Source organism: Sporomusa sp. (assembly GCF_035561155.1).
Taxonomy (GTDB): Bacteria; Bacillota; Negativicutes; order Sporomusales; family Sporomusaceae; genus Sporomusa.
The window spans coordinates 1-83,389 of sequence record NZ_DATMYD010000160.1 but is presented as its reverse complement, the minus strand read 5'-3'; the positions used below and the strand labels follow the sequence as shown (position 1 = coordinate 83,389).

The window sequence follows — 83,389 nt, the reverse complement described above, 5'->3', positions numbered from 1 at the left end:
ATCTAAGCTACCCACCACAGTTTAGTTGTGAATCTTGCGGTGGGGTAATGCATCCACGTTATTACAAAGGGGTTCATGGATTTGAGTACCGACTTTCGGATGTGCTCAATACCAAAGGACCGCGCTAGCGGTTTTTCTTACTTAATTGCCATAAAATAAAATATTAAGGATTTTATGGAAGATAATTACGAAACAGGTAATTATTAGCAGGAGATAAAAGAGAAATATAGAATATTGTCATTGTTGCGCTTGCGGGCCGGGAACAATTGTCCTTGGTGTGTAGCTGCTGCCACGTACTTTATCGTAAGGAGGCGCAAAGCAAGTGGGCGATTTTTTCAGTTTACGCAGCCAAATACCGCCGGATATATGGGAACAGACTTCAAACCATATAGGAAGCGGAATAGCGCTTTTTAAACCGCGCGTATATATCAATAATGTTAAAATGCTTAATCCGGATTACCATTTGGTACTGCCTTCCACTACTCCGCCGCCGGTACTTATCGGCAAAAAGGAGTATGTAGTCAGCAAAAACCGGTTGATTACCTTCAATCCGGGCGACGAGGTATATATCCGGCATGCCGTTAAAACCAAGGAGTACACAACAATAGCCATTGATAAACAGTTTTTAGCAAAGATCGCAGGCGAACTGGGCTTTGAGAAAGCTAGTGGTATTGTATTCGCTGAAGTTGATAATCCGTGCTCAACGAATATTCGTCAGACGATCATGCAACTTCAGCGCGAAATCAGTATATTTGGCGGCGGTTTGCCACTGATGCTGGACAGCATTGCGATACAGCTTGTTGTTTACCTTTTGCGCGAGACGGCAAGCAATTTTGACAGTAAATTGGCGGCGAAAGACAATTACAGCTATGTACATAAAGCCATAGACTATATGCAGGCCTATTATGACATCCCTATTTCACTTGACGACATGTGCCGTTTGCTTCATATCACACCCTATCATTTTATCAGGCTATTCAAGGAAAAAACAGGTCTGACGCCACACGCATTTTTGCTGAAGATCAGAATGGAAAATGCGAAAAAAATGCTGGAAAGGCGGGAGTGCACAGTCGCCGAAGCAGCCTATGCCTGTGGATTTTCTACTATTCCCCATTTTTCTGCGGCCTTCAAACAACAGACAGGCACAGCGCCGTCAGAATATAAAAAAATATACTCTCGATAATAATCGAGGGATCGAACCATGAAGCCGGCTGGGCTGTAGACCCGGACGGTTTTTTTTACCTGTTTACTTTAATAAGGCAGCAATTTTACGAAAGTCATATCAGCAATTTACCGTAAGCTAAATACATCAAATTCCCTTATTATTGAGATAGAGTAAATAATGAAGGGGGGAATGTATGCGGTCGGGCTGGCGAAGGCTTACTGTGAACTTGCCAGTCGGGAAACAGGCATTGCGGCACTGGAACAGAAGCTTGTATAGTTCCGCCGCTGCCACCGGATTTATGGCTGCAGCAGGTAGCAACAAATAGCCAATGGCGTTATAAAATATAATATAATTTATTTGGAAAAAAATTCAAATCGGCTTAATTTTAACAGGAAATAAATGGGAAAAATAGAATATTGTTATTGTTACGCTTACAGTCTGGGAACACTTGTCCTTGGTGTGTAGCCACTGCGGCTTTTTTTGATTGAGGAGATGATGTTACGATGTTTGAAACAAAGCCGCTCACAGAAACAGGTTACGCTGACGATGGAGATGATTCTGTGTTTGGGGCAGTAAATGTAATGTATCACATTGCTATGGCTCTGGCGCAGAATTTGAATCTGCAGGAAATATACCGGACTATCGTTCATATTGCGTGTGACTTAGCCAAAACCCCTCACGGATTTATCTATATTGTGAATGATCAGCAGGAAAGAATGGAACTGAAATATGGTAAAGGACTTTACCGTTGTTACCAGGGGGTGGCACGAAAAAAGGAAGAGCCTTCGGTTTCCAGTGTAGTTTGGAAAACCGGGCAATCTGTAACGGTCGAAAATATTCAGCAATGGAAAGGACGAGCACTCGATCGGCCTTATGGCTGGGATATTGTTCAATCTGTTATGGGCATCCCATTGCGTTCAGACAATGGCGTGGTTGCCGTTATCGGATTGGGATTTTCTAATGAGAACAGGGTATTAACAGAACGGGAAACAGATTTTTTGACGCGATTTGCAAATCTGGCGGCAGTATCGTTGCATAACGCCATGATAAATAATGCTTTGTACGACGAGCTGATGAAGCAGAAAGTCATCCGGACGAAGTCGTCCCATAACCTGCCCGACCTCACGGAAAAGGAAAAAACAGTGCTGGGCCGGATGGTCGCTGGGCTATCAAACCGGGAGATCGCGCAGGTTATGGGGGTAGAAATCAGCACTATTAAAACCCATGTACACCATTTGCTTGCAAAACTGGAGGTTCGCAGCCGTACACAGGCGCTTGTGAAAGCGTGGGAGCTCGGTCTGATCGTCAATAATCCATAATGGGAGGGCGTTTCCGCTCTCTCTAAAAGAAAATGGAAAAAAATATCCAATATACACCTAAAGGTGGAGGTGTATTTTTCCATTATTCTATATAATATAAAAGAAACAAGAAAAAAGTCCTAAATCTATAGGACTAAGGTCTTGGATTAGTGGAGGTGCCTTGCCCGTGGAAGAAATTAAGGAAATACAAGATTTAATAAAACAACTCAACAACCTGGGATATTTTCCATATCAAGTAAGTAGTATAATCCAGGAAACGCTTGGTACTGTAGCTATAAACAACCTGACCACATCGCAGCAGAGCGAGTTAATAGAGACTTTGCAGGACTACATTACTTTTGCTATTAAGTGTCGCAAATCTGTTAAGTAACCAAGATTTGATAATAGAAATTTCAGTGAACAGGTGAATCTTCTAGATAGTGCAGAAAATGTCGAAATATATATATTTATGTATATTTTGACATTTTCAAAGGATTTTACAAGTTAGTGTAGTATTAGTATTAGTACTAAAGCCCTATGGTGACAGAACAAAACGAATCGCCTTACTGTACTAAGACCTCTCAAAATAGTAAAATTAAGCAACCGTTGCGTGCTTTTTATAGTAAACTTGATTTAAGGTAGCAGTATTTGCATATTCAAATTGAAAGTCAGCAACGAAAGCAACTGGACAACAATTCCAGGTTGTTTTTTTATTGTGTAAGTTAACAGTTTGCAATACTGACTGCAGGATTTAAAGCTATAACGTCTAATAATAAGAGAGATATTATGAGGTTTTATGAGGTTCGTTTTAAATCCGCAATTAACAATAACCAAGGAGGAAACAGATGCGACGATCGGTATACGTATTAATTATTTTATTCTTAGTAATGATTTTACCGCTGCCTATAGTGGCCCAAGACTATCAACTTGGGGCTGGCGATGTACTAACCATCAATGTCTGGGGATTTGATGAGCTTAAAATTGATCAACTGCCCATCAGACCGGACGGCAAGATCTCTATTCCATTATCTGGTGAACTTCAGGCGGCTGGTATGACCCCTGGCGAACTGGCCACTACAATAACATCCAAGTTGGGACAATACATAAAAGACCCTGTAGTAAGTGTCAATGTGTTCAAGTTTAGGACTACCCGCGTGTACGTATTTGGCGAGGTAGTAAAACCCGGCATGTATGAGATTGAGAAGCAGCATAACCTGATTGATGCACTTGGCAGCGCAGGCAGTTATACCCGAGACGCCGCTAAGAAAAAAGTGTATATTATTCGCAAAGAGCAAACCAATGCTCCATTGAAAGTCAATTTACTTAATCTGTTGGAAAAAGGCGACATGTCGCAAAACGTTACTCTAAATGACGGCGATATTGTCTATCTGACGAAAAATAATCGAATTGAATTTGCCAAAGACATCCTTCCGTGGATTTCGGCCACTTATCAGATTAGTGTAATAAACAATAATTAAAGTTTGTAAAATCCTTATTTGGAGGTATCGCAGTGGACGAAACCACGTTGGACTTGAGAGATATAATTAAGACAATAAAAAAGAAACGAAAACTAATTTTTGGTACCTTAATGCTTTTTATAATCATAGCTGCTTTAGTCAGCTTTCTTATTCCTCCTACATATGAGGCAGAAACATCCCTCAGGGTTAAGCAACCGAAGGGCTTGGCAAGTTCGCTGCTAGCCGACCTGCCTACTGGTAGCCCCGCAGGAACCAAACAATTAATGTCTACTTATGCCGAGATTATCAAAAGCCGGACGGTAGTTCAGGAGGTTATTGACAAAACACAAACCAATAAGGAAGAAATACCTACATACGAAGACATGCTAAAAAGGATAACCACTCAATCGGTAAAAGATACCGAGATATTAGATGTCAAAGTGCAGGCTGGTTCACCTGAAGAAGCACAACAGATTGCTAATACACTTGTGAATGTATTTCTCGATAGAATGACAGCTCTCGTCAGGGGGGAACAGTCAACAGTTAAAGAATTTATCGGTCAAAGACTAAAAGAATCTAAAGCAGAGCTTGAGCAGGCGGAATCATTATTACAAAAATTCAAGCAAGAGCAGAAAATAGTGGATCCATCTCAAGAATCAAAGGCGTTATTAGACAAGCTGGCCAGTATCGACAAACTCGCCGCCGATAATAAGGTTGCCATGGCGTCCTCGCAAGCAAAATTTGCCAGCACTGAGCAGCAAATTGGCAATCAAAGCCCCGGAATTATAGCTGATAATCCCTTAATTCAACAGTATAAAGCGAAGCTGACTGATTTAGAAATTCAACTTGTAAGTCTAACACCAAACTATACGAACAAGCATCCGAAAGTGACAGCAATACAAGCTGCTATAACAGAAACGCGAGCTATGCTCAATGCGGAAATTTCCCGGGTAGTAAACGCGGAAGCACCATCAATTGACCCGATTCACCAAGGGCTGTTACTGACCAAAATTCAATCACAAGCTGAGATAGCAATCGCTTCTGCCCAAAAGCAAGCTATTGACCAGATTATCTTGGAAGGCAGCCGGGAGGTCGCCAAACTGCCGGCCAAGGAACAAGGGTTGATTAAGGTTGCCCGTGATGCCAGTGTTGCTCAGGAAATCTACATTATGCTGGCTAAACGTTATGAAGAAGCCCGCATTAGTGAAGTAATGGAACCAACAGATGTGCAAATCATTGACAAAGCAATTGCGCCAGAGAACCCGATTAAGCCGAAAAAAGCTCTTAATGTAGCTATTGCCGCTATTCTTGGTCTCTTTGTAGGTACTGGCCTGGCCTTCTTCAACGAATATATCAATAAAACAATCAGAACCGCCGAGGATGTCGAGCATTATCTTGATTTACCGGTCATTGGCAGCATTCCTGACTTTGATAGTGATACAACCTCGCGCAATATTAGCTGGTTTGCACAAATCAATGAGTTAATCAAAGGTAAGATCGGGCATCAGGGTTAATGCAGTATGAACATTAGAATGAGGTGAATTATGACTCAAAAAAGACAGCTTATCGTCCATGAGGACGCAAAGTCGCCGATTGCCGAAGCCTATCGCACGATGCGGACAAATATTCAGTTTGCAAAAGTAGACAGTGATCTGCGGGTAATCATGTTTACGAGCGCCGGACCAGGCGAAGGCAAATCAACTACGACTGCCAACACAGCTGTAGCTATGGCTCAGTCGGGGAAAAAGGTAATTATTGTAGACTGTGACTTACGGAAGCCAGTCCAGCATAAAATTTTTGGTAAGAAAAACAGGGGCGTGACCAATATCCTTGTCGAAGAACGCCCTGTGGCAGATTTAATCCAGGATACTGATATCGATAACCTGCAAGTACTAACCAGCGGACCGATACCACCTAACCCGTCGGAATTACTGGGGTCAGCCAGGATGCGTGAAATCATTGACTCTCTGAAAGAATTAGCCGATATCGTCATTATTGACGCGCCACCAACGGTAGCCGTTACAGATGCCTGTGTGCTAGCCTCAAGCGTAGATGGTATTCTGCTGGTGCTGGGCGCGGGCGAAGTCAGGCCAGAGATGGCGCAAAAAGCTAAGGAGCTTCTAACCAAAGCCAACGGGCATATACTTGGCGTAATATTGAACCGGGTAGAGATTGAGGAAGAGCATGCGTATTACTACTATTATTACGGGAATGAGAAAAAAATTGCAAAGTAAGGCTGAGGTGTAGTCTTATGCGACGTAGAGTGGTGTCGCTTTGCTTATTATTAATAGACTCGGTCATAGTAGCTATCGTACCGTTTATAGCACTGTACCTCCGTTTTGAAGGTACAGTCGATAAGCGCTATTTGGATTTAGTTTTCGGCTACTCACCTGAGATTGTTTTGATTAGATTAGTTACATTTTATCTCTTTGGCTTATATCAACGATTATGGCGGTATGCCAGTATCCATGAATTATTAGGAATTGTCTTTGCGGTAACAATAAGCAGCTGCATTATAGGCGTATATATGTATTCAACAGGTGCAAATCTTCCAAGAAGCATCTCGATTATCAGTTGGCTATTGGTTATTGTACTTGTCGGCGCCAGCCGGTTATGTATCCGGATTCTACACTTTATTCGACAAACGAAAAGAGCGAAGACCACCAATACTGTTATTGTCGGCGCAGGGGATGCTGGTGCAATGATTGCCCGGGAAATCTACCATCGTTACTGTGATACGAAAAAACTAATCGGCTTTATTGATGATGATACATATAAGCAGAACCAAATGTTATTTGGAGCGAAAGTACTGGGTAACTGCCAGGAGATCAAGCGCATAGCGGTAGAATACAAGGTAAATGAAATTATAATTGCTATTCCTTCAATCGGCGGAGCACAGCTTCGAGAAATCGTCCAGGGGTGTAAACAGACAGGCTGTGCGGTTAAAATAGTTCCGGGTATCTACGAATTAATTGACGGCAAGATAACTGTACAACAGTTACGGGATGTTGATCTGGAAGACTTGCTGCGCCGTGAACCGGTTAAGCTTGACCTTAAACAGATTGCCGGTTATCTTACCGGGAAGCGTGTATTAGTTACCGGTGCAGGCGGGTCGATAGGCTCAGAGCTCTGTCGGCAGATTGCCAAACTTTCACCGAGTGAGATTGTACTATTAGGCAAAGGTGAAAACAGTATTTACGAGATTGACAGAGAACTGCGTGAAAAATATAGTGGTCTTAAACTCGAACCTGTTATTGCCGATGTCCGTGATAATAACAGAATTAACGACATCTTTACTCGTCTAAAGCCTGAAGTAGTTTTCCATGCAGCTGCCCATAAGCATGTTCCTTTAATGGAAGCACAGCCTGAGGAAGCCGTTCGTAATAATGTATTTGGAACAAAAACTGTTGCCGAAGCAGCTGACAAAGCTGGTACGGGAATATTCATCATGATATCAACCGATAAGGCCGTTAATCCTACGAGTGTAATGGGGGCAACGAAAAGAGTTGCTGAGCTTGTTATCCAGAATATGAACAGGGTAAGCAGCACGAGATTCGCTGCTGTACGGTTTGGCAATGTACTGGGGAGTCGTGGCAGTGTTGTTCCTCTATTTAAAAAGCAGATTGCTAAGGGTGGTCCGATTACTATAACCCATCCTGATATGAAGCGGTACTTCATGACAATTCCTGAAGCCACGCAGCTTGTTCTGCAGGCTGGTGCTTTGGCTAACGGTGGCGAGGTATTCGTTCTGGACATGGGTGAACCTGTTAAAATCGTAGATATGGCCTCAGATCTGATCGAACTTTCTGGACTAGAGCCTGGTAAAGACATTGAGATTAAGTTTACAGGTTTAAGACCTGGGGAGAAACTTTTTGAGGAACTGCTTACAGCGGAGGAAGGCACAACTTCAACTAAACATGAAAAAATTTATGTAGCGAATCTTAAGGCGGTAGATATGCAGCAATTCCAACTGGGATTAGGGTATTTACGAGCAGCGTTGCATTCCGAAGAAATTATTTTTAATCTTACTACGTTAGTTCCGACTTATCTCCACTCCAGAGAGAGAAATTGTGTAGGAAATACTAAGAAAGCAAACTTTGATGTAAAGGGTGAGCTTAACGGCGTTCCTGTACAACATCAAGCAGAACAGATTTATGCTAGTTAGGATTGAATGTTGGAGTCTCATTATGCCCCAGCTTGCCTATTTGCGTCTAATACGGTATCTGATCTTCTAATTGGCAGATGTAACTGTTGAGAGGTTGTCAAGTTCAAGTAATTTAAAAGGAGATACATATATGGCGAAAATTATTATCGCAGGTGCTGGCGGAGCACCCTCGGAAAATGTAATTAAGTCGATAATACAGTGTGATAAAGGTGAAGAAATCGTTGGCATTGGTAGCGAGCCGGCAGATTTAATGTTGTCTGCTGTGAGAAAAAAATATCAGGTTCCTTATGCTAATCATCCTTCTTATGAAGAAAAGCTGTTGAAGGTATTGGCTATAGAACGACCTGATCTCATTCATTTCCAAAATGATGTGGAAATACTTGAAGCTTCAAGACTTCGTGATAAAATCAGATCGACCGGGACCAAATTATATATGCCCGATCATACAGTTATAGAGAACTGCGTAGATAAAGAAAAGTCATATCGGATTTGGAGCAGAAAGGGTATCCGGGTTCCTAAGACGATAATGATTAAAAATGAAAATGACCTTAAAGTAGCATTTGATGAGCTTGGCAATGAAGAAGGGAAAATATGGCTGCGTGCTACTGTCGGTGGTGGGGGCAAAGGGGCGCTACCAACAAACGATTTTGAATTTGCGCGTATTTGGATAGAACGCTTCAAGGGTTGGGGTGAATTTACGGCGGCAGAATTATTGACGCCAGACTCGGTTACGTGGCTGTCCATCTGGTATCAGGGGGAATTAGTGGTAGCTCAGACACGTAAGCGTAAATCGTGGAATTTTGGTAACCGTACCCTATCAGGAGTTACTGGTATAACAGGCGTTGGGGAGACTTGCTCCGATGATACTGTTACGCAGGTCGCCAGGGATTCCATTTTAGCAATAGACAAAAAGCCTCATGGCATATATGGTGTTGATATGACCTATGACCGACGCGGTTGGCCTAATCCTACCGAAATCAATATATCACGGTTTTTTACAACTGTGTTTTTCTTCACGCAAGCCGGATTAAATATGCCGAAGATTTTTAAGGATATAGCGCTGTATAACGAATTTCCGTCGCTGGAGAGAAAGATTAACCCTTTGCCTAATGGGCTGCTTTGGATACGAGGTATGGACAGAGAACCTCTCTTAACTACGGAACAAGCCATCTTTGACACTGTTAGGGTTATCTAATGAATATCTTGGTTACCGGAGCAACCGGCTTTATTGGAACTGCTTTATTGGAGTGTCTGAGGGATCATACTAAGAGTACGGGCGATCAGATTGTATTATTAAGCAGTTGTGATGTCGATGGTTATACATGTATCAAGCATCGGAATTATACTTTTACCATGAACGATTTTTTAGTAAAAGGTGTTGAATTTGTTGATATTGTCTTTCATTTAGGTGCTTTTATTCCTAAAGAAATTCAGGATGCAAATAATATTAATCAGTGTTTTAGCAATATCGAGGGAACGAAGCATCTTTGTGATAATCTTCCATCGCTGCCGAAACGGTTCATATTTGCTTCTACAGTAGATGTGTATGCGCCACAATCTCCCCTTGACGAGGCAACGCCGATACAACCTGTTACGCTGTATGGTCAGTCTAAGTTATATTGCGAGCATATGTTGGAAAGCTGGGCTGTCCAAAAAGGGGTTGTATTGCAGGTACTACGCATTGGCCATATTTATGGAGTAGGAGAAGAGGCTTACAAAAAGATTATTCCCCAAACCATTAAGGGATTAATTCAAGGGCATCCACCTTGTATCTTTACAAGTGGTAGAGAAAAGCGCTCCTTTATGCATGTTTCAGATTGCTGTCGCTTACTGTGGAAGGCTGCGCAATTGAATACTTATGATGGACCGATAAATCTAGCATCTGGTCGGGCTCTATCCATACTGGAGTTAGTTAATATGTTGATGGAGATATCGGGCACAGGTCTGAAGCCTATTGTGGAAAACCGCGATTTACCTACCCGGGATTACGTGTTTAATACGGCAAAAATGGAAAGGCTGCTAGGAGCTGAGACTTTAAACTTGGAAAATGGGTTGAGGGAAGAGTATGCCTATATTCGATCCAAACAGAATTAAAAAATGGCTATTACAAGCTAGCTACAAAGGTCTTTTTTTTGATGGGGACGTGCGCATCCTTGGTGCATTACCCTATATCAAGATGTACGAGCACAGCCAATGCCGCATAGGAAAGAATGCTGTTATTAACTCCGATTTCGCCTGGTCTAATACGGCTTTAGCATATAGATGCAAGTTTGTTATGGGCTATGATGGCTTAATTGAAATTGGAGACAACACGCAGTTAAACGGTGTTTCAATTACGGCCTATAAAAGGATCTCTATCGGTAAGAACTGCCAGATCGCATCAGCCACTTTTATCGCAGACACCGATTTTCATCCTGTTGATCCAGTAGAGCGCAGAAAGCAGGTTATGGGTCAGAGATATTCTTTTGATAAAGTTGCAAAAAAAGAGGTAATCATTGGCGATAATGTTTGGATCGGGTGGGGGTCAATTCTACTTAAAGGAGTAGAAATTGGTTCTAACAGTATTGTTGCGGCTGGTAGTGTAGTATTAAGTCAATTTCCGGAAAATGTAATCATTGCGGGGAATCCCGCTAAAATTGTCAAAAGAATTTAGGTGAGACTATATTTAATCAAAAGTTGGATTATATTTTTTTGGATTTGGACGGGCCTATATTGGATGGAAGACACCGCCATTATAATTGCTTTCGTGATATTGTAGTGCGCGGCGGAGGCACGCCCATGGACTTGGTTGAATACTGGGAGTTAAAACGAGATAGGGTAAGTCGAAAAGAAATGCTACGTCTTTCTTGCTATCATGAGTCATATGAGCGTTTTATGGAAGAATGGATGGATTGTATTGAAACTAAGGAGTATTTGCAGTTCGATACTCTAAAGCCTTTTATTCATCAAACACTTCGGAAGTGGAGAAAACATGCAAGCGCTATCCTTTTGGTGACAATGCGTAACAAACGCGAGAATCTTTTATGGCAGTTAAAACGACACAACTTGGCAAATGAATTTGACGAAATAATTAACTGTAATACTAACCAAGGAAATGGGAAGATTGATGCTCTGAAAAACTGGCAATTTACTCGGGCTGTAGTTGTAGGTGACACTGAAGAAGATACGAAAACTGCCCGTTTGCTTGGTGTGCCAGCTATTGCCATTATAAATGGTTTACGGAAAAGAGAACATTTAGAGGCGCAATACTTCGCAGAGGAAATAGCAGAAATTGACCTCGCGAATATCATCGCAACTATGTAATATAGGACCTCTACGAAACGGAGGGAATAATATGGGACTTGAAGCAGTCAGAATAATTGATTTGCCAAAGATATCTGACCCGAGGGGAAATCTTACTTTTGTCGAGGGGGGAAGACATATTCCCTTTGATATAAAACGAGTATACTACCTATATGATGTACCTGGCGGGGAAACCCGGGGGGGGCACGCACACCGAAATCTTCAGCAATTGATCATTGCTATGTCAGGAAGTTTCGAAGTTTTATTAGATGATGGTTATAAGCGGAAGACAATTAGTTTAAACAGAAGTTACCGTGGCTTATTGATCCCCACAATGGTGTGGAGAGAATTAGTTGATTTTTCATCAGGTTCAGTTTGTATGGTACTTGCATCAGAGTATTACGACGAAGCAGATTACTACCGGGAGTATGAAGATTTTTATAAAGCGGTGAGGGAAAAATAGAATGAACACGTCCATTCCTTTTTTGGATTTAAAAGCTGCCTATCTTGAGATTAAAGATGAAATTGACGAAGCTTTTCGGCGAGTTATGAACTCCGGTTGGTATATATTAGGCCCTGAAGTTGAGGCTTTTGAGGCGGAATACGCCCAGTACTGTGGCACAAAAAACTGTATTGGGGTTGGTAACGGACTTGACGCGCTATATCTGGTACTCCGTGCATGGGGCATTGGCGCGGGTGATGAGGTTATTGTTCCAAGTAATACGTTTATTGCTACTTGGCTTGCAGTAACCTATACAGGCGCTACCCCGATTCCGGTTGCGCCTGATGAAAAGACGTACAATATTAACCCCGATATGATTGAATCTGCTATTACGGAGAAAACAAAAGCAATCATCCCAGTGCACCTTTATGGGCAGCCTGCAGACTTAAATCCGATACTGCAAATAGCCGAGAAATATAGGGTGAAAGTATTGGAAGATGCAGCACAAGCCCAGGGCGCAAGATACTACGGAAAACGTGTAGGCGGTTTTGGAGATGCTGCTGGGTGGAGTTTTTATCCTGGAAAAAATCTCGGTGGTTTTGGGGATGCCGGTGCGATAACAACCAATGACGACGAACTTGCTAACAAAGTACGGATGTTAAGAAACTATGGATCAAGCATAAAATATGTTCATGAGCTACAAGGGGTGAACTCCAGGCTTGATGAAATTCAGGCGGCGTGTTTACGGGTAAAGTTAAGGTACTTGGATGAATGGAATGAGCGAAGAAGAAAGATCGCTCAAGTTTACTCTCACAGCTTGACAGGGACTAACTATGCATTACCATATGTTCCAGATTGGGCTGAGTCTGTATGGCATTTATATGTAATACGGAGCAGTAACCGTGATCAACTCCAGGAGTATATGACTAAAAACAACATAAGCACACTAATTCATTATCCATTTCCGCCACACGTGCAGCAGGCTTATAAGAAATGTTTATATTTGAAAGATGCCTATCCAATAAGTGAAAGTATATCGCGACAAATAGTTAGTTTACCAATAGGCCCTCATTTAGCAGAGGGGGACGTACGTCGCGCCATTGAAACACTGAGGCGTTTTGATGAAGAGAATTCTTAAAGCATCCAGGATAATGGGAAGTAGTACCGCTATTTCCATTTTTACAGGGATAATAAAGACGAAATTGTTGGCAATCTGGCTGGGTCCCCAAGGTATAGGGCTTATTGCCATGTTGCAAACGCTACAAAATACTGCGAGCACAGTTACGGGTATGGGATTGGCCAACAGCGGTGTGCGACAGATCGCCGCTAGCCAGGGAGAAAATTCGGATGATCTTCGAGAGCAGAGTCAAGCAGTATTGTGGTGGATTTCCTTGTTACTTGGAGTTGTAGGGTTTGGGTGTATGGCATTATTTTCGAAGACTATTTCCCGGATATCCTTTGGGAACGGGGAATTTGCTTTTGCTGTGGCGGTTATAGGCGTTGGTGTTTGGGCCACAAATGTTGCTGGAGCTCACATCGCCATATTAAATGGGACACATCGCTTAAAGGAAATTGCAAAGTCTAATGTCCTGAGTGGGGTCATCAGCGCTGTAATTGCCATCATAGCTGTCTGGAGTTGGGATACGAGCGGAATAATTGCTGTAGTAATTGGTCCGCCTTTGATTTTGATGGCAGTATCAGGATGGTATCTTAGGAATACGAAGCATTTGATATTTAGGTTTTCTTTGCTAGATTCGACATCTGTTGTTAATAGCATGATTTCACTGGGTTTTGTGTTTATGCTTACCGCATTGATGGGGGCTGTAATGCAATATTTAACCCGTGCGATATTAATATATTCGTTTGATATATCTGCTGCTGGTTTTTTTCAGTCGGCGTGGACAATTACCATGCTGTACCTTGGTTTTATACTAAAGGCTATGGAAACAGATTATTATCCCAGGTTGGCAGAAGTTTCTGAGAATAAACAGGCGGTCAGTGAAATGGCGAATCAACAGGTGGAAGCTTCTTTTTTGCTTGCAGGACCTGTTATTCTTGGGATGATTACTTTAGCGCCTAATGTGACAGCATTGCTCTACTCAAAAGAATTTTTTGAAACCGCAGAAATTCTTCGATGGCAATTATTAGGGTGTTTTTTTAAGCTTGCTACACATGCATTAGGATATATACTCATAGTCAGTAGAAAAAACCGATGGTTCTTTATCACTGAGAGTTATTGGAATATAGTTTATCTCTTATCGCTATGGTTCGGCATACCCTATTGGGGAATGGGTTCTGCCGGGATATCCTTTTTGATTGCATATTTGACTAGTTTTCTGCTTATATCATGGATTGTTGGCAGAAAGGCCGAGTTCACCTGGCATCGAGCGAATTTATGTCTTTTACTTATTTTTGTTTGTAGTGGTAGTGTTATTATGTCACTTCATAGCTTTATGAACCATAAATATGTCGTATTTTTTGGTCTGGTTTTTACTATAATCGCCTCATGTTACTCTGTGCTAAGGTTATCAGAGGTTATATATATAGGAAATCTAGGCAAATTGTCAAGACTTATTAGATTTCTATCCAAGAAAGATTGATGATTCTTTACAAATAGATAGATTCTATATGCAGGGATTTCGTTGATAAGGAGTATTTATGAAGATTCTGCTCTTGGGAGAGTTCAGTGGTGTTCATAAGAATTTGAAAGAAGGATTAGTGGAATTGGGGCACCGTGTGACCACGGCATCTTCCGGAGACGGATGGAAAAATATTCCGGCAGATATTGTTTATGCGTATGGTGGGTATGGCTTAGTAAATAAGCTACGAAGAGTAATTGATCCTATAATTAAACTACCGTATTTTATTGGATATGATGTTGTCCAGCTCATCAATCCCTTTATATTCTCCTACAGGATTAACGCAATACTTCAAGACATAATACTACAACTAAATGACAGAGTCTTCCTTCTTGCAGCTGGCTGCGATAGTGTATACTGCAAAAACTCAGACCGACATCAGTACTCACCTTGTGAGACGTGTAAAAAGATAGATTTAAATGATACCTGTAATTTCAAGAAAGAGGAGTTGCTTCATTTTAACCGAACATTGGCGGATAAAGTACAAGGGATAATACCCATCGCCTATGATTATGCAGAAGTATATAGGAACTATCGCAAATTACGTAAATCCATTCCGTTACCCATAAATACGAAAGAAATTCTATATAAAGATAATATTGTGCAAAATAAACTTATATTATTCCACGGCATTAATAGAGAGGGGTTTAAAGGTACTCCTTTAATTCAACAGGCTGCTGAATATGTTCAACAGAAATACCCTAATGATGTAACGGTGATTATTGATGGAAAAATGCCTTTAAATAGATATTTGGAGGTGGTTGACCAAGCACATGTAATAATTGACCAGCTTTACAGCCAAGCCTATGGAGTTAACGCAATCTATGCACTTGCAAAAGGAAAGGTTGTGCTTGGGGGTAGCGAAGAACATAGTTTAGGCGAATTTGGCTGGGCGCAGTCACCTGTTATTAATATACGACCGAGCGTCACTGATATAATAGAAAAATTTGAATATCTGATAGAGAATAGGCAGCAAATTAGGGATTGGGGCTTTCAGGGAAGGAAACATGTGGAAACGGTACATGACCATATTAATGTAGCTAAACAATATGTTAGCACATGGTCAATTGATTCCAGGTTATGACTAAATGAGGTGTAACAATGTGTGGAATTGCGGGTAGCTCAAAAATAACAACTGAGACTTTGAAGGTTGCTATACAGAAGATGCAACATCGGGGACCCGACGCTGATGGTGCTATTGGCATCAATAATCAAATGGGAGCAATGGGCCATGTGCGGTTGGCTATTATTGATCTTGATAGCCGTTCTAGTCAACCAATGGTTTGTCCCGTTTCTGGAAACGTTATATCATTTAATGGGGAGATATATAATTATCGAGATATTCGTGAGGAGTTAGCGGTATTAGGATGGAAATTTAAAACTACTTCCGATACTGAGGTACTACTCTATGCATATAATGAGTGGGGTACGGGGTGCCTAAGCCGTCTTAACGGTATGTTTGCTTTTTCAATATATGATATAGAAAAAAGAGAAATTTTCGTTGCTAGGGACCGTCTGGGAAAAAAACCCTTTTATTATACGCTATGGGGAGGGGAATTTTCTTGGGCTTCGGAATTAAAAGTGCTTTTGACACTACAAGATACAATGCCCAGAGATATTGACTTAGAAGCTCTAGGCGAGTTTATGGCATTAAGTTATATTCCAGGTAGTTTAAGTATTTATAAACACGTAAGAAAATTACTACCTGGGCATTTCGGCTTGTATGACTGCAGAACTCGAATATATAGGGAGCAACGATATTGGAGTCTACCTTTAACAGTATATGATAAGATGGAGGAAACAGAGGCTGTTAGGCATCTAGAGGAGTTACTCCGCGATGCTGTTCGGTTACGCTTGGAAAGCGATGTGCCAGTTGGAACTTATTTAAGCGGTGGTTTGGATTCAAGCTTAATAACCGCGATAGCCGCACAATACAACCGAGAAATAGTTGCCTTCACTGCTAAGTTTTCTCATCAAAAATTTGATGAGTCAACTATTGCGGACAGTGTAGCAAAGTGGGTAGGGGTTAATCACCAAATAATTCCTGTGGAGGCGCATGATGGCGGGCTACTAGATCGGCTTGGTTCACAATTTGATGAACCCTTTGGAGATTCTTCGCTGTTACCCACATATATGGTAAGTAAAGCCATAAGCAAATATGTAAAAGTGGCATTGTCCGGTGATGGCGGTGACGAATTATTCGCAGGGTATCCCTATTATTCTCTAATCTTAAATGAACAAAAATATAAAGGTTTTCCAGCTCCAATTAGGAAAGCAATGTCAATTTTTCATCATCTATTACCCGTCGGGGTCAGGGGAAAGAATTTCCTAAGAAGGTTAGCGCTCGACGACCTAGATAAATTTCTACTTACTACTTCACTAAAGGAATATACTGAAATATCGCCACTAAAGGATAATGTTGAACAAGCCATGCGGGGACTGTCAGGGGTTAACAACTACCGCAATCTACTAGCAAATAACCTTGAAAAGGTTAGGGAGCTATCAATACTACAAAAGATGACTCGAGTTGATTTATATAGTTACCTTCCTGATGATATTTTAGTGAAAGTGGACCGTGCTTCAATGTATTGTTCTTTGGAGGCAAGGGCACCTATGCTGGATTATCGAATCGTTGAATTTGCATATGCTTTGCCAGATCACCTGCGTCTTTCAGGTATTACTACGAAACACCTTCTAAAGAAAGTGGCACGAAACTATCTACCACCTGATTATAATTATGAGAGAAAGCAAGGTTTTAATATTCCGGAAGCTGAGTGGATGATGAAGCAATGGAGGCCCTTATTCGAGGAAGCAGTGAAAGCGGACATGTACTTGTTGGATAAGAGCAAGGTTGAGAAAATCCAGGAAATGCACCATAAGACTGGGCGATTGGGTAACTTATTATTTAAGATAATGATGCTTGCACAATTTGAGAAGCAATATGGAGTAGTATTTAATGAATAATCTAAGCGAGAAAAAACGTGTAGCCTTTCTATTCGGGCATTTGCATAAAGGAGGAATGCAAAAAGCAGTAAGTAACATATCTTGTGCATTGCCTGAAGATATTGAACAGTACGTCCTGTTTTTTGGGTCGGAAAATCCTGAGTTCAATTACAACGCCAAATTAGTGGACCTCAATATACCTGGTAAAAAGGATAGGTCCATTATTTCACGTATCCATAACTGTTTTATACGTATAAAGGTACTTCAAAAATTTATCGATGATAACTGTATTACTACGGTGGTTAGTTTTGGTGAAGTTGCTAGTCTTCTGAACCTGATGACCAAGCGGGCAAGAAAGGTGATATCTGTTCGAGTATCAATTGACGAACAGTTCGATAACTTAGGATGTTATGGTTGGGGAATGAAACAACTTATTAGATTTCTATACCCCAATGCCGACCTTGTTGTACCCGTGTCACGAGCATTAGGTGATCAACTCGTAGAAAAGTATGGGGTTAGCAGAGAAAAAATCCGAACAATATATAACCTTTACGATATAGATAAGATACAATACCTTAGTGGCGAAACGCTCACGCAGGAAGAGCAAAGAGTTTTTGAGAAGCCAACCATTATTAATGTTGGTAATCTATGCTATCAGAAGGGACAAGATCATCTAATTCAGGCATTTGCCAAGGCAAAAAAACAACTGCCAGATCTTCAGCTTGTCATTATCGGGGAAGGGGAGCTAAGAGACGAACTTACTCAACTAGGTAATTCTTTAGGTGTATCGGAATCTATTCATATGCTTGGTTTCAAAAGTAATCCGTATAAGTACATTGATAAGGCGGATGTTTTCGTATTAACTTCCCGTTTTGAAGGCTTTCCAAACGCTTTGGTTGAAGCTATGGCATGTGGTATTCCGGTCATTTCTGTTGATTGCAATACAGGACCTGGGGAAATATTAGGTGATTCAGAATACGGAATTCTTATTCCTCAGTTTTCAGGCGGTAATAGAAGCAGAATTGAAACTTCTCTTTGTTCCAATATTATCAGATTATTAGCTGACACAAATGAGCGTACTTCATTTATCTCTAAAGCAACTGACCGTTGTCGTGATTTTAGCCATTATAAAGTAATTCCACAGTGGTATGAAATTATGAAATAGTATAGATTTTGTAGTTCGAAATGAGGAACATGAAGAATGAAATGTTTGGACACAGTAATAGTTTTGTTGATGACTATGGTATTATTTTTTCCTTCAAGCTATCCAGTTATAAAATTTGGTTTTCTTGCATTCTTACTACTAGCGTATATGGTGGAAAGTGGTAAACAATGTCTTTGCATCAACTCTACTATTTTTTTTCTAAGCCTGGTAGCGATAATTCTCGGACTATCATTAAACTTATATGACGTTTTTCTTAATGGATTATCAACTCGTGGTCTAAATGTATTCGTTATTGATATTTGCGTCTATTTAGCTGTTATGTTGTTGTTATCAACGAGGCCAAATATAAATTTAATATTCGACAGAGCATTCCATATTAGTAGCCTGCTGATATCTACGAATGCGCTGTTGTATTTGCTTTTTTCTGTTTCCATTGGTAGAGAGAGTTATCCATTAATGTTTTTAGATCTAGATTATCGTATGGGGTTAGGTGGGAGTGGCTTAATGGCCTTTTCAACGAATAACCTTCCAATCCTTATTTTTACCCTTCCGTATATGTTGGTTCACTATTTTTATGGAAAAACATACAGTAAGTGGAAGAAGATGACATTGTCTGTTTGTTTATTGGCGAGTTTTTTCTCACTACGGATTGCGCTAATTGGTGTAATAGTCCTATCCATTTGTTGTTTAGTTCTATATAAGGTACTACGTACAAAAAAAAAGTTATATTTTCTTACATGGATGATGTCTTTGTCCATGATGATCTTTTCTTTAAGCTTGATATTTACCGATGGTGCAAAACTCGATGAATTCTACAATTTAAAACTAGCGAATAAGTTAAATGGTTCTGATATTAGATACGAACAATTTGATGTATGGTATGGCTACTTTCAGGAGGCGCCGCTTTTCGGACATGGCTTAACCAGTGTTAATTTGATAATTTATAAGGGCGATCAGTTTGTGCATGAGAATGTGGGAGTAATAGAAAATCCATTTGGGTATGAATTAACGTTTGCAAAATTATTAGTCGAAATAGGGTTAATTCCTTTTTTAATTTATACAGTTCTGACTATGTACATTATTATACAGATATTGAAAATAGTTAGGGATAAGGCAATTCCATATCAGTATCGCGAATATGCTCTTGCACATATGTTTGGTATTGTTTCATTTATTATTTCAGCTAATACAAATGGTTATTTGCTAACATTTGGCTATTTATGGGTAATTTTTTTCCCTCTTACATCAGTCGCCAGGTATAAAATTAAGGAGGCGATTTCTCTTTGAAACGAGCCTTGGATATAGTTATTATTAATTGGAACTCAGGAGATCAACTCAAAAACTGCTTGGATTCAATAGTTGAAACTGATAAAGATAACTTCATTCTGGAGAGAGTTGTCGTTGTAGATAATGCCTCATCTGATGGATCTTCAGATTACCTAGATTTTAATTTACCGTTAGAGATAATTAGAAACCCGCAGAATAGGGGGTTTGGTGTTGCTTGTAATCAAGGTGCAAAAGAGAGCGATGCTGATTATATCTTGTTCTTTAATCCTGACGCTTGCCTATACAAAGATTCGCTCACAAAGTGCGTTGCATTTATGGATAAAATAGAAAATTCAGGCGTTGGTATTCTAGGAATTCAACTGTTGGATCAATATGGAATTATTAGTCGAACTTGTGCTCGCTTTCCCACTCTTTCCCGTTTTCTTTCTAAAATGATCGGTGCAGATAAAATATTCCCTCGACACTGTAGGAGTCATTTTATGACAGAATGGGATCACAAGCAGAGTAGAGAAATTGACCATGTTATAGGTGCTTTTTTCTTTGTTAGGAATAATCTTTTTAAAAATTTAGGTGGATTTGATGAATTATTCTTCGTTTATTTAGAAGATTTAGACTTTTCATGTCGGGCGCGGCAAGCGGGGTGGAAGAGCTTTTACCTGACTGAGGCCCAAGCGTTTCATAAAGGTGGGGGAACCTCTGACCAAATTAAAGCAACTCGTTTATTTTATTCTCTTCGAAGCCGTATTCAGTACTCTTATAAGCATTTTAATGCATTGGAGGCACTAACAGTTTTAGTTGGGACACTTTCAATTGAATTTTTAGCTCGTATTCTATTTGCAATAGGAAAACTATCTCTTTCTGATCTATCCGAGACATTTCAAGGGTATCAGAAACTTTGGGTAAACTTACCACGAATGGGATATGATCGTTGGAGAGACCCCTTATGAAAGTATTACTACTAAGTAGATATACTACTTTTGGAGCAAGTAGCCGTTATCGCTCATATCAATATATTCCTTTTTTGAATGAGTGCGGAATTAAAGTTACAACTGCACCTCTGTTTGATGATCAGTATTTACAACAGTTCTATTCAGGTAAGGGGAAGTCTGCTTTTAAAATTCTCAATGCTTACTTAAAAAGAATAGTTTACTTATTTCATGCTAAAAAGTACGATTTGCTTTGGATTGAAAAAGAACTTTTTCCATGGCTTCCGGAATGGGTTGAAAGTTTTATGCGATATCGGAAAATAAGGTATGTTGTGGACTATGATGACGCAATTTTTCATAACTATGATATCAACAATAAGGCAATTGTCCGTGCGACATTAGGTCATAAAATAGATCGAGTAATGAAAAACGCGTCAGTGGTTATCGCAGGAAACCAGTATCTAATGGATCGGGCAATTGCAGCTGGAGCTAAACGTGTTGAATATTTGCCGACAGTTGTTGATTTAGATAAATACTCTAGCAAGTCAATTAGTAACAATGAATTGTTTGTTATTGGCTGGATTGGGTCACCAAGCACAACAAAGTATATCAGGTGTGTTCAAGAACCTTTAACAAAATTCTGTGCAGACGGCCTTTCTAAACTTGTACTTGTTGGTGCTGGAAAAATAGACCTACCTAATATTCCTGTTGAGATAAGGTCATGGAGTGAAGCCTCAGAAATTCAAGAACTGCTTTCTTTTGACGTAGGCATAATGCCTCTTTTTGACAGTCCGTGGGAGAGAGGAAAATGCGGGTTTAAACTAATACAATATATGGGTTGCGGTAAACCTGTTATCGGATGTCCTGTGGGTGTAAATCAGCGGATTATCCGTAATGGATTAAATGGATTTCACGCAACGACATCTGAGCAATGGCAAGCCGCGCTGCAGAGATTACGCAATGATAAACATGTGAGGGATAAAATGGGGCAAGAGGGACGCGCTGTTGTTGAGAAAGAGTATTGTGTACAGGTCACAGCACCAAGGCTAGCGGAGATATTATATTCGGTTGTTCAATAGGGGGAATAATTCTGGCAAAGATAGTTATTACAGCTGGATATGCTCGATCGCTAGTGAACTTTCGCGGCGATATGATCAGAGCTTTTATAAAACAAGGCCACGAGGTTGTTGCCCTGGCCCCGGAACAGGGGTTCGAAGATGAAATTGCAGGACTTGGCGCAACATATCGAACGTTTCCGTTGCAGCGAACAGGTATGAATCCATTAAAAGACCTAGGTGCTCTAATTCGCTTGATACAGATCATCAAGGAAGTTAAGCCTGATATAGTCCTTACTTATACAATTAAGCCTGTCATTTACGGATCTCTAGCTGCCCGCTTTGCTGGTGTTAAAAACGTATATTCGATGATTACAGGCTTGGGATATGCCTTTGGGAATGATACGGTGCGTCAAAAGCTTATAGGTTTATTCGTAAAAATACTTTATAGGATTGCGCTTGATTGCAATAACAAAGTTTTTTTTCAAAACCCCGACGATCGTAATTGCTTTAGAAAGATTAGTTTGATTGTGGATGAGCAGGCGGTATTGATTAACGGGTCAGGAGTAAACACAGAACGGTTTTCGTTATGCGAAGCCCAGACCCATCCGGTACGCTTTCTACTGATTGCCAGAATGATCAAAGAAAAAGGTATTCACGATTACATTGCTGCCATAAAACTGATCAGGCAAAAATTTCCTGAAGTCGAATTTGCAATATTAGGTAGTATCGAAACTAGTCCGTCCGCTATTAGCAAGTATGAAATTCATGCTTGGGAGGAAGAAGGACTTGTGCGTTATTTAGGTGAAACAGCAGATGTTAGGCCGTATATCGCTAATGCAAGTGTATATGTTTTGCCATCGTTCTATCCGGAGGGAACTCCCAGATCAATTCTAGAAGCCATGTCTATGGGAAAGCCCATTATTACTACCAACTCTCCCGGTTGTAAAGAGACCGTTCAGGACGGGGTGAATGGTTTTTTGGTTCCGGTTAAAGACAGTAGAGCATTAGCACAAGCAATGGAAAGGTTCATTGTTCAACCTGGCTTAATTACTGCTATGGGTGGGGAAAGTAGGCGTATAGCATTGGAAAAATACGACGTACATAAAGTGAATAAAGCAATCTTAAACACAATGGGTTTGATAATGCATGAAGAGAATATTTGATTTTTTGGTGGCATTTTTTACTTTGATTTTCCTAACACCGATTATATTGGTTGTAGCAGTATTGATACGAATCAATCTTGGCTCACCGGTTCTTTTTAAACAAGAACGACCGGGTTTACACGGAAAACCATTTTACATCTACAAGTTTCGAACAATGACTGACGCACGTGATAAAAATGGTAAGTTACTTTCAGACCCAGAGCGCTTGACAAATTTTGGAGTGCTTCTTCGCCGTACAAGTCTGGATGAATTGCCACAATTGATCAATGTCATTCATGGAGAATTAAGTTTGGTAGGACCAAGACCTCTTCTGATGGAATATCTACCGTTGTATTCTGCTGACCAAGCTCACCGTCATGAAGTAAAGCCTGGTATAACAGGTTGGGCACAGGTAAACGGAAGAAATGCAATCAGCTGGGAAGAAAAATTTAGACTGGATGTATGGTATGTTGATCACTGGTCGTTCTATTTGGATATTAAAATACTTTGGTTGACCGTGTTAAAAGTTTTTAAACGTGATGGGATTAGTCAGCGGGGGCATGCAACCATGGAAAAGTTTCGAGGTACCGGTATATGACTTGTCTTTTGATATTAGGCGCCGGTGGGCATGGTGTAGTATTGGCGGAAACAGCTGAAGAGACGGGGCTATGGGATAAAATCGCCTTTTTAGATGATAAATATCCATCAATTTCAACCGTAGCCGGGTGGTCGGTAATTGGTAAGGTTGAGATGGCCATCGACCTAGTAGACCAATATTTTGATGCGGCTATTGGTATTGGGGATAATTTGACCCGTGCCAAGCTGTTATATCAGGTGAAACAGTTCGGATATAGGTTACCAGTTATCGTGCACCCTTCTGCCTATATAAGTAAATCTGCTGAGCTTGGCGAGGGAACAGTGGTTTTTGCGCAAGCAGCAGTCAATGCAAGGGCAAAAATTGGTTGCGGAAGTATAATTAATACTGGCGCAACCGTGGATCATGACTGTGAACTTGCACAAGGTGTTCATATTTCTCCGGGAGCCCACGTAGCTGGAGAAGTAAAGGTGGGCGAATTTAGTTGGATGGGAGTAGGCGCTTCCGTAATACCTAGGATAGAAATTGGAAAAAATGTTTTAGTCGGGGCGGGAAGTGTTATAATTCGTAACATTTCTGACGGTGTAGTCGTTGTTGGAAATCCTGGCAGAACTTTAAAACAGAATATTTAATTATGATGTGGAGGTACGTTCTGTGATAGAGGACAAAAGCAAGCGTATATATCTTTCATCGCCACACATGAGTGGGTATGAGCAGGAATTTGTAGGAGAAGCGTTTTTAACGAATTGGATAGCACCACTAGGTCCGCATGTTGATTTATTCGAACGTGAGATGGCCGATTATGTAGGAATAAAAGGGGCGGCGGCACTTAGTTCAGGTACTGCGGCAATACATTTAGCTCTGAAACTATTGAACGTCGGACCCGATGATGTGGTCTTTTGTTCTTCTTTAACCTTTGCGGCAAGTGCAAATCCAATTCTTTATCAAAGAAGTGTACCAGTTTTTATCGATTCAGAGCCACAGTCTTGGAACATGTCTCCAATAGCCCTAAGGCGAGCTTTTGAAGAGGCTGGCAGGAAAGGAAAACTCCCTAAAGCTGTAATTATTGTAAATCTTTATGGACAGAGCGCAGATATAGATCCACTGCTGAAAATATGTAATAATTATGGAGTGCCGGTTGTTGAGGATGCGGCGGAGTCGCTTGGCTCAACATATAACGGTAGAGCAAGTGGAACGTTCGGTAAGTTTGGTGTTTTTTCTTTTAATGGCAACAAAATCATTACTACATCCGGGGGCGGAATGCTAGTTTCCGATGATCTGATGGCATTAGAGAAAGCAAGATTCTTGGCAACGCAGGCCCGGGATCCTGCACGGCATTATCAGCACAGTGAAATAGGTTATAATTATCGCATGAGTAATGTACTAGCTGCTATCGGTCGGGGGCAATTGAAAGTACTGGATGATAGAGTCAGGGTGCGGCGCGAAGTTTTTAAACGTTATTTTGAGGCTCTATCAGATATACCAGGTTTTGAGTTTATGCCAGAAGCCCCTTATGGGATGTCGAATCGGTGGCTAACGACATTGACTATAGATCATGGACAATCCGGAGTAACAGCAACTGAGATAATGGACGTACTCGCGGATGTTAATATTGAGTCCCGCCCGGTATGGAAACCATTACACTTGCAACCTATATTTAAAAATTGTGGTTATTATTCTCATTATGAGGATAATAGTGTATCCGACGCTCTATTTCAGCGGGGTATCTGTTTACCCTCAGGATCAAACATGTCGCTTGACGACCAAGACAGAGTTATCAACGCTATAAATAGTTTAGTGAGATGATAGTAATAATCTTTTATCGATAATATAGATAGCGTAACGATAAGAAGTATCTGTTTCATGCTGCTTTGCAGGTGAATTAGAGAATACAATCACTCTAAGTAGAATGGTACAAGCTATAGGGATTGCAGTTGGGAAAAAGGCTGAGTTAAATAGAATGCCTCTGCAGACAGAGGATGTAAAACCACTTTCGCGGATGTTACAAAAGCTAAAAAGCTACTAGGGTATAGCCCACGGACAGAGTTTTGAAGAAAGTATCCATAAGTTTATCAATTGGTTTACATAGAATGATTTAAAACCATTGAGTGGAACTGGCTTTTTTATCAAATACAGTTGGCTAAAAATGGAGAGTGAGGATCTTTATGAATACCATTCTTGTTACAGGCGGGGCAGGTTTTATCGGCAGTAATTTCATACATATGGCTTTGAGACTGAACAATGCAAGAATCATCAATCTGGATAAACTCACTTATGCAGGAAATCTGGACTCTTTGAGCGATATCGAGTTAAATCCACAATATTCGTTTATTCAAGGCGATATCTGCGATCAAGCATTAGTTGGCAAGATTCTGTCTGACTATCTACCAACATCAATAGTACATTTTGCAGCTGAATCGCATGTTGACCGTTCAATTGACAGTCCGGCCGCCTTTATTGAAACTAATATTAACGGTACTTTTTCCCTGCTAGAGGCAGTAAGGAATTATTGGCGTAATCTTGACGACTACCGGAAAGCTCAATTCCGCTTCCTTCATGTTTCTACCGATGAAGTATACGGAACTCTAGGAGAAACCGGCTATTTTACCGAAGAAACACCCTATTCTCCTAATTCACCGTATTCGGCATCCAAAGCTGCTTCTGATCATCTGGTGCGTGCCTATTACCATACTTATGGCTTGCCGGTATTGATGACAAATTGTTCAAATAACTATGGTCCATTCCAGTTTCCGGAAAAACTAATTCCGTTAATGATTCTGAATGCCTTAGAGGGTAAGGCGCTTCCGGTATATGGGACTGGACAGAATATTCGTGACTGGCTATACGTAGAAGATCACTGTCAGGCTATCTTAACAGTCTTAGAGAAAGGTTGCGTAGGTGAGAAATACAATATCGGTGGTCATAATGAAATGACCAATATATGTATTGTTCATACCTTGTGCGACTTTCTTGATGCTAACCGTCCACGTCGTGATGGGAAGTCCTATCGAGAGCAAATTTCTTTTGTTAAAGATCGTCCAGGTCATGATTTACGGTACGCGATTGATGCTTCGAAAATCCAGCAGGAGCTTGGCTGGGTACCGGCGGAAACCTTTGAAACAGGCATTGTCAAAACTGTAAATTGGTATCTCAACAACAGTGAGTGGTGTCAGAGGGTTACAGATGGCAGCTATCGCCGTGAACGACTTGGGATGGGAGAGTAGCAAAAGTGACAGTAACGAAAGGGATTATATTGGCCGGAGGATCAGGCACTCGTCTGTATCCAGCAACAAAATCAGTTAGTAAACAGCTAATGCCAGTCTATGACAAACCAATGATCTATTATCCGTTGTCAACCTTACTATTGGCTGGTATTCAGGATATTTTAATCATCACTACCCCTCAGGACCGGGAATGCTTCGTTAACTTACTTGGTACAGGCGAGCAGTGGGGCATTCATTTATCCTATGCCGTGCAGCCAAGTCCTGACGGTTTGGCTCAGGCATTTATTATTGGCGAAGAGTTTATTGGTGATGACAGCTGTGCACTTATTTTGGGCGATAACATTTTTTATGGGTATGGCTTTAGTCAGAAGCTGCAGGAAGCGGCAAAGCAAGCTACTGGTGCAACTGTTTTTGCCTATTGGGTAAACGACCCTGAGCGTTACGGGGTAGTTGAGTTTGATAGCAAGGGGCAGGCCATCAGTTTAGAAGAGAAACCGGTTCATCCTAAATCCAATTATGCAGTTACCGGACTTTACTTTTATGATCGAAATGTGGTTGAGCTGGCTAAAGCTATCAAGCCGTCAGCCCGGGGTGAATTAGAGATTACTGATCTAAACCGCTTGTATTTAGAACAGAATACACTTAGGGTTGAAACTTTAGGTCGCGGCTATGCTTGGTTGGATACAGGTACACACGAATCACTACTGCAGGCATCTAACTACATTGCAACTATCCAGGAGCGTCAGGGGCTAATGGTGGCCTGTCCGGAAGAAATCGCTTATCGCATGGGTTATATATCACGCGGCGAATTGGTAGCATTAGGCAGTGTTATGCAGAAAAATGGGTACGGCCAATATCTCTTGAAAATTGCCGGAGAGTGAATGTATAAGCCTGCCATTAACGGCAGGCTTTTTGGATAGAATATCGAGCGATCGGAGCTGACTATGGTGAAGATTATAGAAACAAAATTGCCGGGTGTAGTAATTGTTGAACCCAGGGTATTCGGTGATACTCGTGGCTTTTTTCAAGAAACATGGCAGAAATCGCGGTATGAAGCTATTGGTATTAATGAACAATTTGTGCAGGATAATATATCTTTTTCTACCCGTGGTGTATTAAGGGGGTTGCATTATCAGAATCCGCATGCTCAGGGTAAGCTGGTATCAGTTGTCCAGGGAGAAGTATTTGATGTGGCAGTAGATATCCGGGTTGGTTCACCAACTTTTGGTCAGTGGGCCGGCGCCTTACTTTCTGGTGATAATCACCGGCAATTGTGGATACCGCCAGGTTTTGCCCATGGCTTCTGTGTAGTAAGTGATACTGTATACTTCACTTATAAATGTAGTGATGTGTACGCGCCGGAAGCTGAGGGTGGCATCAGCTGGAACGATCCTGATATCGGGATCGAATGGCCGCTGTCAGCTGTTGAACTTTCGAGTAAAGATAAAGAATATCCCCGGCTGCGCGATATTGCCTTGGAACGACTGCCTAAATTCGACAGAGAGTAAATACAGGAGGCGGTTTTTATGCGGATTTTAGTGACAGGTGCACACGGTCAGCTTGGCAGAGAGATTGCTAAACAGGGGCAAAACCATGAGTTAGTGTTGACCGATGTTGATACACTGGATATTACGGATAATAAGGCTACTATGTCCTTGCTCCGGGATGTAAAACCTCAGGCTGTCATCCATTGTGCTGCTTATACCAACGTGGACGGTGCTGAATCTGATCCTGACGGAGCGTTTCGTGTTAATGTCATCGGGGCACAAAATATGGCCGCTGGCTGTCTGGAAACTGGCGCACGCATGGTGTATGTGAGCACTGATTATGTCTTTGACGGATCCAGTAGTAAGCTGTATCGTGAATTCGATGTTGTTAACCCGCAGACAGTGTATGGCCGGACTAAATGGCAAGGTGAAGAAATAGTGCGTCAAATCCTTGGACGGCATTATATTATGCGCACCGCCTGGTTATATGGAGATGGTAACAATTTTGTCCGCACTATGTTGCGGTTGGCTGGTGAAAATCCTTCGTTGCGCGTTGTCCATGACCAGGTAGGTACGCCGACATCCACTGTTGATTTATCCTGGGCGATTTTCCGGCTGTTAGCAAGTGATGCCTATGGTACCTATCATGCTACTTGTCAGGGTAAATGCTCCTGGTATGAGTTTGCTTGCGAAATTTTCCGCCAGGCAGGTAAATCTGTTGAGGTCGTCCCGGTAACTACGGCGGAATTTGTCCGACCGGCTAAGCGTCCAGCCTATTCGGTACTAGATAATTATATGCTGAGGATGTCGGTGGGCGATCCCATGAGGAATTGGCAGGAATCCCTACGTGAATATTTAGAGCGGTGATACTTATGTCTTTGTAAATCAGTTAGTAGGATAAGTTACGATCAGCGGTGCCTGGTACGCTACTGTCAGTCCGATTTGAATAGTATAGTTAAATGCGAAAGAAGGTATGTATATGTATAAAATAGCGGTAGCAGGAACAGGCTACGTTGGCTTAGTGGCAGGTGTTTGTTTTGCCGAAGTCGGTCATCAAGTAACCTGTGTCGATATTGACGAGAATAAAGTAAATATGATGAAGCAAGGTATCTCTCCCATATATGAGGCTGGTCTTGAAGAATTAATGCAGAAAAATTATGCCGCAGGTAGATTAGCTTACACCACCGACTACGTTACTGCTTACAAGGATGCAGATGCTATCTTTATCGGTGTAGGCACCCCTGAACAGCCTGACGGCTCCGCCAATCTTTCTTATATAGCTACAGTTGCCAGGCAGATTGCAGAAACTATAGAAAAAGACTGCCTTGTAGTAGTAAAATCGACAGTCCCTGTTGGTACAAATGATAAAGTGGAACAGTTTATCAAAGACTTTCTGGTCAATGATGTAAAAGTTGAAGTAGCGTCTAATCCGGAGTTTTTGGCACAAGGTACAGCGGTGCGCGATACGCTTCAGGCGGCAAGAATTATTATAGGAACGGAAAGTAAATGGGCTGAAGAAATACTCACAAAGATCTATGAGCCGTTCAAGCTACCAATAGTGTCTGTCAGCAGAAGGTCAGCCGAAATGATCAAATATGCTTCGAATGATTTTCTGGCGCTTAAGATTTCCTATATGAACGATATCGCCAACCTGTGTGAACTTGTCGGTGCTGATATTCAGGATGTGGCTAAGGGTATGAGCTTTGATGAGCGCATTGGCGGTAAATTTTTAAATGCTGGTATCGGTTACGGTGGTTCATGTTTCCCAAAGGATACCAAAGCTTTGGAGTATCTGTCAAAACAGCACGGCTATGAACTTAAAACAGTTAAAGCTGCTATTGATGTGAATAGTGACCAGAAGACAATACTCTATAAAAAAGCAAGTAAGAGATTAATCACTTATAATGGTCTGAAGGTAGCTGTTCTTGGGCTTACATTTAAGCCTGGGACTGATGATCTGCGAGAAGCGCCATCTCTAGAAAATGTACCTTTATTATTGTCACAGGGAGCAGAAATTAATGCCTATGACCCTGTTGGTATGGATAATTTCAAGGGGGTATACCCAGAGGGCGAAAATGGCAGAGGAAGTATTAAGTATGTTGAAAATGTGGAAGCAGCTTTAGCAGGTGCTAATGTTTGCTTTATCTTTACTGAGTGGGGCGAGATAAAAGCTGTGCAACCGGAGGCGTATAAGAAGCTTATGAGAACGCCTCTGGTTTATGACGGCAGGAATATTTATGGAGTGAAAGAGATGAAAGAAGCGGGAGTAGAGTATTATTCCATTGGTAGAAACTAACGTACTAGGGAAATACTTATTCCATAGAGGAGGAGAAAAACGCAAATGAGACCAGCCTGCAAACTATTAGATACAACCAAAACCTATCTCATCACCGGAGCAGCAGGTTTCATTGGATACTTCTTATCCAGGAAACTACTGGAACAGGGCTGTCAGGTGGTAGGTATTGATAATGTAAATGACTACTATGATGTTAATCTTAAGTACGCTCGCCTGGAATTACTTAGACCTTTTGAGAAGTTTACCTTCATTAAGGGTGACATTTCAGATAAAGACACTATCACTAAGACCTTTGAGGAATACAAGCCGAATATTGTGGTTAATCTTGCAGCCCAAGCCGGTGTACGATATTCAATTGAAAACCCGGATGCATATATCCAAAGCAATGTGATCGGCTTTTTTAACATCCTTGAAGCCTGCAGATATAATCCTGTAGACCACCTTGTCTACGCATCATCCAGCTCTGTCTATGGCGCAAACAAAAAAGTACCGTTCTCAGAAGCGGATTTTGTGGACAATCCTGTCTCGCTCTATGCAGCCACAAAAAAGTCAAATGAATTGATGGCTTATACTTATAGCCATCTCTATAAGATTCCGGCTACAGGACTGCGATTCTTTACCGTGTATGGCCCAATGGGGAGGCCGGACATGGCGTATTTCGGATTCACGCAGAAGTATTTTGCAGGAGAGCCAATTAAGATATTCAACAATGGTGATTTTGAAAACGACCTCTATCGAGACTTCACATATATCGAGGACATCGTGGAGGGGATTGAGCGACTTCTTTATAACGCTCCTGTTGAGGGTAATGCTGCACCACATCAAGTTTTTAATATAGGCAACAACAGTCCCGAAAAACTGATGGTATTTATTCAAACGCTGGAGAAGTGCTTAAGCAAGGCTACCGGCAGAGCAGTAGTATTTGATAAGATATTTGAGCCTATCAAGCCCGGTGACGTACCTGCTACCTTCGCCTCCACTGATTTGTTACAGAAAGCCGTAGGGTTTAAGCCTGAAACAACAATAGAAGATGGCTTGCAGCGGTTTGCCGATTGGTACTATGAGTATTATAAAGTGAAGTAAAAGCCTATAGTAATTTAAAAAATGTATGTGCGCCCTGGGCGAATCTGGCATGTCACCGGGGCGCTACGTTCGTAAGGACTGGTACTTAAGCTAAAGGATAATTTCGGTTTCTCAGGTAGAAAGCTATCAGAGATAACCGGAATAAATAGGAAATTATTAGAAAAATACTGTTAGTGGGATATTAGGCAAATAGACTTGGGAGCTGGGCTTTATAAATCTTGCTCCTTTTTATATTTACTGGAAAACTGGTATAATAGTAAAAAGGATGATTAGGGAGATGAGTATCGTGGGCAATAGCGCTATTAAGTGTAAGAAATTGATCAGGGTTAAAGTCTATGAATAAATCTGAGATTTTACAAGAGGTAAAGAATATAGTTTTTTCTATTGTAAAAGATTTGCCTGTTGAGGTGTATCTTTTCGGCTCTTGGGCCCGATGTGAGGCGAGGAGGACATCTGATATTGATTTGGCGATAGTTTGCCGGGAGGGTGTGGATGATGCGATTATTTCTGATATCCGAACTGCATTGGAAGATTCCATTGTTCCTTACCGGGTGGATGTAGTAAATCTATCTAAAGCGGATCCGGTACTACTGACTAAGGTTCAGAGAGAGGGTATTGTATGGAACGATTAAGGGAACGGATGACCGTAGCTGAGAGTGCTTTAGTAAGGTTGGAAGAGGTTATGGCTATTGTTCAACCATCAGCAATGGAGCGGGATGCTGCAATTCAGCGTTTTGAGTTTACGTTTGAAGCCATTTGGAAAGCCGCGAAATCTTTCTTATTTGAGGTAGAGGGGGTGGACTTAGGATCACCAAAAAGCGTGATTCGTTCTTGCCGGGAAACCGGCCTACTAACGGAGAACCAAGCAGTTATGGCTTTAAAAATGGCCGATGACCGAAACCTAACTGTCCATACCTATAATGAGGCTCTGGCTGTCGAGATATATAGTCGGTTGCATGCTTATTCAGTATTACTGCGGTGCTGGCATGAACATATGCAGGAAAAAATGTGATGTGCTACCGGTTTACGAGGGCAAAGGTGAGAAACAGCAATGGTAAAGATACGATACTGGTACCTGGTTGTTGGCCTAATGGTAGCTATCTCGGTATTATCTAATATCCCCAATTTGGTATTTTTCGGGAAAGTTGTACCTCCTGAATTTCGTGTATGGATCATGAAGCATTCAATAAAATGGGGTACTACCGGATTTTTTTCCTATAGTATTAGTCCGCATCCTGACTATATTCTTCATAAGCTTGGACATATATTTTTATTTGGGTTTCTTGGAATTGCGCTATACTGGGCAATGAATAGGTCGGTGCCTAAAGCGGTAATGGTGATAACCTTATTTGCACTGATTGACGAAATTCACCAGGGGTTTACCCTGGGGCGTAGCAGCCGCTTTGGTGATGTGGTATTGGATGTTATTGCAGCTGTTGGGTTTATTCTTCTTTTCTCAAAAAGACGGGTAAAGACCGGCGAACCCAATTAACCTTTGAAAACTGTGAGTGGAATAATAGGAATATAACGAGTAATTACAAAAGGTCCTGCCGTGTGGCAGGACCTTTTGGGGATTTTTAGTATTGAAAAAAAATTTAGAACAATTTTGTTAAACTAACACCGACTAAATAATTTTTGTCGCTGACTCCTGCTTGATACCCTTTATTTTTTATTTGTGCAACACCTGCGGATGCATTAAGAAAAGTATTAGTATCAAGGTTAATTTTAGTTGCCAGCCATGCAGCAGAAATTTTTTGCGGAGAAGGAGCGCTAAGATGTTGAGTGACATTTTCCAGGTTTAATGACAAGCTGGAGCCATTATCATTATAGTGCGTTAACTTGGCATAATACCTGTTCGCGTCATGCCCCATGGCATCGCCTAAAATATTGCCTTTGTATGTGTAGCCGTCCGTATATGCTGAATGGCTGTACCAGACGTTCGTGGTATGGGCATATTCTAGGCGGGCATCCCATGAGCCGTCCGCCGATACTCTGGGAATATATATTCCCAATGTCTCAGCTACTTTCGACGGTGTCGGGATTATTACCGCCATTGCCTGGTCCTCTCCATACAGTTCACCATAGAATTGTATGCCGCCGAGTTGAGGCATACGCCAGCGAAAATCAAATCCGGCAATTGAGTTCCATTTATCTTGAGCGGCAGTCTCAGCGTTTTTTCCTGTAATAAAATCAAGATAATCTCTCCCCGAAAGGGACTTACCCTCACCGCCTACAATCGAGGCTAGAGACCAAGCAAAAGTGAAGTTCTTACTGGGGGTAAAATCGGCTCTGGAAGCAAAAAAAGAAGGAGATTTTACGTCCTGCCGGTCTTTTTCCATTTCTGAATAAATAACGGTTACATTGGTTGGTCCAAGAAACTTAAGCAAACCGTTGTGGGTTACCGGATCAATATTACCTATTGTTATGCCGGTTTGCGGCTGGGCGTTATTCGTCAGTAACAGTCCGCCCCTGTTGCCAGGTCCCCACCATACAGGTTTTTTGCCCAATTGAAATTCAACATTATTGATATTTGTTTTTATATATCCTGCAGCTAGCTGTGTATCACTATGAGTATCAGTACCATAAGTAAACTTTGGCGTAGCACTAACTACTAAATGGTCATTAAGAGTACCCTCTACTCGCATGGATATTTCGTGATTTAAATTCTGGGAAAACCGGTTCCTATCATTATTAATATTTAAGGGCTGATAGGTAGAGCGGGTACGGTGTTGTGACAGTGTATCGCCGTCATAATATGTTTCTGTGAGAGTTATTTCTTTAACAGCCAGTGAATGCTTGAGTTTGCTGCCGTTTAGGAAATCTAGTTCTTGCTGAAAGTCGACCTGCAGCTGATTTAGCATACTCTCGACATATTTGGGCATGGCCGGCTGTTCTTTCGCCATTGCCGATATCTGCTCAACCCACTGAGCCACTTGTAATCTGGTATATGGTTTTGTACCTGTTTGCATATCTTTAAGATATCCAAGGCCATCGAGCTTGTCCAAATAATCATAAACATAACTCTGGAGAGGAATGTCAGGCGATACTTGATGCCGAAGGGGCTGTTGGGCGGATGCCCAAGTAATAGATGCTGGATATATAGGACTAAATAAAGTAAGTCCTAAAGATAATCCAATACCCAGTGCCGTGCACTTAAATAATTTTGAAATCATAACTAACGTCCTTTCTTAATTTATATCTACTTTTAAATTCAATTTAATGTAAAATAAATCCTTTAATGTAAAATAAATCTCTAATACAAAAGAATTTAGAGATTTATAGATCTTAATCCGGAAGACATCGCTTCTGCTATAATGCTCTTGGGAAGTGATGTCCAATATGATATAATAAAGGCATACTGGGAAAGACCTGAAATGGCAGCGTAACAGATTGAAGTTATAGTAAAATGATTTTTATTGATGGAGATGCCCGGAACTTCAAGGAGTAAAGGTGCACCAAAACCTTAACAGGCATTAAGCAGGGCGAGGAGGGTTAGTGTGAGTGAAGAACGGTTTGACCACATTGAAAAAATGATGGTACAACTTATTCAAATGGTAGGCCATAATAATGCTGTTACAGAGGAATTGCGCCAGGATGTTACTGGTTTAAAGCAGGATGTTGTCGGTTTGAAACAGGATATAGCAACTCTTGACACTAAGCTGGAGAACGGCTTTGCCGATATTGTTAATATGGTTAGTGTACTTGGCGAAAAGGTTGACAAAATAGAGACGACACAAGCCCATCATTCGGACGTGCTTGACGTATTGGCAACACGTACTACCCGTCAGGAAGCTGAAATTCAAGGATTAAAACGGGCGAAGTAATTCACTTGTTGAGCTGAGTCAGTACTAAAGCTGCCGGCTGTGGTTACAGTGATTTCTATGAGACATGTCTTCATATTCCCAATTAGTCATATGACTAACTGGGAATATTTTATTTATAATGAATTTTTTTGTTACTAATTGTAATAATAATACGAAAAGTTTTGATTGTTTTTTCCAAACTACATAGTTATAATCTGTATAGATGGTTGTCAATAGGACTTATATACTAATATTGTAGGAAATATGTTTAGGAAAGACATTTAGAGCATGAAATTTTCATGTAAGGCAGGGGATAGCAGGTGACAGGATCAGAACGCATTGAATCTTTAAAAGAGCAGCTTTTAAAATTAGGTTACCGCAATTATCAACTACAGGATATGTATCGAGAGGTATTGGGCAGCTGCAATCTTGAAGATTCATCTTCAGATCAGCGTAAGGCGCTTATTGAGACTATGGAAGAATATTGTTCTTTTGCCCAAAGGTGCCTGAAAAACAGAAAGTAATAAAGGTATGTATGTAACGCATGTAGTTGATAAAACTCCAGGTAAAAAGATGCCTGGAGTTTGTTTTTTGTTAAAGTGAACGATTGATAAAGCAAACGTACAAAGCTACACTGAAAGTTTAAGTTACCTTCTTAAAGGAGATTTACTATTAAATGCTAGACTTGCATTGTCACATCATCCTTGCAATTGACGATGGTGCGAAAGACTTAGATACTTCGCTCAAAATGTTGGAAATTGCTCAAAAAAACGGTACAAAGGCTATAGTCGCCACGCCTCATGTAATTGAAGGACAGTGGTTGCCTTCTTGGGATAGGTGTCAGCGGGGACGGTTCGTGCGCCACGCAGGGGCGCACCATATAGTGGGTGGGAACCCCACTGAGAAAGATCTAGCAAATCACTCATAGCGAGTCTTGGGCGTCATAGGGTAACCTATGGCGTTAAGCGTAGACAGCAAGGTAGTAGGCCGAAAGCGAAAGCTGAAGGGATAGAGCCTCGAAATCCTAATCGGGAAGGTTGATACTGTGAACCGAGTAGAAAACAACATCAAAAATATTCGCTATGCAAGAATATTTTGACTTCCCCGGGGTCAGTGACCTTGGCATGCTACACATAGTTATGGTGCGTCAACGTGGGAGACCCTAGTAGCTCTTTACACAGAGGAAGTAAGGCCACCAAGTGATAATAAAGTGAGAAAGCCGAATGCACTAGGGAGTCAGATTACTGCATACTACCGAGGAAGCAGGGTAATGCCTGTGGAGGGAAGGCGGTAACACAACATTGGCCTTGAAAGAGAAACATATTCTACACACAGAGGTAGGGAACGTATGGAAACGAAACTAACGAGGATAGCAGAGGTAGCTAGAACCCGACCGCATGAAAAGTTTACATCTCTTGCCCATCTCATCAACGAAGAAACGATCAAAGACTGCCACCAACAAATGAGTAGAAAGAAATCTGCAGGGATAGACCAAGTGACAAAGGACGAGTATGAATTAAATCTTGAGTACAATGTAACAGATTTAGTTCTTCGCCTGAAAAGGCAGGCATACAAGCCTCAACCAGTCAGAAGAGTGTATATTCCTAAACCCGGGACGGATAAGAAAAGGCCTTTAGGAATACCAGCGTATGAGGATAAACTTGTACAGTCGGCACTGGCTAAGATACTGAACGCGATATATGAGCAATCCTTTTTGGAATGCTCATTTGGTTTTCGACCTAACCGAGGGTGTCATGATGCTCTAAAAGTCTTGAATATGATCCTAAATAAGAAGGAAATCAATTATGTAGTGGATGCAGATATACGAGCGTTCTTCGATCATGTAGACCACGAATGGATGCTGAAATTCCTACAGCACCGAATAACGGATCCCAACCTACTAAGGCTAATATTTACTTGCATTATGTACTGGATCTCTGGTTTGAGAAAAAGATTAGGAAAGCCTGTAGGGGTTCTGCGTATATGGTCAGATATGCTGATGATACAGTGTTCTGCTTTGAATACGAAGAAGAGGCGAAACAATTCTACTCACAGATGATAGTACGGTTAAAAGAATTCAATTTGGAAGTGGCAGACGAGAAAACTAAGATTATATATCTAGGAAAAGACGATGATGATAGTGATAATGCGGAAGGAATCAAGGCATTCGATTTTCTTGGTTTCACTCATTATCGATGTGCAGGTAGTGATGGGACAATCCGCATCATGAGGAAAACCAGTAAGAAGAAATATAGGGCTAGTTTGCTTCGATGCAAGGATTGGATTAAGGACAACAGACATATGCCTACCAGAGACTTCATGAAGAAATTAAAAATCAAGCTTCAGGGATACTGCCGATACTACGGTGTAACTGGAAACAGGCCGGCAGTCAGTAACTTTGTTGACGAGGTTAAAAGACTGATATTCAAATGGCTAAACAGACGAAGTCAGCGTAAGAGCTTTGGTTGGGATAAATTCAATCTATTCCTTAAAAAGTACCCATTGCCTCAGGTCAAAACCTATGTAAACATACGTGCATTAAAAGAGGGACTTAGTTACGTTCTGTAAATAATGGAGTGAAGAGCCGGATGCCTTAATAGGGCACGTCCGGTTCTGTGAGGGCTTGGGGCCGCAAGGCCTCCGGCTACTCGATTGCTTGACAATATACTAGATACAAATAGACCTTAATGATATATTTCCGTTTGTCACGGTGGAGGGCTCTGAGGGATAATTAAATTCGAGTGCCATAAAAATAGTTTTTAAAAACCGTTGAAACAGATAATGTTACACCGGTTTTTTATTTTATTGAGGTTAGTGAGGCATCATTTTTTTGAAAATATGGTGGTAAATAGGGCTCATTATGGTAAAAAAGTCAAGAGAATCCGGCCAGTGGGGAGGCGGTCCCAGGACTTTAAGGACCGGGATAGATTCTGTCTGACACGGGGCTGGATCTAGGGGGATATGGCCAAGTTCACCGAAGGCTTCCCAAAAGGCGTTACCATCGACAGGAATATCTGGTTCAGACTGGCTGAGGGGGGGCGCGGCCACCTTAATAAGTTGGTTTATGGAGGCTCGCTGCCGGGCCAGGTCGCGCATTAGATCAGAGCGGCTTTTGCCGCGCAGTTCAAAGATTAAAAAAGGATCACGTCCAAAATCTTGTCGCAACATATAGAGAACGGCGGCGATATGCTTACAGGGGTTGGCAAAGTCAGGGCAAGAACATTCTGCAGGAAGATCTGCCGGAGTCTGAGGAAAGAGGGAAAAGCCGGCTTGATGAAAAAAATCTTCCAGTTTCCGGCATTTCACCGGCCAGCAGTTTAGCCGCAAAGCCGGCCTGGCTGGCCAACGATTCTATGATTATATTCCACTGTGCCAGTGTGAACGGTTTCAGGCGAATGTTCACACGATAAGGTTTTGGCCGGGAGCCTTGCACTCTGGCCTCAATCAGGCCTTTACCTATTTTGATATCCATCACGTGGCCCTGGTGAGCATAGGCCCGGCCGCGCCGAAGGCGGCTGTCCAGGCCGCATGAAGCCAGTGCCTTGGTCCAACCTGTAGTCATAACAAGTCAACCCTCCCAAGTGTTTGATTTTAACTGCAGAATTGCTTTCAGTTCAGCTGACGGCAATTCGCTGAGCCAGGCTTCGCTGCCGCCGACGATGGTATCTGCAAGTTGTTTTTTGTCTTCGATCATCTCGTCAATTTTCTCCTCTAACGTGGCGGTAGCAATCAACTTATAGACTTGGACATTCTGGGTCTGACCGATACGGAATGCGCGGTCGGTGGCTTGGTTTTCTACTGCCGGGTTCCACCAGCGGTCATAGTGAAAAACGGTGTCGGCTCGCGTAAGATTCAGGCCCACCCCACCTGCTTTCAGCGACAGGATGAAGAAGGGCGGGGCTTGGTCATCTTCCTGGAAAACGGCAACCATCCGGTCACGGGCTGTTTTAGGCAGTGAGCCGTGTAGGAATAAGGCAGGCTGACCTAGGGTTTCCTGCAAGTGTTGTTCCAGTAGTCAGCCCATCTGTGTGTATTGGGTGAAGATGAGTGCCCTGCGCCCTTCCGCTTTTAATTCGGATAGCATTTCTACAAGCCGGGCAAGTTTTCCGGAACGGCCTTTCAGCATACTTCCATCCTGCAAAAAGTGAGCCGGATGGTTGCATACTTGTTTGAGTTTGGTCAGGGTGGCGGCGATCAGGGCTTTGCGTTTAAAATAATCGGCAGTTTCGATTTGAGGGAGCATAACATCCAGGACAGCTGCATATAGGGTAGCTTGTTCTTTAGTGAGTTGACAGTACACTTTAGTCTCTTGTTTTTCCGGCAGGTCAGGTGCAATGGTTTTGTCTGTTTTTAAGCGGCGGAGAAGAAACGGTTTGATTAATTGCTGCAATTCCAGTTGTTTGCCATGGTTGTGGTCACGTTCGATAGCAATGGAATAGCGCTGTTTGAATTGCTTCAGTTTGCCCAGGTAACCAGGATTTGTAAAATGGATAATTCGACCATAACTCAGTTAAGCGGTTTTCCAGAGGCGTGCCGGTCAAGGCAATCCGGCAGCGGGCCGGCAACTGCATGATGGCAGCGGTTTGTTGCGCGGATGGGTTCTTGATGTTTTGTGCTTCGTCAAGAATGACATGAGCCCACGTAACCGCAGCCAAGGTAGAGTTGTCACGATAGACCAGGGCATAGGTAGTAAGCACAATATCCTGCTGGTCGGCTGATTCGCTAAAGCGGCTGCCAGAGAGGCGGTCAGGGCCATGATGCAGCAGCACCTTAAGTTCAGGGGCAAATTTGGCAAGTTCTCGTCGCCAGTTATTGGCCACCGACATGGGGCAAACAATCAAGGAAGGCGGCTGGCGGGGCCTTTGCCCTTTTTTATGTAATAGAAAGGCAATAAGCTGGATGGTTTTGCCCAATCCCATATCATCGGCCAGGCAGGCTCCCAGCCCTAGGCTGTCAAGGAAACTCAACCAGGCCAGACCGCGTAGCTGGTAGGGCCGCAGGGTACCCCGGAAGCCAGGCGGCACGGCGATCTCCGGAAGCGTCTGTCCGGTCATTAGCCGGTGGAACAGGTCGGTCAACCTGTCAGGCAGAGTAATAGTTGTGACCGGCGTGGGAGTAGACAACTGTTCATCAAATTCCTTCAGGTCGCCGGTTGCGGTAAGTTTCAACAGGCTGCTGAACGAAATTTCTGAGGTATGACCATGGCGGTGGAAGAGTGCTACTAGTTCTTTGGCTTGCTGGGGGGATATTTCCCGCCAGTGTCCTGCGATGCGGACAAGGGGCGCCTTTAAGGCAGCAATAGCCTCCAGTTCATCCCGGCTGATGCCAGCATCGCCGATGGCGGCTTCCATGCTGTAGGCTGCCAGCGAGTGTAGCCCTAGGAAACTACGGCCTGCCGGCTGATCTTCGATTTCGAGGCGGACGCTGAGTCCGGGTTGGTCTTGGCGCCACCAGTTGGGCACAATGACGCCGAATCCGGCCCGCTTTAGAATATCGGCGGCTTCGACAAGAAACGCGTGGGCTTGTTCTGTCGTCAAGCATCTGGCTGTAGGGCAGGGCTCAGCCAATACGGCAAGGAGCGGCGGGTAAAATCTGGCGGCATGGTCCAGATCACGCAGTAATTTTTGCTGAAGATTAGGGAGATGCCGGTCTAAGTAGGCAAAAGTATCTCCTTCTGTTGACCAAATCAGGTCTGGAGTCAGCATAAGGCTGGGGTCGTCAGTCGGGTGAATAAAAAAGGACAATTTCCAGACTTCATCTGTAACCGGGGGGGCTTCCAGGCGAAAGCAGGTGCGGAAGGACTGTAGGCTTTCCGGTCCTGCCGTTATGCTGGTTTGCCAGTGAGTAAAACCGAGATATAACGTGTTGGCCTGTGTCGCGGGCAGGGGTAAGCCGGTGTCGGGAGAATAGATAAGACGGTTTAGCCAGATTTCAGCAGGTGAATCGCCCGGCAAGGGTAGTCCTTGATAGTCGGACAAGGCTTGGGCGATGAGGGCATTCAGGATAGCATTGATAAAGCTGAGTAACAAGTCTCTTTTATTTGGTCGAACGTATGACGGGAACCGGTATTGATAATGAACAAGATGGCAGGCGGCTTTCGGCATGGCCTGTGCGAGACGGTGCAGTTCCCCGGCAAGGGCAGGCAAATAGGGTTCCCAGACTGGTCGATAGGCATAGGGTTCTTTGACAAGACCGGGGAGAAATTGCTTGTTGATAATGATTAGACGGGTAAACCGGTAGATTTGTTGCCAGTATGTAAAATCAGCGCCCAGTTTGGTGGGGGCGTTGTTGTCTCCGGTAAGGGAATCAAACATCGGGAAAATGGCTGCAGCCGCAGCGGGTGGGAAGTATAAACCAGATACTTTCCAGGGACAAAGCTGCACGCCAGTGTCAATGGTATCAGAATGATTGAGTGCCGGCGAGGGTTCCGGGGCGGGCTGTGGGGTTGGATATTATCTATGACTTGTTGACGATTAAGCGCTCGTCCCGGCAGGATTACCCCAAGCCGTTTCTGGCTGCCCTGGGTGAAGAGTTTCCCCGTAAACTGGCCGCTCACATGGCGGCGATGTTCTCGGAGTGGGGCTTCGGACGGTGTTACCGGGATGAGATACCTGATCTGACGCGGCACAGTCCACTACGTACAACGGTAATGGAGCGTGCGTTCCAGGTTGAGCAGAAGGGGGAAGAGCATGGAGACATATGACAGGGGGCAGTTGTTGGCTGTTAATGCGGTAGAGTCGCTTAGGGCCGGTGTTCCGACCCGTATTTCTACGAGGGAGCTGCCTGACCTAAGGCAGCAGCTTACTGACCGCGTTCGTGTGGATTTATTAACTTTTTATGAAGGCCGTATTCCCCGGGGACGGATTATCTGGGGGCAATACGGGCAAGGGAAAACCCATGTTCTGACTACGGTCGAACATACGGCCCTGGATATGGGGTTTGCTGTCAGCATGGTCTCGCTAAGCCGTGAGGTTTCCTGCCACAATTTATTGCAGTTCTACGGGCGGGTGGCGCCGAGAGTGCGTACACCCGACTCTACAATGCTGGGATTGGAGCGGGCGCTTGCAGGCAAAGATATTACCGATTTGGCCGACAGCCCGGTACAGGAAGAAGAACGGTATATTCACCCCTTGCCGGCATTGGTGCTGGAGGATTATTTTTATACCAGCGGCGAAGACCAAAACTTGTTGTATGGCGATTTGACAGGCATCTGCCTTCCTACTGCTGAACTCAAGCGGATTCATCGTCAGAGCCGCCAGACCGGATGGCCTAAACTTCCCTATCCATTTAAAGTGACCGAACATGCCACGGCTTATTTTGGCGTGATGGCGGATGTAATTCACCTGTGCGGCTATAAGGGCTGGGTTATTTTAATTGATGAAGTTGAACTGACAGGAAGGCTGGGTACGCTGGCGCGACTGAAAGCCTATCGTAATTTGCACTGGTTGCTGAATTGGTCGGGGTCTATGCAGTATCCGATATATACTCTGGCAGCGGCGGCAACCCGGCTGCAGGATGACATCTGGTATGGCGGTGGCAAGGATGACCGGAATAGAATGCCAAAATTGGCCGAAGAAAAGTTTGGCGCTGAGTGCAGACGAGAAATGGGGATTTTTTTTTGAGCGGGCGATTGGTGAGGAGAGCCTGGTAGCGGCTCCTGTCGATAACACTGGTTTAGTTACCGTGCTTGACGCTCTGACAAAACTCCATGGACGTGCTTACAAATGGCCGGCGTCGTTTGATGCGGGACAATTGATCCGCGAATTAGGGGCTCAGCCTGTTCGGACCTTTGTCCGCGCTGCCTTGGAAGCTCTTGATTTGCAGTATGTATATAACGAAAATATTCGACTGGCCGCAGCGACATTGGATGAGCAAAAACTGGAAGAAGACAGCGATTTCTTTTGAGACATGTATTAATATTCCCAGGTAGTCATATGACTACCTGGGAATATTTTATTTTAATGATTTTTTGTTACTAATTGCAAAAAAAAAATACGAAAAGTTTAGATTGTTTTTTCCAAACTACAGGGCTATAATCTTTATAGTGGTTGTCAATAGGACTTATGTACTGGTATTGTGGGAAATGTGTTTAGGAAAGACACTTCGGTATGAAAGTGTCTGAAAAACAAAAAGTAAATAATTGATAAAACTCCAGGTAAAGAGATGTCTGGAGTTTATTTTTTGCTTAAAAGTGAACGATTGACAAAGCAAACATACAAAGCTACACTGGAAGTTGAAGTTACCTTCTTAAAGGAGATTTACTATTAAATGCTAGACTTGCATTGTCACATTATCCCAGCTATTGACGATGGTGCGAAAGACTTGGATACTTCGCTTAAAATGTTGGAGATTGCCCAAAAAAACGGTACAAAGGCGATTGTAGCGACTCCGCATGTAATTGAAGGGGAGTGGTTGCCTGCTTGGGAGCAAATAATTGAAGGGTGTCAGTTACTTAAACAAGAAGGCAGCAAGTTCGGGATGAATATACCTATTTATCCAGGTGGTGAGGTTGCTATCCACCGGGATATTTTAGATATTGTTAAAGGGCCGGGGCCTTACTGCATTAACAGCGGCCGCTATATGCTGGTTGAGTTACCGGCGATTGATATACCAGGATTTACCGAAGACTTCTTCTTCAATTTACAAGCTCGCGGTATTACCCCTGTACTGGCTCATCCTGAGCGCCATCCGGTACTTGCAAAAGACCCGGAAATACTGGTGGAATGGATAAGACGGGGAGTCTTAACTCAGGTCAATGGGTCTAGTATTATGGGGCGTATGGGCGAACGCAGCATGAAGATGGCTGAGCTTTTTCTCACCCGGGACATGGTGCATTGTATTGGCTCTGATGCACACAGTGCCAGGAGTCGTAACCCTGATTTATCGACAACAGCTGAAAAAATTGTTGGGTTAATAGGCTTGGAAAAAGCACGACAAATTCTAACCATTAACCCCAAGAACATTATTGATAATCAGGATGTAGATGTTTTTGAAATAAAGCTGCTACTGCCGGGCAAAAAATCTGGTATTTTAAAAAAGTTACTTACTAAATTAGGAATATAGTAAGTACAACCGCTTAAGGTCCTGCCACAAGGCAGGACCTTAGTCTTATCCTCAATAAATGGAAAGGCAGCTTTGCAGGAGAATCGACAAGGGTAGCGAATGTCTAGACGTAACATCTAATTATCTTTACATATTGTAGTATTAACGGTTATTATGCATATACCCAGCAGGAGGTGAGCGTTTTTGCCAATAAAACTTTTAATAGCCGACGACCATGCGCTCCTTAGGCAGGGGATTAAAAATGTGCTGTCTTTGGAACCGGATTTTCTCGTACTTGGCGAGGCGGCTGATGGTGACGAGGCCATTAAACAGGTGGAGTGCCTTAAGCCTGACATAATTTTACTTGATGTGAATATGCCGCGCATGAACGGGCTGGAAGTAACCCGGCGGCTTAAAAGTGTCAATAAGGCTGTAAAGGTAATCATTCTAACCATTCATGATGACGAGAATTATGTAATCGAGGTTATTAAGGCTGGTGCCGTTGGCTATCTTTTAAAGGACATCGAGCCAGGCATGCTGGTCAAGGCTATCCGCACGGTATTCGAGGGTCAGTCATTTATTTACCCGACACTGGCGCAGCGCTTGTTTGGCGAGATTTCACGACAAGAAGAGCGGCGGCATGAAACCACGGTTATGCTTGAACGCCGTAAGGAAGAGCGTCTGACTTACCGGGAGGTGGAAGTGTTACAGCTCATCGGTCAGGGCATGAGCAATCAGGAGATCGCACAAAAACTGTTTTTAAGTGAAAAGACGGTAAAGAATCATCTGACCAATATCTTCCGCAAGATCAATGTTGTTGACCGTACCCAGGCTGTGCTTTACGCCATTAGGCATAAGATTGTGGTGTTGGAGTAATAACCTATTGAGGGTGTTGCGCATATATTATCCTATCCCAAGTGAAGGGGGTAGGATAATTTGTTTTTATCATATTCTGCGAGCATTATTATTGTATCGCTGGCATTGTATGGCTTATGGTATGTCCTTAAGGATGTGTGGAATTGGTTTACTACCCTGGAATTGGTGCGGTTACCTGACGCTAGTTTTATCATTGTGCTTAAGAACATGGAGCATGAAGTGGAAGACTTGATGCGGTATATTGCTAATGAGATAGAAGACGGCAGTCACGACGTTGACGTTGTTGTGGTAGATTGCGGCTCAGATGATTTAACCCCGACTATATTAAACCGCTTGGCCAGTGAAATGCCGGTACTTACGGTTGTCCATTCCGTAAGGTCGCAGCGGCCGGTCGCTGATGCGATACCGCTTTGCCGGGGTTCAGTGGTGCATGTGCTTGATTTGATCAGTCGCCTTAAACCGGAGGAATTTATGGTGGTCGTGGCGTCATTGCTGCGGCAACACAAACGGGACGTGGCTGTTAGGAGTAGGGCGGAGGGTTAAGGCTATTATCGTTGTTTCATACATAATATTTCATTAAAGACATCAACCAGCTTTACCGCCAGAGTTAGCAGTTCAGGTGCATAGCCGGGAAAGTTTTCGTGAAAGGCGCTGGCGGCTAATGCCTGGGTAGTAGGGGCTGTACTGGCCGCCAGGCGTGCTAACGCCAGTTGGTGGTTTACGGTAGCAGGCGTCCAGAGAACAGGAAGTTCAGTCTTGCCGGACAATGTGACAGTTGCCTGGTAAGGTTTATTTTTATTGACACAAACAGCTGTGACAGCATGGAAGTTGACATAACCAATGGTCGTGTCGCCGGCTACCCGAGGCTGGCGGACTTTGACTGGAACAAGGATAAGCCCTGGCGCCAGTGGCAGCGGCTCAAGATTTTTCCGCTCAGTAACGGCTCTGGTTCTGGCTCTAAGTGCTGCAAGGTCAACGGCCCGGGTTTTGGCCAGCCGGCGGATAATGGCGTGGACACGGGAATCAAGGGTGGTCGTGTTGCCATCGTCTGCGATTATGATAGTGCTGTCGCCTCTGGCGCTGTAGCACGGCACGATGGCTGCGATACGCGTATAGGCGGGCAGAGCTTGGATCATGGTATAGTACCTCCCAAACTTAACGAACATATGTTCTGGTCTGATTATTATATTAACAGAAAAGTAATTTATTGGCAAGTGGTAATGAGCGAGGGTGGCGATACATAGCAGCAAGCTCGCTCTTGTGTCGGCGGCTGTTAATAGGTACAATAGTAATGCAGACAGGGAGGGGACACATGAGTTTATTGGAAGTTCGCGGCCTGAGCAAGGCCTATGGTATACAAAACATCTTTTCAGATATTAGTTTTCAAATCAGGCGTGGTGAGAAGGTTGGACTCATCGGGCCTAACGGTGTGGGTAAGACGACGCTGGTGCGCTGTCTCTTAGGTTTTGAAAAGCCTGACAGCGGTAATGTGGCGCTGGCTCCGGGCGAGCGGATCGGGTATGTCGAGCAGGACACCGCGCTGGGTGATAATACGCTATATGACGAGCTGGTGAGCGCGTATGGCGATGTGCTGGGCTGGCAGGCTGATATGCGCCGTCTGGAAGCCGCGATTGCCAGTGAGAAGAATCAGGAGAGTCTCGACAAGCTGATGAAGGAGTATGCACAGGCTGTTGAGCGGTTTGAGCGGGGCGGCGGTTATGAGGTCGAGAATACTGTGCGCCGGGTGGCATTTGGCTTAGGCTTTGCGGCTGAAAACTTGACGCGCCGGACCCATGAATTTTCCGGCGGGCAAAAGACCCGGATTTGTTTGGCGCGGGCTTTGATTCGCCAGCCTGACTTTTTATTTCTGGACGAGCCGACTAACCATCTTGACTTAGGTATGGTGGAATGGCTGGAGGAGTTTTTGTTGGGGTATTCAGGGGCCGTGCTGGTGATCTCTCATGACCGGTATTTTCTTGACAATGTGACCGGACGAATACTGGCGATAGAGAATGGCAACATTGCCGACTATGACGGCAACTATAGCGAATACCTGGAAAAGAAAGCCGAGAAGCTCGCCTCACAGGAAAAGGCCTATACTAAGCAGCAGGCTTATATTGCTAAGACGGAGGCGTACATAGACCGGTACCGTGCCGGCATCAAGTCCAAGCAGGCGCGTGGGCGGCAGAGTCAGCTAGGCCGGCTGGCGCGGCTTAGCCGGCCTGAGGATATGTGCGGGTTTGACTTTTTTACCTTTAATCCACCGGCTGAGTGTGCTGAGCGAGTAGCCGAGCTAGGGGAAGTGGGTGCAGGTTATGGTGATAAAAGGGTGCTTACCGGCGCGTCGCTGTTGGTCCGACGCGGCGATGGTGTTGCACTGGTCGGGCCTAACGGGGCCGGTAAGACGACGCTCTTAAAGCTGCTGACAGGTGAATTGACCCCGAACAGCGGCAAGGTTAAGCTAGGCAGCCGGGTGCGGCTGGGGTATTTCGCTCAGGAGCACGAGACGCTAACAGCTACCAATAGTGTGCTTGATGAGGTTGTGCGCGAGTTCGCTTTCAGCGAGGAACGGGCACGGCACTACCTTGGTGCGTTCTTATTCCGGGGTGATGAGGTGTACAAGCTGGTAGGTGATCTCTCCGGCGGGGAAAAGGCGCGGCTGGCGCTCTTAAAGCTGATGCTGACAGGGGCAAACTTCCTTATCCTGGACGAACCGACAAACCACCTGGATATCTCAGCGCGGGAAGCTGTCGAGGAAGCCATTATGAACTTCCCGGGGACTTTCCTGACGGTATCGCATGACCGCTATTTTCTTGATAAAGTAGCTAACCGAGTGGTTGAGCTTACTGGCGGGCAGTTGACCGAGTATGCCGGGAACTACAGCTACTACCGCGACAAAAAGGCGGCTATGGAAAAAGAAGCAGCCCAGGCGGCCACTCAGGCCACTGCCCTGGAGAAAAAACAGGGCAGCAAGCAAGAGCGCACGGCCCAGACCGGTACCGGTAAAGGAGGTAGCTGGCGTAAGCCGGATACCGCCCGTCTGACTAAGAAGCTGGAAGAAGAGATTGCCCTCTTGGAGCAGGAAGTAGCCTGTCTTGAATCTAAGTTAAATGATCCAGCCAGCCATGCCGACGCTGTGCTCAGCCGGGAACTGGCTGATGCGTATGCCGCACGGCAGGCCGAGCTTGATGAAAAGTATGTGGCTTGGATGGAGCTTACAGGGGAATAGCGGTAAACGGACGCTGGTATGGCGTCCGTTTTGTTGGTGCCGGCGTGGCTCAGGTGTTGACCTGGGCCAGGTCGGCTTTTGTTTTTGGCTCACCGGCAGTGGTACTCTGTAGGCAAGCGCTAATATAGAGGGACCGGTTCCTCGCCGATAGGTGAGGATAATGAGTTTAGAACAGTTAGTCATGGAAGCCCAGGCCGGAAGCGGGGGCGGGGCGGCGTTTGCTGAGGTATGCCAGCGGTTTACCGGGTTGGTGAAAAAATATGCCAATCAACCGCATTTGGCAGGGATAAAAGAAGAAGCCGCTGCCGAAGGCTGGCTGGCCGTGGCAGCGGCGGTAAGAACTTACGATCAGGCAACCGGCGTACGATTCGCTGGCTATGCTGAGAGCCGGGTCCGGTATGCGGTGTGGAATCTGTTTAAGCGGGAACGGCGGCGCTGGCAGCAGGAGATTACGCTGACCGGTGGCAGTACGGGTGGCGAGGAGCACGAGGGACCTGGTTTGCTTGATACACTGGCTTCAGCCAGTAATGTTGAGAGTGAGGTAGAGGCTAAATCTACTGAAGCGGTCGTCAAACAAGCGTTACGTACGCTGCCTGATAAGCAACGGGTGGCTATAGTCAAGACCCTGCTGGGTGAAGCACAACTGGCAGAGGTGGCGGCCGAGCTGGGCACTTCGCCCCAGGCAGTATATGGTTTGCGGCAACGGGGGTTAGCCCGTTTAAAAAAGGAATTAGATAAAAATATCTTTTAAATTTATTCTATAAAGGGTATAATAAGCATAGGATAAATAAGAACGCTCCTGCTGTAACAGGAGCGTTCGGATGAATACCGGAGGTTATCGGAAAAGCTCAGCAATGATACGCAGTATCATTCTAAGCAACCCGTCTGAGACTGTGAGTTTGAAGTGCTTAGTCTCAAGGCGCATGGCAATCACCTCCTGTATTCAGTTTAGGGACGAGCTGACACTCGTCCCTTATCCAATTATAGCAGGTAAAACTATCCTCTTATAGGGTAGTTTTTTTCTTTTTATAGCGATCTCCCCCCACCCGTTTAAAAAAGGAATTGGCCGGAATGTATGAGAGTGTAAGGGGGTGAGCAGCATGGCAGTAGTAAAAGTGCCGCAGAGCGGCAAAGTGGTCCTGAAGGTGCAGACAGGCGTAAACGCAACCGGCAATCCGGTGTTCCGGCTCCGGACGTTCGCCAACGTCAAGTCCGGCGCAGCTGACAGCGATGTTTTCGCGGTAGCTGAAGGGCTGGGCAGTCTGCAGCAGCACACGCTGGTGGATATTATCCGCCAGGACGTGAACAATCTCATTAATCAGTAAGTGGTAATGGTAGCGTAACCGTTGGAGAAAGGAGGAATAACAATGATTAAAACCCTGGAAATGGTGTTTCGCACCGGTGCCGGCAATGAGGTTATCCTTAGCGTGCCTGATCCTAAGGATGCTTTGACGCTGGCCGAGGCGCAGGCGGTCATGCAAGACATTGTCGCCAAGAATATCTTTGTCATCAAAGGCAGTGCGCTGGCAGAAAAGGTAGAAGCCCGCATTCGCAGCCGCGAGACCGTGGCTTTGGTATAAGCCTGGCAAAGCGCCCCGGTTTAGGCCGGGGCGCTTTGTATATATAATTTGAGAGGGGAGTTAGTCGATATGGAACAACTGCTCAGCTATGCCTCTAGTTACGGCTTCCCTATGCCAAGATATTAAGTGCCCATTTGAAGACAATCTCTAAATTCTTTTACTAAATTCTGCTTTTCTTCTGCGGTCATGTCATGGGAGAGGTGAGGGTGGACGAACAAGCGTTGAAGCATATGCTGGAAAATCATATCAGAGACCAGACTAAAATATCAGGGAACTGCTGGCGAATCACGCGGGTAGAGACAAAGCAGTATTCGTTGCTGCAAACATGCCCCACTTGCCAAGCGGAAATTAGAGAACAAGGGAAAGCCAATTATCAAAGTTCCGAAAGTGCAAAATCGGCACATCACCGCATTGATGGAATCTATAAGTCTGCGGGTATAGTTGCAACAATCGTCAGTACAGTGATTGGTACAATTTTTACTGTGCTGAATTTTATTTTTAAAGGAGGTCATTAACTTGACGTTATCAGGAGAAATGCAAATTCTATACTATGCCGCCGGCGTATTGCTGGCGGCTAATCTTTTGGCTATGGCGTTGTTTGTGCTGTTTGCTAAGTTGCCTGATTGCCGGTTCCGGGACACGATCAGCAATGTAATCCTTGAGATAGATAAGTTTGCTGACCGGATGGAGAACGAGCAAAAGCGCAGGATTGCAATACAGAGTATCAATGAGGTTCTGGGCTGGCGGCGGATTCTTGTACCGGCAGCCTTGATTGGATGGGTGATTGACGCAGATGTGGCCGCGATCAGGAAGATGCAGGCGGCTACGGGTACGCCAAATTTACATGAGAGGGAATAAGTAGGGGAAGTAAATATTTTAATGAATCCGAGTTAGCCTGCAATGTTGTGGGCAACTACCTAAACAGGGTAATCCTTCGGAGTACGTCTTTTTTAGTTACCCGTAGTATAAACCCATAGTTACTGTTCATCCTATTTAAATAAAAGGAGTGATGGTGCTGTGATGGGTTACGGTGGTGGCGGTTTCTTCCCATTCGGGATGATATTCATGATTTTATACGGTGTTGTAGTTATCTATGCTCTGATGCAGTTAACTGGCATAAGTAAAGCGCTGCAACGAATTGCCAGCGCATTGGAGAGAAAGCAGAATACAGAGTAATTTTAGCTCCTGGGAAACCAGGGACCTTCTTACCGCTCGGGGAAGACCAGGGCGGTTTTTTAATTCAAGGCATCAAAAGTGAACTTACGTCATATGCTGTAATATTCTTTCGTTTGGGAGGGGTAGTATGCTTTAGATTTGGTATACGGCATGATGGTGTGCGCGGTAAAATAAAAAGGATGAAAATCGGCCACTGTGCGTCTTTAAAAGCAGGCGGGCTAGGAGTGCTGTATAATTGCCTAATTGCCGGTAAGCAGGTGTACTTGTTTGTGATGAGGGTAAATGGTTTATGGAGCGGTAATGTACCGTAACGCATAGTTCAATAGCTACAGAATGGCAAATTGGCGCAAACCAAGATATAAATAAAAATTTGGCGCTAAACATTAACTATCGCTACTATGACGGAGATTACGCAACATTAAAAGGTGTTGGAGCTGGGCTTATTTACAAATTCTAAATCAATAAAGAGTCGTCCTATATTGGGACGGCTCTTTGTGTTTGTGCGGGCGTGGCTTACAAGTGTTGTTTTGGGCGCCGCGTGTTTAGGTGGGCTATTAGGACGCATTTAGCGTAGATATAGGTAAACCCCCCTTGGCGTTTGCTAGGGACCAAAATTATTGCTGAAAGACTGTAGTCTGGCAAATAGCAACGACCTGTTTACAGATGACTGTAAACAGGTCGTTTGTTGTGCATGATAAACTTAGGCTCTTTTTCAATACCTTGGTCCTATTACCGAATGAGATAAAGAAGCGTGGTTGCAAGGTACGCAGTTGAGGAAAAAAGTACTACATTGAAGACATAGGTGGCAGCGCGTGACGGACGTTCAATGGCGCGGTTCTGGAAGTAATGATAGGTGTACATATACTCTTTCACGATTTACATGCCTCACAAAATGTAAATTAATGTAACAATTACTATACTTATGTTTAAAGTACTCCATTTTTGATAAAAATCCTGCAAGGCTGGCAAAAAAAAATGCAGGACTTTGCTGCAAGTATTGCGAATAAGAAAAGGAACTTACGTTTGGGAGTTAGTATAGTGGATAACAAACTTGAAGGTATTGTTGAAAATATAACTTTTCAGTCAAATGACGGCAGTTTTACCGTGTTTCGCCTTAAGCCGGACGGCGATAATGGCACGGTGGCTGTTACAGGCAGTTTTCCAGCGCCGCTGGTAGGTGAGCAGGTGGCTTTAACCGGCGATTGGGTGGAGCATGCCCGCTACGGACGGCAGTTTAAAGCAGGTCGTTGCCAGCGGGTCGCGCCCACCTCTGTGCAGGGAATCGAACGGTTTTTGGCTTCAGGGGCCATTAAAGGCATCGGACGGGCAATGGCTGCCCGATTGGTCGCGCAGTTTGGCGCCAGGACGCTTGAGATCATTGAGCTTTACCCGCATCGGCTGGCTGAAGTGGAAGGCATTGGCAGTAAAAAAGTGGAACAGATTCGCACAGCTTATGCCGAGCAGGCTGAGCTTAAAGAAGTCATGCTGTTTTTAGAAATGCATGGTGTCACCGGGGCGTATGCGGCCCGGATTTTTGCCTGCTATGGTTCAAATTCGGTGGCGGTATTGGAATCAGACCCCTACCGGCTGGCGGAAGAGGTAAAAGGCATCGGGTTTCGCACGGCTGATCAGATTGCCATGGCTGTAGGCTTTGACCGGGAACACTCGTCACGGTTGGCAGCAGGGGTGCAGTTCGCCTTACTGCAAACAGGACAGGCAGGTCACTGCTGTGTGCCGGAAGAAACACTGACAGAGGAGACCGCCAAGCTTCTCAATATTGGCAAGGCTGATATTGCAGGCGTTGTCAGCGAACAGATCAAGCTTGGCAAACTCTATACCGAGGACTTTCACGGCATGACACTGGTGTATCCTCGCTACCTGTATCGGGCCGAAAAGGCGGTCGCTGAACGGCTGCTGAGGCTCAAGGAGGCAGCCAAGCCCATTGACGGGGTGGATAGCACGGCACTCATTGATGACTGGGAGGCGGCAGGCGGGGTTACGCTGGCTGAGGCGCAGCGGCAGGCACTGGCGGCGGCACTGTCACACAGTGTGCTGGTGCTGACCGGTGGGCCGGGGACTGGGAAAACTACGACTGTGCGCGGGATATTGGCCCTGTTGGAACAGCAGGGGGGTAAAATTATTCTGGGTGCGCCCACCGGCCGGGCGGCCAAGCGGCTGAGTGAGACCACCGGGCGGGAGGCCATGACCATCCACCGCCTGCTGGAGGCCGGGGGCGGGGCCGAGGATGAACCGATGTTTGCCCGGGACGAGCATAATCCGCTTGACGCCGATGTGGTGATTGTTGACGAAACATCGATGATGGATATGCTGTTAATGAGCTGTTTCCTGCAGGCTGTACCTGATGGCTGCAGGGTGGTGCTTGTCGGTGACGTCGACCAGCTCCCTGCTGTGGGGCCGGGTTCGGTACTCAAAGATATTATTCGTTCAGAGGCCATCCCCGTAGTGCGGCTGACTGAGGTATTCCGCCAGGCTGGGGAAAGCATGATTGTGCTTAATGCCCACCGTATCAACCGGGGGCGCGCACCTGAGTGCGGTAGTACCGATTTTCAGTTCCGTGAACTGGCTGATAGTGAGGCTGCTGCGCGTGCGGTCGTGGAGTTGTGTCAGACTGAGCTTGCCCAGGAAGGGTTTGATATCTGGCGTGAAGTGCAGGTATTGTCGCCGATGCACCGTCAGCCCTGTGGTGTCGAGAATCTTAACAGGCTGCTGCAGGCGGCGCTAAACCCGCCTGCAGAGGGCAAGGATTTTCTCCAAGGTGTTAATCAGATATTGCGTGAAGGCGATAAGGTCATGCAGATTCGCAACAACTATGGCAAAAAAGTATTTAACGGTGATATCGGCAATATCGTGGCCATTGCCGATGGCAAAGTGCTTGTGCGATATCCAGAAGATGACGTCGTCTACGATAAGGGCGAGCATGACGAGCTGACGCTGGCCTATGCCATGAGCGTCCATAAAAGCCAGGGCAGCGAATATCCGGTTGTCGTTATGCCCCTTACACCAGGCCATCACATTATGCTGCAGCGCAACCTGCTGTATACTGCGGTTACCCGGGCCAAGGAGCGCGTGATACTCATTGGCACACGGGCTGCGCTCAATACCGCGGTTATGAGTGACAGGACGCGCCGCCGGTATTCGCTGCTGGCCGAACGTCTGCGGGGCGAAAGTTTATGCTAAAGGACTGGCTTGAGGCGATACTCTCGCTACTCTTCCCGCAGCGCTGTCCGGCTTGCCGGCAATGGGCAGACAGCCACGGCTGGTGCCAGGCATGTATGGGGAAATTAGCCAAGGCCAGCCAGGTGGCTTTGGCGATCCATAACCTGACGTCCTTGGATGAATGCCTGGCAGTTGCCGACTATTCCGGTCCTGTCCAACGCCTAATTCGTGACATGAAATTTCGCCGCGTCACTAAGTATGCCGAACGCCATAGCCGGCTGCTCGACCATGCTATAGCACCTGGTCGCTATCATGAAATCGACGCGGTAGTGCCTGTGCCGCTCCATGCTGAGCGTCTTAAGGAGCGTGGCTTTAACCAGACGGCGCTCATCTTTAAACCATGGGCAGTGCGGCAAGGTCTTATCTGGCTGGATGCCTTAGAGCGAACAAGAGCGACCGCTCCCCAATGGGAGCTCAGTTTGAAAGAACGGCGCAAAAACAGTAAGGGCGCGTTTAAGGTAACGCGCCCTGAGCTTATCATCGGTAAAAGTATTCTATTGGTGGATGATATATTTACCAGTGGCATCACTATGAATGAGTGTTCCGTGGTATTGAAACAGGCCGGGGCGATTAAGGTAAAGGGCTTAGCGCTGGCCAGCGGGGCGCGGTAGTCTTACCCCAACGCATCAATAAACGCCCTGACAACCTCAGGATCAAAGGCCATACCTGACAGGCTGAGTAGCTCGCGCACCGCCTCATCCTTGGTCTTTACCCAATTCTGAGTGCAAGGGTTAATAAACCGGTCATAGTGGTTGGCCACAGCGATGATGCGAGCGCCGAGCGGGATATTAACGCCTTTTAGCCGCTTGGGGTAGCCTGTTCCGTCAAACCGTTCATGATGATAGCGGATATACGGAATCAGCTCCTGGCAGGAGGGGATGTTCTCCAACATGCAGCTGCCTGCATTGCAGTGATTTTTGAACACGCTCATCTCACGGGTTGAGAGGTACGGCACCTTGGACAGCACTTGGTTAGGCACCGTAATATGTCCAATATCGTGTAACAGTGCTGCCATGCGGATGCGCTCAATCTCTTCCCGGGGCAGACGCATTTTTGCAGCAACACTTACTGCATAATTGGCTACCTGATGACTGTGTAAAAAAAGTTTAGAATTTTTTAATTGAATAAGCTGCATAAAATTGCCAATTATGCCATTGACCGTTTCTGTATCGCCAGCATAAATTTCAGGATCCTGCATTAGCGTCAGCATATACACGACAAACTGCCTTTCGTTGGAGACCAGCGCATAGGTTACATTTCCGTAATCCACCCTGCCTGGTTTTCCGTAATATTAAAACGAAGAGCGAGATTGCTTCACTGGAAGTACGATGTGGCAATCTCACTCATAAAAGCTACAAAATAAGCAATATTGTTAATTAGCCAAAAACCGTCATAATCCTGCTTGGTAAAATAAAAAAATGTCTATTATTTTCGAAATGAGTCTAAAGACCTAGGCTAACTAGACTAAAATATTATATAATAAAGTCATTGGAAGTAAAAGGGGGCAGCGTTATGGGATTAGATAACTGTCCGGAATGTGGCAAGCTTTATGTTGAAAATGCAGCTAGGCTTTGTCCGGAATGCTACCGCAGACAAGAAGACGATGCGGAAAAAGTAATAGAATACCTGAGAGATGTCAAAAAAGCAACCCTGGAAGAAATCCATGATGCCACTGGAGTCAAACACAAAATAATCTTGCGTCTCCTCCGCAGTGGCCGTATTGTCGGCGGCGTCTCCTACCCCTGCGACAGTTGCGGCTCTCCTATTGAGGAGGGACGGCTATGCGATAAATGCAGTAAAAATATTCTGGATCAGATAAGAACTGAGGATCGTCATAAAGAGCATGAGCCTGAGATAAAGACCCGCTCGCGTATGTATGGAAAAGAATTGGATAATGATAAGCGTTGATATTCAGAGAAAAACGTTAAAATAGCATGAAAATAGATGAATAAACTACTGTAATTGCGTGTGGCGGGGATTAATAACCCCGCCGTTTCTGTCGATATTATAATTAAGAATTCCCGAGTTGTGAGGTGCTCACTAATGAATATCAAAAATATCCAAAACATTGCCAAGATTTACGGTGAACAATCCAAAGTTTCTAAAAGCTCCAAAAGCCAAGGGGGAAGCCCCTCTCAGCGCCCGGACGAGGTCATTTTGTCCAGTCATGCCCAGGAGTTAAACCAGATTCTCCGGACGGCTAAAGGGTTGCCTGAAGTGCGAGAAGATAAAGTGAAAGAGCTTTCTGAGCAGATTGCTAAAGGCGAGTATAAAGTGGACTCCCGGGAACTTGTCGACAGAATTATTGCCTATTCCAAAAATGAGCGCCTGTATTAGAAAAGGGGGCTGTTTTGAGTGACAGCTATGTGGGATAAACTGATTATTCTCCTGAACCAGACACTGGAACTCTATCAGGCGTTACTTAAGCTAAGTCAGAAAAAGCGCGATATCCTGGTAGAAGCCAAGCCGCATGACCTTGATCTGCTGACCAGGCAAGAAGAGGTCCTTATCATTGAAGCAGGCAAACTGGAAACCATGCGCTTAACGCTTACTCGTGAACTTGCGGCGGCGGCAGGTTTAGCTCCTGGTGAAACAGCCTGGTCGGCACTGATTGAATGCGCCGACAGCGAAACGTCAAATAAACTAAAAGCATTGAGTGAAAAGTTTGATAGGGTAACCAGAGAACTTGTTGAAATTAATGAGCTTAACACCAAACTGATAGAACAATCCCTAGACTTTATTAACTATAACATCAACATTCTGAGCCAGAGCGCCGTAGGACCCACTTACGTGCCGAAAGGCCAGACTGCACCGAGTGGTCCCAGCCGTTCCATTTTGGACACCAGGGCATAAATATAGCGAGCACACCAAACGGAGGATAAGTATGAGTTCGACATTCGGAGGTTTAAATACAGTTGTACGGGGCCTCTTTGCCCAACAAATATCCCTTGACACAGTGGGGCACAATATTTCTAACGCCAATACCGAGGGTTTTTCCCGGCAGCGCGTCAATCTGGCCACTGTGAACCCACAGACAGTTTATACCGGGAATGGTCAGGTACAGCTCGGCATCGGCGTGGCAACACAGTCTATTACACGGGCACGGGATACCTTTGTTGACCAGCAGATGTGGAAAGAAACATCTACGCTGGGATATGGACAGACTATCCAGGATACATTAGGCAAAATCGAAGGTGTATTTCAAGAGCCTACAGCGACAGGTATGCAGACCGTGCTTAATAACTTTTGGAAAGCGTGGAATACCTTATCTACCAACGGCTCAGACAATGGTGCACGTACAGCGCTCAGAGAACGTGCTGTCGAACTGGTCGATTCTATCCAGCAGGCCAATACTCAACTGAGAGATATGGTTTCCGATATTAATACCGTAATCGGCATTCGTGTTGACAAGATAAACCAAATAACATCAGAGATGCTGTCTTTAAACAAGCAGATTACTAGTATTGAGGTTGGCAAACTCGACCATGCCAACGACCTTAGAGACCGACGTGACTATCTTGTTGACCAACTGTCGCAGATGATTAATGTTCGGGTAAGCGAAGACCAGGTGGGCAACTATGTTGTTCAGTCGTCCGGACTTGTATTGGTAGACGGCAATGACATTAATAAATTAAAGGTCGAATCACGCAAAGACCCGGATTATGGTTATGAAGTCGTCGATGTTAAAGATGTTGCCAGCGGTGTTGTCATTAACTTTACCAATGGTGAAGTCAAAGGATTGCTTGATGCCAGAGATAAGACGGTTGCAAACTCAAGCGGTGAGGCACGGGAAAGCGATATTGGGGTTAAAGCCTATTTGAACAAGCTAGCCACAATGAGCCAATTTTTATTACAGGAGTTTAACGCTGTTCATCGCACCGGTTTTGGTACTGATAATTCGACCGGCAACAACTTTTTCGGCAAGGGCGGGGATGCCGATCCGGATTATAGCGCTAGCGATTTGACATCAATTTTCGGAGTTGCTGCCGCCAAAGATGTTCCGCCATCTGAGTGGATAAAGGCACTTCAGGTTAATTCTGATTTGTTTAACACAACCAGCGGTGTATCCAGGATTGCAGCCAAGACATTTGCCGATAATGTTACTATTCAACAAAGTAACAGTGCGGCCGGCAAAGCTGCTGTCGGTTTGTATAGCGGTTATACCGGTGGAACAGGCTATAAGGCATATAATGTAGAACTAGGGACTGTTGATGCTACAGGTAAGGTTCAAACCATTAACTATTCAGTGGATGGTGGGGCCGTAGTAAGTGCAACTCTTGATCCAGATGGTTCATTTCATTTGAGTAACGGTGTTAAAATCTCAATCGAAACTAATACTAATAATACGTCAACTAATACCTATTCATTTACGGTTCCACAAGGCAATGCTGCTGGTGATAACGCTATTAACATGGCTAATCGTCTAAAAGTAGACTCATCAGATTTACTGGGCAAGTCTTCACTTGACACTTTCTATAGTTCGTTCATCGGCGCCCTTGGTGTCCAGACCCAGAATGCAAAGCGCTTGACAGACAACCAGGAAACGTTAGTTAAACAAATAACTAATTGGCGCGAATCTGTGTCAGGTGTCAACATTGATGAAGAAATGAGTAATATGATAAGGTTCCAAAAAGGCTATAATGCCGCAGCAAGGATATTAACTACTATGGATGAAATGCTTGATAAACTTATTAACGGCACTGGCACCGTGGGAAGGTAAGGAGGTAGTTGCAAATGCGTGTCACAAATAATATGATAACATATAATTTTTTAACAAGTTTGAATAAATCGTTGCAACGGCAGAACGAAATCCAGGAAAAACTTGCTGATGGCAAACAACTACACCGGCCGTCTGACGATCCTGTTAAAACCATTCGCAGCCTGAGGGCTAACGTCAGTTTGGTTGAGAATGAGCAATATTCCCAGCATCTTAGTGATGCTGTATCCTGGATGGATAATACCGATGGTGCCATGAGTAGTTTAAGTTCGATTGTTACCAGATTTAAAGAGTTGACTATCAGCGCTGATGGTACAAAGCCTGCTGCTGCCTATGAGGCCATTGCAGCCGAGATGGATGGTTTGATAAATCAAGCCATAGTTGTTGGTAATTCCAAAATAGGTGACCGGTATTTATTCTCTGGTCAGCAGGATAAGACTCAGCCGTTTGTTAGAAATGGTAATACGGTCACCTATCAAGGGGACAATAATAAGATATCCATGCAAATCAAGCCTGGCGTAACGACGCCAACCCAGGATAGCGTAAATTTAACAGGTAAAGATATATTTGGTGACAACAATGAGATGCTGCAACATATGATTGATATTAAAAATCAGCTTCAAACTGGATCACCTGACTTAGACGTTGTCTTAAATACTGGTTTGGCTAATCTGGAGGCAGACCACAACAAGCTACTGGAAGTTTATACTCAGCTTGGCGCCCGGATGTCTTCTTACCAATTGGCTCAATCTATGCTGGAAAACGCAAATGTTGTTATTACCGGCAATGTTGCAGCTAACGATGACCTCAATATACCTAAAGCCATCATTGATTTTAAAACAAGTGAGACCGTTTATAAAAATGCTCTGTCAGTAGGGTCCCGCATCATGCCGCCGTCGCTCGTTGATTTCTTAAAATAATTTTTGGGAGGGATAAATATGATCAGACTTAACATCTCCCAACAATATGCAAAAATCGAAATGACCACCGAGCGTCCATATCTTGGAATAAAAACTACCTCACCTAAAATTAGTATGGAAACCCAGGCAGCAAAACTTGAAATCCGCCAACCGAGGGGCGAATTGGAAATTGATAACAGACCTTTTAGAGCCTCTTATGGGATAAAAGATCATAGCGAATTTTTGCGTGACCGCGCCGAACTCGGACGACAAACTGCCCTGGAAGCAGTGGGGCGCATTGCTGAGGAAGGCGACCGTATGGCTGCAATTGAGTCTGGAGAGGCTGCTATAGCTAATATTGCTGCAGATGCTAACTCACCGCCCGTACCTGAGATTACTTGGGCTCCCCTAGAAAAACCGATTATTCAATATATCGCGCATAAGCCTGAGTTTACTCCCGTGAAAGGAAATCTCACAATCAATATACAGCCTGGTACGGTCGACTATGATTATCGCCCTGGCGAGGTTAACATACGTATGGCTCAATACCCTAGTATTACAATGTGGACAACAGACAGCACAATAGATTTATCCACATAAAGCCTGGAATTTAGTTCTACACATGCTTTCTTAGGAGGATCGTCATGCTTATCCAGTCAACGCGTTTTGGACAAATAGAGATTATAGATAACGAACTTATCCGATTCCCACATGGTATTCCAGGTTTTACCAACGAACATGCTTTTGCCTTTCTTCCGTATCAGCCGGATAGCCCCTTTGCTTTTCTTCAATCAGTAACCGACCCTGACCTTACCTTTGTAATTGTTGAGCCATTTTCTTTCTTTCAAGATTATTCTTTTACACTGGACGAGGAAATCTTATTAGAACTTAAACTGTCTAATGATAATCCACCCCGCATATTCAACATTGTTCGCATACCGGAAAAAATTGATGAAATGACTGCAAATCTCATAGCACCAATTATTGTTAACTGGAAAACCCGCTCTGCCAAACAAATAGTATTGGAAAAGCCAGTTTATACCGTGCGCCACCGTCTCTTCCCTCAAGGATTACCAACAGACCGGCCGGTCGCCAAGGGGGAGGAATAGCATGCTTGCTCTTACTCGGAAGATTGGCGAACGCATTATTGTTGGTGATAATATAATATTTACTGTGGTAGATATTAAAGGTGACAGTGTCCGCCTGGCAATCGAAGCTCCGAAGGAAATAAAGATCTACCGGGGCGAAATTTATGAGGCGATTATAGCTGAGAACAAACAGTCTGCTAGCCCGGTTCATTTGAACAATATGGACATACTGAAAGACATCAGGACCCTCAAATAGGACGCGTCGCGTCCTGTTTTTTATAAAAACCGCTAAAGATTTTTCTCAGTCTTCCGATAATATACATAGAGAAGTAGTAAATTGAGGTGGTTGGTATGGAAATAAATACAGGCAAAGTTATGGCCTATCCTTCGGTCAGAACAGCAGGTAGTAGCCCGGCAGAACAGGCCTCAACTGAAGTTGGATTCAAGTCTGCAGATAACACCAATCTCAGGGATGAAAAAATTAATAAAGAAGATCTGTCAAAAATGACGGGTGAACTTAACAAGTTTATGCAGCTTATAAATGCTGATCTAAAATTTGTTCTGCACGAAAAAACCCAGCGGCTGATTGTACAAGTAGTTGATACCAAAGAACAAAAAGTTTTGAAAGAGTTTCCACCACATGAACTGCTTGATACTATAGCTGGAATTCAAGAATATGTGGGGATTTTACTAGATAAAAAAGTCTAGCAGAACTAAGGAGGGGTTTTAATGGCAACACGCACTTATGGACTAAGTGGATCAGGTTTGGACGTTGACCAATTGGTCAAGGACTTAATGAAAGCGCAGCGCGCTCGTTATGATAGCCTAGTTCAGAAAAAGACGCAAGTGGAATGGAAAAAGGCTGATTATAATACCATGTATACTGGTATTAACGATTTCCGCAATACTGCTTTTAATTATAAAATGAGCAGCACGGTGGCGCCTAAGCAGACGACTTCGTCAAATGAAACAGTAGCTAAGGCAACTGCTGTGGCTGACGCTGCTAACATCAGCCATAGTCTTAATGTTACTCAACTAGCTAAAGGTGTGACTTTGACGAGCGCAGGCTCAGACAACACCACTACAACCGATGACACTATTACTACTGGTGCTGCCAAAGATACTCTTGCTAACCAGTTTACAGGCTTAAACGGCACATTTAAAATAAAAATCACCAATGGCTCATCATCTAAAGAGATATCTGTCGATACCAGCCAGAGTATATACCAGGTTGTTAGTGATATTAACAGTGCGGGTATTAATGTTAGAGCAAGCTATGACACAACGCTTGACCGGTTTTTCCTATCTACTACCAACACTGGTGCTTCAACAACACTTGATTTTACAGGCAGTGACCCTGCAGGAATGAGTTTTTTACAGGATAACCTTAAGCTAAACGTTAATCCGGTTGATAATAAGGGACAAGATGCTAAGTTTACGTTAGATAATGCCATGGTAACTCAGTCCACTAACACTTTTACCATTTCCGGGGTCACCTACAATCTTCAAGGGGAAGGAATAACAACTGTTACCGTCAAGCCCGATAATGACAAAACGATAGCTAATGTTAAAGCTTTTATCGAGGCTTACAATAATACCTTAAGCAAAATCAACTCCGAACTTACTGAAGATCGTTACAAAGCTTATTTGCCACTCACTGCTGATCAAAAGAAAGCTATGAGTGAAGCTGAAGTAACGGCTTGGGAAGCTAAGGCAAAGAGCGGTTCGCTACGCCGCAACCCCACTCTCCAAGATGCAGTAATGAAAATGCGAAGTGCGGTTTACAGTCCAGTTTCGGGCCTAACCGGGAAATATACCAGCCTCTCAAATCTTGGTATAACTACAGGCGATTATTCCGAGAACGGCAAGCTGCACCTCGATGATGATACTAAGCTTAAAAAAGCGCTCGAAGAAGATCCTGACATTATCAACAAGCTGTTTGCTACAAGCGGTGATACCAGCAGCAAACAAGGGATTGCCGTCCGCCTATATGACACTCTTAAAACAACTATGGACAAAATTGGGGTGGAAGCTGGCTATTCCGCTGGTATCAGTGGTGATACCAAGAGTACACTGGCTAACTTAATCAGAGATTATGATAAGCAGATGATTACTCTTAATGATCGGATCAATGATACGGAAGACCGCTATTACAATAAATTTAACGCCATGGAAACGGCTTTAAGTAAGTTAACCCAACAAAGCAGCTGGCTGAGCTCGCAGTTAGGCTAGTCAGTTTGCTATTCCCATGCATTTTGAGGAGGATTTATACATGAATGCTGCCAATATGGCTAATACCTATAAACATCAGCAGATTATGACCGCATCGTCTGAAGAACTAACCCTAATGCTCTACAATGGGGCTCTCCGGTTTATTGCTGAAAGCATGCAGGCTATTGACCATGGCAATATGGAAAAAGCCCATAACTCAAATTTACGGGCTCAGGCCATCGTACGCGAATTTATGGCGACTTTAGACATGCAATATGAAATTTCTCAAGGCTATAACAAGCTTTATGACTATATTGAGTATCGCCTGATTCAGGCCAATCTAAAAAAGGACAAATCGCAGTTAGAAGAAGCTAAAAACGTGCTCCAAGAGTTGCGGGATACCTGGGTGCAGGCCATGAAATTGGCAAAGACACAAAGAGCGGTTGCACGGTAATGACGTTAATGCCACAAGGTGGTCGGTCAGCCAGTCAACTTTGGCAGGAATATGCCTTTTTGACCCGGGAAATGGCCAAAATGCTATTGAAACAAGACTTGGAGCTGTTTTTAGAGCTAATGGATCAGCGGGACACGATTCAGGTCGCTATTACAGCTTTGCCGGAAGATGTTTTCAAAACATCTATGGAAGGCCGTGATTTGCTTTCGACAATAGAAACCCAAAACAAAACAATTGCGGGTGCTTTGCAACGTCTATACAACAATAGTAAGCAACGCCACCAGGTGGTAAATGCTTATGACAACTTGGGTACAGGTTATACAGGTATTAGAGTCAATCGTCAAAGTTAACCCGACAGTAGTATAGTTGATAAACAAACCGGGCGTTTAGTCCGGTTTTAGTTTGCGTTCCGAACACTTTTCCTGGGATACACATTGATTGCAGTTAAAATTATTATGATTAGACCAAAATTCAAGATATTAAGAGGATTTGCGATTAAGAGAGTTGCTAATTTTACATATCGACAAATTATGAGCTTAAGTTGTGAGTTGATCTATCCGATAATATAATAGAACAAGCTTAGCAGCCTAATAACCTAAACCGGCCGGATAGGGGAACTGCTGCTAAACTAAAATCAACTGGGCATGGACGCCTGGTATGAAAATCAAGGAGGAGAAAATACTATGATTATTAACCACAATATGTCCGCTATCAACACCCTGCGTCAAATGGAAACCAATCAAAAGGCCACTTCTGGTTCGTTAGAGAAACTGTCTTCCGGTCTTCGCATCAACAAAGCTGGTGATGATGCTGCAGGTTTGGCAATCTCCGAAAAAATGCGCGGTCAGATCCGTGGTTTGGATCAAGCTTCCCGTAATGCTCAAGACTCCATCTCTATGATCCAAACAGCAGAGGGTGGTCTGAATGAGACTCAAAGCATTCTTCAGCGGATGCGTGAGCTTGCTGTTCAAGCTTCGACTGATACCAATACAACTACTGACAGAAGTGCCCTGCAAGATGAAATGAAGCAACTGACTAACGAGATTGACCGGATTGCCAACACCACGGAGTTCAACACCAAGAAACTGTTGAATGGCGATCTGAAAGGCCCTAATAACCAAATCAACGGTTCAGGCGCTCTTGAGTCTACTTTTGGTAATGGCTCTGTAAAACTGAGCAATATCCAAAATGTTTCTAAGAATACTTTAACTGATGTCATTTACATCAATATTGTTAGTTCGTCCAAGGTTTCAGCAAGTGGTATATCTGCAGCTAAAATATCAACTTCTACTGTTCTTGGCAACATTACTAAAATATCAATAGCTGGTGGCCAAGTTAGAATTAGTACAAATAACATTACTGGTGGCCAAACCACTCTTACTATCAAACTAACTCAGGATAAGAGCATTCGGGCTGGCGATACCATTACGATTTCAATTCAAAAAGGCGCTCTTGCCAACAATGGCAATAATGCAGCGGTTGCACAGATAGGCGCTAACGCAGGCCAAGTGCTGAAAATTGGCGTTAACGCTATGGATTCCACTTCTATTGGCGTTCGGGATACCAAGGGCAATGCATTGGATCTTACCACTCAGAAAAATGCTGACGGCGCTATTTACCTGGTAAATAACGCTATTGAAAAAGTATCCACCGAGCGTTCTAAACTGGGAGCACTCCAAAACAGATTAGAACACACCATTAACAACCTCGGTACTTCTTCCGAAAACGTGACTGCTGCTGAGTCCCGTATTCGTGACGTAGACCTGGCTAAAGAAATGACCACCTTCCAGAAGAGCAACATCCTTAACCAGGCTGCCCAAGCCATGTTGGCGCAAGCTAACCAACAGCCGCAAGGCGTTCTCCAGTTACTTCGGTAATTTACTGATTCGCATACGATTGATAAAATGGCTGATCTTAACCGGTCAGCCATTTTATACTATTAGCCACAGATTGTGAAAAATGCTTTTTCATTTCTTATTTCAAAAGGTTTTGTTTGCCAACTCAACTTTAGCGTACGAAGGTTTTTGACATGAGAAATGGCGTGGGAAGATTTCCATGACAGTAAAAAAGGAGTAATTTATGACTAACGAAATACTGCAAAAAAATCTTGAGACAATCGCAAAATATACCCATTTTATATTAAATGAACTACTTCAGTTGGATTTTTCGCAAGTAGATGGCGGTGTTGCTGAAGAATTTGCTAGTAATGGCAGCCGTGACATATATTTCTGTCATGATGAAAAGAAATATTTGCTGCACAGCAGTTATGACCCGATTGCGGAAGTCAATAGGATTGTACACGCTGTAAATAAAACCAAAGATTATTTATTCATTGTGTTCGGTATGGGGCTTGGATTTCATTTGTTGGAACTGAAGAACAAAATATCTCAGGATACCAAAGTAGTTATTATTGAGCATAATATAGATGTTGTAAAGTATGTGTTAACACATTTTGACTTATCAGATATTTTCAAGAGCGGTCAGTTTGTATTGCTTTTTGGTGATGAGCAGCAGATTGGTAAAATGGCCTTATATTTGCCGGCACTTAATTTTTATAATTTAGTACATAACATTCAAGTATTTACGTTGCCTAATTATTACGTTTATGGAAATCAAAACATGAGTGCTTTACAGAATATATCGAAAACACTGCTCAATACGGTCATATCTTTTGGCAATGCGTTGGATGATCAGTTTGTCGGGTTTGCCAATATGTGCCACAACACTGACGCAATTCTGAAAAGCAATTCCGTTGAGGAGATAAAAGGAAAATACAAAAATGTTCCAGCCATCATTGTAGCTGCTGGGCCGTCGCTGGATAAAAACATCCAGTACTTGAAAGAGGCTAATGGCAAAGCGCTGATAATTGCCTGTGATGCCAGTATGAGGGCATGTGAAAAGCATGGTGTGCAACCTGATGCCATAGCCAGTATTGAACGGGATGAACCTACCTATACCTTTTATTACAAAGATAGAAAATTTTCCAAGGACCTGGTATTATTATCGCCTGGCTCGATTTGGCCTAATATTTACGAAGAGTTTGAGGGAAAAACAGTTATCATGTCGCGCAATAATATGGGTTTTGAGCAAATGTGGCTATCAAACTTTGAACATTTCAAGTTTGTCGGGCTTGGTCATTCTTGCGCGACAGTGGCCTTTGCGGCAGCCAGGGAAGCAGGCTGCAATCCAATCATTCTCGTTGGTCAGGATTTGGCTTACACCAGCGGCAAAAAGCATAGTGACCTGACACATACGGAGTACGAAGGCGAAAACAATGACCGTGATTCCACGGAAGGCGTTTATCTGGAAGACCACGAAGGCAATTTACTTAAATCCCATATGGTTTATAAAATTTTTAAAGAATGGTACGAAATGCAGATTCTGAGCAATCGTACTTTGCAGGTCATCAATGCTACCGAGGGTGGCGCTTATATTAAAGGTACTACGCTTATGACACTAAAGGAGGCTATTTCAAGTTACTGCCAAACACCAGTGAATAAGCAACTAGTGGAATATTTGCCAGAAAGAATTGAAAGCGCGAGCACTAGGCTTGAGAAATATGAACAATTAATTAAGACTCTTAGTGTTGATTTGAATTTGTTAAAAAAAATCCAGAAATCAGCATTGAGTCACATGAACATGCTGATTAAGCTGGAAAAAACTATCTCTCAGGATTGCAGTGAAAAAAAATTGGAAACAATTGTTCTAAAAATGCAGCATGGTAATAAGATTATTCGAAATATCGTTACAGCTGACTCTATTGAAGCCTACTTTGCCCCAATTATTGTGCCCACCATTATGCAGGTAAAAAAGCTCGGAAATGAGTTAACTGTAGAAAATGTACTGAAAAATCGCTTGTTGCAGCATAACTTGATGTTCATGATTGTCAATAGTACAGACTTGATAATTCAAGAGTACAGCAACGCTAAAGCTATATTAGAAAAGAAACGGGAACAGATAATCGCCGTATAGGAGGGGCCATCTTGCATCATCCGTTTTTAGCTGCTAATAGAGTTTACTTACGTCGCCTGGAAAAGGAAGATCTTGAAGGAAACTACTTTCAGTGGCTTAATAACCAAAGTATAACGAAATGGATGCGGCATGGGATTTTTCCCAATAGCCAAGAGTCAATGAAGGCTTTCTATGATAGTCAGGCTATAAGTAAAACCGATGTTGTTTTTGCAATCGTATTGAAAGACAAAGACAGGCATATCGGTAATATCGGTCTGCATTCTATCAACTATATGTTTCGTTCTGCCGAGGTAGGCATTATTATTGGTGAAACTGACTGCTGGGGAAAAGGATATGCTGCTGAAGCCATCTCCTTACTTGCTGGTCATTGTTTTAACCGGTTAAACTTGAATCGTCTGGCAGCAGGCGCTGTTGATCAGAATATTGGTTCAATTCGAGCTTTTGAAAAGGCCGGATTTAGTAGAGAAGGGATTTCGCGTCAGGCCTACTTTTGCGAAGGACAGTATCATGACTGTGTGAATCTAAGTTTATTGTATAGTGAGTGGTTGGAAAAAGATCATGGTTCAATATAGAGCGGCAGTAATTGGTTTAGGGCAGATTGGCTTGACTTATGATCTGGATCCCAAGCGGGAGCGCCCTTCTTCACACGCATTAGCTTATGATCTTCATCCGCAAATTGAATTGGTTGCTGCAGCCGATGTAAGTAAGGAGCAGGGTGCGGTTCTGCACCGCCTTGTACCAGAAGTTAGATTTTATCAGAGTCTGCCTGAACTTCTACAAAATCACGTGCCTGATATTATCAGTATCTGCACCCCGCCTGTTCACCATTTACCTGCCATCCAATATGTTTTGCGTAACACAGCTGTCAGAATTATCTTTTGCGAAAAACCCCTGGTGCGTTCACTGGAAGAAGTAGCTATATTAAAACAAGCGCTTGAGGGTTCACATTGCCTACTTGTGCCGAATCTTTCCCGCCGCTGGAATAGTGGGATGCAGCGAGTAAAAGCCGAGGCTGTAAGTGGCAAATACGGCGAGCTTCAGAAAATACATGTCAGATACACCAGAGGTATTTTTAATACAGGCGCACATATATTTGATTTATTACAATGGTGGGCTGGACATATAGACCAAGTACAAGTCATTGACAGAGTTGATACGTCGGCTGATTCTGACAATGATCCTTCTTTTACATTCGTCTTCAAAATCGGCGACACAATAAATGGTTTTGCCGAGGCATTTAATGATAAACAATATTATATGTTCGAAATTGATCTTTATTTTTCACAAGGCAGGATTACAATCCGTAATAGTGGTGATGAAGTGTCATACTATTGCGTAGGAGAACATCATCTATTTTCTGGATTTAATAACCTGAAATTAGACCGGCAGGAAAGTAAGCTTTTAGCGGACGCAAATTTAGCCAATGCAGTTGGCAATCTTGTTAACGTGCTAGCTGGTATTGCGAAGCCTCGTTGTACGATTGATGATAGTATATATCCCTTATATGTAGCACAAGCATTATTACGGTCACATAACAATAATTTTTCCCAAGAAGGGGTTGGACGGTAATGAGTAAACTGGCTTTATTAGGGGGGACTCCGGTTAGGGATGCAGCGATTCCCTGGACTAACACTATGGGGGAAGAGGAAAAAGCTGCCGTCATTAAGGTTATGGAGTCTGGTAACCTTTCTGCATTTTTAGGACGGGCAGGCGATGCCTTCTTAGGAGGCCCCAAGGTAAGAGAAATTGAGCAGGATTTTGCAGAAAGATTTGGCGCAAAACATGGCATATCTGTTAACTCTGCAACTACTGCATTACATACGGCTATTGCTGCTTGTGAAATTGGACCTGGCGATGAAGTGCTGGTTACACCATATACAATGGCTGCTACGGCCACTGCCATTTTGATGAATAATGCTGTGCCGGTTTTTGTAGATATTTGCTCAGAAACCTATAATTTAAATCCTGACGAGATCGAAAAATGGCTAACTCCCCGGACAAAAGCCATCCTTGTGACCAACTTGTTTGGGCTACCGGGGAATTTGCCGGAAATCGTGAGGATTGCCAGAAAGCACGGCTTATATGTAATCGAGGATAATGCACAATCGCCTGGCGCTACCATCAATGGCAAGCAGGCAGGGACATTCGGCGATTTAGGCATCTTCAGTCTTAATTACCATAAGGTCATTCATAGCGGCGAAGGCGGCATAATTTTAACCGATAATGAAAAGCTGGCCTATCGTTGCCAATTGATTCGTAATCATGGTGAAGTGGCAGTAGATGATCTTAATGATGAGGATACAGTGGTCTTGGGGTCTAACTATCGAATGACCGAGTTGCACGCAGCGATCGGTATTGAACAGCTAAAGAAATTGGATGGCTTTCTAAAGACACGTCGGGCTTTGGCCGATCAGCTGACTGTTGGTTTGAAAAATTATAGCGGCTTGAAAGGTGTCACTGTACCTGAAGGCTATGAACATTCCTACTATGTATATCCTATTCAATTTGATAAAACTGTTTGGGGTATCAAGCGGGCCACATTTGCCGCAGCCATGAAAGCCGAAGGATTCCCGTTAGGAGAAGGTTATGTTAAACCGCTCTATTTACTAAAAATATTTCAACATAAAAAGGTTTACAACCAGACGCAATATCCCTTTTCACTAATCGACAACCCAGTCCAAAATTACCAAAAGGGTATTTGCCCGGTTGTAGAAAATATGTACGAAGAAAGGCTCTTGATAGCCGATGTATGCAGGGTACCTTATCGCGAGCAGGATATTGATGATTTCCTGGCAGCGGTGGAAAAGGTATGGCAATCACGCAAAGAGCTTCATGAATATGAAAAAAATAGTTTTTCTGGCTCATGACCCAGGCGGGTATGATGTAACTCTTCCAGTTGCCCAAAGCTTCGAGCACGACGGTATTCCTAGTGAATGCTATTGTACAGGCCCTGCCGCAAAACTAAATCCTTTGCAGGGTATATCGGCAAAGGAGGTTCTGCAAGCAATACAATGCTTGCTTGACAGTAGAAAGATAGCTGGACTTATAACCGGCACAAGCTGGGGAAGTTCGGTGGAATTGCAGGCAATAGGTGCCTGTAAGCAAGCCGGAATACCTACTGTTGCGATTTTGGACTATTGGTCAAATTACCAAACTCGATTTGTCAGCCCGGCTGGAGAGGTCATTTATCCGGATTACTACATTGTGATGGATGAGCTGGCTAAAGCAGAAGCAGTTCAGGTTGGTGTACCACCGACGATTATAAAGGCGCTGGGCCACCCGGGGCTGGATAAGTATATAGCTTGTCAAAGATCCGTACGTTGTTTGAACGAGAAGCTAAAGAAGGTATTATTTCTTTCCCAACCCTTATCGGTTCTGTATGGCGAGTCATTAGGCTATAGCGAGCATCAGGCATTAGCCGACTGCAGCATGGTGGTTGCCAACCTGGATAACTGTATCTTACACGTTAAATTTCATCCCAAGGATGATGCTAGCTTCCAACAGCGTTATGTTGAGTTGGCGGTGGCAGGAAATTTGCTTGACATTATGCCTGAGTACGATTTAATTATCGGTATGTCTACTATGGGTTTATTACATGCCGTTCTTATGGGTATTCCGGCAATAAGCTACCAGCCTAATCTGCGGAGGCAAGACTTGTGCATTACAAATAAGCTGGGCTTAACTAAGCGAGCAGACTCACCTCAAGAGCTGCAGTTGCTGCTGTCTGCAAAAATGGGTGGCCAAGTTATTAATAATAGTAGTCAGTTGTCACAAAGGCTAATCTGGCTTGACGGGCGGTCGACTGAACGGGTTGCCAGATTTATTAGGGAGGTATTTAAGTGAAGTTTAATGCTATAGTAGCGACCCGGATGACGTCTTCTCGACTGCCGGGGAAAGTATTAATGGATTTAGCTGGGCAACCAGCTTTAGTTCGCTTAATAGAAAGACTCAGAAGATCAAAATACCTAAATGATATTGTCATTGCTACGACCATCAACCCGATTGATGATGTAGTAATGGCAACAGCTAAAGCACAGGGAGTCAAGTACTACCGGGGCAGTGAGGAAGACGTGCTGCTGCGAACCGTCGAAGCAGCAGAAGCTACAGCTACTGATTTTATTGTTCAGATTACTAGCGATTGTCCTCTTATAGATCATGAAACAATTGACCGGGTCATTGAGAGGATGCTGGAGCATCCATATCTTGATTATGTGGCAACGCAATTGGTTCGAACATACCCATTAGGTTTTAGTGTGGAAGTTTTTCGGACCGCAGCTTTACGCCAGGTTGAGCAGACAATCACTGATGCAGCTGTCCGTGAGCATGTGTCTTTATACTTTTATGAGCATCCTGAACTATATCATTTGTCAAATGTGGAAGCACCACGTTTTGTGCGCCATCCTGAATACCGTCTAACCCTTGATACCGAAGATGATTACCGGCTAATCAGGAGTGTATATGAGGCGCTGTATCCTGTTAAGCCGGCGTTCGATTTATATGATATTACCCGTTATTTGGAGCAAAATTCCCAGATAGCGTCTACGAACAGTCATATAGCACAGAAGAAAGCTAGATAGATAGGTGGTAAAATTTGAACTTTTTTGCAGGACAAAAGATTTTAATTATCGGAGGGACAGGGACAATTGGCCAGAGTTTACTCAGATATATATTAAACGAAAATCCGGAAGTTGCCCGGGTTTTTAGCCGTGATGAACATAAACAGTTCGAATTGCGGGAAAAAATGGGTCACTACCAAAATATCCGTTATCTGATTGGCGATATCCGGGATTGTGACCGCGTCGAACGCGCGATGCAGGATATTGATTATGTATTCCATGTGGCTGCTATGAAACATGTTCCGGCTTGTGAGTACAATCCGTATGAAGCGGTAAAAACTAATGTTATTGGCACCCAGAATATTATTAAGGCTGCACTTAATACCGGAGTAAAGAAGGTTATTTTCACCAGTACGGATAAAGCCATTGCGCCTACCAATACATATGGGGCCTCAAAGCTTATGGCCGAACGCTTGATTGCCTCGGCGCAGTATAATAGTGGTAATAATAAAACAATATTCGCTGCTGTCCGTTTTGGTAATGTCATGGGGTCTCGCGGTTCGGTAATTCCCTTGTTTAAATCGCAGATTGCGGAAAAGAGAAAGATAACTGTTACTGATCTTACGATGAGCCGGTTTATGATGACTTTGCGACAAGCGACAGATTTGACGATTAAAGCTATGCAGAAAGCTCAGGGCGGCGAAATATTTGTTCTAAAAATGCCTGTGATCTGTTTGAAAGATTTAGCCGAAGTTATTATTAAAAAAACTACCGAAAAGCTAAATATTAATGCAGACGATATTGAGATACAAGAAGTTGGTCTGCGTCCCGGTGAAAAGATGTTTGAAGAATTGATGACAATCGAAGAGGCCAAGGATGCCTATGAACTGCCTGATATGTTTGTTATTCCAAATATGTTTCTACAAAGAGAACTATCCTATCCTGGTGCTAAAAAGGCCATTCAAAAAAGTTATAGTTCTGATGACGAGGCACCGGTCAGTCGCCAGGAACTTCTGGCAATGTTGCAAGAAAATGGACTTATATAATTGTATTTACTTTTCTGGAGTTTAGCCGCGTAAAAGGGGCGGTTGACGAACCGCCCTATTTTGTTTAAATAGGGGTATGAGCATGCAGATTAAAATATTGGATAAGGTTTATGAATGCGAAAATCAAATTGCTGCGGTTGGAACGATATTTGATCAGGTCCAGCAACTATTGACTCAGTCTAATACTAGTCTTAGCAGTTTTGAAATAGACGGTGTGGAACTATATTCCGATTATGATCAATACATAATTGAGCATATTGAAAATATCAAAATAATCGTTATAAATGTTAAAACTCTGAAGGAATTAATGGATGATACCCTTAATTCAATTCAAGAATACATAATTAGGGCAATTCCCGAGATAGATAAAATGGTGGATGAATTTTATCAGGGAGTCAGCCAAAACACCTGGGATAAATTTTCCCAATTGCTGGAGGGCTTACAGTTTATTATCAACAGTCTAAATACTATTGGTGATAATCAGGATTGGTATTACAATGCCTCCCAGTTTGAACTTGTGAAGCAAAATCTCTTGCGGCAAATTATTATGCTGCAACAGGCTATGGAAAGTCAAGACCGTGTTAAATTAAGTGATGCTCTTCTTTATGAAATTATTCCTTCGTTCAAGGCATTAGCTAAAGAGATATCTATAAATATCGAATACGGACAAGTACAATAATGAAGGTGAATATGGGTGAAAACAGCAGCAATTATTCAGGCGAGAATGGGTTCAACCCGACTGTCGGGAAAAATTCTAAAAACCTTGATGGGAAAAACTGTCCTACAGCATGTGATTGAGCGGGTCCAGCAGGCTAACAGTATTGATGAGATAGTTATCGCCACTACGACACTGGGGCAAGATGATGCAGTGGCTAATGAAGCCGTTAAATGCGGTGTTAAGTATTTTAGAGGCAGTGAAGACGATGTTTTAGCCCGCTATTATTTAGCAGCTAAAGATAATAATGTAGATATAGTGGTGCGGATTACGTCTGATTGCCCATTAATTGATCCATTAGTAACCGATGAAATTGTTGATTTTTTTAAGGCTAAAAAAGTATATGATATAGTGACTAACGCGGGGAGTGACTTAAGTAAACGAACTTATCCCAGAGGCCTGGATACAGAGGTTTTTTCTTTTACTATACTAGAAAAAGCATTTATGCAAGCAGATGAGCAGTATCACCGCGAGCATGTTACTCCATATATTTATGAAAATGGTTCGATGATATATTTCTACCGAAACGCAGCCGATTATTCTAGGTACAGATGGACTTTAGATACTGAAGAAGATTTTACGCTTATAGAAGAGGTATATCGCCATTTCTATAAAGGTAAACATGACTTTTATCTGCAGGACATCATTAGTTTGTTTGAAGAGAATCCTGATTTAATAAAAATTAACGCCCATATAGAGCAGAAAAAGCTTTAATTACTTCATTTATATAAGAAATGAGGAACCTATGAATAAGGTAATAAATATAAAAGAACGGAATATTGGTACTGGCTATCCCTGTTATATTATCGCAGAAATGTCAGCCAATCATGCTGGGGATATAAATAGAGCCATTGAGATAATTTATGCGGCAAAAGAGAGCGGCGCTGATTGTATCAAACTACAGACTTATACTGCTGATACAATAACCATTAATTGCAGTAATGAATATTTCCAGATAAAACAAGGAACCTGGCAAGGAGAAAACCTTTACCAGTTATATCAAAAAGCCTATACGCCCTGGGAATGGCAGGGAAGATTAAAGGAAGAGGCAGATAAGGTGGGAATCGATTTTTTGTCGACACCTTTTGATAAAACTGCTGTAGACTTTTTGGAAAACCTGGGAGTGGATTTTTTTAAAATCGCTTCTTTTGAGCTTGTTGATATTCCTTTGATAAAATATATTGCTGCAAAAGGCAACCCAATTATTCTGTCGACTGGTATGGGGTCACTAGGGGAAATTGAAGAGGCAGTTAATGCCATTCGTTCCCAGGGGAATGAAAACCTTTGTTTGTTGAAGTGCTCCAGTGCTTATCCTGCTGTTCCTGATGATATGAATCTCAGAACCATTCGACATTTAAAAGATACATTTGGCGTACCGGCAGGTTTATCTGATCATTCGCTGGGGTCCATAGGTGCCGTAGCGGCCGTGGCGATGGGTGCTAACGTAATTGAGAAACACTTTTGTATTAGCAGAAGTATAGAGAATCCAGACGCTTCATTTTCTATGGAACCGCAGGAATTCAGAAGTATGGTTAATGATATACGGGCAGTCGAGAAAGCTATAGGCAAGGTAAGCTACCAATTATCAGAACGTGAGAAAGGTAGTGTCATTTTTCGGAAATCCATTTTTGTAGTAAAAGATATTGCACACGGGGAAGTGTTGACAGAAGAGAATATTCGAGTTATTAGACCCGGATATGGTTTACCTCCGAAATACTACGAAGAAGTTATCGGTAAGAAAGCAATAACAACTATTGAAAAAGGTACGCCTCTAAAGTGGAGTATGTTCGACTGAGTATGTAACTCATTAAACGTTTGCATAGGGGAGGGGCCAAAATGAAAATTTCCGTTGTTGTGGATTCTCCTGACAGTTGGTTTGTGGAACACGGAAAGAGATTATGTGAAATTCTGAGAAAAGACCATGATGTTGAATTTTGTACATCCTTAGATAAAAGGAAAGGTGACATCGCATTTCTGTTGAGTTGTGGGCAAATCGTTACTGCCAAGCAATTGGAATTGCACAAAAGCAACATTGTTATTCATGCGGGAGACTTACCTAAGGAAAAAGGTTGGTCGCCTATGGCCTGGAGAATTTTAAGTGGTGAAAACGAGGTAATTCTTACACTATTCGAAGCTGCTGAAAGAGTAGATAGTGGCAAAATATACATGAAAGACAAAATTGTATTTCGCGGTGACGAATTATTACCCGAGCTAAGAGAAAGATTAACGGAAAAAATTCTGGCCATGGCTGTTAAATATGTTCAACTCTATCCAATGATCGGACTTGAGCAAGAAGGGGAAGATACTTTCTACCGGTTAAGAACCCCTCAGGACAGCGAGTTGGATATTAATAAATCAATTAATGAGCAATTCAATCTAATGAGGATAGCTGATAACGAAAGTTATCCACTATTCTTTTGGAAAGATAATATAAAATATGTATTAAAGATTGATAAAGCATGATGCTAAATATTGCGTTTCGGGTTGATGGCGGAAGAAATGTTGGCATGGGACATATGATGCGTTGCTTGTCTTTAGCCAACGCCTTTCGGCGGAATGGACACAAAATTTGTTTTTTTAGTAAGCTGGATGAGGGTGTAGAAAAAGCGAAACGTGAGAATTATGACGTTATCCGTTTACCTTCTGTAGATCACAAGACAGAAGGCTTTTTTTACGGTAATCCTGCAGATCTGTCAGCCGAGGCAGAAGCAGTTATTGCGTTATTAGCTAACCATCAGATAGATATTTTAGTTGTGGATACTTACAATGTGAGCGGAGAATACTTATTGACGCTCCAGTCGCACGTAAAAAAGTTAGTATATATTGATGATATTAACAAGTTTCTTTATCCGGTAGATATTATTGTAAATGGTAATATTACGGGTGCGTATATGGAATATAGGCAATACCGTGAACAGCAAGTATTGTTGTTAGGCCCTGCGTATAATATGATTCGCGATGAATTCTGTAAAATGCCACCAAGAACAGTTAGCGTACAAGTCGAAGAAATCATGATAACTACAGGTGGGACCGATCCTTATAATTTGACAGGAAGGTTGCTTGCTCTTTTACTGCAACATAAAAAACTTCAAACTTTGCGGTTTAATGTGCTGGTTGGCAGTGGTTTTACCAACAATGAGTATTTAATCAATCTGAGTCAAGAACATAAAAACGTTGTTTTGTATGCCAATTCAGCGGTGGCTAACAATTCACCGAATATCACATATTCTGAGGTATCTGCCATTATGTTGCGGTCTGATTTGGCTATATCGGCCGGGGGAAGCACCTTATACGAATTTGCTGCCTGCGGTACTCCGACTTTGGCATTTGTGTTGGCAGATAATCAGGAATTTATTGTGCATAAGATGGAAGAATTAGGGTATGTGAAGAGTATCGGCTGGTATAACCAGTTGGATGACGGTCAAGTTATTAATGCGTTACTAAACCTGATGAGTGATTATGGAAAGCGCAAAGAGATGAGTCGTAAAGGTCAAAAGCTGGTAGATGGCAAAGGTACAGAACGAATTGTCCGGAGTGTTATTGAAAGCTTTCGGGCTAATTGATAAAGAGAGGATGATCTGGTTGTGAGAGAGACCTATTTACCTTACGGTAGGCAGTGGCTTGATGAGGATGATATCAAGGCTGTAGTCGAAGTACTGAAATCTGATTACCTAACGACCGGACCTAAAATTGCAGAGTTTGAAAAGGCTTTTGCCCAGTATGTTGATGCCAAATTCGCAGTAGCTATATCGAACGGTACAGCGGCGTTGCATGCGGCGTGTTATGCAGCAGGAATCCAAGAGGGTGATGAGGTTATTACCACTCCAATTACTTTTGCAGCCTCTGCTAATGCTGTCCTCTACTGTGGCGGAACTCCGGTATTTGCCGATATTGATGCTGCTACATATAATATCGACCCAAATGAGATTCGTAGGAAGATTACAGACAAGACTAAAGCCATTATTCCTGTGCATTTCGCTGGGCAGCCTTGTGATATGGACGAAATCGGTAAAATAGCTAGCGAATTTAATTTAATGGTAATCGAAGATGCCGCACACGCTGTAGGTGCCGACTATAAGGGCAAGTTGATTGGCGGCATTTCGGATATGACGATATTTAGTTTCCACCCCGTAAAGCATGTTACCACCGGTGAAGGTGGTATGATTACTACTAATAATGAATCGTTGTACAGGAAACTGCTGTTGTTCAGAAGTCATGGTATTACCAGAGATAAAGATATGATGCTTGAAAATCAAGGACCATGGTATTATGAGCAGCTTGAGTTAGGCTATAATTACAGGATGACTGATATACAGGCAGCTTTGGGAGTTAGTCAGCTTAAAAAGGCAGACAAGTTTTTGCAAAGACGTCGCGAGATAGCTGACCTATATACGGAAGCATTCAAAGATACAACTGGTTTGACAGTGCCATTTCAGGAAGATGGCTGTAACTCGAGCTGGCATTTATACGTAATCCAATTAAACCTGGAAAAGCTGAGATGCGACCGCAAAGAAGTTTTTGAAGCTCTGCATAGAGAAAATATTGGCGTAAATGTGCATTATCTTCCAGTATACAAGCATCCTTATTATCAGCAAAACGGCTATCGGGATGTAAAATGCGCCCATAGCGAAAAACTATATGACAGGATGATAAGTCTGCCAATTTTCCCCAAGATGACAAATCAAGATGTACAAGATGTAATACATAGTGTAAAAACCATTCTGGAGAGGAATGAAAAGTAGCATGAAAATATTGGTTACTGGCGGAGCTGGATTTATCGGGCGTTGGGTAGTAAAAAGATTATTAGAAGATGGTCATGATGTTTGGGCTTTGGATGACTTGTCTAACGGGCGACCAGAAAATATTGAAGAGTTCAAGGGACATCCGCGGCTAAAAGAGTTTACCGAGGGTGACATTAAGAATGTAGAGCTGCTTAATAAACTTTTCCTCAACAGTTTTGACATCTGCTATCATTTAGCCGCAAGTATTAATGTACAGGATAGCATCGATGACCCGCGTACTACTTTTGAGAATGACGTAATCGGTACTTTTAATGTTCTGGAACAGTGCAAAAAGACTAATACCAAAATTGTTTTCATGAGCACTTGCATGGTCTATGACCGCGCCAATGACAAAACAGGAATTACCGAAGAACATCCTGTTAAGCCGGCTTCTCCTTATGCAGGTAGTAAAATTGCCGGCGAGAATATGGTTTTGTCATATTGGTATGCCTACGGCTTGCCCGCCGTTGTAGTCCGCCCCTTTAACACCTATGGCCCTTTCCAAAAGACCGGCGGTGAAGGCGGTGTAATTGCTATCTTTATAAAAAATGCTCTGGCAGGTGCGGACCTGGGTATCTACGGAAGTGGTGAACAAACCAGGGATTTCCTTTATGTAGAGGATTGTGCCGCTTTTGTAGTGCAGTGTGGATACAGTGAGGCAGTTAATGGTGAAATTGTTAACGCCGGGCTGGGCAGGGATGTTACGATTAATGATTTGGCGCTTCTCGTTGCAAAGGATCAAAATAGAATAAAACATTTACCACATATCCACCCGCAAAGTGAAATTATGAAATTATTGTGTAATTCTACAAAGGCTAATAAATTGCTGAAGTGGCAGCCAAAAAATGATTTAGAGATGGGTATTGCAAAAACAACAGAGTGGATCAAGAATAATACTAACCTCATATAAATGGGCCACTCAACCCGCCTGAGGCGTCCCGGCTACTATGCGCAGTTTGATAGGTAGTAGCTAGAGCATGAAAAAAGCGGCGTTGCCTGTTTGGTAATGCCGCTTTTTGAATAAATTCATTTATTGCAATGCTGCCAGTCGTTTTTTGGCCAATTCATAATTGCCACATTGTTTATAATAGGTCGTTGCCTCTTTGCTATATCCTAAGATTTCATATATAACGGCAATGTTGTAGTATGCTAAATATGAGTTAACGCCTTTCATCTTGCCTTCTTTCACACCAATGCAATTTAGAAAGCTTTCCACTGCCTTGCTGAAGAGGGCGTTGTTCATATATATTAGTCCCATCAGAAACTTGAAATCAGGAGAGTTTTGGTAATATACGCTATACTGCTCAACTTGAAGTGCCTCGCTATATTTTTCACTGTTTATTAGTGTATAGCCAAAGCTTTCAACAAGATCCTGTACATATTCGTAAGCATAATTTAATGGCAATGTTAAAGCGGTTTGGAAACTATCATATGCTTGCTGGTAATCTTTCGCCATATAGTATGACTTTCCGAGCTGATAATGTAAATACGGATCATCAGGAGCTTCGGTAATTGCCTGCAGCAACATGGTGATATTGCGGGTAAGTTTGTCCTTTTTATTAACGACTTCTTTGGCATAGCCAACATGATCTACAGTGATCCCGACAGGAATGGTTTCATAAGAAGTGCAGCCATTTTTGTCTACTATCTGTTCATGAATCATACCTTCGTAGTGGAAAAAGCGCCTGTTGAATAAACGGCTTATTTTTTCGGTGTTCCAGGCTGGGCCCCATTTATCTTCAATACAATTAATTCGTTTTATTCTTCCTACGGTTAATTCACCGATTTGTGCAAGTGATGCCGAAATATCTTGGTCAAATTCGGTTACTATCTCGTCCGCATCCAGTACTAGAATCCAGTCATTAGATGACTTCGATATCGAAAAATTTCTTGCTCTCGAAAAATCATTACACCAATTAAAGTCGTAAATTTGGCCGGTGAACTGACGTGCGATTTCTTTTGTTTTATCAGTGGAACCTGTATCAACAATAATAACCTCACTAATGTGAGGAATAATCTGTTCCAGACATTTAGGTAGTAACTCTTCCTCATTTTTTACTATCATACATAAGCTTATCCTCATACTATTCCTCCTGGCTTCCTCTTCTTTTTCTTGTTCGATAATAATCTACAAAAACCTTTAATATATTGCATAATCCTAGGAGGAGTTAGAAACATAGTAAGTTAATTTATCTTGTGAATGCTTCAAATAATATTCAATTTCTGTTTATAGTAAGGAGGAATTAATTCTTTATGGCCAATAAAACTCGTAAAGTTCTTCAACCAGAGTATATGAAGAAATTTCACTGTATTGGGGCTAACTGTGAGGATATTTGTTGTGGCGGTTGGCGGATAGTGATCGACAAAGATACTTATCAAAAATATCGCGAGTGTCCAGATAAGGATTTGCGCAAGCAATTGAAGGAACATGTAACTCGCATTCGCACCGATGCTGATGATACCAATTATGCTAAAATTAAGTTGAATCCTGATGATGGAAGCTGCCCGCTTCTTGATGGTGACAAGCTTTGCTCCGTGCAGCGTAAATTTGGTGAAGGGTATTTGTCATTAACTTGCACTGCCTATCCGCGTTTAACCAACATAGTTAACGGTGTGTCCGAAAAGGCATTGACGGTGTCTTGCCCCGAGGCGGCGCGAATAGTTCTGCTCAATCCCGAAGTTATGTCGTTTGACGAAACTGAAGAAGATGCAAGTATTCGCAACGCCATCACTAAAACTATAGAAACAGATGATTTTAGGTTGGCCCATAGCGGGTTACGCCATTTTTGGGAAGTGCGTATCTTTATCATCTCTTTGCTGCAAAATCGTGCCTATAAGCTATGGCAGCGGATGGTTATTCTTGGGTTGTTTTGCCGCAGTTTGGATCAGCTTATCAGCGAAGGTAAATTTCCGGCTATACCCAAGCTCATAGGTACTTATCTTGACCATCTGGACTCGGGTGTATTTCGCGATGAACTCAATAACATTCCCAATGAATTTACTATTCAGATGAAATTAATGAAAGAAGTGGCCGATCAACGTATTTTTTCAGGTAGCGTCAATGAGCACTATTATGAGTGCTTTGCTGAATTTCTTGAGGGTATTCAATACATCAGTGGTACCAAAGTGGAGGATATTGGGAAAAACTATGTTGAAGCCCATGATAAATACTATCACCCATTTATGGATGCTCGAGAGTATATTATGGAAAATTACCTGGTCAATGATGTTTTCTCCAACTTATTCCCTTTTAAAGGGGGTATAAAGGTTTTCGACAACTATGTAATATTTGTGGTTAATTACTCTATGATTAAGATGCTACTTATCGGCATGGCTGGTTTGCATAAAGAAAAATTTAATATAGATCATGTCATTAAGCTTATCCAGTCTTTTGCCAAAGTTATTTCCCACGATGAAAATTTTTTGAAAGGCGTAATAGAATTATTAAAAGATAATAATTTCAATACTATGCCATATATGGCCATTTTACTCAAGAGCTAAATAGCTGAAAAAAGATCACTTTCCAAACCTTCCTAAATAATAAAACAGCTCACAATGGATAATCCGATTGGAGCTGTTTTGTGTTATTAGCCTGCTTTTAGCAGCTGGAAACCTAAGGGTGTGGAAACCTAAGGGGTCAGGCTTGCGTTATTTGAATTATTGACTTATTTATCTTTTCACGGTTACAATATTATTGTAAAAATAAAAAAATTCCATGTAGGTGAGAGGGATTAGTATGGCGAGAAAGCCGAGAATACATTATGAGAAGGCAATATATCACGTAATCGCTAGAGGGAATAATAAGGATAATATATTTTTGGATATCGAAGATAAGTATAAATATCTCGATCTATTAGATAAATATAAACAAAAGTATAATTTTGAGCTATACGCCTACGTACTTATGGATAATCACATTCATTTATTAATTTGTGTAAGTGAGATTCCATTAGCAAAAATAATGCAAGGTGTACAGCAGACGTATACCTTGCATTTTAATAGAAAATATCAACATGTAGGACACGTATTTCAGCAGCGGTATAAGGCATTTCTTTGTAATAATGACTCGTATTTGCTGACGCTAGTGTGTTATATACACCAAAACCCGTGTCGGGCTAATTTACCTGCAAAGATAGGATATACCTGGAGTAGTCATAGGGACTATATGGTCGGTCACGGTAGGGTTGCCAATCCGATATTCGCTTTGCACATGTGGTTTTGTCAACGCAAAAGTTGACCACCTCTGCTAGAGTAAAAGTTGACCGGCCCTTGATTGCCTGTGGTCAATAGACAGATAATTCGGTCTACATGAATAGATCATCACTATCCATTCTTAGTCAACTCACTTGGTTG

General features: G+C 43.2%; 90 protein-coding genes and 1 pseudogene. 82 read left to right on the top strand and 9 right to left on the bottom strand.

The window, feature by feature from the left end:
• The first annotated feature begins 322 nt into the window (after positions 1-322).
• The 33 genes from VN447_RS22440 (at position 323) to VN447_RS22280 (ending at position 33,146) form a co-directional block, all read left to right on the top strand.
• Positions 323-1,183 (top strand): AraC family transcriptional regulator, encoded by an 861-nt coding sequence (locus VN447_RS22440; protein ID WP_325528549.1) that lies wholly within the window; start codon positions 323-325, stop codon positions 1,181-1,183.
• Between the two features lie 485 nt (positions 1,184-1,668).
• Positions 1,669-2,484, top strand: a complete 816-nt coding sequence (locus tag VN447_RS22435; protein ID WP_325528547.1) for a GAF domain-containing protein — start codon at positions 1,669-1,671, stop codon at positions 2,482-2,484.
• A 166-nt stretch (positions 2,485-2,650) separates the two neighbouring features.
• On the top strand, positions 2,651-2,854 hold the full coding sequence (locus VN447_RS22430; RefSeq protein ID WP_325528545.1) for a hypothetical protein: 204 nt from the start codon (positions 2,651-2,653) through the stop codon (positions 2,852-2,854).
• 454 nt (positions 2,855-3,308) lie between these two features.
• Entirely contained in the window at positions 3,309-3,941 is a 633-nt protein-coding gene (locus VN447_RS22425; RefSeq protein ID WP_325528543.1) for a polysaccharide biosynthesis/export family protein, read from the top strand.
• A 32-nt stretch (positions 3,942-3,973) separates the two neighbouring features.
• Positions 3,974-5,434 (top strand): GumC family protein, encoded by a 1,461-nt coding sequence (locus VN447_RS22420; protein WP_325528541.1) that lies wholly within the window; start codon positions 3,974-3,976, stop codon positions 5,432-5,434.
• 30 nt (positions 5,435-5,464) lie between these two features.
• Positions 5,465-6,154: a CpsD/CapB family tyrosine-protein kinase gene (locus VN447_RS22415; protein WP_325528539.1), complete on the top strand. Its 690-nt coding sequence runs from the start codon at positions 5,465-5,467 to the stop codon at positions 6,152-6,154.
• A 17-nt stretch (positions 6,155-6,171) separates the two neighbouring features.
• Positions 6,172-8,085, top strand: coding sequence for a nucleoside-diphosphate sugar epimerase/dehydratase (locus VN447_RS22410; protein ID WP_325528537.1), 1,914 nt, complete (start codon positions 6,172-6,174; stop codon positions 8,083-8,085).
• A gap of 130 nt (positions 8,086-8,215) precedes the next feature.
• Positions 8,216-9,280 carry a carboxylate--amine ligase gene (locus tag VN447_RS22405; RefSeq protein ID WP_325528535.1) on the top strand — a complete coding sequence of 355 codons (1,065 nt, stop codon included), beginning with the start codon at positions 8,216-8,218 and terminating at the stop codon, positions 9,278-9,280.
• A complete protein-coding gene (locus VN447_RS22400; protein ID WP_325528533.1) occupies positions 9,280-10,179 on the top strand; it encodes an NAD(P)-dependent oxidoreductase in 900 nt (299 codons plus the stop codon). Before VN447_RS22405 ends, VN447_RS22400 begins: the two co-directional genes overlap by 1 nt.
• The gene (locus VN447_RS22395) at positions 10,151-10,738 is read left to right on the top strand and encodes an acyltransferase (RefSeq protein WP_325528531.1); all 588 of its coding nucleotides are present in this window, start codon (positions 10,151-10,153) and stop codon (positions 10,736-10,738) included. The genes VN447_RS22400 and VN447_RS22395 overlap by 29 nt, the downstream gene beginning before the upstream one ends.
• 23 nt (positions 10,739-10,761) lie before the next feature.
• On the top strand, positions 10,762-11,388 hold the full coding sequence (locus VN447_RS22390) for an HAD family hydrolase (protein ID WP_325528529.1): 627 nt from the start codon (positions 10,762-10,764) through the stop codon (positions 11,386-11,388).
• 31 nt (positions 11,389-11,419) lie between these two features.
• Complete coding sequence (locus VN447_RS22385; protein WP_325528527.1) at positions 11,420-11,830, top strand: FdtA/QdtA family cupin domain-containing protein; 411 nt, start codon at positions 11,420-11,422, stop codon at positions 11,828-11,830.
• A 1-nt stretch (position 11,831) separates the two neighbouring features.
• Complete coding sequence (locus tag VN447_RS22380; protein WP_325528526.1) at positions 11,832-12,947, top strand: DegT/DnrJ/EryC1/StrS family aminotransferase; 1,116 nt, start codon at positions 11,832-11,834, stop codon at positions 12,945-12,947.
• Complete coding sequence (locus VN447_RS22375; RefSeq protein WP_325528524.1) at positions 12,931-14,409, top strand: O-antigen translocase; 1,479 nt, start codon at positions 12,931-12,933, stop codon at positions 14,407-14,409. The genes VN447_RS22380 and VN447_RS22375 overlap by 17 nt, the downstream gene beginning before the upstream one ends.
• A gap of 58 nt (positions 14,410-14,467) precedes the next feature.
• Positions 14,468-15,532, top strand: a complete 1,065-nt coding sequence (locus tag VN447_RS22370) for a hypothetical protein (protein WP_325528522.1) — start codon at positions 14,468-14,470, stop codon at positions 15,530-15,532.
• 17 nt (positions 15,533-15,549) lie between these two features.
• On the top strand, positions 15,550-17,412 hold the full coding sequence (gene asnB, locus VN447_RS22365; protein ID WP_325528520.1) for an asparagine synthase (glutamine-hydrolyzing): 1,863 nt from the start codon (positions 15,550-15,552) through the stop codon (positions 17,410-17,412).
• Positions 17,405-18,556, top strand: coding sequence for a glycosyltransferase (locus tag VN447_RS22360; RefSeq protein ID WP_325528518.1), 1,152 nt, complete (start codon positions 17,405-17,407; stop codon positions 18,554-18,556). The genes asnB and VN447_RS22360 overlap by 8 nt, the downstream gene beginning before the upstream one ends.
• A gap of 36 nt (positions 18,557-18,592) precedes the next feature.
• Positions 18,593-19,843 (top strand): O-antigen ligase family protein, encoded by a 1,251-nt coding sequence (locus VN447_RS22355; RefSeq protein ID WP_325528516.1) that lies wholly within the window; start codon positions 18,593-18,595, stop codon positions 19,841-19,843.
• Positions 19,840-20,790, top strand: a complete 951-nt coding sequence (locus tag VN447_RS22350; protein WP_325528514.1) for a glycosyltransferase family 2 protein — start codon at positions 19,840-19,842, stop codon at positions 20,788-20,790. Before VN447_RS22355 ends, VN447_RS22350 begins: the two co-directional genes overlap by 4 nt.
• A complete protein-coding gene (locus tag VN447_RS22345; RefSeq protein ID WP_325528512.1) occupies positions 20,787-21,848 on the top strand; it encodes a glycosyltransferase family 4 protein in 1,062 nt (353 codons plus the stop codon). The genes VN447_RS22350 and VN447_RS22345 overlap by 4 nt, the downstream gene beginning before the upstream one ends.
• A 71-nt stretch (positions 21,849-21,919) precedes the next feature.
• Entirely contained in the window at positions 21,920-22,990 is a 1,071-nt protein-coding gene (locus VN447_RS22340) for a glycosyltransferase family 4 protein (RefSeq protein WP_325528510.1), read from the top strand.
• Positions 22,974-23,567: a sugar transferase gene (locus tag VN447_RS22335; protein ID WP_325528508.1), complete on the top strand. Its 594-nt coding sequence runs from the start codon at positions 22,974-22,976 to the stop codon at positions 23,565-23,567. The genes VN447_RS22340 and VN447_RS22335 overlap by 17 nt, the downstream gene beginning before the upstream one ends.
• Positions 23,564-24,196: an acetyltransferase gene (locus VN447_RS22330; RefSeq protein ID WP_325528506.1), complete on the top strand. Its 633-nt coding sequence runs from the start codon at positions 23,564-23,566 to the stop codon at positions 24,194-24,196. The genes VN447_RS22335 and VN447_RS22330 overlap by 4 nt, the downstream gene beginning before the upstream one ends.
• 22 nt (positions 24,197-24,218) lie before the next feature.
• Entirely contained in the window at positions 24,219-25,370 is a 1,152-nt protein-coding gene (locus tag VN447_RS22325; protein WP_325528504.1) for a DegT/DnrJ/EryC1/StrS family aminotransferase, read from the top strand.
• Between the two features lie 359 nt (positions 25,371-25,729).
• Positions 25,730-26,788, top strand: a complete 1,059-nt coding sequence (rfbB, locus tag VN447_RS22320) for a dTDP-glucose 4,6-dehydratase (RefSeq protein ID WP_325528502.1) — start codon at positions 25,730-25,732, stop codon at positions 26,786-26,788.
• A gap of 5 nt (positions 26,789-26,793) precedes the next feature.
• Complete coding sequence (gene rfbA, locus VN447_RS22315; RefSeq protein WP_325528500.1) at positions 26,794-27,669, top strand: glucose-1-phosphate thymidylyltransferase RfbA; 876 nt, start codon at positions 26,794-26,796, stop codon at positions 27,667-27,669.
• 66 nt (positions 27,670-27,735) lie between these two features.
• Positions 27,736-28,296 carry a dTDP-4-dehydrorhamnose 3,5-epimerase gene (gene rfbC, locus VN447_RS22310; RefSeq protein WP_325528556.1) on the top strand — a complete coding sequence of 187 codons (561 nt, stop codon included), beginning with the start codon at positions 27,736-27,738 and terminating at the stop codon, positions 28,294-28,296.
• 18 nt (positions 28,297-28,314) lie between these two features.
• A complete protein-coding gene (gene rfbD / locus VN447_RS22305) occupies positions 28,315-29,142 on the top strand; it encodes a dTDP-4-dehydrorhamnose reductase (RefSeq protein WP_325528498.1) in 828 nt (275 codons plus the stop codon).
• A gap of 112 nt (positions 29,143-29,254) precedes the next feature.
• Positions 29,255-30,571, top strand: coding sequence for a UDP-glucose/GDP-mannose dehydrogenase family protein (locus tag VN447_RS22300; RefSeq protein ID WP_325528496.1), 1,317 nt, complete (start codon positions 29,255-29,257; stop codon positions 30,569-30,571).
• Positions 30,572-30,616: 45 nt separating this feature from the next.
• The gene (locus VN447_RS22295; protein WP_325528494.1) at positions 30,617-31,654 is read left to right on the top strand and encodes an SDR family NAD(P)-dependent oxidoreductase; all 1,038 of its coding nucleotides are present in this window, start codon (positions 30,617-30,619) and stop codon (positions 31,652-31,654) included.
• Between the two features lie 335 nt (positions 31,655-31,989).
• Complete coding sequence (locus VN447_RS22290) at positions 31,990-32,286, top strand: nucleotidyltransferase domain-containing protein (protein WP_325528492.1); 297 nt, start codon at positions 31,990-31,992, stop codon at positions 32,284-32,286.
• On the top strand, positions 32,274-32,666 hold the full coding sequence (locus VN447_RS22285) for an HI0074 family nucleotidyltransferase substrate-binding subunit (RefSeq protein ID WP_325528490.1): 393 nt from the start codon (positions 32,274-32,276) through the stop codon (positions 32,664-32,666). Before VN447_RS22290 ends, VN447_RS22285 begins: the two co-directional genes overlap by 13 nt.
• Before the next feature lie 39 nt (positions 32,667-32,705).
• Positions 32,706-33,146 carry a VanZ family protein gene (locus VN447_RS22280; protein WP_325528488.1) on the top strand — a complete coding sequence of 147 codons (441 nt, stop codon included), beginning with the start codon at positions 32,706-32,708 and terminating at the stop codon, positions 33,144-33,146.
• 103 nt (positions 33,147-33,249) lie between these two features.
• On the opposite strand, the gene VN447_RS22275 is transcribed toward VN447_RS22280, so the two are convergent.
• Positions 33,250-34,827, bottom strand: coding sequence for a capsule assembly Wzi family protein (locus VN447_RS22275; RefSeq protein ID WP_325528487.1), 1,578 nt, complete (start codon positions 34,825-34,827; stop codon positions 33,250-33,252).
• 324 nt (positions 34,828-35,151) lie between these two features.
• Here VN447_RS22275 and VN447_RS22270 point away from each other — a divergent pair, with 324 nt between their 5' ends.
• The 5 genes and pseudogenes from VN447_RS22270 to VN447_RS23345 all read left to right on the top strand — a co-directional run bounded on the left by VN447_RS22270 (position 35,152) and on the right by VN447_RS23345 (position 38,025).
• Positions 35,152-35,478, top strand: a complete 327-nt coding sequence (locus VN447_RS22270; protein WP_325528485.1) for a hypothetical protein — start codon at positions 35,152-35,154, stop codon at positions 35,476-35,478.
• Between the two features lie 299 nt (positions 35,479-35,777).
• Entirely contained in the window at positions 35,778-35,981 is a 204-nt protein-coding gene (locus VN447_RS22265) for a hypothetical protein (RefSeq protein WP_325528483.1), read from the top strand.
• A 152-nt stretch (positions 35,982-36,133) separates the two neighbouring features.
• Positions 36,134-36,385, top strand: coding sequence for a CpsB/CapC family capsule biosynthesis tyrosine phosphatase (locus VN447_RS22260; RefSeq protein ID WP_325528481.1), 252 nt, complete (start codon positions 36,134-36,136; stop codon positions 36,383-36,385).
• Between the two features lie 420 nt (positions 36,386-36,805).
• Positions 36,806-37,584: pseudogene (locus tag VN447_RS23350) on the top strand (reverse transcriptase domain-containing protein); the annotation flags it as partial.
• A gap of 99 nt (positions 37,585-37,683) precedes the next feature.
• Positions 37,684-38,025: a group II intron maturase-specific domain-containing protein gene (locus VN447_RS23345; RefSeq protein ID WP_414714938.1), complete on the top strand. Its 342-nt coding sequence runs from the start codon at positions 37,684-37,686 to the stop codon at positions 38,023-38,025.
• A gap of 243 nt (positions 38,026-38,268) precedes the next feature.
• Here VN447_RS23345 and VN447_RS22250 read toward each other — a convergent pair whose 3' ends face one another.
• The 5 genes from VN447_RS22250 to VN447_RS22230 are packed head-to-tail and all read right to left on the bottom strand — an operon-like array spanning position 38,269 to position 41,771.
• Complete coding sequence (locus VN447_RS22250; RefSeq protein WP_325528478.1) at positions 38,269-38,625, bottom strand: hypothetical protein; 357 nt, start codon at positions 38,623-38,625, stop codon at positions 38,269-38,271.
• A gap of 40 nt (positions 38,626-38,665) precedes the next feature.
• Complete coding sequence (locus tag VN447_RS22245; protein WP_325528476.1) at positions 38,666-39,019, bottom strand: hypothetical protein; 354 nt, start codon at positions 39,017-39,019, stop codon at positions 38,666-38,668.
• Positions 39,020-39,025: 6 nt separating this feature from the next.
• Positions 39,026-39,457 carry a C-terminal helicase domain-containing protein gene (locus tag VN447_RS22240; protein WP_325528474.1) on the bottom strand — a complete coding sequence of 144 codons (432 nt, stop codon included), beginning with the start codon at positions 39,455-39,457 and terminating at the stop codon, positions 39,026-39,028.
• A 15-nt stretch (positions 39,458-39,472) separates the two neighbouring features.
• Entirely contained in the window at positions 39,473-39,916 is a 444-nt protein-coding gene (locus tag VN447_RS22235; protein WP_325528554.1) for a DEAD/DEAH box helicase, read from the bottom strand.
• Entirely contained in the window at positions 39,873-41,771 is a 1,899-nt protein-coding gene (locus tag VN447_RS22230; RefSeq protein ID WP_325528472.1) for a DEAD/DEAH box helicase, read from the bottom strand. Before VN447_RS22230 ends, VN447_RS22235 begins: the two co-directional genes overlap by 44 nt.
• Positions 41,772-41,902: 131 nt before the next feature.
• Between VN447_RS22230 and VN447_RS22225 the strand changes: the two genes are divergently transcribed.
• From VN447_RS22225 to VN447_RS22200, 6 genes are all read left to right on the top strand, one after another.
• Complete coding sequence (locus VN447_RS22225; RefSeq protein ID WP_325528470.1) at positions 41,903-42,160, top strand: hypothetical protein; 258 nt, start codon at positions 41,903-41,905, stop codon at positions 42,158-42,160.
• Positions 42,147-43,079: a BREX system ATP-binding domain-containing protein gene (locus VN447_RS22220; RefSeq protein ID WP_325528468.1), complete on the top strand. Its 933-nt coding sequence runs from the start codon at positions 42,147-42,149 to the stop codon at positions 43,077-43,079. The genes VN447_RS22225 and VN447_RS22220 overlap by 14 nt, the downstream gene beginning before the upstream one ends.
• The gene (locus VN447_RS22215) at positions 43,039-43,362 is read left to right on the top strand and encodes a hypothetical protein (protein ID WP_325528466.1); all 324 of its coding nucleotides are present in this window, start codon (positions 43,039-43,041) and stop codon (positions 43,360-43,362) included. Before VN447_RS22220 ends, VN447_RS22215 begins: the two co-directional genes overlap by 41 nt.
• Positions 43,363-43,725: 363 nt before the next feature.
• Entirely contained in the window at positions 43,726-44,520 is a 795-nt protein-coding gene (locus tag VN447_RS22210) for a tyrosine-protein phosphatase (RefSeq protein ID WP_325528464.1), read from the top strand.
• 183 nt (positions 44,521-44,703) lie between these two features.
• Positions 44,704-45,375: a response regulator transcription factor gene (locus VN447_RS22205; RefSeq protein ID WP_325528462.1), complete on the top strand. Its 672-nt coding sequence runs from the start codon at positions 44,704-44,706 to the stop codon at positions 45,373-45,375.
• Positions 45,376-45,435: 60 nt separating this feature from the next.
• Positions 45,436-45,918, top strand: coding sequence for a hypothetical protein (locus VN447_RS22200; protein WP_325528460.1), 483 nt, complete (start codon positions 45,436-45,438; stop codon positions 45,916-45,918).
• A 5-nt stretch (positions 45,919-45,923) separates the two neighbouring features.
• Here the strand turns inward: VN447_RS22200 and VN447_RS22195 are convergent, their stop codons facing one another.
• Positions 45,924-46,511, bottom strand: a complete 588-nt coding sequence (locus VN447_RS22195) for a hypothetical protein (RefSeq protein ID WP_325528458.1) — start codon at positions 46,509-46,511, stop codon at positions 45,924-45,926.
• Between the two features lie 176 nt (positions 46,512-46,687).
• Here VN447_RS22195 and VN447_RS22190 point away from each other — a divergent pair, with 176 nt between their 5' ends.
• The 9 genes from VN447_RS22190 (at position 46,688) to VN447_RS22150 (ending at position 55,208) form a co-directional block, all read left to right on the top strand.
• On the top strand, positions 46,688-48,604 hold the full coding sequence (locus VN447_RS22190; protein WP_325528456.1) for an ABC-F family ATP-binding cassette domain-containing protein: 1,917 nt from the start codon (positions 46,688-46,690) through the stop codon (positions 48,602-48,604).
• 160 nt (positions 48,605-48,764) lie between these two features.
• Positions 48,765-49,355 (top strand): sigma-70 family RNA polymerase sigma factor, encoded by a 591-nt coding sequence (locus VN447_RS22185; RefSeq protein WP_325528454.1) that lies wholly within the window; start codon positions 48,765-48,767, stop codon positions 49,353-49,355.
• A 349-nt stretch (positions 49,356-49,704) separates the two neighbouring features.
• A complete protein-coding gene (locus tag VN447_RS22180; protein ID WP_325528452.1) occupies positions 49,705-49,929 on the top strand; it encodes a DUF1659 domain-containing protein in 225 nt (74 codons plus the stop codon).
• A 42-nt stretch (positions 49,930-49,971) separates the two neighbouring features.
• A complete protein-coding gene (locus VN447_RS22175) occupies positions 49,972-50,184 on the top strand; it encodes a DUF2922 domain-containing protein (protein WP_325528450.1) in 213 nt (70 codons plus the stop codon).
• A 206-nt stretch (positions 50,185-50,390) separates the two neighbouring features.
• Positions 50,391-50,699, top strand: a complete 309-nt coding sequence (locus VN447_RS22170; protein WP_325528448.1) for a hypothetical protein — start codon at positions 50,391-50,393, stop codon at positions 50,697-50,699.
• Between the two features lies 1 nt (position 50,700).
• A complete protein-coding gene (locus VN447_RS22165) occupies positions 50,701-51,042 on the top strand; it encodes a hypothetical protein (protein ID WP_325528446.1) in 342 nt (113 codons plus the stop codon).
• Between the two features lie 159 nt (positions 51,043-51,201).
• Entirely contained in the window at positions 51,202-51,360 is a 159-nt protein-coding gene (locus tag VN447_RS22160) for a hypothetical protein (RefSeq protein WP_325528444.1), read from the top strand.
• A gap of 975 nt (positions 51,361-52,335) precedes the next feature.
• Positions 52,336-54,558: an ATP-dependent RecD-like DNA helicase gene (locus VN447_RS22155; protein ID WP_325528442.1), complete on the top strand. Its 2,223-nt coding sequence runs from the start codon at positions 52,336-52,338 to the stop codon at positions 54,556-54,558.
• Positions 54,552-55,208 carry a ComF family protein gene (locus VN447_RS22150; protein ID WP_325528440.1) on the top strand — a complete coding sequence of 219 codons (657 nt, stop codon included), beginning with the start codon at positions 54,552-54,554 and terminating at the stop codon, positions 55,206-55,208. Before VN447_RS22155 ends, VN447_RS22150 begins: the two co-directional genes overlap by 7 nt.
• Positions 55,209-55,210: 2 nt before the next feature.
• Here VN447_RS22150 and VN447_RS22145 read toward each other — a convergent pair whose 3' ends face one another.
• The gene (locus tag VN447_RS22145) at positions 55,211-55,867 is read right to left on the bottom strand and encodes an HD-GYP domain-containing protein (protein WP_422663600.1); all 657 of its coding nucleotides are present in this window, start codon (positions 55,865-55,867) and stop codon (positions 55,211-55,213) included.
• Positions 55,868-56,109: 242 nt separating this feature from the next.
• Here VN447_RS22145 and VN447_RS22140 point away from each other — a divergent pair, with 242 nt between their 5' ends.
• From VN447_RS22140 to VN447_RS22010, 27 genes are all read left to right on the top strand, one after another.
• Positions 56,110-56,505 (top strand): flagellar protein, encoded by a 396-nt coding sequence (locus VN447_RS22140; protein WP_325528438.1) that lies wholly within the window; start codon positions 56,110-56,112, stop codon positions 56,503-56,505.
• 135 nt (positions 56,506-56,640) lie between these two features.
• Positions 56,641-56,934 (top strand): flagellar biosynthesis anti-sigma factor FlgM, encoded by a 294-nt coding sequence (flgM, locus tag VN447_RS22135; RefSeq protein ID WP_325528436.1) that lies wholly within the window; start codon positions 56,641-56,643, stop codon positions 56,932-56,934.
• Positions 56,935-56,961: 27 nt separating this feature from the next.
• Positions 56,962-57,450, top strand: coding sequence for a flagellar protein FlgN (locus VN447_RS22130; RefSeq protein ID WP_325528550.1), 489 nt, complete (start codon positions 56,962-56,964; stop codon positions 57,448-57,450).
• Between the two features lie 31 nt (positions 57,451-57,481).
• Positions 57,482-59,317 (top strand): flagellar hook-associated protein FlgK, encoded by a 1,836-nt coding sequence (flgK, locus tag VN447_RS22125; RefSeq protein ID WP_325528434.1) that lies wholly within the window; start codon positions 57,482-57,484, stop codon positions 59,315-59,317.
• A gap of 14 nt (positions 59,318-59,331) precedes the next feature.
• Positions 59,332-60,234 carry a flagellar hook-associated protein FlgL gene (flgL, locus tag VN447_RS22120; RefSeq protein WP_325528432.1) on the top strand — a complete coding sequence of 301 codons (903 nt, stop codon included), beginning with the start codon at positions 59,332-59,334 and terminating at the stop codon, positions 60,232-60,234.
• Positions 60,235-60,252: 18 nt separating this feature from the next.
• Positions 60,253-60,813 carry a DUF6470 family protein gene (locus VN447_RS22115; RefSeq protein WP_325528431.1) on the top strand — a complete coding sequence of 187 codons (561 nt, stop codon included), beginning with the start codon at positions 60,253-60,255 and terminating at the stop codon, positions 60,811-60,813.
• Positions 60,814-60,857: 44 nt separating this feature from the next.
• Positions 60,858-61,322, top strand: coding sequence for a flagellar assembly protein FliW (gene fliW / locus VN447_RS22110; protein WP_325528429.1), 465 nt, complete (start codon positions 60,858-60,860; stop codon positions 61,320-61,322).
• 1 nt (position 61,323) lies between these two features.
• The gene (gene csrA, locus VN447_RS22105; protein WP_325528427.1) at positions 61,324-61,557 is read left to right on the top strand and encodes a carbon storage regulator CsrA; all 234 of its coding nucleotides are present in this window, start codon (positions 61,324-61,326) and stop codon (positions 61,555-61,557) included.
• 95 nt (positions 61,558-61,652) lie between these two features.
• A complete protein-coding gene (locus VN447_RS22100; RefSeq protein ID WP_325528425.1) occupies positions 61,653-62,009 on the top strand; it encodes a flagellar protein FlaG in 357 nt (118 codons plus the stop codon).
• A 21-nt stretch (positions 62,010-62,030) separates the two neighbouring features.
• Positions 62,031-63,533 (top strand): flagellar filament capping protein FliD, encoded by a 1,503-nt coding sequence (gene fliD / locus VN447_RS22095; protein ID WP_325528423.1) that lies wholly within the window; start codon positions 62,031-62,033, stop codon positions 63,531-63,533.
• Positions 63,534-63,573: 40 nt separating this feature from the next.
• Positions 63,574-63,966, top strand: a complete 393-nt coding sequence (gene fliS / locus VN447_RS22090) for a flagellar export chaperone FliS (RefSeq protein ID WP_325528421.1) — start codon at positions 63,574-63,576, stop codon at positions 63,964-63,966.
• A complete protein-coding gene (locus VN447_RS22085) occupies positions 63,966-64,316 on the top strand; it encodes a hypothetical protein (RefSeq protein WP_325528419.1) in 351 nt (116 codons plus the stop codon). Before fliS ends, VN447_RS22085 begins: the two co-directional genes overlap by 1 nt.
• 333 nt (positions 64,317-64,649) lie before the next feature.
• On the top strand, positions 64,650-65,843 hold the full coding sequence (locus VN447_RS22080) for a flagellin (protein ID WP_325528417.1): 1,194 nt from the start codon (positions 64,650-64,652) through the stop codon (positions 65,841-65,843).
• Between the two features lie 202 nt (positions 65,844-66,045).
• Entirely contained in the window at positions 66,046-67,938 is a 1,893-nt protein-coding gene (locus VN447_RS22075) for a motility associated factor glycosyltransferase family protein (protein WP_325528415.1), read from the top strand.
• An 11-nt stretch (positions 67,939-67,949) separates the two neighbouring features.
• The gene (locus VN447_RS22070; RefSeq protein ID WP_325528413.1) at positions 67,950-68,510 is read left to right on the top strand and encodes a GNAT family protein; all 561 of its coding nucleotides are present in this window, start codon (positions 67,950-67,952) and stop codon (positions 68,508-68,510) included.
• The gene (locus VN447_RS22065) at positions 68,497-69,507 is read left to right on the top strand and encodes a Gfo/Idh/MocA family oxidoreductase (RefSeq protein WP_325528411.1); all 1,011 of its coding nucleotides are present in this window, start codon (positions 68,497-68,499) and stop codon (positions 69,505-69,507) included. Before VN447_RS22070 ends, VN447_RS22065 begins: the two co-directional genes overlap by 14 nt.
• On the top strand, positions 69,507-70,805 hold the full coding sequence (locus VN447_RS22060; RefSeq protein ID WP_325528409.1) for a DegT/DnrJ/EryC1/StrS family aminotransferase: 1,299 nt from the start codon (positions 69,507-69,509) through the stop codon (positions 70,803-70,805). The genes VN447_RS22065 and VN447_RS22060 overlap by 1 nt, the downstream gene beginning before the upstream one ends.
• On the top strand, positions 70,777-71,781 hold the full coding sequence (locus tag VN447_RS22055) for a hypothetical protein (RefSeq protein ID WP_325528407.1): 1,005 nt from the start codon (positions 70,777-70,779) through the stop codon (positions 71,779-71,781). Before VN447_RS22060 ends, VN447_RS22055 begins: the two co-directional genes overlap by 29 nt.
• The gene (locus tag VN447_RS22050; RefSeq protein WP_325528405.1) at positions 71,778-72,515 is read left to right on the top strand and encodes a glycosyltransferase family protein; all 738 of its coding nucleotides are present in this window, start codon (positions 71,778-71,780) and stop codon (positions 72,513-72,515) included. Before VN447_RS22055 ends, VN447_RS22050 begins: the two co-directional genes overlap by 4 nt.
• A 14-nt stretch (positions 72,516-72,529) precedes the next feature.
• On the top strand, positions 72,530-73,540 hold the full coding sequence (locus VN447_RS22045; protein WP_325528403.1) for a polysaccharide biosynthesis protein: 1,011 nt from the start codon (positions 72,530-72,532) through the stop codon (positions 73,538-73,540).
• 82 nt (positions 73,541-73,622) lie between these two features.
• Positions 73,623-74,219: a hypothetical protein gene (locus VN447_RS22040; RefSeq protein ID WP_325528401.1), complete on the top strand. Its 597-nt coding sequence runs from the start codon at positions 73,623-73,625 to the stop codon at positions 74,217-74,219.
• A 15-nt stretch (positions 74,220-74,234) separates the two neighbouring features.
• A complete protein-coding gene (locus tag VN447_RS22035) occupies positions 74,235-74,969 on the top strand; it encodes a glycosyltransferase family protein (protein WP_325528399.1) in 735 nt (244 codons plus the stop codon).
• A 31-nt stretch (positions 74,970-75,000) separates the two neighbouring features.
• Positions 75,001-76,050 carry a pseudaminic acid synthase gene (pseI, locus tag VN447_RS22030; RefSeq protein WP_325528397.1) on the top strand — a complete coding sequence of 350 codons (1,050 nt, stop codon included), beginning with the start codon at positions 75,001-75,003 and terminating at the stop codon, positions 76,048-76,050.
• Positions 76,051-76,091: 41 nt separating this feature from the next.
• Positions 76,092-76,718: a formyltransferase family protein gene (locus VN447_RS22025; RefSeq protein WP_325528395.1), complete on the top strand. Its 627-nt coding sequence runs from the start codon at positions 76,092-76,094 to the stop codon at positions 76,716-76,718.
• Positions 76,715-77,818, top strand: coding sequence for a UDP-2,4-diacetamido-2,4,6-trideoxy-beta-L-altropyranose hydrolase (pseG, locus tag VN447_RS22020; protein WP_325528393.1), 1,104 nt, complete (start codon positions 76,715-76,717; stop codon positions 77,816-77,818). Before VN447_RS22025 ends, pseG begins: the two co-directional genes overlap by 4 nt.
• Positions 77,819-77,839: 21 nt before the next feature.
• Positions 77,840-78,997, top strand: coding sequence for a UDP-4-amino-4,6-dideoxy-N-acetyl-beta-L-altrosamine transaminase (pseC, locus tag VN447_RS22015; RefSeq protein WP_325528392.1), 1,158 nt, complete (start codon positions 77,840-77,842; stop codon positions 78,995-78,997).
• A 1-nt stretch (position 78,998) separates the two neighbouring features.
• The gene (locus VN447_RS22010) at positions 78,999-79,946 is read left to right on the top strand and encodes a dTDP-glucose 4,6-dehydratase (protein ID WP_325528390.1); all 948 of its coding nucleotides are present in this window, start codon (positions 78,999-79,001) and stop codon (positions 79,944-79,946) included.
• Positions 79,947-80,066: 120 nt separating this feature from the next.
• On the opposite strand, the gene VN447_RS22005 is transcribed toward VN447_RS22010, so the two are convergent.
• Positions 80,067-81,119, bottom strand: a complete 1,053-nt coding sequence (locus VN447_RS22005) for a glycosyltransferase (protein ID WP_325528388.1) — start codon at positions 81,117-81,119, stop codon at positions 80,067-80,069.
• Between the two features lie 170 nt (positions 81,120-81,289).
• Between VN447_RS22005 and fliB the strand changes: the two genes are divergently transcribed.
• Together fliB and VN447_RS21995 are read left to right on the top strand one after the other, a co-directional pair.
• Entirely contained in the window at positions 81,290-82,537 is a 1,248-nt protein-coding gene (fliB, locus tag VN447_RS22000; protein WP_325528386.1) for a flagellin lysine-N-methylase, read from the top strand.
• 235 nt (positions 82,538-82,772) lie between these two features.
• Positions 82,773-83,273: a transposase gene (locus VN447_RS21995; RefSeq protein ID WP_325528384.1), complete on the top strand. Its 501-nt coding sequence runs from the start codon at positions 82,773-82,775 to the stop codon at positions 83,271-83,273.
• Positions 83,274-83,389 lie beyond the last annotated feature (116 nt).

Coding starts and splice junctions, on each gene's coding strand:
- VN447_RS22435 (WP_325528547.1), top strand. CDS start 1,669: ATGTTTGAAACAAAGCCGCTCACAGAAACAGGTTACGCTGACGATGGA.
- VN447_RS22425 (WP_325528543.1), top strand. CDS start 3,309: ATGCGACGATCGGTATACGTATTAATTATTTTATTCTTAGTAATGATT.
- VN447_RS22415 (WP_325528539.1), top strand. CDS start 5,465: ATGACTCAAAAAAGACAGCTTATCGTCCATGAGGACGCAAAGTCGCCG.
- VN447_RS22410 (WP_325528537.1), top strand. CDS start 6,172: ATGCGACGTAGAGTGGTGTCGCTTTGCTTATTATTAATAGACTCGGTC.
- VN447_RS22405 (WP_325528535.1), top strand. CDS start 8,216: ATGGCGAAAATTATTATCGCAGGTGCTGGCGGAGCACCCTCGGAAAAT.
- VN447_RS22400 (WP_325528533.1), top strand. CDS start 9,280: ATGAATATCTTGGTTACCGGAGCAACCGGCTTTATTGGAACTGCTTTA.
- VN447_RS22395 (WP_325528531.1), top strand. CDS start 10,151: ATGCCTATATTCGATCCAAACAGAATTAAAAAATGGCTATTACAAGCT.
- VN447_RS22385 (WP_325528527.1), top strand. CDS start 11,420: ATGGGACTTGAAGCAGTCAGAATAATTGATTTGCCAAAGATATCTGAC.
- VN447_RS22380 (WP_325528526.1), top strand. CDS start 11,832: ATGAACACGTCCATTCCTTTTTTGGATTTAAAAGCTGCCTATCTTGAG.
- VN447_RS22375 (WP_325528524.1), top strand. CDS start 12,931: ATGAAGAGAATTCTTAAAGCATCCAGGATAATGGGAAGTAGTACCGCT.
- VN447_RS22370 (WP_325528522.1), top strand. CDS start 14,468: ATGAAGATTCTGCTCTTGGGAGAGTTCAGTGGTGTTCATAAGAATTTG.
- asnB (WP_325528520.1), top strand. CDS start 15,550: ATGTGTGGAATTGCGGGTAGCTCAAAAATAACAACTGAGACTTTGAAG.
- VN447_RS22360 (WP_325528518.1), top strand. CDS start 17,405: ATGAATAATCTAAGCGAGAAAAAACGTGTAGCCTTTCTATTCGGGCAT.
- VN447_RS22355 (WP_325528516.1), top strand. CDS start 18,593: ATGAAATGTTTGGACACAGTAATAGTTTTGTTGATGACTATGGTATTA.
- VN447_RS22345 (WP_325528512.1), top strand. CDS start 20,787: ATGAAAGTATTACTACTAAGTAGATATACTACTTTTGGAGCAAGTAGC.
- VN447_RS22340 (WP_325528510.1), top strand. CDS start 21,920: ATGATCAGAGCTTTTATAAAACAAGGCCACGAGGTTGTTGCCCTGGCC.
- VN447_RS22335 (WP_325528508.1), top strand. CDS start 22,974: ATGAAGAGAATATTTGATTTTTTGGTGGCATTTTTTACTTTGATTTTC.
- VN447_RS22330 (WP_325528506.1), top strand. CDS start 23,564: ATGACTTGTCTTTTGATATTAGGCGCCGGTGGGCATGGTGTAGTATTG.
- rfbB (WP_325528502.1), top strand. CDS start 25,730: ATGAATACCATTCTTGTTACAGGCGGGGCAGGTTTTATCGGCAGTAAT.
- rfbD (WP_325528498.1), top strand. CDS start 28,315: ATGCGGATTTTAGTGACAGGTGCACACGGTCAGCTTGGCAGAGAGATT.
- VN447_RS22300 (WP_325528496.1), top strand. CDS start 29,255: ATGTATAAAATAGCGGTAGCAGGAACAGGCTACGTTGGCTTAGTGGCA.
- VN447_RS22295 (WP_325528494.1), top strand. CDS start 30,617: ATGAGACCAGCCTGCAAACTATTAGATACAACCAAAACCTATCTCATC.
- VN447_RS22290 (WP_325528492.1), top strand. CDS start 31,990: ATGAATAAATCTGAGATTTTACAAGAGGTAAAGAATATAGTTTTTTCT.
- VN447_RS22285 (WP_325528490.1), top strand. CDS start 32,274: ATGGAACGATTAAGGGAACGGATGACCGTAGCTGAGAGTGCTTTAGTA.
- VN447_RS22280 (WP_325528488.1), top strand. CDS start 32,706: ATGGTAAAGATACGATACTGGTACCTGGTTGTTGGCCTAATGGTAGCT.
- VN447_RS22275 (WP_325528487.1), bottom strand. CDS start 34,827: ATGATTTCAAAATTATTTAAGTGCACGGCACTGGGTATTGGATTATCT.
- VN447_RS22260 (WP_325528481.1), top strand. CDS start 36,134: ATGCTAGACTTGCATTGTCACATCATCCTTGCAATTGACGATGGTGCG.
- VN447_RS23345 (WP_414714938.1), top strand. CDS start 37,684: ATGAGGAAAACCAGTAAGAAGAAATATAGGGCTAGTTTGCTTCGATGC.
- VN447_RS22250 (WP_325528478.1), bottom strand. CDS start 38,625: ATGTTGCGACAAGATTTTGGACGTGATCCTTTTTTAATCTTTGAACTG.
- VN447_RS22245 (WP_325528476.1), bottom strand. CDS start 39,019: ATGACTACAGGTTGGACCAAGGCACTGGCTTCATGCGGCCTGGACAGC.
- VN447_RS22230 (WP_325528472.1), bottom strand. CDS start 41,771: ATGTTTGATTCCCTTACCGGAGACAACAACGCCCCCACCAAACTGGGC.
- VN447_RS22220 (WP_325528468.1), top strand. CDS start 42,147: ATGGAGACATATGACAGGGGGCAGTTGTTGGCTGTTAATGCGGTAGAG.
- VN447_RS22210 (WP_325528464.1), top strand. CDS start 43,726: ATGCTAGACTTGCATTGTCACATTATCCCAGCTATTGACGATGGTGCG.
- VN447_RS22195 (WP_325528458.1), bottom strand. CDS start 46,511: ATGATCCAAGCTCTGCCCGCCTATACGCGTATCGCAGCCATCGTGCCG.
- VN447_RS22190 (WP_325528456.1), top strand. CDS start 46,688: ATGAGTTTATTGGAAGTTCGCGGCCTGAGCAAGGCCTATGGTATACAA.
- VN447_RS22185 (WP_325528454.1), top strand. CDS start 48,765: ATGAGTTTAGAACAGTTAGTCATGGAAGCCCAGGCCGGAAGCGGGGGC.
- VN447_RS22180 (WP_325528452.1), top strand. CDS start 49,705: ATGGCAGTAGTAAAAGTGCCGCAGAGCGGCAAAGTGGTCCTGAAGGTG.
- VN447_RS22175 (WP_325528450.1), top strand. CDS start 49,972: ATGATTAAAACCCTGGAAATGGTGTTTCGCACCGGTGCCGGCAATGAG.
- VN447_RS22155 (WP_325528442.1), top strand. CDS start 52,336: ATGCAGGACTTTGCTGCAAGTATTGCGAATAAGAAAAGGAACTTACGT.
- VN447_RS22150 (WP_325528440.1), top strand. CDS start 54,552: ATGCTAAAGGACTGGCTTGAGGCGATACTCTCGCTACTCTTCCCGCAG.
- VN447_RS22140 (WP_325528438.1), top strand. CDS start 56,110: ATGGGATTAGATAACTGTCCGGAATGTGGCAAGCTTTATGTTGAAAAT.
- flgM (WP_325528436.1), top strand. CDS start 56,641: ATGAATATCAAAAATATCCAAAACATTGCCAAGATTTACGGTGAACAA.
- VN447_RS22130 (WP_325528550.1), top strand. CDS start 56,962: ATGTGGGATAAACTGATTATTCTCCTGAACCAGACACTGGAACTCTAT.
- flgK (WP_325528434.1), top strand. CDS start 57,482: ATGAGTTCGACATTCGGAGGTTTAAATACAGTTGTACGGGGCCTCTTT.
- flgL (WP_325528432.1), top strand. CDS start 59,332: ATGCGTGTCACAAATAATATGATAACATATAATTTTTTAACAAGTTTG.
- VN447_RS22115 (WP_325528431.1), top strand. CDS start 60,253: ATGATCAGACTTAACATCTCCCAACAATATGCAAAAATCGAAATGACC.
- fliW (WP_325528429.1), top strand. CDS start 60,858: ATGCTTATCCAGTCAACGCGTTTTGGACAAATAGAGATTATAGATAAC.
- csrA (WP_325528427.1), top strand. CDS start 61,324: ATGCTTGCTCTTACTCGGAAGATTGGCGAACGCATTATTGTTGGTGAT.
- VN447_RS22100 (WP_325528425.1), top strand. CDS start 61,653: ATGGAAATAAATACAGGCAAAGTTATGGCCTATCCTTCGGTCAGAACA.
- fliD (WP_325528423.1), top strand. CDS start 62,031: ATGGCAACACGCACTTATGGACTAAGTGGATCAGGTTTGGACGTTGAC.
- fliS (WP_325528421.1), top strand. CDS start 63,574: ATGAATGCTGCCAATATGGCTAATACCTATAAACATCAGCAGATTATG.
- VN447_RS22085 (WP_325528419.1), top strand. CDS start 63,966: ATGACGTTAATGCCACAAGGTGGTCGGTCAGCCAGTCAACTTTGGCAG.
- VN447_RS22080 (WP_325528417.1), top strand. CDS start 64,650: ATGATTATTAACCACAATATGTCCGCTATCAACACCCTGCGTCAAATG.
- VN447_RS22075 (WP_325528415.1), top strand. CDS start 66,046: ATGACTAACGAAATACTGCAAAAAAATCTTGAGACAATCGCAAAATAT.
- VN447_RS22065 (WP_325528411.1), top strand. CDS start 68,497: ATGGTTCAATATAGAGCGGCAGTAATTGGTTTAGGGCAGATTGGCTTG.
- VN447_RS22060 (WP_325528409.1), top strand. CDS start 69,507: ATGAGTAAACTGGCTTTATTAGGGGGGACTCCGGTTAGGGATGCAGCG.
- VN447_RS22055 (WP_325528407.1), top strand. CDS start 70,777: ATGAAAAAAATAGTTTTTCTGGCTCATGACCCAGGCGGGTATGATGTA.
- VN447_RS22040 (WP_325528401.1), top strand. CDS start 73,623: ATGCAGATTAAAATATTGGATAAGGTTTATGAATGCGAAAATCAAATT.
- pseI (WP_325528397.1), top strand. CDS start 75,001: ATGAATAAGGTAATAAATATAAAAGAACGGAATATTGGTACTGGCTAT.
- VN447_RS22025 (WP_325528395.1), top strand. CDS start 76,092: ATGAAAATTTCCGTTGTTGTGGATTCTCCTGACAGTTGGTTTGTGGAA.
- pseG (WP_325528393.1), top strand. CDS start 76,715: ATGATGCTAAATATTGCGTTTCGGGTTGATGGCGGAAGAAATGTTGGC.
- VN447_RS22010 (WP_325528390.1), top strand. CDS start 78,999: ATGAAAATATTGGTTACTGGCGGAGCTGGATTTATCGGGCGTTGGGTA.
- VN447_RS22005 (WP_325528388.1), bottom strand. CDS start 81,119: ATGAGGATAAGCTTATGTATGATAGTAAAAAATGAGGAAGAGTTACTA.
- fliB (WP_325528386.1), top strand. CDS start 81,290: ATGGCCAATAAAACTCGTAAAGTTCTTCAACCAGAGTATATGAAGAAA.
- VN447_RS21995 (WP_325528384.1), top strand. CDS start 82,773: ATGGCGAGAAAGCCGAGAATACATTATGAGAAGGCAATATATCACGTA.